We start from the raw sequence: 104,023 nt of genomic DNA, 5'->3' as shown, positions 1-104,023 counted from the left end.
CGCAGAAGTAGGTGGGAGGAAGAAGAGTCGTCGGAGTGGCAACCTGCATAATATCAGCGGCAGGTTTCTGGAAAGAGGGAGTGGAGTGTTCAATCGCGGTGAGATTTTGAAACCGAGGGGCATCGGGATTAATTTTTTGAACAGGATTCAAGCCATGCCTGGGGTTGTTATCAGATGCAAGACCGATTGACATCCCGAGAAAGGAAAAGCAAAGAATGGTTGCGAGGATGATAATAACTTTCCTCATCACTGGTACCTCCCATGATGATAATCAGTTACTCTTATGTTTAATTATTAATATCTATGTTATTCCATTTTAGCGATTTTTATTACAAAATCGGCCATCCATTATAATAATAAAGACCCGGCAACAAATTAGCGTTAATATTATTCAGGGTCCCTCCTGATAGATCGAAGAAAAAACCAGACTATTTTGTGCCTTATATTTTAATTTACTGACATTTCCGGGTGTGTCAAGGATTTATTCTGGGAGAGGCAGAATCTCAGGTCAGTTAAAAACAATCGACATTGGAATTCCGCAATGATCCTAGACTGCTTAAACTGCAAATCAGGCATTATAAGCCGAATATTATTTCAATTGATCCGGCAAATCGGTGTAATTCCATTGTTTCTCAAGATGATTCTTCAATTCCTCGGCGACCAGACGATTTCCAAGCGGCGTCAGATGGCGGTTATCTCGAACAAACAGCCGCCTTGGATATTTGCCCGATTTCCTGAAAATCTCGCGGGCGTCGATAATATCGAAGCCCTTTGATCGAAGATGCTCCAGTCTGATTTTATAGCGATCCGGCAAAAACTTGCGCCATCTCGCAGGAACGGTCAGATTTAAATCAGGCAGGCTGAGAAAGATAACCGAAGCTCCCTGCCTGCCGGCTTCATCAACAAGTCTCTGCATGAGTTTTTCCAGGATCATCTCCCCTTCAGGATCACCAAATAAAATTCGATACAGATTTCCGGCCTTTTTTAAAATATGCCAAAAACCGGAAGACAGCGGCATCTGGCCGTATCTTTTGAAGTCCTCGTAATTCGAATAATAATCATCCGTATTTTTCAGCCACTCGACCAGATTTGGACTCTTGAAGACACTGTCAAGGAGTTCTTCAGGCGGCATCGGGACATATTCAAGCGTTCCACTCTTCAACATAAATCTCGGTTTAAGATAGGGCATATCCGTGGCGAAGCGATCGCGAAATGGTATGTATTGATTGCGAAGTCCTTCACAGGGCGCGGCATTGAGTTCGACAATAATGACATCGGCTCCATATCGATTAAGTCCGGCCGAGTATGCCAGATATACCTGATCCACAGAATATCGCATCACTCCGAAATTCACCGATTCGATCAGCGAATCTTCAATCAAGGCCGATATCGTCTCGTCTATATATACAAACGGTCCGCCGTTTATGAGTGAACTTCCAAGGAACATGACCCGGTGCGCTTTCTTTGGAGCCATATCGAATTCGTGAGTGCTCCGGGCGCCCAGGTTGTCGGTGTACCATTTTTCATAAACACATCCGGGGCGATTCCGCCATCCGACCAGCGTATCCCGAATATTGTACTTATCCGTATTCTGAATATATTCTGTCGTATTTTCCTTGGCAAAATCAGTCAGGTAAAGCGACATATATGCGGTATCAGGAACAACGGCCGGTGCCACAAATATCATGATCAATTCAGCGATGACAAGAAAGAACACGGTATAAGTCAGAACGGGAGCTTTTCGAAAGAAAACCGCCATTCTCCCTTTGGCCGATGATGCGACTTTATTATCAATATTATTTTCTTCCATCTTCGTCACCAGCTAGAATTGAAAATAAACATAAGGAATTACGTTTTGTGGATAAGAATAGTAAACAAAGATAAATAGCACTGCATAAAATATGGCCGTCGCCACAGCGGGGATTCTCTTCTCCAATCCGGGGCGATATTGTATGAACCACCCGGCAATATGATCGATCACAATTGCACCAAAGCAAATCCATATAATGGAGGGGAAATCGATAACCGATTCTCCTCCTGATCCGAACAGGCCCTTGGTATATTCCCAGGCGGTCGAGAAATTCGGCGATCTGAATAATATTCGCGAGAGACTTACGGCCAGCATGGTCAGGACCCATCCGGGTACAACCCCCGGGAATCCCGGATTTTTGTTCCACTTGCCGAGCTTTTGACGCCACGCCCGCCATATCTGAAAGGTTATAATGTAAAAACCATGCAACCATCCCCAGCATACAAATGTCCACCCGGCCCCGTGCCAGAGACCGCTTACAAAAGTGGTGATAGCTATATTAACCATGGAACGGGCCACTCCCTTCCGATTACCGCCCAGTCCGATATACACATAATCACGGAAAAAGCGCGACATGGTCATATGCCAGCGCTGCCAGTATTGTGAAATATTCCAGGAAAGATACGGAAAACGGAAATTTTCGGGAACATCAAAGCCAAGTATTTTGGCGGACCCGATAGCCATGCTGGAATAGCCCGAAAAATCGGCATATATCTGAATAGACCATCCGAGAAGTGCCAGCCAGAGTGTCCCTGAGGTGTACGAGGTCGGATCGGCAAAAGCCTGATCGACCAGATGGACGGCCAGCGTATCGGCGATAATCGCCTTTTTGAAAAAGCCCAGCATAAATCGTGTCAGGCCCTGCTGAAGATTTTCGGCGCTGAAATGCCGCTTCGTCTCCAATTGAAAGACAAATTCTTTGGCCCGCACAATCGGTCCGGCGACCAGTTGTGGAAAAAAGGCGACAAAGGCGGCAAAATCAATAAATGATTTTGTCGGCTTAAGCTGTCCGCGGTAAATATCGACAGTATAGCTGATGGATTGAAATGTATAAAACGATATGCCGACCGGCAGAATAATTTTCGCCACGGTCCATGATACATGCCAGCCGATGGTATCCGCCAGCGCGACAAGACTTCCTGCAAAAAAATTGAAATATTTAAAATAACCAAGAATGCTCAAATTAATAATCAGACTGATTATCAAAACCAGTTTTCGGCGTCCGGGCGAGTTTGAATCAAAAATCAGCAGACCGCTGAAATAATCGGTCACCGTTGAAATGATAATTAAACTTAGAAATCGCCAGTCCCAGCTGGCGTAAAAGAAATAACTGGCCAGCAATAAGAACAGATTTTGTTTTTTGCGGCTTAGGCGCCAGTAAATGGCAAAAACAAAGACAATAAAGAGTAAATATTTTACTGTTGCAAAGTTCATGTTTCTTTTGCGATTAGCCCTATTGATGCAGTGCCGGCATTCAATTTATATACGCATCCAATATAGGTTATGAAGGAGTCGAACACAAGATGTCGGAAACAAAGAATGTCCTCACCATAATATTCTCAATCTCGGCAAGTTATTATCCTGCATCTAATAATGACTGATAATAATAAATCCCCCCTGACATCGAACGATTTTATTTTTAATTTTTTATTATAAACATTTATTTGAAAATGTGATTGTAAATAAGCCGAACTATTTTTACTCTATGGTGAGGTAGATAACTACACAGGAATTTTATGGATATATCTCTTTCGCAGGCCCGAAAAATAGCGCTCCATACTCAGTTGTTAACCGGCAATTCGAAATCACCGAAGGGCAAGAAAGGAATTGCCCGGACCATCGAGAAATTAGGGTACATCCAAATAGACACTATATCTGTCATTCAGCGGGCGCACCATCATACTATCTGGACGCGGCATCCTTATTACTCCCCGACCATGCTCAATGAGCTTCAAGCCAGGGATCGCCGTATTTTCGAATATTGGGGTCACGCCGCATCATATCTGCCCATGTCTGATTACCGTTATTATCTGCCGCGGATGCATCGATTTTCCGACCCGCACAGCAAATGGGAAAAACAGCAGCTTGATAAATTCGGCCTTCTTATGGAGCCGGTTCTTGAGAGGATCAGGCAGGAAGGGCCGCTTGGCTCGAAGGATTTCATCCTGCCGACGGGGAAAAAGAAAGGGACCTGGTGGGATTGGCGCCCCTATAAGGTTGCTCTCGAACTGCTTTTCTGGCAGGGCAAATTGATGATCACCCGGCGCCATAATTTTCATAGATTATATGACCTGACTGAAAGAGTCCTACCGAAACACATCGATACTACGGTGCCCGATGATAGTGAGCTGGGCCGATTTCTGGTGCGCCGGGCGCTGTCCGCCTATGGGATAGCTCTTGAAAAAGAGATCCGCGAACACCTTCACGCCGCCGACAATAACCTGGCAGGAAAAGCGCTTCGAGAACTTCAAAGTGCCGGGGAAATAATCCCGGTTGTAATCAAAGAAAAGCCCGATCTTCAGTACTATGCCCTGGCTGACACGATTAAGACCGCTCTCAAGAGAAGACTATCTTTATCTTCAGTGCATCTGCTTTCACCATTTGATAATTTAATTATCCAGCGTGGCAGAATGTTGAAACTGTTCGATTTCGATTATGCGCTGGAATGTTATGTCCCGGCGGGAAAAAGAAAATTCGGATATTTTGTCCTGCCAATATTATTTGGAGATCAATTGGTGGGACGTCTCGACCCCAAAGCCGAGCGCAAAAGCAAAACCATGATTATTCAAAAACTGCAACTTGAATCCGGTTTTGACCCATCGGAGGAATTTCTTGCGGCTCTTGCGGAAAAACTGGCCCGATTTGCGCATTTTAATGATTGCAATAAATTAAAATTCATCAAAATGCAGCCGGCAAAATTAAAAACAGCGCTGGACAAATTAGTCAAAAAAGTGGAATTATAATGGCCTATTTTATCAAAAGCAGCTTCCTGAATTCGATCTTATCTTCTGTCATAAGCCCGTAAAAATAGATCCCGCTGGCGACCGCCTGACCCATTTCATCCTGCCCATCCCAGTCGAAATGGTATAATCCGGCCCGATAGTAACCGTCGGCCAATGTAATAACCTTCTGCCCGGCCACATTATAAATGATCAGGCTAACAGCATCTGCCGTATGCATACTGAATTCGATTCGCGTCGATGAGTTGAAGGGGTTGGGAAAATTCTGATATAAAGTAAATTTATCAGGCAGAAGACCGGGAGCAGGATCTGGCTCATCGGCACCTGTCGTTGTCGAATCCGTAATATCGAAAGGAGCCTCGGCAAAGGGCATAAAATCGACGGTCGGGCAGGTAGCGCTGTCGGGCCGGTGAAAGATCATATCTTCGATCAAAGAAGAATCGGCATATCCCCACCAATTATTCCGGGCATCGACAATTGTGGAGGTATCATCGGGCGCGAAAACATTAAGGGCAAATCCCCCGTTATCAAGAAAGTTGCATTCTCCGACCGAACCGGCCGGAAAGATAACGCACGTTCACCCGGTACCCTGGATATAAATCCCATCTGAATAATGGCGCCTTATTTCGGATCGGGTAATCGAAAAAAGCGGCGACCAGTAATTATTACTGTAAATATTAATACCCAGCCGGCAGTCACTTATTTCGGTATGGGCGACCGACAAATTGACGGAGCGAAAAGTATAAATGCCTGTGCCGGTTTTCTTCATAGTCGGATTGGTCTGTTGAATCAGACAACTATTAATGGTCACGTCGATCCGGGGATCAGCATCTATGCCATCTATGAAAAAACCATAACCCATAAAATTTTCAATAGTGCAGGAATTAATTTCGAGATTAGCCTTAGTAATGGCTATTCCGTCCAGGGCGTAGCGAATATCGCAATAACTCATGACAGGCTGACTATTATCCCAAAATCTCAGGCCATACCATATATTACTCGAACTCGGAGAACCGTTGGTAGTGTCGGCCACGGTCGTAAAGACAATTCGGGAAGCGCTATCGCCGACGGCGGTCAACTGCCCGTAAATATCCATCTTGGATAGCAGACGAAAGCGAATTATGGTTCCCGGTTCAATTGTAAGATGTCCGGTCGTGTCAACCGTCACGAAATCGACAACTTCAATGATCTCAGAATTGGTCCAGACAGTGTCGCCGGTAATGGTCCCGCTGACAGTAACCGCCCCGGATACCAATGGAGATGCCAAAAAAAGAAAACAGAGAAATAAACCGAATCCGTGATTGATTATGCGCCTCACATTCCGCTCCATTCGTTCGCTCAAAACCGTCGTTAAGATGGCAAATTTCGGTATCATATAAATATAGTCATGTTTTGAATTCAGACAAGCGCTTTCTTCGCCGAAAAGCCGTTTCGAAAACTGGGAAAAGTAGCTTTCCCTTCGTTTTCACTTGCGTTTTTCGGGCTTTTTCGGCATATAATTAACAGATGGGAGCCTGGAATCGGATGTGAGGTGATTTCCATGACCTGCAAATATTTAATTCGAAGATTCTTGTCTTCGCTTGTGATTCTTCTGATTGTCTTTTTATCGGTGGGCCATTTTGCCCATTCAGAAAATGAATCAGCCGCGGCGGCAAATTCGATCATTTGGCATTTTGGCTGCCTGCCCCAAAAATCCGAAGTAAGCCATACCTTTTACCTGCCTAACAAGGGGTCTTCTCCCCTGGCCATTAAAGAAATCAAGTCGGGGTGTTCGTGCACCTCTGTTTCAAAAATCGAGAAACCGATCGAGCCGGGAGACAGCGCTGCGATAGCGGTAACATTCAAATCAGGACGTTACCGGGGAGCGGTCACAAAAACCACTAAAGTATTTACTGATGATCCCGTGAATGAAATATATGAATTAACCATTCAGGCGAATGTCATCAAAAAAGATGAAGCCTGCGGAATCATAAAATTGCTGCCCCAAAAATTGGAATGGGTGAATGATAATAATATTATCTCCGGCGATAGTATTATTAATATTGCCAATACCGGCCCCGATACGCTCTCAGTCTCAGTGTTTCATCAGCCCGAAAATATCATAAACAAAATCAAGCTCCCGCTCATCTTGCCGCCGGATAGTGAGACTGATGTCCCAATAAAACCGAAGCCTGCAAATATTATCTCTTTCGAAATGAAAGGCACTTCGATAACCTTTGCCGTCATCGGCCGAGATACCACCATTGTAACGATGCCGATTGAAATAAAGAAATAGATTAAATTATGGAGAGTCCTATGCATATAAAATCAAAATACATCCTGGCAATATTCCTGATTATTTTTGCGGCATCATTCTGGTCGGGCTGCGGCGATGATGACAATGACAATGGCCTGAACTCCAATAATCATCCCCCGATTATTAATTCATTAACTGCCGATCCCGACACTTTTCTGGTCGATCATAGCGTGACGGTCATTGTCCTGGCGGAGGATCCGGACAGCAATGATGTTTTAAGCTATTTGTGGGAGGCAAGCGAGAGCTGGCTGGCGCCATTGGGGGACACAAATGTTAATTTTATGGTCAGGCTGACCAATTGCTGCCCTATCGATGCCATGGATTCGGCCTGGGTAAAAGCCACGGTGACCGACAACCATGGGGCGAAAGATGTCGACAGCATCAAAGTCTGGATCACGCCATGACTCTACTTAGGATTCATCTGATTATAACCGCAGCTGTTTTTATCATTTTGGCTTTCGCCATGACCGGCTATTCACAAAACTGTTGTGCTCCGGCGGTGCCCCAGCAGGGTGTTCTCGGCGAAACGGTCGCCCTGCCGCATACGCTCGAAATCGGGTTGCACTATGAGTATCTTCGCTCGGCCGGCCTGTATGAGGGCTCCGACCAAATCGATGATCCCAATTTGACCAAAGCGATCTGGAAAAGAGCGATACTGACTCTCTCTTACGGCATCATGCCGAAACTCGGCGTCAGCGCCATAATTCCATATCTGTGGAAGGAAAAGGACCGTTACCTTCCCGCTCTCGAAACCCGCTATATAAATGAAACCGAAGGAATAGGCGATATCACTTTCTTTGCAAGGTACAGCCCCCTGGCCCGAAGTTTTGTCAACTTCCGGGAGCTTTCGGTTGGATTCGGCGTCAAAATTCCGACCGGCGCCACCGACCGGCAAAATTATAATTTTCTTTTGCCTGAAGAGCTTCAGCCCGGAACCGGCTCATGGGATTACAATTTATCATTGTCATACTATCAGGGCTTCGAGCCGGTCGATTTTTATTTAAGCGGCACATATTTAATTACGACTGAATACCAGGACTACAAGTTCGGCAATCAGTTTTCATATCTGCTGAGTTCGAATTTTCATCTCCTGGAATGGCTCGATGCCACCGCTTCCCTCTCCGGATCAATGCGGGCCAAAGATCAGGATAACGGCGAGGATAATGACCAGACCGGCCGACATCAATTGTGGCTGGTCCCTGGTGTTCAAGCGCAGGTGCTTCCCAAATCGCTGCGCCTCCAGGCTTATTTCGAGCAGCCTATTTACCAGCATTTCGAGGGCACCCAGCTTGGCAGCGTCTACAACCTCCGCCTGACCGCAGTCTATTTGTTACCTTTTAAGAAATCGGAGGAAAACTAATCAGATTTTTTGTGTACAATAAAAAATAGCGGTGCAGGGACTTGAACCCCGGACACGCGGATTATGATTCCGCTGCTCTAACCAGCTGAGCTACACCGCCATTCTAATTCGAGCCAACTAATTTAATATATTATCCGATATTGTCAAGAAATTTCAAGCGTATTTGAGGCTGTTTCCCGACCCAGGCAGTTCAATATCGCCTTCTCGATTTTGACCAGATCGACACAGGTATTTTTGCACGGCCCTTCCGGGCGGCGATTGGGAAATCCGATCACCGGGATATGCGTGTTGACATCCTTAAACCCGGACAGCAAATCGCGCTCGCAGGCGATGGCAATAATCATCTGCGGCCGGATCGCCTTGATCTTGATCCGCGCCTCGGTGCCGCCCCCCACCGTGAACATGTGGAAACCGTAGTGATCCCTCAGCTCCCGCAGACTCTTAAAATTGTCCTTGGTCAGACAGCGCGGAAGCAGAAGCAGAAGTTTATCCGGCTCGGCCCGGGGCGCTTTGGAGCCGACTATCAGATTGTGAATCTTCAGAAAGGAATTGGTCAGACGGTCCTTCGATATTCCCAGAAGCCGCCCAATAGCCATAACCAGATCAAGAAGCTTGTTTACCAGATTCGGGATAATAATGAGCCGGGTTATCGGCCTACGGGTTATGGCCGACCAGACAAAAAGCAGGAGCCATAATATAAGAATCGCCGCGAAAGCCAGAAATGTCAGCGAAAACAGCTTGGGGATAAAAGGGCCGGTCGAGGTCAGCCGCGGAAATATCAACCAGAGGAATAACCCCGCCGCCAGGATCACAATAATGGTGGTCAGGACCGCCAAGCCGAGAAATACGCGGTAATCAGCTTCCGCCGACTCGTGCTTGACCGTCCCATCCCAGTCCAGCCACTCGTCGCCAAGTTTGCGATCGACCGCTTTGTTATCCGAAGATTCTTTTTTCATATCAGCCATAATTATAGTCGGAATATATATTTATGTAGTTATACGGTCAATAACAGCGCAAGATTTAATTTAATAAAGCTGATCCGATATTAGAAAATTATGAACCTGCAGAAAATTACGCGGATTCTTCAGGACGTGTGGGAATATCCGACCCAAAATGATAAAGGAGCCGTTGCCTCACTCAACGGCTCCTTATCCCCACCTCAAGTACCCTTCACCGCCATACTATATGTAAAGAGTAACTAACTTCACCATCTATATATAACAACTGGTGTGCCAAACCCCGAAAACCTCCGTCAGTAGCTCGTATTTTTTTTACTATCAATATGTTATGAGTAATTATTACGTTTTTATGTAAAAAGAACAAATAGGTCAAATCGCATAAACTGCGTCGGACAGAATGACCATATCTGTGCATCCCGAGGTTAAGAGGTTAAATAACAGCGACATATATGACAAAAGCCTTATTCGCAGCAACAAGGCAGAAAATACATCTACCGCCATTCGTGCGCCATTTTCGCGCCCCAAATGACCCATTCGACCGGCCGACAAACGGTAGCAGGTCGGGTTCCTGCGATTGTGATTTTGATTAATGCGGCATTTCCTGACAAATAGAGTGAGGATGGAAAAAAATGATAATAAAATACAATTAAAAGTACCGGTTAATATCGTAAATATGTAAAATTGATTCCCGGACAGGCTGGTCAATTGCCGCCCGTCCATACTTCCAGGCAAATGGCGGATTCAAATTATTTTGCCGTGACAAAATACATTAAGACTTGACAATTAATATCCGAATTGACTATTCTTTTATGGAAATAATCAAGAATCCTAATCACTACACATATTGAGAGGAGATCTGCATGAAGAAGGCAATGATTACTTTTGGGCTGGTATTGATTATTATATCCGGAGCATCTGCTCAGGATGTAAAATTCGGTGCCGGCGTCTTTGGGGGAATGAATATTCCCATTGTCCAGCAGGATCAGGCTGCGGGAAGCGCTTTTGGAGTCAGAGCCCGACTGGCCCTCAAGCCCTTTTTGGTTATCGAGCCCAATTTGATGCTGGGTAAATGGGGTAAACCGGGTGAGATCGATGGCTATGATCTTGGAATCGATGGCTCCAAAGTGACATCCTATGGTGTCGATGTGGCTCTGGGCGGCGCTCCCGGCGTGGTCGGATTCAAACCGGTTGTATTTGTCGGCGCCGGTATCTACTCGGTAAAAAACGATGATACCGGTTATGATAACAGCAAACTTGGTTTTGACGGCGGTCTTGGGTTCCTGATCGGGGCAACTCCATTTCTTGATATTGATATTCGCGGCACCCTGATGATTGCTCCACAGGAGGAAACTTCCAAAAAGGCTGCGATTATCACTGGCGGCTTAACCTATTACTTTGGCGCCGGGAATTAGGAGGTAATGACAATGAAAAAATCAAAAATCATAATAGCTCTTGCTTCGATACTGCTTCTGGCAATGGTATTTTCCGGCTGCAAGTACATCATCTCCGGAACGTTTGTCATAGTCCAGGATATCGAATTTACCGCCGAATCCGGCTTCTATTTCTATCAGGTCGATATTACCAAGGAAGCTGATTGGAATGATCACAAGGATGACATCGATATTATCGATGCCGTCGGAGTGGAATTTCATATTATCAGTGATGAGTCCGCCAATGTGACTTTCAGTGCTTATGTCGATGAGTATTCGGGAGTGGGATCGACTCCGACTTCGGTACCCACGACGGCCACGAAGATCATCGACGGCCTGGTCGTCCCGCCCGGCGAAACGACAATATCTTATTCGGAGTCTCTAAAATTCCTGACCGGAATAGACAGGCTGAAAAAGCTGGTTAGAACCGGAAAATTTGACTATTTCGGCACCAGCACCGGGAATCTTGGAACTTCTTTTGTTATTGATAAAGGAAAAGTGATTATTACTTTTTCCGCCAGCTGAGACCGGCCATACGAATAGCCCGTTAATTTACAAGCCCGATGTTGCGGCGGTTACGCAACATTCGGGCTTTTTTATTTGAGCCGCCGGCCGCAAGCCATGGAGCAAGGGCCATAAATAATTGTCACATTTGCGGTTTTAATAACTATAGGGCAGGTGAGCCGAAAAAGGCAAAAAACGGACGGTTTCATTAGCTTTATCTGTCTGGAATACCACCCGTCTGCCCATCTTAAGTCATTATAATCTTTAATGTTACACCGACAGAGACGGCACACGTCATATAAATCCGCAAAATTTCTAATCTGTAAAAGCCTCTGGTTAAAAAAAATTACTATAAACCATAATTCACGCGCCCCAGGTTTGAAAAGTTTAGCAAACTGTAACTTTTTATATAATAAACCGTTACTCTGTCAATAATAGATATAATCATCTATAAGATTAATATATTCATAAAATATTTAAAAAAGTATGCGCGGGTATACTAAAATATGCTTGACATTTTCGTAATATGTTTTTAAATAAGACTGCTTTATTAAACTTTTTATAGGCGTTTGCTAAACTGATGAGACTTGAGATAGGAGAAAAAATCAAAACCCTGCGACTGGCTTCGGAATTGACTCAATCCGAACTGGCGGCGCGGGCACGGCTGACCAAGGGCTTCATATCCCAGGTGGAACGGGATCAAACCTCGATTTCACTGGACTCGCTGCTGGATATCCTTGATGCCCTTGGTGTTACTATCACCGAGTTTTTTGGTGATATCGGCCGGGCCCCCAATGTTTTTTCTCCCAAGGACCGTATTGCGGTCCCCGACAAGGGCGTTGACAAATTTGAAATCCTTGTCCCGGGAAGCACCAACAATATGATGGATCCGCTGGTGATCGGGCTGGCGCCGGGCGAGGGTCTTGCCGAAGAGGAACCGCATGCCGGCGAAGAATTCGGCTATGTTCTGTCCGGAACCTTGACACTGATCATTGGCAAAAAAACCTATAAACTGCCTCCCCGTCACTGCTTCTATTTCGAGGCCGATGAGAGGCATCAATTCATTAACCGAGGCAAGGCCAGGGTAACCCTGCTCTGGGTCAGCTCGCCGCCTCAAATGTAAACTTAAATGGTAAACCCTTTAGAAAACGGAGGGAGGGATTAAAGATGAAAATACTTGGACGACATCTTGTTGCCGAAATGGCTGACTGCAATTCCAAAATTCTGAATGACATTCAGCTTTTGGAAAAGGAAATGAAGGAGGCGGCCCGCGTATCGGGTGCAACCGTAGTCAAATCGACATTTCATCGTTATAATCCCCAGGGTTTATCCGGCATTATCGTTATCGCCGAATCCCATCTCTCGATTCATACCTGGCCGGAGTACGGGTACGCCGCTATCGATTGTTTTACCTGCGGATCAAGCGTCGATCCCTGGAAAGCGCTTGAGTATATTAAAAATGCTCTTGAATGTAAAACGGTCTCGGCCAAAGAGATCAATCGCGGAATCCCGTCGGAAGTCGACGAGATCATCGCCCACAAAACCGGAACGGCCGCTTTCCCGGCGGTCACTGGCAGTTAATCCTCGAAAAAGTGGGGTGTGCCATGATTAAGGCCATCGACATTCGCAAGCCTAGCCGCGCACACAGGCTCAGGAAAAGCGATTTTACTCAGGTGACGGAAATGATCGGCAGTCAGAATCTGAAGACGCCGTTCTTGATTCTCAGCCGTTCCGCAATTAGAAAAAACCTGGCTGATCTTGCCGCGGCACTTCCCGGCGCGGCCATCTGCTATGCCGTAAAATCCAACAACCACCCGGCCATTCTGGAAGAAGTCGCCGCTGCCGGACACAACTTTGATGTCGCCTCTTTCAGCGAACTGCAACAGGCGGTCGAAGCCGGCGGCCATGCGGATAAATGCATCCATTCGCATCCGATAAAATCACCGCTTGAAATAGAAAATGCGGTCAAAGCCGGGGCCAATACCTTTGTCATCGATAATTCCCACGAAATCGACAAATTTATTCCGTACGCCGATAAGGTGCGGCTCCTGATTCGCTTCAAGGTCGCCGACAGCAGCGCCGTCGTCGACCTCTCCTATAAATTCGGCTGTGAGCCCGATGAGGCGCTCGGTCTGGCCGAGAAAATCAGACGATACGGCCTGAATTATTACGGCATGACTTTCCATGTCGGCAGCCAGTGTGTTGACAACAGCGTCTATGTGAGAGCGGTCAAAATGGCCGGCTCGATGATTACCGAACTGAAAAATCACGGCTTTGATACAATAATGCTTGATATCGGAGGCGGTTTCCCGGTGCAATACACCGATGCGGTTCCCTCCATCGAAATCTTTTGCGCGCCGATCAAGCAGGCCCTGGCCGACAACATCGATCCCGATATCATCATCGCCTGCGAACCGGGAAGGTTTATCTCGGCCCCGGCGGTAACATTGGTCGCTTCGATTATCGGGAAATCGAACCGGTCCGGGAAATCATGGTATTTTCTCGATGATGGGCTCTATGGCTCGTTTTCGGGGCGGCTGTATGATCATTGCCAATACCAGGTTTTCACCAATCGCAACACCGTCTGGAGAGATTCGGTTCTGGCCGGCCCGACCTGCGATTCATTCGATGTTATCTATGATAACATCCTGCTGCCGCCTTTGGAACTGGGCAATCTTTTGCTCTTTCCGGCCATGGGGGCATATTGTTCGGTGTCGGCGTCAACTTTCAACAGCTTGAGAAAGGCGGAATACATTGTCGTTGAATAACAGCAAGCGGGGCAAACGGGTACCGGCCAGGAAAAAAAGCATGGCAAAGGATTCCGAAAACTATATTATTGAATCCTCGATGGAGGACCTCTGGAATGTCTGGTTTACCGAATTGCATGAGGGCAAAAGCGGCCTGACCGTCAAAATCAAGCGCCTGGTCGAATCGACCCAGTCTAAATTTCAGCGCATCGACATTCTTGAAACCGAAGATTTCGGCAAGATGCTCGTGCTGTACGGCTCGATCATGGTGGCCGACAAAGATCTCAATTCATACAACGAAATGCTCACGCATGTGCCGCTGTTCACGCATCCGAAACCCGACAACGTGCTGATTATCGGCGGCGGTGACGGGGGCGCGCTGACTAATGTATTGAAACATTCCGAAGTCAAAAAAGCCACCATGTGCGAAATCGACCGGATGGTCGTCGAGATAAGCCAAAAGCATTTCCCGAAACTGGCGCCAGGATTCAAGGACAAACGCGCCCGGCTGGTTTTCCAGGACGGCAAGGATTTCATTAACAATTCCAGAGATAAATATGATATTATCCTGCTTGATCTCTCCGACCCGGTCGGCCCGGCGGCGGAACTGTTCCAGAAGAAATTCCACCGCAAAGTCTTCGACTGTTTGACCAGCGATGGTATCATGGTGGCGCAGTCCGAATCGCCGTACTACAATCCGGTGACGGTGCAGCAGATGTACAAGAATCTGCGCGGGATTTTTCCAATCGTACGGATGTACACCGCCCATGTACCGATATACCCGTCATCCTACTGGTCGTTCGCCTTCTGTTCGCGGAAATATGACCCGATCGATGACTTCGATGCCGTGCGATACAAAAAGCTGAAACTGAAGAACAACTATTACAACGCCGAAGTACACCTCGGCTCCTTCCTGCTCCCAGAATATGTCAAGCAGTTGATAAAAGAATAGCACGGGAAATATTACAGTAATTATGCAGGCCGACCAATGCGTCGGCCTTTACTTTTTCAAGCCGGCCCCACACGTGGGTGCGTCCCCGCAGGAATCTTGTAGATACCACTCTATAGTACCCCCGTGGGCAATTTTGCCATCAAAGTAGGGGTGTTTTTACAGGTACCGAAATGTTTAGAAAATTGGAATAGCAGGAGCCCGAAGATATTTTCCATAGCAGGAGTGAAGCTAAATAAATCAGAAACCTCGACGCGAACATGAATAAAAGGGAACCTCGCCAAAGCTGGCGTTGAAAAAAACGATTGTTGATTGTCAGGGGTTCAGGAAATAATTAATCAGTAATAATTGAAGCAGCCGACCAGTGGAGCCGGGCCGCCATTATAAAAATAATTAGACAAGTAAGTAATATCCAAAATATTTAGCAAGCAGTCGACATTCGTGTCGGCCGCGGACATATGCGGTGGCTCAGGGCCGCTCTTGTATAAATAATTTATGATAAATACAATATCGAGAATATTTAATGCGTCATTATCGTTCGCATCACCCGGCTGGAAAACCGATATCCCATGAGCTTCATAAATATTGACAAAGGTCGAGTCCACCGGGTAGCCAAATGTGCGCCAGCCATGAATAAATTCATAGATATTCCAGCAATAATCATGATCGGGATTGTCCGGTTGAGGGTCGTAATTGGTCAAGACATCCCACATGGCATCTGTTCCCCGCCAGTAAGAAGAAGAGTTATGATCATTGTTATGCCCCCAAATAGTTGAGCCGATACGGTAGTTGTCATCATCCAAAACATCATATAAATCCCATAGTGCCACATTGATACTCCCAGGAACTGAGGCGCCTTCCCATTGGGGCGTTGTCTGCCACGGCGGGTTCGCGGGGTAATCCCAGGAACTTGAATAATAGGCCGGATCCGGGACAGACGTTTCATAATTATGCACTATCCACTGGGGATCATTATAAGTGGTATTAATAAAAATAGGATTATTTCTGACAAGTGCGGAATGCAAATTCGCCCAGCCTTCCGAAATTGATAACTGAAGATTATTTTTGCCGGATTGGGGAATAAGATAATTCCAGCTTCCGCCCGTCTCCGGTGGTCTCTCCATATAAGTGTACATGACATAATGTCCATACTCATGCAATATTACCGCATTATCCCATTCATCCCAATTTAAATCATAACCCGTTTTGCTTGCAATATAGATACCTGGAATACCATCCACGCTGAAACCACCAAATGAGCTTGTCGTCCTTGTATTATCCAGTACATCCCAGACTATTATATTTTTCAGTGGTGGAATAAGACCCATATTGCCTTCGAGAAACGAACAACCCTGTCGAATGCAGTTCAATATATTATAGGCACCTGCAATATCTAAATTATTAATTCGGAGATATTCAGGGGGGATTACAGCGTCTATATAGCCATAATTTCTGCATATGATGGTGTGATTGTAATATTTGAGGAGGTCTCCGATCGAAAGGTCGTGGTCCTCAGCATATGCGATCGTTGTAGCAGAGTTATCGGACCATAATGAGATTAAAATAACTGGTTGATCTGCAATAAAACAAAATCCACCTTGATAATCGGTTACAGTATAGTCGATATATTCATATGAATCGCAATTATCATCATTGCAGTAATATATTGCGACCGTTATTTGTTCGCAGGGGTCTATGTTGCTGCCATTGTCAACATAACTGGCTTCCCCGCAAATCGTATATACAGATATCATTTTAATGGGAATTGAAATTGTAGTATCTAATAGGAATATTTCGATGTTTTCCGGTAACTCATCTTGCATATCGATTAAATAGATTGAGTCATTAATCTTATTAAGAGGTAGTCTTTCTTTGAATTGCTTGCGTATCGCGTTGCTATTCCCCTCAAATAACAAAATATTCTTCTTTACCGGATGCACGAAAAGTGTATCCAGCCTGTAAATACCATTTTGGTTTATATATATGTAATTTGTATCATTTTGGGGCGCGGTCTGCTTAAAATAATTACCGGTATTTTTGCAGACCTCGAATTGCTCAATCCTTAGTTTTTGCGACTCAGCAATGGTGGGTGGCGGACCGAGTTCCTTGATTGTCACAGGACTTATAATAAGAGTACTATCTTCATTATAATAAGATATATTTGACTCAATGGATTTCGTATGAATGGTAAAGTCATAATAGGGACTATTTGCGCGCTTTGACGCTTTCACCCCCATGTCCTCTGTACCGCGCGGATGAGCAAGAATTCCTATCGCCTGCATCGCTGTCGCTGCCCCTCTTATTTGAAAGAGTATAGTGGTATCAACAACAAAGCGAGCTCGGAGTGTATACCTTTTATCGCGTTGCAGGAATCCCGTCCAGAGAGTATCACCTTCGATAAATTTTACGCCTTCGGAACATTTTAAAGTAAGCGTATCGGGTATTCCCATGGTATGTATGAGATCATGTTGTGGAATAATTGTAAAGACGGCTTCGAAAGCCTCGTGCAATTTAGGCTCACCTATAATCTGGATATTGCAGTCCGCCGTAAACTCAAAAAAACCCTCTTGGCCGCCATAAGCGGCAAGACTGAGTAACTCAGATAAGAAAGCAAGCGCAAATATCAATGCTGTCTTTTTCATTTCAAATCACCTCCTGTTAGTTTTAATGTGAAAATAGCCGGATTTTTCCATAGATTGGCCTCACCTCCTTCCTTTTTTTATACACCGCATCACATATAAACTTCCCATATTCACAGAAAGCGTAAAAAATAACTGAATCCTGATGCCGACACAAGGAAGTATATTCTCCGGAGTCCACGACAATATAATATTTCATGCCCAAATTGCAATAGCTACCAGGCTTACTTTTTAGATCAACCCGTTTCTCTGCTGATAAAACAAGACGAATAAAGTAGGATATGCCTGGCGGCCGGGCGTAGCCCGGAGCTCGGCTCATGGTTTCTTAAGCCTTATCTCCCGCAAAAACCACATCACTTTGATGGTAAAATGGTCATCAGGGGGTATTATAGAGGACATTGATATAATTATGGCTATCGGTTCGTCAAAATTGTGCGCGAAGGGGTGGCCGCGCCAAACTTGTTTGGGGCGGAACTTCTTCTTTCGATTTTTCGCCGGGGAATGGATATTCAATTTATTTAAAAAAGCAAAAACAAAGCCAATTTCGTGTAAGCAAAAGGCAGGAATAAAATTACAAGGAATTTTTGTCTCCGTAAAAAACGCTGACTACATCATTTTGATGGTAAATTTGTTACATAATGCCATACATAATTGTCAAAAGATAGCTTTTAAAATGTCAGGAGCGCCCGCCGATCACTTTGGGAATAATAATATGATTTGTCGAAACACCGCTCTCTTACTCGAACTTCATCTCCACATCCGCGCGGTCCGATTCGGCCACTTTAAACAACTCGCGGCGCGTGTATCCGAGCATCCGAGCGACAAACATATCCGGGATCTGCTCGATGCGAATATTGAAAGTGTTAACCGAATCGTTATAGAACTCGCGTCGGTCGGCGATCTGGTCTTCGATCTCACTGATCCGCGACTGGAACTGCACAAAACTCTGGCTGGCCTTAAGGTCGGGATAATTCTCGGCCACTGCAAAAAGCGACTTGAGCGCCCCGCTCATCATATTGTCAGCGGCCGCCTTCTCCCCCACCGTCCCGGCATTGAGGAAAGCGGTGCGTGCCGCCGTCACTTCCTTGAGAACCCGCTCCTCGTATTTCATGTATCCCTTGACCGTCTCGAGAAGTTTGGTCAGTTCATCATGACGCTGTTTCAGAAGGACATCAATATTGCTCCAGGCCTTTTCGATGTTGTTTTTCAGCCTGACCAGGCTGTTGTAAATCGAAATAAAATAGCCGATCAGGATGATGATTATCAGACCCAGTGCAAGGAATATTCCAATCAGGACTGCTCCCATCAAGACACCTCCTTTATATGACGCCGGCAAAGTGCAGAGTCACCAGCACCCCGGCAATAAATGTCCCGCCGCCCAGGGCAAAGGTCAGAATCATTTTCCCCCTGAGCGAACGAAGCATCTCGTTTTCACTCTTATCCGAAATCATGTACGTCGGTTCGTTTTCCCCCTTTTTTATCAGGACCTTATCAGGGGCATCGGGGCTGTTAGCCGCCGTCCCCATTATAAACAAATTATCCTTGTCGGTCATAAAATATTCATAATATTTCCTGTCCCCGACCCGGCTCCCGAAGGTGAATTTCCGGCCCGGTTCGATCGGCGAAAGATTCAGTTCCGATATATTATCGGGCAGCCGGTCGAAATTTCCGATATTCCTCAGCGTATCGATAAGATTCGATATTCCCTCGAACATACCCTCTTTCTGATAGAATGCTTTGCGGACATCGACCGTAAACTCGGCCCCGTCCGGATCGACATACACCGATCCGGTATCATCCTCGGCAAAAAAGGGAATGCGCCGGTCGCCGGAAGCGATCATCACCCATTCATGAGTCGTGCGGGTCCGCCCTTTCGAGTCCCGCGAGGTTCTCTGCTTGTATTCCTTTATTTCATACTTGAAGTAAACACAGTCACTGTTGGAAAAGGGCGTCTTGATCATCTGTTCCGCTTTGACATTGCCGTGAATTTCCACCAGCCCCATGGCCATCGACCTGATTTTCGAGCGCGGGATATCCCTGATCAGGCGGTACTTGCGCATGGTTCGAAAACCCTGCATGAATACCGCCGCCCCGGCGATAATGAACAACGATGCGACAATATAATTCATCTGTTTCTATATCCGAGTCCGATCAAATTCATTATAAACCATCTCTCAACAAAACGGGGCGCCACAATGGCGCCCCGTAAAATAATCATATTTTATAATAAAATCAACGGCCCATGCCCGGCATGCCCATCTCTGTTTTCGTGTATTCTTTGGGCAGTTCATAAGTTCCGGCCGGAGCCGCCATATCCTTAATTTCGAAAATCTGCATAACACTGGTCGCTTCGGTACCCATGATGTTCATTTTGTTAAGGGTTTTAATCGGGATGCCCTTGATTTTTTTCATTTCTTCTATCATTTCCTCATAACCGGGCATCATTCCCTTAAACGAATTGGTCAGTTCCATGAAAGCGGCATAGTCGATTTTGGCATCCTCGGTGGCCCACAATTCAATATCAGAGCCGCCGCCCATACCCATGGTCATTTTGACGTTATATTTCGTGCAGTTCCAGTCGCCTATTTTCTGGGTTTCCTCGGTCGGTGTCACTGTGAGTTTCATCCTCATCATTTCCATCATCGGCTTCATCGCCTCGATCTGTTTCTTGGCCTCTTCATCATCGCCGACCATTTTCGAGAGATCGCCGAGCGCATCAAGCGGCACTTCAGCATATGATTTGGTTTTGTGATCGATCATGTATATGACATTTTTTTCAGCCATAATAATAACCGATGCGGTATCGCCTTCATCCATTCTCGACATCCCTTTGCCGAGCCAGATCGTCGATGTGTCCGAACCGGCCGGAACTTTCTGGCCCATCATCTCAAAGGCGCCTCTTTCATTGACCTGCTTGATCATCGTGTCGGCACTGACCAACATCGGCAGGGCAAGCAGCATTACTAAAACGGTTAAGACCGTCCAACCCTTTGCCTTCATTTCTCCTCCTGATTGATTAATGGTTTCTATTATGCAAAAATATATTCGATAATATCCACACCCATGTGCCTTACAACCGTGAATATTACCAGACGAGTATTGAGAAGTCAATTAAAAAGTCGGGATTAATTTTATCATCAAATTCCAGGACAGGAAAGGGAGATTGTCAAAGATATTATTCCTCTTTCGCTTCCTGCCACCATGCTTCAAGTTCTTCGAGAGTGAAAGCACCGAAGCTCTTCCCCGATTCGGCAACTTTGGCTTCGATATGGTTGAACCGTTTCTGAAATTTCTCCAGCGTTTTATTGAGAGCCTGTTCCGGATTGATATCCATCTTGCGGGCGAGCGATGAAATTGCAAAAAGGGCATCGCCGATTTCATGCTCGAGCTTTTCCACATCGCCGCTATTCATTTCCACTTCAATCTCGCCGACCTCTTCCTTAACCTTTTCCAGAACCTCGGACGGATTGTTCCAATCGAAACCGACCCCGCCCGCTTTTTCGCCAAACCGAAAAGCCTTCACCAGCGCCGGCGCCGATTTCGGAATGCCATTGATAACCGACTTCTTTTCTCCCGAATCTATTTTGATTTTTTCCCACTGGTCCCGGACTTCCTGAGGCTTGAGATCTTTCTTTTCGCCGAAAACATGCGGGTGGCGGTTGATAAGTTTCTCATTTATATCATTAATCGCATCATTTATGTTAAAATGACCCGCTTCTTCGGCAATCCGTGCGTGAAAGATTATTTGAATAAGCAGGTCGCCAAGTTCCTCGCGAAGGTGCTGAGGATCGCCGCTCTCGACCGCCTCGACCACTTCATAGGTTTCCTCGATGAGATATGGCAGCAGTGACACATGCGTTTGCTTGCGATCCCAGTTACAGCCTCCGGGTGACCGGAGAATGGCCATTATATCAATTAATCTGTTGAACGGCTCTATTTTATGAGACATTTTCGATTTTTCCTTTCCAAATCACCTTTTGTGTCGATATTAACCTATAATACTGAAACAAGGTCCGGAAATAAAGGGTTTTAAAAATATCCTTGGCTTGACAAAACGTATTGTCTAAGGTATTTTTGCCTTTCTTGAGAGGACAAAATGAGTATAGAAACGAAAAAGAACGATAATTCCAAGGCCCAGCCGTACGATCCCAAGACGGTCGAGAACCAGATTTATGATCGCTGGCTCAAGGCCGGTTATTTTAGAGGCGAAGTCAACAAGGACAAAGAGCCTTATTCAATAGTTATTCCGCCGCCGAATGTTACGGATATTTTGCACCTGGGGCATGCCCTGAATAATACTATTCAGGATATCCTTATTCGGCAAAAACGGATGTCCGGATTTGAAGCTGAGTGGGTTCCCGGTGCCGATCATGCCGGAATCGCCACCCAGGTTATCGTGGAAAAACAACTCAAGAAGGAAGGGACGACCCGGCGCGAGTTGGGACGGGAAAAATTCCTGGAGCGGACCACCGAACTGGCTTACCGGAATAAAGATTATATATTAAACCAGCTCAAGAAGATCGGCTGCTCCTGCGACTGGGATAGAACCCGGTTTACCATCGATGAGTCGCTGTCGCGAGCGGTGCTCAAAGTTTTCATTCATCTGCATGATAAAGGTTTGATCTATCGCGGTCACCGGATCGTGAACTGGTGCCCGTCATGTCAGACCTCGCTGTCCGATGACGAAGTTGAGCATGAAAGCAAGCAGGGTAGTCTCTGGTATGTTAAATATAAGATCAAGGGTTCCGACCAGTTCCTGACCGTGGCCACTACCCGCCCGGAAACGATGCTTGGCGATACTGCTTTGGCGGTGAACCCCAAAGATGCCCGGTTTAAGAAATTTGTCGGCAAAACGGCGATTCTGCCGATTCTCGAGCGTGAGCTGCCGATTATCGCCGACAACTATGTCGATCCGGAATTCGGCACCGGTGTCGTGAAAATTACACCGGCCCATGATCCGAATGACTTCGAAATCGGCCAGCGTCATGATCTGGAAGAAATAAATATTCTGAACAACGACGGCACCCTGAACGCCAATGCGGGTAAATTCAAGGGGCTGGATCGTTACGAGGCCCGTAAACAGCTGGTTAAGGAACTTGATAAAAAAAGCCTTCTGGAAAAAATCGACAAGTATGATCTTGCAGTCGGCACCTGTTACCGCTGTCATCAGGAAATAGAGCCATATCTGTCCGATCAGTGGTTCGTCAAAATGGCGCCGCTGGCCAAACCGGCTATCGAGGCGGCCCAAAAAGGTGAATTGAAATTTCATCCCGATTACTGGTCAAAGACATACTTGCACTGGATGGAAAATATCAAGGACTGGTGTATTTCGCGGCAGCTTTGGTGGGGACACCGTATTCCGGTTTACTATTGCGAATGCGGTGAGGAAATTGTGGCCGAATCGATGCCCGAAAAATGCCCCAAATGCGGCGGGTCGGAAATTATGCAGGATGAAGATGTTCTCGATACCTGGTTCTCGTCATGGCTCTGGCCCTTCTCGACGTTCGGCTGGCCCAATAAGGATCCCCTGTTGGAATATTTTTATCCGACCCGGGTTCTGGTCACCGCCTCGGAAATTATCTTCCTCTGGGTGGCTCGAATGGTCATGGCCGGATATGAGTTTATGGGCAAGATTCCCTTCAGTGATGTTTATATCCATGGTACCGTTCGTGACGCCAACGGGATTAAAATGTCGAAATCGCTCGGTAACGGCATCGACCCGCTGGAGATCATCGATCAGTACGGCGCTGATGCCCTGCGCATATCACTGGTGCTGGCCACCCCCGACGGGCAGGATCCCTGGATTTCAAAAAACACCTTTGAAGTCGGCCGCAATTTTGTCAATAAATTGTTCCAGGCGTCACGATTTGTGATGATGCGAACCGGTGATGAAAAACCTGATATAAGCAAGACTCCTGGCGGTGATTTAATCCTGGTCGATAAATGGATACTCTCCCGGCTGGAGCGGACCATCGAAACGACCAATAAGTATATGGCTGAATTCAAGCTTTCGGCAGCGGCCAAGAACCTGTACAGCTTTACCTGGAATGACTTCTGTTCATGGTATATCGAATTGATTAAACCGGATCAGCCGGGACAGCCGATTCGAAAAGAATCGCTTAACGTAGCCTTTTACGTTCTTGATAAAATAATACGACTTTTGCATCCATTTATTCCCTTTGCCACCGAAGAGATCAATTCCAGGCTAAGGGAATTTTTCCCCGGCAAAGAAGAAACCCTGACTTTTGGCCCCTGGCCGGAGGCAACATCAGGATTTAAAAATGAGGTTCTGGAAACATCATTCGAATCGATCCAGTCGGTGGTTAATGCGGTAAGATCGATCCGGGCCGAAATGAATGTTCCTCCGGGAAAGCGGTCGGATCTGCACATCCGTATTACCGACAAGGAAATGGGCAAGCTTCTGGAGACATACCAGGACTATTTCCGGTCGCTGGCCAAGATCGAAAAGCTGTATATCGGCGAAAACATCAAGAAACCGGGGCTTTCGGCTTCGGGGATTATTTCCGGCGCGGAAATTTTTGTCCCGCTTGAGGGATTAATCGATATCGAAGCCGAGAAAAAACGGCTTGAGAAAGAACTGTCCAACCTTAAGAATCAATTGGAGAAATTGTCCAAGAAGCTGGCCAATTCCGACTTTCTGAAAAATGCCCCGCCTGACATCGTTGACAAGGAAAAGGGTAAAAAGACCGACATCGAAGAGCGCGTTGAAAAACTTAACGCCAATCTGGAACAGCTCATGGGCTGGTAACAACTATCGGGTATATATTAGAAATAGAGGCGCCAATGGCGCCTCTGTTTTTTTGCAAAAAAAATGGCCGCCCCGTGCGGCCATTAATCAGGAAACTATGAAAACGGGGTTTTTTTAGTTTATTGTCTCAAAATCCTCAATATAACTTGCAATCGAACGGGCGCCCGAAGCATCCGGGAAGGATGATATCTCTACAGGCACCAAATAATCAGCCGGTTTCTTGAAATAATCGCTGCAAAAGCCATAAACAAGCTCCGAAATTCGTCTGGCAGCCGCTTCCGCCCCCTGACGAGGCGTTTCCGGCAGTAAAAGGCCGATTTTGAAGCCAGTATGCCCGGATAGCAGGTCAACATCACGGATCGTGCCTTTCAGCGTTTCCCGCAAGTCGCCAAGAAATTTCTCTTTTTCCGGTTCTTTGCTAAGCAGGCCATTACCACCGAGTTCCAATATCGGTCCGACATTCAAAACGACTAACGACAGAAAAATGCGATAACGCTCAGCCCGCTTCAATTCATAATTGATCAAACCGGCAAAACTACCACATTTTTTTCTTCCGTTAACTAAGTTATCCATGAGCCTGTTATATATCAATCTTTGTTTAATACTTTTGTTCTCTTCATTATGAAGCAATTTCTATTCCGCGTGGAATAAACATGTCAGTAAAACATTTTATTTGCGATAATAATGACTATTTGAGGCTGCCAATGGCCATAATTCAAAGCCCGGGAAGCCAAGGCATGTTCACAAACTGGATAACATTATCTATATAAAGTTATCCACAATCAAACAGTATGCAACTGATTGCGGAATAGATGAAATATATTATCAAAGATGATAAAAATCGGTCACACTAGAATAGCATTATTTACTGCTATTTAGATTATATTCTTTGATTTTATAGAGCAGGGACCGATAGCTGATTTCAAGCAGATCAGAAGCTTTTCTGCGGTTCCAGTTGGTTTTATTTAATACTTCGCTGATCAGCTTTTTCTCTTCCCTGGCAATGGCGCACCCGACCCGCTTTTTCAGCGAATATGACCCGGCTGATTCGTCATTGGGTATAGCCTCTTCGAATCCAACCGGAGCGGCAGCGGTCGATGCCACCGGGACACTGTTCATAAGCAAATCGCTTATGATCGATTCATCACCACGGACAACAACCTGTTTGATTAGATTTTCCAACTGCCGGACATTGCCGGGCCACGAAAAATTCCCCAGACTGGTCATAGCCTCGGGCGACAATTCGGGATAATTTTTATTATAAAGGCCGTTGTAGCGATCGAGGAAGTGCCTGACCAGCAACGAAATATCCTCTTTCCGGTCGCGTAAGGGCGGAAGGTAAATGGTTATTTCATTAAGCCGATAAAAAAGGTCATCGCGGAATAGGTGCCTTTGAATGGCTTCCTCAAGGTTTTTATTGGTGGCACAAATAATCCTTACATCGACATGGATATTGTTTATCCCGCCGACCCGGACAAACTCCTGCTGCTCCAGAACCTGAAGAAGTTTTGACTGCAGTTCCATCGGCATATCGCCGATTTCATCCAGAAATATCGATCCTTTATTGGCGACTTCGAATCGTCCCGGTTTCGTCTTATGCGCCCCGGTAAAGGCGCCTTTCTCGTAGCCGAACAATTCGGCTTCAAGAAGGTCACGCGGAATCGCAGCACAATTGACTTTGGTAAACTGCTCCTCGGAACGCCCCGAAAGGGTGTGCATCATCCGCCCGACGATTTCCTTGCCGGTGCCCGATTCGCCACGGATAAGCACGGTCAGTTCCGAATCAGCCACCTGCTCGATAATATTTTTAACCTGGGTCATTTTGGGCGAATCGCCTATAAACTGATCATACTGACTTCGTGACTTCAATTCAGTGCGCAGGCTCTTGACTTCCAGCTTTAATTTCTTCTTCTCGATCACGGCCTGAATGTGAATTTCGACTTCCTTGACATCGAACGGCTTGTTGATAAACTCCGCCGCCCCCAGATGCATGGAATGAACGATATTTTTGGTTTCGCCGTGCCCTGAAAGCATTATAACTTCCGGCCGGCTCGGCATCTTGTTCAACTTCTCCAGAACTTCCAGACCATTCATGCCGGGCATTTTTATATCGAGCAAAATCAGATCGGGTTTTTCGGTCGAGACCATCTGAATGCCTTCAATACCGTCCCGCGCCGAGACAAATTCCATGTTGGAGGACAACCCTTCAGTAAGAATCCAGGAGACCTTCGGGTCGTCGTCTATGATCAGAACTTTTATTTTCTCTTTTGCCATATATGTAATCTTTTGCAGTTTTTTATATTTATCGTCATCGGAAATAAAAAATCAACCGACTTTGGCAAATATTATGCTAAATTTTGCAATATTTTGCAATTATTAAATTTGGAAATATAGGATAAAGTCGGTACCCTGCCCAAATTCCGACTTAACTTCAAGCGTGCCCCCATGAGCGGCAATAATCCTTTCCACGACTACCAGGCCCAATCCGGTGCCGGTTTCTTTGGTGGTATAATATCTATCGAAGATTTTGGCGAGATTCTCTTGTTTTATGCCATGACCGGTGTCAGCGACCACGACGGTCAAATAGTCTTTATTTTTAAAAGAAGGTCGGCTGATTTTGCCGATTACCTTCAGGACGCCGCCGTCTTTCATGGCATCGATGGAATTCAGGAACAAATTCAGGAAGACCTCAAGAATCTGGTTTTTGTTCATGGCTATTTCGTAATTGCAATCGTCGTATTCTTCTTTTAACGAAATGTGTTTTTTCCTCAGTTCGGGGCCGACAAATTCGGCGGCCCGCTTGATTATCGCCCGAATGTCCCTGATTTCGGTTTCATACTTATGCGGTTTGGAAAAATCGACAAGTTCCGTCACCAGTTCGTTGAGCCGCTGGATTTCTTCCTCGGCCATTCCATAGAAGGCGGTATCTTTGGCAACCTGGGGCCATTTCTCGCTTAGAATTTGGATCCACCCTTTGATATTGGTCAACGGCTTGCGAAGGTCATGAGATATCTCGGAAATCATATTGCCCATAGTCAGAAGGCGGGTGGCGTTTAACAGCGCCTTTTCTCTTTCATATAAACCGGATGCCTGGGAAATAATCAACCGGGCCAGAGAAATCTCCTGGCTGGAATAAGGACGATCACTTCCCGAACCGATGCAGAAAATATGTTTGAGAACACCTTCCTGCATCACCGGCAGGGCGGTAAAATTCGGCCCCGGCTTTGGATACGCCGTGCATTTATTGATTTTTTCCCGCAGAATCGAAGAGAAAGCGTCGACATTATCGAAATCGAGTTTTTCCAGTTCCAGATTTTCCAGGATAACTTCATCGGCATTAATCAGGTCAAGATTAATGGAGCCGCTTTCGGTCAGGGGAATACCGGTCCCGGTGGCCCCTACCGGCTTAAGGCAGTTGGACAGCGGCTGCCATTCGAACCAGAGCGCGAAATCAATCGTCATTAATTTCTTCATATATTCAAAGACGGCGTTCCGCATGGCTGAAACCGAGCCGACGGCGGACAATTTCCGGGATAACTCGAACAGGACAGAAAACTCTTTCAGCTTGCGGAGGTTATCCTCGAATTGTCGGGCATCATCAATTGCCACTGCCGCCTGGGAGGCAAAGGTCGTCAGAAGTTTGAGGTCATGGTTACTGAAGACCTGACCGTCTTTTTTATTGGCCATATTTATAACGCCCAAAACCCGATTCGAGACTTTCAGGGGCACACAAAGCAGCGACGCCGACGAATATCGTTCCTTGTTGATCCGCTTGAAGCGCTCATCCTCTTCGACATTTTTGATGATAAGCGGTTCGCCATTCTGGGCGACATGGCCGGCAATCGAAGAACCGATCGGCAACCGGACGGTTTCGGCAAGTTTGGACTCGAGACCGATGGACGCTTCTATAGTCAGGCAATCATCGTATGAACTGATCAGCATCAGTGATCCGATTTCGGCCTGGGTGACGCCGGCGGCCAATTGGACAATCTTTTCGAGAAGTCTGCCAAGTTCGGTGGTGTGTGCCAGGGAGCGCCCCGCTTCATAGAGCGCGTTGATTTCCTGGAGCCGGTTATTAAGATTCATATTGGAAATCTTGAGTTCCTCAAGAAGCTTTTTTCGGTCAATATTTGCCTGCCTGATTTCCAGTCCGCGCCGAACTGAAATTTCGAGCTGCGAAAATTCCACCGGCTTTAGAAGATATTCGAAGGCGCCGTTCTTGATGGCGTCAAGCGATGATTCCAATGAAGCGTAGCCGGTCATCAGAATGACAATCATTTCCGGATCGACCTCTTTGGCGGCCTTAAGAATATCCAGACCGGAATACTCCGGCATTTTTATATCGGTGACGATCAAATCAAAAGGTTTACTCTTGATTAATTTTATGGCTTTGCTTGATGACTGAGTGGTGGTCACGGCATGGCCGCTGTTGGAGAAAAGCTCAAACAACGAATCGCACATGCGCGCTTCATCATCGACGACAAGGATTTTCTCAGATGCGCCACTCATAATCACCCTCCTCCTGGTCGATCGGCAGGACTATCTTGAAGCAGCCGCCCTTTTTGCCATTGAAAAACTCGATTGTTCCGCTGTGGTTGGTAATGATTCCGCGGCTGACCGAAAGCCCCAGGCCCGAACCGCCGCCCTCCTTGGTCGAATAGAACGGCTCGAAAATATGCGGAATATGCTTGGCATCAATGCCGCACCCGGTATCCTCCAGCAGCACCTGGACCTTATGCGTCTCATGCGAAATCCGGATGAAGACTTCGCCCCCGTTCGGCATGGCATCCCTGGAATTCAACAGCAGGTTCATAAAAACCTGCTTAATTCCATCGGGCCAGGCCATGACTTCAGGAAGAGGTTCCTGGACTTCCATGATGGTTTTTATATTGGCATTTTCCAATTGGCGATTCATTAACGACAGCACTTCCTTCATAATCTGATACAAATTTGTTCTGACAAACTTGATTCGCATCGGCCGGTTAATATTCAATAACTGGCGCACAATCATGGCAATTCTGTCTATCTCCTGACCGACAATATTAATATACTCAGTGTTTTTTTCGGGTGATTGGTTCTGACGTTCAAGAAGCTGGAGATAATTTTTTATAATTCCAAGAGGATTGTTTACTTCATGCGCAATTTTGGCCGATAATTCGCCGGCCACGGCCAGACGCTCTGTTTGCAGGAGAAGCCTCTGGGTTTTCTGAAGCTTATCGATCGCCTCTTTCTCCGACTCGTACAACCGGGCGTTTTCGATGGAAACCGCCGTCTGATTCGCCAGAATCGAAAGAAACTCGATATCTTCGTCCTGAAATCTCTGGCCCGATTCTTTCTGGGAAATAATCAGCACGCCGCGGAGCTTTGTTTGAAAAATCAAAGGTACCACCAAACCATTCTCGAAATATTTCACGAAAAATAATTCGCCGTCGGTCTGCAGTTTGCGCGAAATATCATTGATATAGACCGGGCGATTGTAGGCGGTTATGTACTTCCCGAATTCTCCGTCCGGATGAATGGTCAATTCTTCACTGGGAAAGGGCGGTGAGCCTTTTACTCTTGCTATGTAAAAATTCTTGTGCTCGTAGGGGCGCGGCAGGTACAAAGCGGCCTTGGCCGCTCCCATCTGTCCCAGCGATGTCAGGACAAATGAATCGAGCAGAGTCTCATAATTGAGAACCGCATTGAAATTGCGGCTTAATTCGAAAATCGTGTACAAATCGAAAATTCTTCGTTTAAGGAGCCGGTTGGATTCGGTCAATTCGACAGTGCGCTCTTCGACCAGAAATTCCAATTCGTGATGCGCCTTTTTGAGAATATCATCGGCTTCTTTTCTCGGGGTGATATCGACCATGGAGACAAAATCAGCATTTCTACCGCCATAAATAACCGTCTTCGAATACAGGTCCACCCATTTTTGCCTGCCCGACTCGGTAATCGTCCGATATGAATAGTGATTGACGACATCGGTCTCGCCTCTCTGTTTTCTGGCCGCCTGGTCCATTACAAAGGGTCGATCATCGGGATGAACTGTTTTCCCGAATTCGTTCTTGCCCCAGCTCATCATTTCCTCAATAGAATACTCGGTCAACTCCGAGATGGCCTGGTTGGCGAATTTTATCAGCCCATCCTGAATGATAACGATCGCAAGAATGCCCTGCTCGGAAAGCAATCGAAATTTTTCCTCACTTTCCTTCAAAGCGCTTTCGGCCATTCGACGATGGGTGATATCCCGAGCATGGGCACAATTGTACTGGCGGTCATTAAACTCGAGGTAATTAATCGTAATCTCGACCGGAAAAACAGTACCATCCTTGCGCTTATGGGTACTTTCAAGGGTCAGCATGGTCGCTTTTTTCAGTTTTTCCCAATGATCCGTCCAGACTTTTTCATCAAAATTGGGATCAATGTCAAAGACAGCCATCCCCAATAACTGCTTACGAGTATAACCGAGATTTTTGCAGGCGGCATCGTTCACGTATAAAAAACGGGCATTGGGGCCTATCCAGAAAATAGAGTCACGACTCTTTTCAAACGACAATTGCGACAGTTTTTCCGCATCGAAAGGCAGCTCTGTCTTAACCGAAAGGGTCTTTTGAGCAGTCTTTTTTACGGCGGTTCGGCCTTCAGGCGTTTTGCCGCTTTTATTTTTTTTCCGGGACGTCATAATATTTTATTCTTATTGGCCAAAAAATCGCCCACGGCATAATGAGATCCGCAGATAATAATAATATCGTCAGGATCGGCTGAATTAACGAGTCTCTTAAAAGATTCCACCACGGAATCCGAGATTCTGACCGATTTGATTTTTTTGAAATATGAGGCGACATCGGTCGGATCGGCCGTGCGATGAGTGTTCAATCGCACGACTTCGACTCTTGCCGTGATTGGCTGGATATATCCAATCGATTGCTCGATATCCTTATTTTTAACAAAGCCAATAACAATATCGGCCTTTCTTCCCGGATAAAGTGTCTTGAAACACTCGACCAGGGCCTTTATTCCGGCCGGATTGTGCCCCACATCAAGAATCAGGGTGGGCTTGCCGGGAACTTTGATAGTTTGAAAGCGGCCCGGCCACTCGGCCTGACGGAGCCCGTTTCGAATATGCCCGCGACCAATCCGGAAACCGTCACGACGAAGAAGCTCGATGGCCTTAATAGCCAGAGCGGCGTTTTTGGTCTGGTGATGACCGGGAAGTGAAGGTTCTATTTTATTTAATCCCGGGCTCTCACCAATGTAATCAAACCGGAAAGGGCGCCCATTGGAGGCAAAATCGGCGGGCCGTAAATATGTCAGCGGCGCCTTCCGCTCACGGCATACCCGGGCGATTTCATGGCGCGGCTCCGGCTTCATAATACCGATAAGGGCCGGAACGCCCGGTTTTATGATGCCCGCTTTTTCATAGGCTATTTTGGTCAGGGTATCGCCAAGGATATGAACATGATCGAAAGAGATATCGGTAATAATCGACAAGACCGGCATCAGCGTATTGGTGGCATCGAGGCGCCCGCCAAGTCCGACTTCAACCACGGCGATATCGACTTTTTTATCGGCAAAATATGCGAACGCAAGGGCGGTGCAGGTTTCGAAAAATGTAATTCGATTGCGGGAAATAATTCCTTTGTAATTTCCGATAAAATCAGTCACATAATTTTTGTCGATCTGCCGTCCATTAACCCGGATTCTTTCTCGATAGTCAACAAGATGCGGCGAGGTGAAAATGCCGGTTTTAAATCCGGCCTGGCGAAGAATCGATTCGATATAGGCAGCCGATGAACCTTTGCCGTTGGTACCGGCTATCAGGACCGATTGGAAACGGTTCTGCGGGTTATCGATTCTGTTCAACAATCTGGAAATATTATCCAGGCCGAGTTTTACTCCGAAAAGCTCACGGCGTAAAATAAAATCAATAGCCGCAGAATAGCCACCCTTAAGATTTGACATAGTTCTATCTCTGGAAATATTTTAACAGGAGAATCAGGGTCTCGCGGAGCTGTGTCCGATTCACGATTTTGTCCAGAAATCCTTTTTCCTTGAAAAACTCCGAGGACTGAAAACCTTTGGGCAAATCCTGACCGATTGTCTGTTGAATGACGCGCGGCCCGGCGAAGCCGAGCAACGCCTTGGGCTCGGCAATGATGACATCGCCCAGCGAAGCATAGCTGGCCATGACACCGGCTGTGGTCGGATTTGTCAGGACCGAAATAAACGGAATTTTCTTCTCGGCCAAGACAGCCAGCAGGGCCGAGGTTTTGGCCATCTGCATCAGCGACAGGATACCTTCCTGCATCCGGGCCCCGCCTGAACAGGAAACGATAATAAGGGGGATTTCCCGTTCAATAGCCCGCTCAATGGCGCGCGCTATTTTTTCGCCGACGACCGATCCCATTGAACCGCCGACAAAATTAAAATCCATTATTGCAAAAGAAACTTCAATCGAGTCGATTTTGGCGATACCGGCCCGCACTGCATCCTTTAGTCCCGATTTGATCTGCGCGGCACGGATTCGGTCGGGATACTTTTTTGAGTCCTTGAATTTCAGCGGATCCTTTGATTCCAGATCGAGATCATATTCTTCGAGCACCCCATTGTCCAGAATCATCTTGATATATTTCAGGCTGGGGATTCTAAAATGATATTCGCAATTGGGGCATACCCAGAGACCTTCTTCAAGCTGCCGGGTATATATAATTTCGCCGCACTCGGGACACTTGGACCAGAGTCCGTCGGGAATTTCTTTTCTTTCCACACCGGTCAGACCGGGTTTGGCTTTCTTAAACCAGTCCATTCTTTCCGTCTTCTTCCCTGAGATTCTTGACCATTACCATCGCGTCCTCGGCCGGACTGTGATAGTAGTTCGGTCTGGTATATAATTCATAGAAACCGAATTTACGGTATAATTCAATTGCCGGCATATTGCTGGGCCGGACATCAAGGAAAATATTCTCGCACTCGGCTTCCCTTGCGATTCCCAAGATACTATTTAATAATATTTTAGCAATATTTTTTCCCCGATAAGACGGAGACACGGCAATATTGGTCAGATGGGCCTCCCCGAAAGAGACTATATAAGCCGCGTAACCTGTTATGACTCCATCACTTTCGGCAATCAGGACGCCCCGGTTGGGTCGGTTCAACTCTTCCGTAAAAGCAGCTTTTGGCCACGGATCGGTGAAAATTTCAATCTCCATAAGAACGATTTTGGAAACATCGACCGAAGTCATCGGCCTGATTTTGAAATTCTTCAGATCGGTCCTGACAGGCTGATTCATTTCGTCCCCCCCGGTTTGAAATCCTGGATATATAAAGGTTCTAATCGTGCGATGTCGTCGCCCCCCGATTTCTGAAGGCGGGCTAGACCGGTATTGATTAGATCAATTATATTCAATCGAAAAGAAATATCATCGACAATCCTGTTATCCGAAATTTCCAGACGGCTCATGTCAAGATCAATTCCCAGAAGCGGCGGGAGATTCGATCTATTTTTGAGTTCCTCTGCCGTGATTACCGAAATAAGGGTGTCATTAAAATCCGGTGATTCAATCAACCCGATGTAGTACTCATTGCGACGAGAAGGAACCAGGACCGCCGTCCGCCCATATTCGCGGAATAATCTCCCGGAAATGGCGGAATATATCGACAGACCGACAATGGGAATTTCCAGGGAAACGGCCAATGCTTTGGCCGAGGCCATCCCGACCCGAAGGCCCGTGAAAGAGCCGGGACCGGTCGCAATCATAATAACATCGATGTCGTCTTTATCCAATTGTGCCCGATTCATGACGTCTTCAATCAATTTGAAAATAAACTCGGCATGGCGGTAACGGTCATGATTCTCAGCTTCATATAATTGCCCGGAATCGGCCGCCAGGCCCACTCGTAATACCGATGTGGAACTGTCTATGGCGAGGATGTTTTTTCCCTTTGACATCATTGCTTCAACCAGCCGGCTTGTTAAAATATGAAATAAAAATCTTCCGTCTCTTTTCGGAGACTATTTTGATTTCTATTTTTATGCTGTCCCGGGGCATCATATCCCCCGCTTTTTCGCCCCACTCGACGACCGTAATACCCTCTCGCATCAGATAATCATCCCAGCCGATTTCATATAATTCGCTGATATTTTTCATCCGGTACAAATCAAAATGATAAAGCGGCATTTTGCCGTAAAGCTCATTTACAAGTGTGAATGATGGGGACCTGACATCGCCGGCATTAATTCCCAGACCGGCGGCAATTCCTTTTATAAGGCAGGTCTTGCCGGCTCCCAGCGGGCCGCTTAAAGATATAACGTCGCCGCTTTTAAGTTCGGCGGCCTTCCTGCGCCCGAGTTCCATGGTCTCTTCCACCGAACGGGAAATCATAAAACTGTCTGTCTGATTTATCTTCATTATCGGGGAGTCATGACGGCAACCGGCACTACCATCTCTTCAAGCGAGATGCCGCCGTGCTGGAAGGAGTTGCTGAATTGTCTGATGTATTCATTATAGTTGTTCGGATACACAAAGAAATAATCTTCCTTGGCAATCAGGTACGTGGTGGCCAGGCCGAATTTGGGAAGACGGTAATCTTCGGGTTTTTTGATCAACCAGGCATCTTTGGGATCACAGTTCAGATTATCGCCGTACTTATATCTGAGGTTGGTCGAAGTATCCTTCTTACCGTGCGCCATAGTTCCCCGGGAACACAGGACCGAGCCGTGATCGGAGGTGACAATAACGGTAAAATCACGCGAGGCAAAAGCCTTCATGATGGTATATAACGGCGAATGTATGAACCAGCTTTTCATGAGCGACCGAAAGGCCGCTTCGCTCCCGGCAATTTCACGAAGAATGATATTGTTGGAACGGCCGTGGGCCAGGATATCGAGGAAATTGAAAACGAAAGCGACCATGTCCGATTGATAGTAATCGGCCACCCTTTTAGCTAATGCTTCACCCTCGGTGTTGTCGAAAATTTTCTCATATCGGACGTTCCCGGAAAGCTTGATCCCTTCGCGCTCCAGCAAGTCATGCAGCAATCTGTCTTCCGACCGGTTCAGGGATCCTTCATCACCCTCCCTGTAAATATCCCGATATTTTTTCGAGATATCATCCGGAAAAAGACCGGCAAACAGGGCATTGCGGGCGAACGGCGTGGCACTTGGCAGGATCGAGAAATAGGTATCGCGATTTATATTGTAAAACTCCGACAGCAACGGCTCAACGGTCAGCCATTGATCGAGACGCATGCAGTCGACAACCAGCAAAAGGACCTTATTACCGCCTTTAAGCAGTGGTATCATATAATTGTGAAGGACATCCGGCGACAGGGTCGGTCTTTGATCGGATGTGATCCATTTGGAATAATTTTTCTCGAGGTATTTGGTAAACTCGATATTCAGCTCATGGCGCGATCCGAGGTGTGTCTGCATCAAACCTTCATCGGGGCTGTCATCCATCTCCAGATCCCAGCCGGCCAGGACCCTGGCGGCTTCCAGCCAGTCCTGAGGCTCCATGGCACCATAGAGTTTTTGATTGAGCTTGTTTATATCGGTAATGTATCGTTTCATCCGGCTTTCGCCGACGATCTTCCGTGTTTCCAGAATGCGTTTGGCCACCATCAGAACCTGCGAAGGATTCACCGGCTTGGTCAGGTAATCATCGATTTTCTGGCCGATCGCCTCATCCATAAGCGATTCTTCTTCCGATTTGGTCACCATCACGACCGGAAGATGAGGCTTGATCTCCTTTATCTCCTCGAGGGTGGTCAAACCGTCTTTGCCGGGCATCATTTCATCCAGAAGGACAAGGTCGAGTTGCTGGCTGCGCACCAGGGCCACGGCATCGTCACCGGATAAGGCGGTGATAACCGCGAAACCCTTTTGCTCCAGAAAGATGATATGCGGTTTTAAGGAATCTATTTCGTCATCGACCCATAATATCTTTTTCCTGTTCATACTTCCCTTCCAAATCAGCTCATAGGTTTGCCCAAGGTATTACGCATACTGTCTGAAGCGTCTGACCTTTAATCCTCCGGTAATCGGCAGGACAACCTGAAAGATGGTTTCCCCGGGCCGTGACTTTACCAGCGATATTTTGCCTTTATGGTATTCTTCGATAATTCTTCGGGATAAAGTCAGCCCCAGTCCCCAGCCACGTTTCTTGGTGGTAAAACCGGGTCTGAATATTTTTCTGGCAATACCCGCCGAAATACCTTTGCCGTTATCGATTACTTCAATAATTACGAAATGATTGTCCTTCGACAGGGCCGTTTTAATATCCACCCGGCCGGATTGGGGATCGACCGCCTGAAGAGCGTTTTTTATCAAATTTTCTATAACCCAAGCCAGCAATTCGCCATTAACGGAAACAGCCGGCACGTCGCCGCTGCTTAAACCGATTTCAAGCCCCTTGCCGTTAAACGGCAGGCGCCTGCGATAATAGGCAACCGTCTCATCCATCAGACTGTTGATATCGGTCTCGTGTAGATCCGGTTTGGCGCCGATCTGGCCGAACCGATTGGCCACACGCTGTAACCGAGTGATATCCGTTTTCATTTGATCAAAAGTTTCCCCATAATTTATCGCACCGGTTTGGTTGTGGCCGGGACTTCCCGTCTCCCCGCTGGAAAGTATCTCCAGCCAGCCCATCAGGGATGATATCGGGGTTCCAAGTTGATGAGCCGTTTCTTTGGCCATCCCCACCCAGATATGGCGCTCCTCCGAGCGTCGAATATTTTGAAACCCGACAAAACCAACCAGGATGAAGGCGGCAACCAGGCCAAGCTCGACAAACGGCATCCATTGCAGCTGTCGGATTACCCTGGAGTCACCATAGTAGAAATAACTGAGCGTTTGACTGCCGAATTTCAACGGAATGGCTCCTTTATCATCCTTCATGTCGAGCATGATTTTTCGCAACCTGGCAAGATTCTCGCCGGAGCGGTCGTTTTCATCGATCCCGCCGACATTGCGCCAGAAAACCGGCTGGTCATCGAGATCGCCGATAATTACCGGGAAATTAGCTTTTTTAATAACCTCATCAAAAATAATCTGAACTTCACCACCCGAAGAGTTTTCACTCGCGGCGAGCTGCCATAACCTGACATATGTTGCGGCCATTCGTTCGGCATCGGCCTTTAACTGGGCCATAACATCAAGCGAGTACCAGACAAATACAATCGAAATAATGATAATGCCGACAAAAAGAAACAGCTTGAAAACCGTTGTCTTGCCGATCGACATTCTTATGGTCGAACGATTATCCACGTGATGTTATCTCTGCCAGTCCGCCCATGTATGGCCGAAGCGCCTCGGGAACCACGATGCTTCCGTACTCGGTTTGATAATTCTCGAGAATGGCCGGAACCAATCTGGCCAGGGCCACCCCGGAGCCGTTCAGGGTATGGACAAACTGCACCTTTTTATCTTTATTGCGAAAACGGGTATTCATCCGCCGCGCCTGAAAATCCATGAAATTGGAAACCGAAGAGATTTCCAGATATTTTTCCACACCGGCGGCCCAGATTTCGATATCATAGCACTTGGCCGCCGCAAAAGAGAGGTCGCCGGTGGCCAGGAGCCGTACGCGATAGGGGATTTTAAGCAGCCGCAGAATTTTCTCCGCCTGTTTGAGCAGGGTTTCATGTTCTTCGGCAGATCTGTCGGGATGGACAATTTTGACCATTTCCACCTTGTCGAACTGATGCACCCTTAGAGTGCCGCGGGTATCTTTGCCGGCCGCGCCCGCCTCACGGCGGAAACATGGAGTATAGCAGGCATAATATAGCGGCAGCTGCTCTTCGGTGAGAATCTCATCACGATGAAGATTCGTTACGGGAACCTCACCGGTCGGAATCAGATAGAAATTCTCATCCTTGAGCTGATACATGTCATCGGCCAGTTTCGGCAGTTGGCCGGTTCCGGTCATGGACTCGGCGTTGGCGATAAAAGGCGGCGCGATTTCGGTAAAACCGTCGGCAGTATGCGTATCCAGCATGAAAGAGATAAGCGCGCGCTGCAACCGGGCGCCGGCGCCTTTCAGGACATAAAAGCCGGAGCCGACAATTTTGGTTGCGGCCGGAAGATCCAGCAGATCGAGCTTCTCGCCCAATTCCCAATGGGGAAGCGGCTTGAAGCTGAACTTATTAATCTCCCCCCACTCGCTGACCGTGACATTGCTGGCCTCATCGGGTCCGATCGGGACCGATTCATGGGGGACGTTGGGCACGCGCAACATATGATAATCGAGCGCTTCCATAACCGACCGGAGGTCATTATCAAGGACGGCGATGTCCTGCCCGACCTCTTTCATCCGTGCAATATCCCCGGCGGCGTCTTCCTTGTTCCTTTTCTTGGCGGCAATCTGTTCCGAGACCGTATTCCGCAGCGCCTTAAGTTTTTCCACTTCCCCGATCACATCCCGGCGTTTTTCATCCAGCTCAAGAATTTTGCCGATATCTGCAGACTCATTTTTATTGATAACCGCCTGCTTTACCAGCTCGGGGTTTTCCCTGATAAATTTCAAATCCAGCATATATTCCTCAAAATGACCGAAGTACTACGTAATCAGCATCTTATAAAAGTATGCCACATTATACAACTTTACAAAATAACGGTTTTAAAAGGGGGTGTCAAGGGAAGTAAAATATTGGTAGTATCGTATTGCTGGAAAACAAATAGAAGAAATCTACTTGTTAAAATGGTATTTTCGTCAAATCGAAAAAAGGAATATCTTTTAAATATCCATCCCTTTTTTGTCTTTTATAATAAAGTATAGTAAAGCCAATTATATTAGTATAATTCTTCTTATCTCTACGTATCAAAACTCCCTCAAAGGGTTCTTCTGTTATACCCTCTCCACGGAAATTATCAATAAAGGCATATAAAACGTCTGCCCTTTTGTCATAATCATATGTATATTGCGCGTTCATAATTTCTTTTTGCAATATATTATCGTGCCCGACTTTAATGTCGACTGGGTGTATGCTGTAGTTACGTAACCAATTCCACCTACCTGATATGATACGGGAACATGTAGCCACATATTGCTGGTTCCCTCGCTCTTATAGCCCTGTCTACTATGAATTAATGAATCCTCATATATTACAGACTGAACAACAACATGAGGGGATTCTATTACCTCCTTTACATAATCAATTAAATCGGCCATATATGAATGACCCTTTAATATATGTTGACGGACATCCTCGGTCAATTCTACATAATTGCCCTTAAAATCAAGAGTGCCCCAGATTATTTTAGGCTTTTTTATTGTCAATTTTTTTGAGCCTTTTTCTCTTTTGCTGGCGAATCTTGAGGAATATGAATCTCTCCAAACGTTTCTTCATACTTTTTTAGATGGCTATTTAAAATCTCCATCATTGCTTTAAAATGCTGCGGGCTCATGTGAATTAAGATTTGTGGCTGAACTACTATCTGTTGATTTTCAGAAAGCGAATCAAGAGCTGAATTTCCAAATATTAATTGGAAATCATATAGAGAAACAGATAATTTTACGGAATTTGAATAGATTCTCGCCAAATTTTCAAGTGAGCCTGTTTTAATTTCGATGGTTTCATCTTTTTCTTTTTTTATCATGTTATACCTCAATGAGTTTTGATTAGCCTTAATTAATTTAACAATAATAGCCATCTTGTCAAGTTGATTTCAAACTGCGTTACTATTAAATTATTGATGCCACGTTCCGGAAATGGGCATTTTTTTGATGATTTTACCGATATTTCTTAAATAAGAATCAAATATATGCTTGCTTTTTCGGGTATTTTTATTATTATGATTGTCTAAATTTTTTGGGAGATAGAAGATATGGCTAAAGTTTGTGAAATATGCGGGAAAAAGCCTGTATTCGGAAATGCGATTTCGCACGCACATAATATAACGAAACGGCGCTGGAATCCGAACCTTCAGAATGTCCGGGCTAATGTTGACGGAACGGTGAAAAAGATCAGAGTTTGCACTTCCTGTCTCAAAGCGGGCAAGGTCCTCAAAGTGACCCGCCATAAGAAAGCGCGCCCGGAGGGTGCCCAGCCGACCGTCTGAGATCGTTTACAATTTCGATCAAAATTCAAAACCGCCCTTAACAACGGGCGGTTTTTTTAATTACGATATATTGACTTTCAAGTTGCCATTTAGTATAATTGGACGGGTTTTGAGCACAACCCTTAAAATTTCATTTTAGAAAATCGTATTTCTAAGGTCGGAAGATTGCACAATTAGATTCGTCAACATATCTGAGTCAAAATACTACATCGTAGTCTAATAAACTGCGTTACTTCTAACCTTTTACATGGGGGGACCTATGAAGCGCATTTGGCTATTGTCACTATGCTCTATCATTGTCCTGTTCGTGCTGACAACTGCTGTCTCAGCACAAATTCCACACACAATCAGCTACCAGGGCCGCTTAACTGACCTGACCGGCAAGCCGGTGGCTGACAATATTTACTCAATAAAATTCCGAATTATCGACTCCCTGGATAATGAGATATGGTCGTCCGACGGCTATCTGCCGATCCAGGTAAAAGACGGGTTATTCAATCACTATCTGGGTTCATCCAATCCCCTTCCGGGAACACTTGGCGATCATGGCAAACTCAGGCTCGGGATAATAATCGGGATGGATTCGGAAATCCTGACCGATTTATCCAGCACATCTTTTGCATTCAGTTCTCTGAAGGCGCAAAGTGCAAATGCAGCGGACACGGCGGCCTATTCAGTGGTCTCAGAACGCGTGATCCAGAGCCGTGATTTATATCATCAGATAATGGATATAAATCCCAACTCCATAACAGTTGTGCCTTTCGTGGCAAGAACGGCCAATCCAACTGTCACCTTATATTTATACGGCAGTGGATATCAGGGACCTCTTTCTTATCACACTCATGACGGTATTAATGCCCACTCACACGATATCTCGGGCACAGTGGTTTCTTCTTCGGTTTCCCATACACATTCTTATTCTGGAACCAGTGGAACCACCAGTGCCGCCCATACGCATACCGGATCAATCGGAGACTACAATCTGTCGCATTCTCATGGCTATAGCATGGGATCTGTCGATCTCAATCATGGCCATTCATATTCAATGTCCAAAAGCGGCGCTCACCATCATAATTTCTATTTTTTTGGCGTTCATTCAGGGAATTATCTGGCAGCGCTTGGTGATGTCTTGATCGATAATGGCGGATATGATCAAGTAGTCTATGGTTCGGTCAGTCCCGATTCAAGTAATCATACACATCCGCTGACCATAAATGGTGCCTTGGGTAGTCATAATCATACCTTGACCATCAACAATGCCGGAGGCAATCACAGCCACTCCTTATCCATAAGCAGTGCCAGCCCTTCGCATAGTCACTCATATTCAGGGACAACAGCGGCCGATAATATTACTCACTCACACTCTTTCACGGGCTCGGCATCTTCAACCGGCGCCGGCCTGGAAGCAATCGGTGTTGCCGCAGGCACTCTTCCTTCTAATATTTATGTCTATATTGACGGATCACCTGTCGCGGGTCCTTTTGACGGCACTTTTGCCAGCGGCGGTTTGGATTTAAGCTCATACATCACCGGATCAGGGGAGCGTACTATTGAGATTCGAGAAGAAGGCGGAAGTGGCGGGCGGATAAGCTACAACCTGTTTGTGGAGTGATGCCATTATGTCTGTAAAAAAAGTGATTATTCAAAACATATTTGGCTTGCTGACAATATTTCTTTTAATGATTTCAACGATTCACAGTTCCGACGAAATAAATGATCAGGGCATGCCAACAGATATCGAAAATCTGCAAGAAGGCGCCGCGACTGATAAGATGGAATCCTCCCCGGAAGTGACGCCGATTCAAGCCATATTCCTGTCGCCCGGCGATACGATCAGCTGGCAGGTCATTGGGAGCGGTGCGACTTCCGGTATTTCCGAGCAATATCTGCTGAATGGGACTGTCGGTCAGTCCGCTATTGGATTCGACAGCGCTGCGGTTTATCTGGTTCGATCCGGATTCTGGCAATTCTTCTGTGATTGCCGCCCGGGGGACGCCGATGCCAGCGGTTCGATCAATATTCTGGATGTATCTTTCCTGATCAATTATCTCTACAAGGGTGGATCAGCACCTAGACCTTATGCGCTTTGTTCCGGAGATGCCGACTGTAATTGCATGATTAATATTCTGGATGTAACCCAGCTCATTAATTACTTGTACAAAAATGGGAATCCCCCGTGTGAATGCGAAGATTGGGTTTTGGGCTGCGGTCAGCCATTGCGGAAATAATTGAGGAATAATTTCGGCAGGTTGATATATAAAACAAAAAAAGCGTGATGTCGAGTGTTATGCTCGACATCACCGATAATACAAACTCCGAAATTTCTTGAATTATTTAAATTCCTTCATGACCGATAGCTACTTCTCTGCTACCAGCGCCAGGACCGATTGCGGGGTCAGGAAGCTGTGGGCCAGAAGCGATACCGAAACCCGCACCATCATTTGATTCCTGATAAAATTGGTGAATTCAAGCATAAAATCGGTGTCGCGTATCTGAGATTCGGCCGCGGTCAGGTTTTCGGCCTCGACGCGCAGGCCGGTCAGGCGGCTTTCCAGATCGTTTTTCTGGGAGGCGCCGATATCGGCAATGATGCTGTCGAGACGCGAAGTCTGATTATCGATGGCTTCCATCGCCGCATCGGCCGACTCGGCGGTCGATAAATCAAACGGCTCCAGTGTCTGAATATTCGCCAGTGAGCCGTCCGACCCATCCAAAAGTTTCTGCTCTCCGAAAGCGGCATTTTGTACGACAAAATTATATGATTCGACCAATCGGTTAGCTTCAGCCTGATAAGCGTTCTGCATGGCTTCGCTGTTGAATCCTTCATTGGCTGCCGCCGCAGCAACCGAACGCATCTCGGTCAACATGCTTCGCAGTTGCAGGGAGTGGGATGAGGCGGTTTCGTATTTTCTGATTTGCAGACTGACATTTTCAATTTCCTGATTTAGCGAGGCAATGCGGGCCCGCATCCTTTCGGAAATAACCAGCCCGGCCGGATCATCGGCGGCACTGTTGATCCGCAATCCCGTTGCAAGCTTTTCGGCCGATTTATACAGCAGCTGAAAAGACTGATTCAGGCCGCGAATGATTCCGCTGTCCGACAAGTTGTTATTCAAAGAAAAGGTCATAACTCATCCTTATCAAAAGATGATAAATACAACTACAATTAAATATTCGCAAGCGGCATACCGACTGGACATAAAACGTAAGTAGTTATCTCAATTGCAGTTAAGACCGTCTTCGGCCTGCTGGTAAAATTATAAATTATGGGAGATAGCCTATTAAATATAGGATAATTGGGGGACCGCCGGCCGGGTAACTGAGCCGGCGGCCCCATTGTGGAGGAACCGAGTGAAAACCTTATTTATTAATCATCCAATCTTCTGATATATGCGGGAATCTTGGTATTCTCGCTCTGGAAGGCGGGTATGCGACCCCGCCCATTACCGCCGGCCACTTTTCTGACCGGAAAAACCGTCGGCTGTTCCGGGAACAATGACATCACCTTGCCGGGCTCAGCTTTGGCAATCGGTTCTTCATCTTCAGTCGACATTTCGTAGCGAGAGCCGAAACCGGTGGCGATAACCGTCACCCTGATCTGATCCTTAAAACTCGGATCAATAACGGCTCCGAAAATTATGTTGGCATCCTCCCCTGCCGCCTGATTGATAATTGTGGTCGCCTGGTTGACATCGTTGAGCGACATATCCTCGCCACCGGTAATATTGATCAGCACCCCGGCGGCTCCCGACATCGAGATATCTTCCAGCAATGGCGATGAGATAGCCTGCCTGGCGGCCTGTTCGGCGCGATCTTCGCCGGATGCAATTCCGGTTCCCATCAGAGCATCACCGCGCTCGAGCATAACCGTCTTGACATCGGCAAAATCGCAGTTGACCAGTCCCGGGACCGCAATAAGATCCGAGATACCCTTGGTTGCCTGATGCAAAATTTCATCGGCAAAAGCGAAGGCTTCGGTCAAGCGGGTTGATTTGTCCACGACCGAAAGCAGTCGTTCGTTGGGAATAATGATAAGCGAATCGGCTCTATCCTTCAGTTCTTTGAGGCCGAACTCCGCTTTTTGCATCCGTTTGTTGCCCTCGAAATTAAACGGCTTGGTAATGATGGCGACGGTCAGGGCGCCTTTTTCCCGCGCAATCTCGGCTACAACCGGAGCGGCACCGGTGCCGGTCCCGCCGCCCAGACCGCAGGTGATGAAAACCATATCGGCGCCTTCGAGCAACGCACCGACTTCCTCGCGGTCCTCTTCAATGGCCTTGCGGCCGACTTCGGGATTGGCCCCGGCCCCAAGTCCTTTGGTCAGTCTTTTGCCGATTTGAATTTTCTTGCCGGCCTGGTTGCGGTCGAGCACTTGAATGTCGGTATTGATGGCAATAAATTGCACGCCCGACAACCCTGCTTCGATCATCCTGTTGACGGCATTACCGCCGGCGCCGCCCACGCCGACCACCTTGATGTTGGCCGGGCTGTCGACATCATCGGCCAACTCAAAACGAAGTTTCCCTTCACTCATTGTATTTCCTCCATGATTTATTTAAAAATTATTCGAGATCCATTTTTCAAATTTCCTAAACAGGCCCTTGAGGCCGCCTTTTTTGACCTCCACGCCCGGGCCGTGTTTGAAGCCGAAATTTACCAGACCAAGAACCGTGGCATAATCAGGCCGCTTCATCGTTTCCGGGAGATCTTCGATTCCCGCAGGAACGCCGAGCTTGACCGGCATATCGAGTATCTGCTCGGCCAGTTCCACCGTTCCGGGAAGCATCGCGCCGCCCCCCGTAAGGATGACCCCGGCCGCCAGAGTGTCGGGCGAATTGGCCTTCTTGATTTCCCGCGCCGCCAGCGAAATGATTTCCTCCATTCGGGGTTCGATGATCGAGGCCAGCACATTTCGGGATAAGGTTCGGGATTTGCGTCCCATCATGCCGGGGACTTCCATCATATCGTCGGCATCAACCAGCGAAGTCAGCGCCGAACCATAGCCGGTCTTCAGATGTTCCGCCTGGTCGACCGATGTTCTTAATCCGATGGCAATATCATTGGTGACATTTTTCCCGCCAAGAGGCACAACGCCGGTATGCCTGATGGAGCCGTCATAGAAGACGGCAACATCGGTAAGATCACCTCCGATATCGATCAGAACTACACCCATATCCGCCTCGCTGTCGTTGATCGCGGCATAGGACGCGGCCAGCGACTGCAGGACAAGATGCTCGACCCCGATTTCGCATCGTTCCAGGGAGCGGTAGATATTTTTGGCCGAGGTTATCGCCGCCGTTACTATATGCACCTCGACCTCGAGCCTGACTCCGGTCATGCCGATCGGATTCTTTATGCCGGACTGTTCATCGATCGTGTATTCCTGCGGCAGGACATGCACGATTTCGCGATCGGCCGGTATGGCAATGGCGCCGGCCGCCTCGATGGCCTTGTTTACATCCCGTTCGCCGATTTCATTGTCGGAACGCGAAACAGCAATAACACCATGGCTGTTGATCGACCGGATATGATCGCCGGCGATACCGGCGACCGTGGAGTCAAGATGTGCCGATGCCATGATTTCCGCTTCCTCAACCGACTTCGAAATCGACTGAACCGTCTTTTCCATATTTATCACCACGCCCCGTCTCAGTCCTGCCGCGGGCGCGGTTCCGTATCCGAGAAATGTCGGTCGACCATCTTCCGAAACCTCGGTTATAAGCGTTCTTATATTGGCAGTTCCAATATCAATTCCGGTAATAATTCTTGGTTCAGACATATTCAGCTCGCCGATATAATTAAACCTTCGGATCTCATATCCAGCCTGGTGACATCGTTCAGGTCGGGATTGAAATCGAGTAAAAATATTTCCAGGTCCTTTATCCGGTCATATATTGAACCGGCATTGACATCAATCGGAAACGGCAGCCCGTCAATAAATAATGACACATAATCATCATTCGAAAGATCTATACTTGACAGCGCCAGATAAAAATCAGCACAATCGTCCTTTAATCGTGCAAGTTGCTCCATGATCATGGGCAAACGACGATCGGAGGCATGCTTGTATGCTTTTGTCGTCTTCACTCCCGTAATCAGGGGACAATCAAAACCGTCTTCGGAATTATCGTGCGGAAGCAGGTAGCATCTGTCATCCAGAGCATAAAGCATCTGCCCGCCGTCACCGATGACAAACGCACGCGGCGTGATATCGTTAATCGTAATATCGATTCCATCGGGAAGCGAATAATCAATATCGACCTTGATGACCTTGCCCTTTTTAAGGAGCAGGTCGGCCGTCCGCTCAACAGGCAGCGCGAACAAATTTTGCTCCATTGTAAGACCAAGATATTTCCCATCGCCATACTCCGCCGGGACAACAGATACGCGCTTGAGTTTAAATAACCTGGTGTACTTGCATGCAACCAAGACGCCGGCTATGACGACTGTTGCCGCAAGAAGTATCAGGTAGGTTTTCCCGATTTTAGGAAACATTTTTCTTCAATCCTTTGACAATATCAGGATTTATGCGTGTAATACTGCCCGCGCCGATTGTAATAATCATATCACCTGCACGAGCCTCAGCAAGAACCCGCCCGACGGCGTTCTCCTTCGGACCGACATAAATAATATTGTTGTACCCCTTCGTTTCGGCATATTTCGAAATCATCTCCGCGGTCACACCCGGAATCGGCTGTTCCCGGGAAGGGAAAATATCGACCAGACAGCAAATATCCGCCCGCCGCAGGGCTTCGGCAAATTCGCGATAGAACAACTGCGTACGACTGAACAGGTGCGGCTGAAAGACGGCAATTATCCTGCGGCTGTATGATTTTTGGGCGGAACCGAGAGTGGCGATTATTTCCGTCGGGTGATGTGCATAATCATCGACCACCATAATATCATTCACCACCGCCTTGATTTCAAAACGGCGCCCGACACCGCGGAAATTCCGCAGCGAATCGGCGATAGTCACAAAATCGACTTCAAGCTCCAGAGCTGCCGCAGCCGCCGCCAGCGCATTCCTGACATTGTGTTCCCCGATGACGCCCAGGGTTATTTTTCCCAGATGCTCGCCCCGGTGAAACAGCTCGAATTCCGATCCGTGCTCGCTCAGTCTGATATCGACCGCCTGATAATCCGCATCAGGTGACAATCCATAGTTGACTGAAGCCCTGGTTATCTTTCCCCGCAGTTTGGCCAGCACCGGGTCATCGGCATTGTAAACCACAATACCATAGAAAGGCACGCGATTCATGTAGGTCAGAAACGAATTCTCCAGATCATCCATGCCGTCATAGCACTCCAGATGATCCGGCTCGATATTGGTTATCACCGCCATCGAAGGAAACATGGACAGAAACGAACGGTCGAATTCATCAGCTTCGGCGACAAGATAATCTCCCGCGCCCAGTGATGCCCCTGACCCTTTGCCGGCCACGATACCGCCGACGATGATGGTCGGATCGAGACGGGCGTCGGTCATAATTTTCCCGAGCATAGAGGTGGTCGTGGTCTTGCCATGCGTCCCCGAAATTCCAATGGAATATTTCAGGCGCATCAATTCGCCGAGCATTTCGGCCCGCTTTATCACCGGTATTCCCTGCCGTCTGGCTTCGACCACTTCCGGGTTATCTTCTTTCACCGCAGAGGATATCACAACCACATTGGCGGTCCCCAGATTGGCGCCGTCATGGTGGTCAAAAATGGTCACACCCAGACTGCTCAGATGATCGGTAACTTCGCCGGCGCTTATATCCGACCCCGATATTTTGTACCCCAGATTATGAAGTATTTCGGCGATGCCGGACATGCCGGATCCGCCGATGCCCACGAAGTATAGTTCTTTGTACTTACCGAAAATCATATTTTTTCCTTCGAATTTGGGTCGCGATAATACGATACTCCTCAATTATTTCCCCTTTCAAACCCGGTCAGGGCCAAGATCTCTTCGGCTATCATATCCACCGCCGGTTTTTTTCTCTTTCGGTGCATATCCTCAAGCGCCGCTTTCATTTTTTCACGGCTGCCGTCTTCCAGAAGCGTGATGGTTCCTTTCAGCAGATTCATTTCATTCAATTCGCTGTCGAAAATGATGAATGATGCGCCGGCCGAGGCATACACCTCAGCGTTCTTCTTCTGGTGATCCTCGGCGGCAAATGGAAATGGAACCAGAACGGACGGCAGGCCGGCCGCCTCCAATTCGGCCAGCGTCAGAGCGCCGGCCCTGGCGATGGCAATATCGGCGGCAGCATAAGCAATTTCTATGTGATCGGCAAATGCGAAAAGGGCGCGGCTGGAGACCTTGCCGCCCGCTTTCGCGGCTACTTCCTTGTAGTCCCTTTCACCTGTTTGCCATATTAGACGACACTTGTCGGGAAGTGTTTCGAGATGCATCAGAATATTATTGTTGATGCTCAAGGCACCCTGACTGCCTCCCAGAATGAGTATAACTTTATCATCAAGGGCGAAATCAAAATATTTTCTGGCCTCTTCTCTGGTGACCTTGCCGATGATATCCTTGACCGGATTACCGGTCTCGATGAAATCACATTCTTTCTTCAGGTGGTTGGAGGCTTCGCCGAAACCGAGAAAGACTTTATCAACCCGGTGGGCCAGCTGCCGGGTGGTCACTCCCGGATATGAATTTTGTTCCTGTATGACACACCGGCGGTTCAGCATTACCGCCGCCAGGAGGACCGGTCCCATCACGTATCCGCCGGTTCCGACAACCAGGTCGGGCGAAAAGCGAAGGATGAGATAAATCGATTTTAATGTCGCCCCGGCCAGAAGAATCGGAAAGAGGATGTTGCGCAAAATACCGCTGCGACTCAAACCTCTTACGGTAATCAACCAGAGAGGGTATCCGAGACGATCTTTCATGCGGTATTCGATTCCGCGCCGGGTGCCAACGAAGCGGAAATCAGCTTCACCTTCCGGAGCGATCAGTTCTTTCAGCCTGTCGGCAATGGCCAGAGCCGGGTAGAGATGTCCGCCGGTACCGCCTCCGGCAAAGATGACTTTCAGCTTTTTCATCTGACCAGCACCCCTTTGCGCCGGGAAAGATTCAGGAGGACGGCCACTGACACGATCGACATCAACAGGGCCGAGCCTCCATAGGAAAGAAATGGCAGGGGAATACCGGTGGTCGGCAGGAGCGAGGTTACGACGCCGATATTGATGACCACCGCCGTAAAAATCGAAGCCGTAATACCCATGGCCAGTAAATATCCGAATCGATCCGGCTGGTATTTGGCAATCTTGATCCCCTGGCGTATGATTATAAAGAAAAGGAGCAGGACGGCCATCAGGCCAATAAATCCGACTTCTTCTCCGATTGAAGCAAAAATAAAATCGGTATGTGGATATGGCAGGAAAAATAATTTCTGTCGTCCATTGCCCAGCCCGGAGCCGAAGATGCCGCCGGCGCCAAGGGCCAGAACCGCCTGCTTCACCTGATAACTCCCTGACAAGGGATCACCAACCGCCGACATGTAATCGATTACCCTCGGTTTTTTGTATCCGAGGACAAAGACCATAAATCCGATCAGGCCGACAAAGGGCGTTATCAGAACAGCCAGGTGGTACAATCTGACCCCGGCCAGGAAAAATATCATAAGGACCGTGGCGGAGATGGTCAGAGCCGAGCCCAGTCCCGGCTCGAGTATAATTAATACCAATCCGGCGCCGATTAACGGCGCATAGGGTATCATGAACTGCTTGAAATCAGTGATGTCCCGTTTTTTCTGAGATAACGAAAAGGCCAGGTACGCGACTACCACCAGTTTGAAAATTTCGGACGGCTGAATGGTGAGCGGCCCGATAAACAGCCACCGGTGCGAGCCGTTGCGAGCCGGCATGATGAACACCAGCACCAGCATGGCCAGAGATATAAAAATCAATGGCACGGAATAGGCCGCATATTTCTTTAGATCAACCCTTGTCACCAGCCACCCGGCAACCGCGGCAATAATCAGCCAGATAAACTGCCGCTGCAGGAAGAAATAATGCGTTCCGAAGCGGTTTTCGGCCATGACCGATGATGATGAATACACCATCACCATACCGAAGGCGATTAAAGCTACCGTACTGTATAACAACTTCTTGTCCATACCCGCTATGACTCTATACCGTTGACAACATGATTGTTATTCTTCAGTGCCTGTACGGCACGTTTGAAATCCCGCCCGCGATGTTCGAAATTGTCGTACATATCGAAACTGGCGCAGGCCGGCGACAACAAGACTATTTCTCCCGGGGCGGCTGATGCGAAAGCCTTACCGACGGCATCATCCATGTCATCCGAAAACTGCACCGGAAAGGCCTTGCCCAGCGAAGCAAACATTTTTTCGCGCGCCTCACCCAGCAGAATTATTTCTTTGACCTTCCCCCGCCCGTATTTAATGATGGGATCGAAATCGCCGCCCTTGTCGCGTCCCCCGGCAATCAGGATCACCGGCGACGCAAACGAGCGCAGGGCAAAGCAAACCGAATCGACATTGGTCGCCTTGGAATCGTTGACAAACTTGATTCCGGCAATGGTTCCGGCATCTTCAAGGCGATGCTCCACTCCCGGGAATTGACTCAGGGCATCATGAATGGGTTTCGGTGGGACTCCTGCCAGAAGCGCCGCCAGGGACGCCGCCGCCGAATTCTGAAGATTATGCGGCCCCGGTATCCGAATCGACCCGGCGCCGATGATGTCGGTCTCCTTCTCCCCCACGATGCCGACCAGTGACTTTCCCCTCTGAAAGACCCCGGTCGGCAGTGATCGTGAGGTGGAGAAAAATATTTTACGGGCTTTGCTGGCGATATTGTTCTTTTCAATAACTGGATCATCCGCATTCAAAATCAGGAAGTCGGCGGGTTTCTGATTCTCGGTAATGCGATACTTGGCTTTTTTATAACCGTCGAAATTTTCGTATCGATCGAGATGATCGGGTGTAATGTTGAGAATCATGGCGATGTACGGACAGAACTCCTCGATCAATTCCAGTTGAAAATTGGAAACCTCCAGAACGGCATACCCATCCTCGGGTATATCGAGTACCGCCTCCGAAAAAGGAAAACCGATATTGCCGCAAACCTTGTTTTTGAATCCGGCCGCATCGAGAATGGCCCCGATCAGAGTCGTGGTCGTGGTCTTACCATTGGAGCCGGTTATGGCGATAATTTTCCCTTTGCAGAACCATGAGGCAAACTCGATCTCGGAGAATATCGGGATGCCCGAGGCGACAATCTTTCGGATAATTTCGGTCTCCTGCGGAATACCGGGCGAGACAATCACGAAATCGGAATTCAGGAGACGATCGGTATGGCCGCCCGTTTCGAATTCGATTCCGAACGTTTTCAATTCATGAATCTGTGCTTCGAGTTTATCGGCGGACTTGACATCCGACACAAACGGCACGCCTCCGAGACGTCGGGCCAGTTTGGCAGCGGCAACGCCGGATCGCGCCATCCCGACAATGCCGACTTTCCGTCCTTTGACTCTATCCTTGACTGTCATCTTATCTTCAATGTCGAAAGGGTTAACAAGGCAAACAGAGCGCCGATGATCCAGAAACGAATCACCACTTTCGACTCGGGCCAGCCGAGCAATTCAAAGTGATGATGAATCGGGGCCATCTTGAAGACTCTCTTTCCCCCGCGATGTTTATATGACAGAACCTGTATGATGACCGAGAGCGCTTCTATTACGAAAACGCCACCGACCAGCACCAGGAACAACTCCTTTTTGATCAATATGGCAACCGCTCCCAGGGCCCCGCCCAGGGCCAGGGCACCGGTATCGCCCATGAAAACTTCGGCCGGGTGCGAATTGAACCAGAGAAAGCCGAGCGCCGCTCCCACCGCCGCGCCACAATACACCGCCATTTCGCCAGAGCCCGGGATATAGGCAATCTGCAAATAGCTCGAGAAATCGGCTCGCCCGGAAATATAGACCAGACCAGTGAAAACCAGGAAGCACAGCCCGGTCAACCCGATGGCCAGCCCATCCAGACCGTCGGTAAGGTTGACGGCATTCGATGATCCGGTGATGACTATTATGATAAAGGGAAGATACAAAACGCCGAGAACAAGGACATAATTTTTGAAAAACGGGATTTCAGTCGTCGTATCGAAACTGGAGTTGGGCGGCAGGAAGAGCAGCAGCGCCCCGAAGACCAGTCCCAGTGCAATCTGCCCGATAAGTTTTTTGCGCCCCACCATACCTTTGGGCTGGTTCTTTACTGCTTTTAAATAGTCATCCATATACCCGATCAATCCGAGCCAGAAGGTGACCAGCAGGATCATGAGAATAAAATAATTGGTCAGGTCGGCCCACAGGATAGTCGGGATAATAATAGCTATCAGGATAATCAGTCCGCCCATCGTCGGTGTCCCCGCCTTGCCCTGGTGGCTCTGGGGACCTTCGGCACGAATCTTCTCCTTGATCTGATGCTTCTGAAGGATCCTGATAAAAAACGACCCGAGAAAGAGTGATATCAAAATAGCAGTGATTGTCGCGGCCGCTGTACGAAACGTTATATACCTGAACAGATTGAATCCGGACACATAACCGGTCAATTGAGTTAATAGATGGTATAACATATCAATTCTGCCGGAAGGCGGCCCCTTTTAATAATGTTATCAATTTTTCCAGAGCAATGCCGCGCGAGGCTTTGAGATATACTATATCTCCCCTCTGAATATCGTTTATTAAAGCCTCGCCGGCATCGTCGGTATTTTCATGATGTCTTATCTTCTTCTTGTTTAACCCCGCGGCCAGCGCCGTTTCATACATATTTTTTGACAGCGGACCGACGGTCAGAACATAGTCGAAATCCAATTCAGCCAGCAATCGGCCGATTGCCTGATGATACTCTTTTGATTCTTTCCCAAGTTCGAGCATATCGCCGATAACAGCGACCGAGCGACGGTTCCTCATCGAGGCATTGCCCATATATGCTTTGAACGACTGCAAGCCGGAAGACATCGAGGCGGGATTGGCATTATAGCAGTCGGCAATTATGGTCAATCCGTCGATACTTTCGATCTCGCCTCGGTACGATGCAAAACGATAATCAACATTATTTAATTCATCCGGTTTTATATCCAGTCCAAGGGTTTTGCAGACCGCATAACCGGCCAGAAGATTATAAATTTGATATTGGCCGAAAATTTTTATTCCGATTTCGACTCCATCGATTTTTGCCAGGGGGAAACCGTCATCCGAAACACCGGCAGGAGTTGCGGTGAAATCAGCATGATTTAATACACCATAGGTGACAATGCGGCGGTTTCTCCGTGCGGTGGCTTTTGACAGCACCGGGTCATCGGCATTGATAATCACCGGTTTATCACTCTTCATCGAGTCGGCCAGTTCAAGCTTGGCCTCGGCGACGCCCTCGACTGTGCCAAGCGTTTCGAGGTGGGTCGGACCGACATTGGTGATAACCGCCAGATCGGGGCGGATTATATTCGCCAGCCGGGTCATCTCGCCCGGGATGGATATGCCCAGTTCGAAAACACCAAAGCGACTTCCTGAGGGCATGGCAAAAATCGCCAGCGGCAGACCAAAGAGATTATTCAGGTTCCCGGGTGAACCATAGGTCTCTTTTTCTTTGTACCTTATCATAGCGAAAATGAATTCCTTGGTGGTGGTCTTTCCGTTTGATCCCGTGACGGCGACGATTTCCGCCGATACTTTTTCCCGGTAGGCGGTCGCCAGATGCATCATGGCTTCATGAGTATTTTCGACAACGACAACCGGCACCCGGTTGCCTATTTTATCAAGCCCGCCAAAATCGGCGGCAACCACCAGACCGGCGCTGTTTTTGGTGATGGCATCGGCAAGGTAATTATGTCCGTCGGCGTTTTCCCCTTTAATGGCAAAGAAAAGCTGTTCGGCCCTGAGAGTGCGTGTATCAATCGAGACTCCCCTGAACGATACTCCGCCATGCTCGAGGTTCAGCAGTTTACCGTTTATCCGTTCGGCCAGTGTCTTGAAATCCAACGTTATCAACCTTCCTTAGCCTTTCTTGTAACCCAGCTTTGCCAATGCTTTGCTTATTTCAACCTTATCTTCAAAAGGATACCGGGTAGTGCCGATTTCCTGGTAATCCTCGGCCCCCTTGCCCGCCACCAGGATAGTGTCACCGGGTTTGGCCATCTTTAAAATTTCAAGAATCGCCTCGCGGCGGTCGGGGATGACCAGATAATCATCTTTTATCATGCCGGGTTTGATATCTTCTATTATCCGATCAGGATCCTCGGTACGCGGATTATCCGAAGTAATCATGGCCAGATCGGAGAACTCCGAGGCGGCCTCACCCATCAGCGGACGCTTTCCACGATCCCTGTCACCGCCGCACCCGAACAAGATCATCATTTTCCCCGGAGTAATTTCACGCGCCGATTTGCACAATCTCTCTATGGCATCGGGCGTATGGGCATAATCGATCAGGACCAGAAACGGTTGGCCGGCATCAACCGGCTGAAAGCGCCCGGGCACCGCAACGGCCGCTTCGAGACCGGACACAATATGATCCGGTGAAGCGCCCATGGCCGTTCCCAGAGCTGCGGAACCGGTCGCATTCGACAAATTGTACCTTCCGGGGAGCCTGAATATTACCCGGCGCTCCTCGCCCTTCACGACTAGCGTAAATTCGGAGTGATCGGGATGCAGCTTGATATTCTTTATAAATACGTCGACATCCTGACGTGTGACCGAATAGGTCAGCAGACGGCAGCGGACATCAGCGGTGAATCCGGCATAACCGGGCACATCCATGTTGATCACAACGTATTTTCCATCGCCAATCAGTTTTTCCAAAAACAATTTTTTGGCGGCGAGATATTTTTCCATAGTATCATGAAAATCCAGATGATCACGGCTGAAATTGGTGAACAGCCCGGCTTTGAAATCTATATTATCGACCCGATGCAGCACCAGTGCATGTGATGAAACTTCGACGACGCCATGAGTACATCCTGCCTGAAGCATCTCCGAAAGTATCCGCTGCATGTCAACCGAATCCGGAGTAGTCCGCTCAGCCTTGTATTTCGCTTTTCCCGTATCATATACCAGCGAGTTGACCAGGCCGGTTTCCTTTCCGGCTGCGTTCAGAATCAGCCGGGTCAGGTACACCGACGTGCTCTTGCCATTTGTACCGGTGACACCGGCGATTTCCAGCGTATTGCCCGGAAAGCCGTAAAAATTGGCAGCGGCATCGGACATGGCCTGGCGCAAATCAGGCACGATTACAACCGGAATCTTTCCGGCGAATGGTTTTGTGGACATAACGGCCATGGCGCCGTTTTTTATGGCATCGGAGATAAACCGGTTGCCGTCAGTCTTATAGCCCTCCACTGCAATAAACAGCATCCCCGGTTTGATTCGCCGCGAATCGTATTCCAAACCGGTTATTTCGACGTTGCCATCGCCCTGTATTCGGGCGCCATTAATTGGCTTGACTAATTCTGACAGCTTCATTTTTCACTTTCGCGGGAGTTCCGCAAATCAGCCGGCAACGGGCATTTTTATCCAGTGCCACGCCGGCCGAAGGATATTGTTTTTTCACTCTTCCGCGCCCCTCGATTTCGAACTTCAATCCCTGATAATTCAGGACCGCAACGGCACTTCTCATTTTCAGGCCGGATAGATCAAGCATGGTCGCTTTTTCGTCATCGCTTTGCACGACCACCGCGACCGTCTCGGTTCCGGGCAACCGCCTTCCCTCAGGAGGAAACTGCCAGGCCACGACACCTTCGCTGCGGTCGGCGACAATTTTTAACCCTTTTTTCTCGGCCATCTGCATCGCCAGAGAAACATCGCGGCCGACAAAATCAGGTATTTCGATCAAATCGTTTTCGCCTTTGCCGGCGGCCAGTTTCGTATCCGGCCGAAGGAATTCCGAATTGGCGATGGTGTAGCGTTCTGCGATATTCTTGAACGCCGGTCCGGAAGTATATCCGCCGTAATGAACCGGCTCGGGTTGATGAAGAATAACGACGCCGGCCACTCTGGGCTCCTTGACCGGGAAAAATCCCAGGAACGAAGCCACAAATTTATTCTTGATATAGCCGCCGTTTTTCAAATCGACCACTTCCGCGGTTCCGGTTTTGCCGGCAATTGAAACGATGTTCGACTTCACCGGGGTGGCCGTTCCGCGCTCAACGACACCGGCCAAAAAAGTATGCAGCAGTTCCGCATTGTTCTTTTCCATGACTTCGCCCAGCATCAGCGGTTTGGCTTTTCGGGACAGCTTGCCCTGATTGTTGATTATCCCTCTGATTAACAAAGGGCGGTACAGCTTCCCTTCGTTGGCAATTGCGGCAATCCCAGCCGCAAGTTGCACCGGCGTGACTGAAATGGAATGCCCTATTGAGAGAGCGGCGATATTATAATCGGACCACACGCCCGGATCACCGATATGCCCCGACTGCTCGCCGGGCAGACCGATGTATGGCGGTTGACCGAAACCGAACCGCCTGGCGGCTTCGGTTAATTTTTTTCCGCCCAGGCGAAGAGCCAGTTTGCCGGTTCCGATATTGCTCGACAACTCGATAATCTCCTGAAAAGTCAACGAGTCATGTTTCTTATCATCACGCAAACGGCCGCGGCCGCATTTCCAAAAACCGTTCTCACAATAAATCTTTTCTTCAAGATCGACCAATCCTTCATCCAGCAGGGCCGCCGCCGTAAACACCTTGAACACGGAGCCGGGTTCAATGCAGTTGCTGACCGCCCTCAACTTGACCGCGTCATTCTGGTCATTGGCGACATAGTCGGCGGCCGCCAGAATTTCACCCGTGTGGCAGTCCAGAAATATCGCCGTTCCTTCGAGAGCGTTATATTTTATGACCGCCGCTTTGAGCTCTTCTTCGACAATCTCCTGAAAATACCAGTCAAGGGTAAGCACAATTGAATTTCCGGCGACAGGTTTTACCAGAGGAATCGTTTGGACCCGGTAAGTATTTCTGTGGGCGTCCCTCAAATAATCAATCAGACCGGGCGTCCCGGCCAACAGTGAATCATAACTGAATTCAAGCCCCGATATTCCGCATCCGTCAATATTGGTGCACCCCAGCAATTGCTTGCCGACGGCGCCAAAAGGATAATCCCTTCTTACCCCCTCTTCAATATACAATCCAGGAATACTGTCGTTCGCTATTTTTGCCGCCAGATTATCGGCCAGGCTTCGATCGATATATTTAAACCGGTTTGGTTTCAGGGAAAAAAGTTTCTTGGAAACACCCGACCTGCGCCCGTAAGTCCGATCAAGATATTTATAAATATTTCTGATTTCCTTATTATCCGACGGGTATGCATATAGACCGTTGCCGATTACATTTTCGGCTAATTGGCGTCCCTTCCGGTCAAATATCAGACCGCGCTCGGCCGGCACCTGTATCTTCCCGCTGGACTGTTTCTGGGCCTTTTCGCCATACGTTTCCCCATGAACGATCTGAATGACCGCCAGTCTGAAAATGAGAACCGACCAGACCAGGATTACCAGAAAGTAAATAAATACCATCCGCCCGTTACTGACCGTAGCGCTCGTGTTACTCTTCATCTGATTCAAAAATGCCGTTGGTCGCTGCTTTTGTTTCATTTAGAACTGGAAGATTTTCGGCGATCTTCTTCAATGAAGTGACCACATCATCCAGCCCTTCCGCTTTATAGTCGTCCCGACTGATACTTAAGGTGTAAAGATTTTCCGAACCGGTCCTGGTCAAACCAAGCTGCTCGGTGGCAATTTCCTCGATACGCGAAAGCCTGGAAAGCTCGGTAATTTCCATATTGCTCTTCTTTACCAGGTCTTTCAAATTGTTATTTTCCTTTTCCAGCACCGAGACCTCTTTGACCAGTCCCATCACATAAACCCGCTGCCAGACATGCAGGCAGGCCAGAAGTATGATTGATCCCACAATCATCGCCGGGATCAATGTGCGCGAGGACACCAGCCGCTTTTTCAACGATTTTCTAAAGCCGCCCGTGGCGCGATAACGTTGTACCGAAATTTTCATTATCAATTGATCTTCTCAGCCGCACGCAATTTGGCGGACCTTGCCCGGCTGTTGCTTTCTATTTCCTCATCCGATGGTTTGACCGGTTTTCTGGTCAGAATTTCGACTTCCGGTTTATGTTCGCAGACACAAATCGGAAATTCCTTGGGGCAGATACAGCTCCTGGCTTTTTCCGCCAGAAAACGCTTGACCATTCTGTCTTCGAGAGAGTGATATGACATAACAACCAGTCTGCCGCCGAGGGCCAGATGCTTGATGGCGAGCGGCAGCGTTTTTTCCAATTGCTCAAGCTCGCGATTGACCTCAATTCTAATCGCCTGAAACAGACGGGCCAGCGAGGCATTGCGGGTCCTGGGCGGAAACAGCGGTGCCAGAATTTCAACGAGACGCCCTGTGGAATCGATTCTTTCCTCTTCCCTGGCCAGATATATTGCTTTGGCGGCCCGCCGCGATTGCCTTTCTTCGCCGTATTTCCAGAATATGGCGGCAAGATCCTTTTCCGGGCAGTGGTTAACGACCTCTTCGGCCGTCAACCCGGTATCATTGCCCATACGCATATCCAGAGGCCCATCTTCCATAAAGGAAAACCCGCGCCGGGGAGTATCGATCTGATATGAAGAAATGCCCAGATCAAAAAGAATTCCGTCCACCTGCATGACTCCCAAACCCCCGATCACTTCGTCGAACCGTTCAAAAACACTGTTTATAATATGTACTTTTTGGGGCAGCCCCTCGAGATTGGTGAGGGCCGCGGAAACAGCGTCAGGATCCCGATCAATACCGATTAGCACTGCCTCTCCGGAAAGGATCCGTGATAAGTATTTCAGATGACCGCCCCCGCCGCATGTGAGATCAAGATAGCAGCCGTCGCCGCGAGTGATGAGGAATCGCGCCACTTCTTCGGCTAGTACCGGATGGTGAAACAAGTCACTCTTTCTGTTGGCGGTTGACGTCAAAAAGCTTTTCCGCTACATCTTCATAGCTCTGACCGTACTGATTAAGGTATTGCTCATATCCGCCGGGCGACCATAATTCGATCCATCGATTCGCTCCCAGTATCAAAATCTCTCTTTCGAGGCGGGCCTCTTCCTGCAGATGTGAGGGAATCAGCAACCTTCCCTGACGATCGAGCTTAATTGGCACAGCGACCGAGTAAAGCAGTCGGCTGAAATACCTGTAATCCTTCCTGGTAAAATCGAGCGTATTCAATCGCTCCTGAATCAGTTCCCATTCTCGTTCGGGATAAAGCGCCAGACACCCATCGAGTCCTTTGGTCAACATAAAATGACCGTCATCATCCTTGTCAGCCTTAACAGACGGTCTGAATTTGGCCGGCAGGGCAATCCGTCCCTTCTCATCCATCAAAACAGTGTAGCGGCCATAAAACCCGACCATGAGTCCTCCACTTTGCTCCATTTTGAACCAGAACTACCCCCAATAATCACTTTTTTTTGGAAAAGTCAAGAAAAAAAATGTACTTTTTGCAGGCCGTAAGCCTTTTATTTTCAAGCAGTAACGTTCATAATTTAAACGCTATTTTGTAACTTGTCAAGATACTTTTACTTGTAACTATTATTTAGCTGCTGCCACTTAAATAAAAACTTTAAGCTTTGACCATATATAGTGTGGCCGGTGTCCCATATTTATTATGCCAAAAATATTCTTTATTTTTGCCTCGGTCAAAAATAAATATTAAACGCCTATCATTCAAGGCGTTTCAGCCATTAAAAAGACCGGCGAGAAACCCCATTCGGGCAGCCTGATTGCAATTAGGATATTCGGATTCAATTTGAAACAGGAGGCTGTTTTGGAAAAGAGGGTTTATTTTATCCTATTGATTATTGCGGCTATCGTAACCGGATCAAGTATTCAGGCAGCACAGCCGATTATTACATTTCATGAAGATTCTTTAGTTATTTCTTCGGCGAACTATAAGGTCCGCTATGCCGGACTGAATAACATAAATATCAATGAATCATTTTCACTGCCGTTTATTACGCTTGATATAAAAACCGATAATAGACTGACCAAGTCTGATTTTTATACGCTTCAGGAAGAGCAGCTGGTCCTGGCCCCGATTCCCGAGGAATTAAACTCTTTCAGAGATTATATTACCGGAGTCAATGGTGAAAACACTATAGATCCCATTCACAATCAATCAAATTTATCATCGCCCGTGCTTGATATACAATACTCTTATCATAATGGGGCATGTTTTACCTCAGTGACTTTTCTGCCGGTGACAATCTCTGAAAATGACGAGTTGATTTTTAATCGGGCCATCTATTTAGAATCAGGTGATGCAACCGCAATAATCCGCGATTTCTCAGCTTCCTTGCCCTCTCCCCCCGCCAATCCTGCTTACAGGAGCGCCATCACCTCGGGCGTTCCTCTTGGCTATGATTATATTATTATTACCGATGAGTCACTGGTACCTGTTTTCAATGAACTGGCCGAATACAAGACTTCCTGCGGTTATTCTTCGACTGTGGTTACGACCGACTCGATTATCCAATACTATTCCGGTCTTGATGATGCCGCTAAAATCCGCAACTACCTTAAAGATTTTTTTGCGGCAGGCGGCCGATATGTGCTTCTCGGCGGCGATGATGTTCTGGTTCCGACCAGATATCTATATTATTACGACACTGATTTTCCCATAACCAATGCTTATTTATTGCATCCGTCTGATCTATATTACGCCGACCTCGACGGCGACTGGGACAGTGATAACGACGGCATCTGGGGCGAACCTTCGGATGATGCTCCCGATATCAGACCTGAACTCATCGTGGGTCGATTACCGTTAAGGACTGCGGAAGCGGCGCAAAATTACATTGACAAGCTAATCGAATATGAAACCAATCCGGGTGGCGGCGATTTTAATTATCTGGCGCGGGCTCTTTTCTTTTCCTCGGATGAAATGCGCGACTATCCGGCTGAGGGGCAGCATGGATTTATCGCCGCGGCCATGCCGTCGCAAATAACAATTGATACCGGCATGACCGTGGAGACGCCGTCCGGAAACGATCCTTCGCCGACCAGTGCCGACGGATTGATCGGAGTCGGGAAGATTTCGGAAGGATTCGGTTTCATTCATATCCTGGCACATGGGCGAAAAGACGGCTTTATTGTTAAGTCGGCCAATTATGGTGATTGGCCCGCTTCATTGATTCTTTCCATTCCTCAGGATAACAATGCACATGGGAGTCTGCTGAATCTCGAACAAAATCAGAAAACTTCTTTGTATTATTCTTTGACCTGCGATGGCGGCGCCTATGATCTGGACTCGACCGACGGTGAAAGCGGCAGCTGGTCGCTGGTTGAGGGCCTTATCGCCCGGCCGGCCTCGGGCGCCATCGGGATGGTTGCAAACAGCCGTTGGGGATGGGTCTATTCGAGTTACTTATTGCAGGAAAAATTTACGGAATATCTGTACGGCCTTGCCGGAGGCAGTCCGGCCCTGGCCATGTACTACTCCTGGCTGGAATACCCGTCATTTCGTGATTTGATTTACGGGCAAAACTATTTCGGCGATCCCACTCTGAAAGTATATGACGGCATTCCGGCCAGGACAGAAATCGCCATGGATCAGACAGGCAATCATACCAGCCTTTATGTGACCGTCGACGGCGAGCCATTACCGGAAGCCGATGTGATTATCTCATCAGGCGGCGAAATACTTGAATGCGGTATGACCGACGAAAACGGCGAATACATTATCGACGTAACGATGGAAAGCAATGTGATTTACACTATCACCGCCGGGCGTTCCGGCTGTACAATGGCCCGCGAGAGCTACACCCCGTCGATCTCGCTGGATATTGACGACAACGACAATATTTTACCGGAATCATATGCACTGGAGCAAAATTATCCCAATCCCTTCAATCCATCGACAATAATCGGCTGGAGTCTGCCGCAGAAATCGGATGTTACGCTGGAAATTTTCAACATTTTGGGTCAGCTTGTCGAGTCATACAATTTTTCAGGACAGACTTCCGGCTATCATTCCATCACATGGCACGGGACCGACGACGACAACCAGCCGGTTGCGTCCGGAGTTTATTTCTATCGTCTGAGAACGGATGACTATCAGGAAACGCGCAAGATGTTTTTGATTAGATAATCGATTTTAGAAAAGCTTGCTGAATACCGCCCTTATATAGGCGGTAATGTACAAGACACCGCCCCAGAACCAGAGTAATGGAATCCCCGGCGGTGTCTTGCTGTATTTATTGAAATACTTATACATGGCGCGGTGCGACTCAATAATCATCCGCGCCTTTTTTTGGCGCGTCGAGCCGCCGACAAAATGTTCGACGACCGCCTCCGGGAAATACAAATTTATAAAGCCTGCTTCCTGAACACGGCGGCAGAAATCGACATCATTAAAGAAAATTCCGAAGCTCTCGTCGAAGTTGCCCACCTTCTCGATCACATCGCGGCGCGTCATCAAAGCGGCTCCCATCGGCTGATCGACTTCCTGCTCGGTCCGATGATCGAACCATCCCATTTTCCAGGCGGCAAATACTTTTGAGCGCTTAAACAGGTATGATAGGCCGGTGAACTCAAACAAAAGATCACGATAACGCGGAAAAGCTCTGGCCGAATACTGCAATTTACCGTCGAAGCCGATAAATTTCGGCCCGATCGCTCCAATGGCCGGATCATCCGTCATTCTGCGCATTAACCGGGGAACGGCATCACCAACGATCCTGGTGTCCTGATTCAATAGTAGTATAAATTCGCCGCGAGCCGCATCGAATCCCTGATTGACTGCTTTTGCAAAACCAAGATTGGCACTGTTCCTGATCAATTTGGCTTGAGAAAATTTATTTTCAATTATTTCGACGGTACCGTCCGAAGAAGCATTATCGATAACGATAATCTCGAAGGTCACGGACTCAAGTGATTCCAGCGTTGTCCGCAGACAGTCATCGATGAATTCCCGGCCGTTATAGCTGATAAGGACAACCGATATTTCAATATTATTACTGCTCATTTTAGAATTTGGTCCAGCAGTTCGGCATATCGTTTTGCCATGTACACCGTCGAATATTTTTCATATTTGCTTTCCACGAAGATAGCAGGTTCAATCTCAGTTCTTTGCTCCTTAATTTTCCGTCGTATATATGGTTCTATCGTATCTGTATTCTGATCTGTGACAATTATCCCGTTATCGTATTCCTTCAGCAATGCTTCGGCATCTGAGCCGGATGGAACCGCCCCGATAATCGGCCTGTCCGACATAAGATAGTCAAAAATTCTTCCCGGAAGTATATGATATGGACCGAATTCGGCTACCGAGAAATATAAAATATCGCTTGATGAAAGGGCTGCAATAGCGGCATTTTTGGGTAAATAGCCCAATAAAGACACAATTGTTCTTAATCCATACTTATCCAATAAAAGCGACATTGACGCCTGATCAAATCCCCCGACATGCACTATTTTTATTTTTTCGGCTATCTCACGGTCATTCTCTATAAGGGCCGCAACCGCCTTGAAAAGCGGTTCAATCGGGCAAAGATGATTGATTGTCCCCAGAACGCCGATGATAAATCGATCATTTCTTTGGGGATCCCTTCGTTGCCAGAGATGTGCCGTTTCTATATCACTGCCGTTGGTAATCACTTCGCCGCGGCCAAGACAATCAGCAATACTTCGATTCACTCCGACGACAGCATCAGCCGTCTCGACTATTTTCCCTTTTAGCCTAAGAGCATATTTTTTCTGAAGCGATGTTCGATAAACCATTTCGATTGGCTGAGAAAACCAGAAATCCCTGAAATCGGCAATCCACGGTATTCCGAATAAGGCCTTGATCTTCATTCCCACCAGATGCACCGACGGGGGCGGCGAAGTCGTAATGACGGCATCGTAATTCCCCCCGGTGAGCAACTTCCGGGCTTTACGAAACGCCGGGCCGACCCAACCCCGTTTCGAATCAGGGAAATAGCACAGCGGTGCCGAAGCCCCCCCCCCGGAACGCATAATACTCTTTTTAATTCCAAAGAGGCGCATGATTCTGGATGGATCATAGGAACCGGCGCGGATAATTTTCGATTCATCATCCGGGCTTAGTCTGGAATGGTCATATTCATGATAAGCGATATCCTTGACTGTCAGCACGGTCACATTATAGCCGAATTGGGGCAGATGGCGGAATAGCGCAAAAGGTCTCCCCACTCCGCCCATGCCCAGCGGCGGGAAGTAGTATGCAATCAGCAATATGTTTTTTTCAGATGCCACCGGTGGTAAGATGCTCCATGATTTCAATAGTTTTTTTAATGTTTTCCTGAAACAGCGCCGATTTTCTCACGCGATTATGATTGGTATCCAGAATTTGAGCAATATCCGTTTTGTGCTCCATCAATTTTAAGACTGCCTCACGAATGGACTTATCGTCATCAAGCGGGTACAAAATGCCATTGTCGCCATCGAGCCATTCCCGTACACCCGGTATATCGGCCGCGACCGGGAACAAGCCGGCTGCCATCGCCTCAATCAAAGAGGCGGGCGATGAATCCGATTGTGAGGCCGAAAGGTACACATCGAACCGTTCCAGGAATGCAATATATTCCGCGCGGGGCTTAAAATCATAAAGCTCGATGATGCCATCCGGGCAAAGGCGCGACACCTCACTCTTGAATTTTTCGAGATCATCGCCCCAGTTCGGAAAGGCGAGCGCAATATGCCGCTTATTAATGAGTTCTTTCAATGATCCCAAAATAAACTCATTATTATAAATCCTGTTATGCGGGCGAGGTACAAGTATTCTCAATGGCTTATTCCATGAGGTTATACTTTTATTTTTTCTATTAAAAATGTCCAGAATTTCCGGCTCCACGCCCCATGGTATTATATCGATGGCTTCGGTACTGTATAATTCACGAACCGCCTCGGCCAGATAATTTGAATCAACCAGAATATGTGATGCCCTCGATAAAGCAAAGATCACTTTTCGCTTATGCGCAATTGTTTTTTTGGGAGATACCAATATATCAGATCCCAGGCAGTGCAGCAGGATGGGTTTTGTCCGCCATACTTTCGAGACCGCCGTCGAAAAACCGTAGCCTGAGGCAAAGTGCGGGTTGACAATGTCGGGGTCGGTTTTTCGAACCAGCTCCCTTATCTCCCGATTGACGAAAAAATAGTTAAGGCTGTTACTGACCGACTTTTTTTTCAACAGCACATCAACCGTATCGCCGCGTTCCAGTGAAGCGAGAACGACATCAACACCCTGCGCTCTCAGCTCCTTCTGATACCGCGTAGTGTGCACGGAGCGTCCGTCGGCAAGAAGCAGCACCTTCATCGGGCCCTCCAACGATAAATAAGCCTGCCGATCGTGCTGAAATATGTATAATACAAGGATGTCTTTTTCCGGCCTCCCCACCGTTCCTTAAACTCGATAAGCGAATCGGCATCGGGCGGTGAGGATCCCATGTTGATCGACTTGATATTGCGCTCGAGTGCATAATTTATGATATAATCAAGCAGGAGGTAACCCAGTTTCAGACGGGTAAAGCGTTTATCGGAGTAAAATTGCCAGGTCATCAGTTGTGTTTTATTCACAAAACAAATATGGTATCCGATTATTTTTTCATCGACCAAAGCAATGAACCATAAAACGCGCTCGTCATGCATCGATATTTTCAGAAGTCTCGAAAAAAACTCCGGGGTATAACGCGGCTTCTGATTGTGGCGGGATTCCGTCTCGATCACCAACTCATAAAACCGTTTCAGGTATTTCTCATCATTGAGCATGGTGACCCTCGCCTCGCGCCTTTTGGCCGCCCTGATTTGTTTTCGAACCTCGCGTCGCGGGGGCGCATAAGTCTCCTGCCTGAGGTCGATAACATGAGTCTCGGCCTCATGCCTGTCGAATGATTCAAAACCTGCCTCATCGTCAGGACTGTTTATATCGGCCCTGATGATGCCATTGGATTTTATCCATGATGTAAAAAGTTTATAGAAATCCGGTTTTTGTTTTTGTGCACACTCCTCAGAAAAGAACATTCCTCCGGGCAGGCCGTCGGGCATAGATTGAAAACGGCGCAGAAAGCGCCCGCCGAAGATAACGCCCGCTATACCGGCCCGCATCGCAGCGTTCTCCTCGAAGATCAGAAATATTTCCCGCCCTCCCAGTGCCCGCCAGGTCGAGGCAAACCCGGGAGAGACATAAACACAATTACCGGTCAGCCGGGACCACTCGTCCTTCGGGAGATTGTCTGATGAAAAAACCTTCAATGACATTATTGTCTGATCAACAGGATTTTGCCTCGGCCTGATGCGCCGTCATCGGCCGTAAGAAGGAAAAGATAGACGCCCGATGCCACTAAGGCTCCCTGCTGATTTTTCCCGTCCCATGGTACATTGATATCGGTTTCCCGGACCAGTTCGCCGTTGACAGTATATATCCTGACCACGGCGTTGCCGTCATAATTGAAAGAAAGCGACTCTCCCCCGTCACCGATGATAAAGGGATTGGGGAAGGCGATGACTTTTTCGATTTCATCGGTCGGCGGGCCGATGGTTGATCCCAGCCGCGAAATACCAAACGGAGTTCCCACCCAAAGATCATTGGTTTCGGGATTCACGACAAGCGCCGAAATGTAATTATCCAGGAGACCCGAGTTAAGGCTCGTAAACAGATCGATATTGCCGGTTCCGGCAGTGAATCTGGCCAGCCCGTTGGTGGAACCCATCCAAATATTACCTCTGCGGTCGAACTCCAGATGTGTCACATCGGGACCAAAGCCGGCCGGGAGATTGACATTGACAAACCGATCTATCCCAATGTCATATTGCGATAGACCGAATCTTGTCCCCACCCACAACGTGCCGCTCTGATCATATTCGATGGTTTTGACCTCATCCGAACCAAGCCAACTGTTGCTTTCGCGAAGAATCGCCAGAGTATCGTCTGACTTATTAAACGGATCGGGTCCGAAATAATAATAAAAAAGGCCTTTATCCTGGGTGCCGACCACAAAAACATCATCAAAAGCCCCCAGGGAAATAGACAGAGGATCGGTAATGCCCTCATCAAAGCCAAAAGACTCCCACCGGGTGATATCATTCATATCAACAACACGCACGGCATTTCCATCACGGGCATTGTAATTTAACATAAAAATATAATGAGAAGCTTTTGCCAGAGAACTAACCGCAATATAGGTCGGCGATTCCGACACTCCCCGCAATGAGGAATTGTCTTCCTTGAATGTGATTGTCGTGTCGCTCCTGATACTGCTGACACCATCGCCCCAGGTGGCCACCCACAAATTACCAGTCTCGTCAAGAACCAGATCCATGACACCATCGCGACTGCGATTGAAATCAAGAATTTGCCATTCTTCACCGTCAAACCTGGCCAGCCCATGACGGCCAAAACCTGCGATTACATTGCCGGCAGGATCAGCCAGCATGGCCGAAACCTGATTGGCCGGCAAACCGCCGTCGGCGAATTTCTCAAACAATGAACCGGCCTTATAATAAAGTCCCGATGAGCGGCTGCCCACCCAGTGAACACCGTCTATAACTCGCCCCGAACTAAAGTTATCATCAGGGATGCCCGAAGTGGAAACAAGCGCAGGTGATGTGCCATCATACACGAAGACACCATCATCAGTATAGATAAACAAAGAATTATTATCCGCCGCCATGTGTCTTACTCTCAGGCCATTCAACAGGGCCGCTCCGGTAAGAGTGGTATCCAGATCTGACATATCCAGCCGATAAAATCCGTCCGGCGTTCCGAGATAAAGATGCTGCTGGAAATATGCGAGGGATGATACCGAATCGGAAGCCGACATTGTCAGCATCGATGGTTTAACGGCCGCCCAGTTTGCGAATGATTTTAATAAATCGGGGTCACTCTTGTCGGCAAAGGCAAGCCCCTCGGATGTTGCCAGCCAGATCGAATCGCCGAGGATCAGGACGTCATATACCGCCGGCTCCGGGTCGAGGTCGTCAAATCGAAAATAAAAATCTTCAAACTGGCCGCCGTCGATATTTTTGGAAAAGAGCGCCAACCCTCCGGCAGTCCCCACCCAAAGCTGGTCACTATCGTCAGCAAGACAATAGAGTGTCATCAATTCGTCATTGCGGTCAAACAGCAGATACGGGGTCACGGCGTTGGCGTCGACCTTAATAAGGCGCCCGTAACCGGCCAGCCAGGCGATACCGCCGCCATCTCTCACAATATAATGGAGATCATTGGTTCCAAGTCCGTCATCATTGGCTATTTTACGCATGCCGCCGGTGGCCGGATCTATTTTGAGCCAACCGCCTGATGTAATCACCTGAAGCGTATCATCAAAATAACCCATATACCTGACCGTCGAAGTCGATGAATACGACAGCCACTCCTGCCCAGCCAGAGCCGGCACCACCGGCAAAATAAGGCTTAATATCAAAAGAATATATATCGTTTTCGCTGTCAGTCTCATAAGCATATAAATATAACGAATAATGACGCCAATTTCAATCAATGGAAAATATTAAATATTATTGTGATAAAGGGGGTAATTTCTCCTTAACCTGCGATATAAAGCGATTGCAAGCGTCAGGGCTACTGCAAGGCATAAAATAAAAAAGGAGAATTGCCCGACAATCGGGCCGATTTTTGTAAATGTCGAGAGGTCGTCCAGGGGCCTTATGTCGCCGGTAACTACTTTCTGCACATATAAACCAGCCTTTTCCGTCTCACGGCCATAGGGATCAATCAGCGCCGAGATGCCCGAATTGGCACATCGGGCGACCCAGATTCGGTTCTCCACGGCCCGGAAGACGGCAAAGCGCATGTGCTGATAAGGCCCGGGCGAACGTCCGAACCAGGTGTCATTGGTGATATTCACCAGGAATTCGGCGCCATTATTAATGGCCTCTCGCACCAGATTGGGAAAAGCCGATTCATAACAGATAAGAACAGCATAGTCGGCTTTATCGGTTTGGAAGATGACTATCGAATCTCCGGTATAAAAATCGGACCACCATTGGACATCATGCGTTCTGATGGCGCGCACATATTTTTCCAGAAACTGGCGCGAAAGCAATGGGAACTGGTCCTGGTAAGGCGAATGTTCCGAAAAAGGTACCAGCTTCATCTTGTGATAAACTTTATCTAATTTTCCATTGGCTAAATATTGAAAGGCGGAGTTATAGGTCTTTCTCCGGTCGCCATAAAACTCAATATCAAGACTGCCGATAAGATTCGGCGCCCCGCTTCTGATGGCCGTCCGCCCAAGAACCATACCATAATGCGGTTCCTGGCGCGGGTAACAGGGAGCGGCCGTCTCCGGCCAGACAATCAGATCGGCTGAATCGCCTCCCGCAATCGAAGCCAGCGAATCATAAAGGACAAAGTTATAATCCCGGGTGTCCTCTCTCCACTTGGTACTTAAATCGACATTACCCTGCAGAAGTGAGACACGCATGTCTCCTCTGATTACAAAAGGCGGAAAAACTATCCAGCCGTACGCATACAGCGCCAGAATTATAACAAGAAAGACACTGAAACATTTCATTCTGGTTTCAGGTAAATTCATGCGAAGACCGGCCTGCCATAGCAGCACATTCAGGATTATCAGAATAAACGACAGGCCGTAACTTCCAATAACCGAAACGACCTGTATAAGGGTGAGGTAATATCCCTGGCTGTAAGCCAGATCGGTCCAGGGAAAAGCAAACTCACTCAGGCTCCGGAAATATTCCATGCCCACCCAAAGAAACGGCAGCAAAATAAGACCGGCCAATTTCCTTCTGACATAAAGATTCCGGAAAATAAGAAGTATCACCGCCGGATAGAGGGACATGATAAAAATCGCCGCCACCATGCCGGGCGGTGTGACCACAGCCACCCAGTACAATTGGAAAAGATTCGACATGAACGAATAGAAATACGCCGCTTTGAATGCCGATTTTTTATCGAGGCCGGCAATAATTGCGATCGGCCGGGCCATGGAAAACCAGGCCAGGAAGCCAAAGGGCAGCGGTAAATATGCGACCGAAAGCATGAAAGCCCAAAATGTCAGTTCCGCTCTTCTAAGGCGGAGCGCTGAATCATTGGGCCAGAAAAAATTTTTAATTCCTGAAAACTGGGACTTCACCTGAAACAAACATCGATTTGCCGGTCATCTCGGCCGGCTGCTTAATATTTAAATAATGCATAATTGTCGGCGCCAGGTCGGCCAGGATACCTCCGCGCCTTAAACCCACATTGCTGCCGCGGGCGGTACTGTCATAAAATATGAACGGGACAGGATTCGTCGTATGGGCGGTGAACGGCCCATTGGTGTCGGGGTCCCACATTTGTTCCGCATTACCATGATCGGCGGTGATTATTGCCTGGCCCTTGACCGCTTCGACCGCCTTCATAATTTTTCCAAGACCGTTATCAACGGCCTCGACCGCCTTCACCGCCGCTTCAAGAATTCCCGTATGTCCGACCATATCACAATTTGCGAAATTAAGAATAACAACATCATACTTTTTCGAGAGAATCCGGCGAACCGTTTCATCGGCCACCTCGACCGAAGACATCTCCGGCTTAAGGTCATATGTAGCCACTTTCGGGGAATGTATCATAACCCGATCCTCGTTCTCGAACGGTACCTCGACTCCGCCATTAAAGAAATAGGTCACATGGGCGTATTTTTCGGTTTCGGCAATGCGCAGCTGCCGTAATCCCTCGCGGGCCAGAATCTCACCGAAAATATTCTGCAGACGCACCGGCGGAAAGGCCACATGCGCCTCCTTCAATCCGGCATCATAATTGGTCATAGTGATCAAGTGAATATTCGGGTTATCCGGATGTGGAAAATCTTTGGCATCATGCCCCGTAAAAAGATAAGACAACTGACGGACGCGGTCGGCGCGGAAGTTGAAAAAGAGAGCAACATCGCCGTTGCGAAGCCTGCCCTCGTCTTCATCACCCCGGTCAATGACTATCGGGATAATGAATTCGTCGGTCACATCATCTTTGTATGACTGCTCGATTGCCGCCACCGGATCCGCGCTATGCGGCCCTCCCTTATTGACAATTGCCTGATATGCTTTCTCCGTCCGATCCCAGCGCTTGTCCCGATCCATGCCATAATAGCGCCCCATAACCGTGGCCACCCTGCCCAGCCCGATCTCATTAAAATAATCGACCATCTCTTTCATGTAGCCGGCGCCCGAATGAGGCGGAGTGTCGCGGCCATCCATAAAAGCATGCAGGAATAACTTTCTTATTCCCCGCTTTTTAGCCATTCTTATCAGGGCCTTAAGATGCTCCATCGAGGAATGCACACAGCCGTCGGAAACCAGTCCAAAAAGATGCACGGCGGAGTTATTCTTCAGCGCCAGATCGAATCCCTTGACAAAGGCCTCATTTTCAAAAAAATCGCCGTCGGCGATGGATTTATCGATTCGGGTAACATCCTGATAGACAATTCTCCCGGCCCCGATATTGAGATGACCTACTTCGGAATTGCCCATCTGCCCCTCGGGCAAGCCGACCGCCAGGCCGGAGCCCTGAATGGGAATATTGGGACAGCTTTTATAAAGTTTTAGAAGGTTTGGTTTTTTTGCCTTTATGACAGCATTGAAATATTCATGGCCTCGCAGTCCAAAACCGTCGAGAATGCACAACAGAAACATCAATTAGTCCTTAAATACTATCTGTTTTTCGCCCTTTTCTATTTTACCAATGATATACGGCAATTCTCCCGAGGCTTTTAAACTTTCGACTGCGTTGGCAACCACATTTTCAGATACGACAATAATATATCCAATGCCCATATTGAAGGCTTCAAACATAGCTTCATCGGCTATGTCACCCGTTTTTTGAATAAAGTCGAATATCGGCTTAATATTCCAGGTCCCTTTTCTGATAACGGCCCGTCGCCCCTCCGGCAGAATTCTGATAAAGTTACCGGCAATGCCGCCGCCCGTAATATGAGCCATTCCCTTGATTTCGAAATCGTTGATAAGCGAGGAAATCGCCTTAAGATATGATTTATGGGTCATAAGGAGGGCATCGCCCACCGTCATTCCCAGCGACTCCACATTATCATTGAATTTCATCCCGGCAATTTCAAAGATGGCCTTCCTGGCCAGCGAATAACCATTGGTATGAAGACCGTTGGAGGCCAGACCCAGAATCGTATCGCCCTCTTCAATGTCGTTGCCGTTTATTATCTTTGCCTGGTCCACCAGGCCGACAATGAAACCGGCCAGATCATATTCTCCGGCATCGTAAAAATTGGGCATTTCGGCCGTTTCGCCGCCCAGCAAAGCCATGCCGGCATTTCGGCAGCCCCTCGCCAGCCCCTCAATTATTTCGGATACATTTTCCGGATCCAGTTTGCCTGTCGCGATATAATCCAGAAAAAACAGCGGTTTGGCGCCATGCACCAAAATATCGTTCACACAATGGTTGACCAGGTCTTCGCCGACCGTGTTATGGCGGCCGCACATGAAGGCCAGCTTAAGTTTGGTCCCGACGCCATCGGCTGATGAAATCAATACCGGTGATTTTAATCCGCCCAATTCCGGTTTGAAAAAGCCGCCAAAGGAACCGATCTCCGATAAGACCGACTCATTAAAAGTGTCTTTGGCCAGCTTTTTAATTCTTTCCTTGGCTGCATCGGCCGCGGCGATATTCACGCCGGCCGCAGCATAATTCAATTTTCCTTTTTCCATAATGTGAGAAGCTAACACTGTATAAAATGAATGTCAAGATAATAGAAAAAACCGTGAAAAATACATTTTGGCTTTAATTTGCGGAGAACGTGTTGACTAATCGGTTGTATTTAGATAAATTTGGCCAATGTTCTACTGCGCAAATATTTGGAGATTACCCCTATAACAGGAGTCAAAAGATGAAAAGAGGACTAATGATCCCGGTTCTCGTGGCATTGCTGTATCTGGCAGGGTCGGGAACTGCCGCGGCAAATGAAATTCAGCTTGATGTCAAAGAACGGACGCTGGCCAACGGCATGACCATCCTGGTGCTGGAAAAACATACGGCGCCCGTGTTCACCGGGTTGATAAGGTTCAAAACGGGCTCAATCGATGAGCACCCCGGAATTACCGGCATTTCGCACTTTCTGGAACATATGATGTTCAAGGGAACCAGGATATTCGGCACCAGTAACTATGAGGCTGAAGTTCCTCTTATGGAAAGAATCGATTCTTTGGGTAATCTGATGCTGCAGGAGCAAATAAAGCTGCAGAATCCTATAACGGCTCCCGATTCGGCCAGATATAAGGAACTGCGCCAGCAGATTGCCGATGCCCAGGCGGAGGGAAAACAATATGTGGTCAAGGACGAATTGTGGAGCACTTATCTGCAGAATGGAGGCACCAGACTCAATGCCGGGACAGGTAATGATGGTACCAGCTACTTCGTGTCGCTTCCCAAAAACAAGCTCGAATTATGGGCGCTTCTGGAATCGGATCGATTAAAAAACATCGTCTTTCGGGAATTTTATTCCGAGCGTGATGTTGTCATGGAAGAACGCCGGCTGTCGCTAGAGAATGAGCCCGATGGGCGCCTCGATGAAGCCTTTGGGGCCACCATGTTCTGGGCGACTCCGTACGGCTGGCCGGTTGTCGGGTGGATGTCCGACCTTCAAAGAATCACACGGGGCGATCTTGAAGATTATTTTCGAATTCACTACGGTCCCGGTAATGCCATAGCCATTATTGTGGGCGATGTCAATGCCGACGAAGTTTTTGCTATGTGCGAAAAGTATTTTGGCAACCTCCCGCCTCAGCCTCTTCCCCCGGCAGTTATGACAGTTGATGGCAGCCAGATGGGCGAGCGGCGCGTGGAAGTCGTCATGGATGCCAATCCCGAAGCTTTTATCGGTTGGCATATCCCTCGCGTCGGTCATCCCGATATTGCCCCGCTTGATGTTGCGGCCAATATTCTCTCCTCCGGCCGAACCAGCCGCTTTTACAAGAAAATCAAAGAAGCCCGGCTCGGGACAGTTTCGGCATCCGCCTGGGAGGGAAGAATTCCCGCCGCTTTCTATTGCACCTTGACGCCAATGGGCGAACACACTACTGAAGAGCTGGAGCAGGCTGTCTACACCGAAATTGACAAATTAAAGACCGAACCGGTTTCGAACTGGGAATTGGAAAAGGTTCGAAACCAGATGAAGGCCTCACTTCTCAGGGGACTTGACTCCAACGGAGGACTGGCTTTCAGAATTTCCACGAGCAAGGCCATGACCGGCGACTGGAAGCATTTCCTGAATGCTTATGAGGCCATCAACCGGGTCACCGCCGAAGATGTAATGAGAGTGGTTAACAAATATCTGACCAGGGAAAATCGTACTGTGACATATCTTGTCAAGGCGGAAACTGAAAACAATCCGGAAATCTCCAATAGCGGCCATTGATGAGGGAGGCAATTATGAAAAAACTAATATTTATACTTCTAAATGTATTAATTCTCTCCGGACTTGTTTTCGCACAGTCCGACCCGCCCAAATCGGCCGGGTCAAAAATCATTGAGTCGATGAAATTCGGCGAAATCGAGTTAAATATTCCTGAGGTCGGTCGTGATGTTGAAAGAGTCGTGATGGATAATGGCATTGTTATCTATCTCTATGAAGATCACGCGCTGCCCCTGTTTAATATTTACACCAGTATCCGATGCGGCGCCATATATGATCCGGCTGAAAAGGACGGACTCTCCGAAATAGTCGGCCGCGTCATGCGTACCGGCGGGACCAAAACCATCGGAGGCGATTCTTTAAACATTTTATTGGAATATATCGGCGGTTCGCTGGAAACAGGAATCGGCGATGAAGTCGGCTCCGCTTCGCTGAGCCTTCTTGCCAAAGATATCGACCTCGGCCTGAAACTCTATGCCGATCTCCTGCGCAATCCTGCCTTTCCACAGGATCAAATCGACCTGGTTAAGGAAGAAATAAAAAACCGAATAAAGAGAAGAAATGACAAACCGGGTGATATCACCCGCAGATATTTCAATCAAATTTTATATGAAGATCACCCCTTCGGGCGGGTTCAGGAATGGGCCACGATAAAATCGATTACGCGCGATGATCTCGAACAATATCATAAGAGATTTTTTGTCCCCAATAATATCATGATCGGTGTTGCGGGCGATTTCAATGCCCCGGAAATCATCGCTAAATTGAAAAAGTTCCTCGGCGATTGGAAGAAATCAGATTCCCCCATCCCGGAAGTTCCGGCGGTCCAGGCAACTTATCACCCCGGCGTTTACCAGATCAAAAAAGATATCAATCAGGCCAATATCAGGATCGGCCTTCTCGGTATTAAACGGGATAATCCGGATCGGTATGCCATTGATTTGATGAACTATATTCTTGGCGGCGGATCGTTCACATCACGGCTGACCTCCAAAGTTCGCTCCGATGAGGGCCTGGCTTATTCGGTCGGCTCAAGATTCTACACCGATGGTCGTGATTTTGGAACCTTTTTCGCCTATACACAAACCAAAAGCTCGACTGCCTACAAAGCTGTCAGCCTGATGCTTGAGGAAATAAAGAAAATCCGCGATGAGGGGGTAACCGAGGCGGAACTGGCCGAAGCGCGAAACTCGACTATCAATCGCTTTATCTTCAATTTCGACAATTCCGGCGAAATTGTCAGAAACCTTATGTCGCTCGAGTATGACGGTTATCCGCTCGATTATTATAATCATTATCTTGGGTATTATCGTAGTGTCACGCTCGACGATATCAAACGCGTTGCCGGGGAATATCTCAAGCCGGAAGAAATGAGTATTATTCTGATCGGCAATCCTGAGCTTTATGAAAAACCGATGGATGAATTCGGCCCCATCACAAATATTGAACTGGTAAACCCCAATATTGAATGAATACAGCAAATAAAAAAAGCCTGTCCGACCGGACAGGCTTTTTTTGTATTCATCATTGCCAGTTTCTCAGGAATTCGAGCAGGGAGCGGAAATCTCCGGGGAGTTCGGAAGTCAGACTGATAATTTTGCCCGTTTCCGGATGAGTAAATTCCAGCGATAATGCATGAAGCGCCTGCCGCGGCATCAATTCCAGCGCTTTTTGAGCCAGAACTTTGTCGGTGGAATAGACTCCTTTGTGCCATTTTAATCGCCCACCATATTCCGCATCGCCGAAAACCGGATGACCAAGATGTGAGAAGTGGACGCGTATCTGGTGCGTCCGGCCGGTTTTTAAATGTATTTCCACATAATCATACAGTTTGAATCTTTCAAGCAGCCGATACTCGGTCAAGGCAGGCCGGGATCTTAGATTGGTCACCGCCATTCTCTTGCGGTCCTTGATCGAACGTCCGATGGGAAGGTCTATCGTTCCGAAATGTTCTTTCATATGACCACAAACCACGGCCTGGTAAATCTTTTTTATTTTGTGATCTTTAAGCTGCTTTTGAAGCGCCAGATGGATTCTGTCATTTTTGGCAATCATTATCAATCCGGATGTGTCCTTGTCGAGACGATGCACCACCCCGGCGCGCTCCATCCCCTGAAGACCGGAGAGCGACTCCGAGTACTTCAAAACCGCATTGACCAGCGTTCCGGAAAAATGCCCGATCGCCGGATGGGTCACCATCCCGGCCGGTTTATTGACTACCAGAAGATGATCATCTTCAAAAACGATATCCAGCGGGATATCTTCGGCAATAATATCCGTCTCGGGTGGGGGCGGAATTTTTATGACAACGGTTTCTCCGCCGTTAAGCTTATGATTATGCTGCGCCGGTCGACCGTCAACCATTATCAGGCCGTCCTCGATCAGCTTTTGCACCTTGCTGCGCGTCATTTCCAGTTCGGGATTCTGCCCGAGAAATTTGTCAAGACGCTCCTTTGAGATATTTTCGGGAATTATAATTTCGACAGTCCTGTATGTCTCGTTATTTTCGGTCATATTCTATTCCTGAAATAATCAATTCCCTCGATGGATAGCTTGAATCCAGTGGAATGTCACTTATGAAATATTGCCGATCAGGACTCGTAGTGATGGTTGATGATATCCAGCATATCCCGCACGGCTCTATCCATGCCGATCAAAACCGCTCTTGATGTAATGGCATATCCGATGGTAAATCTTTCGAAAACACCCAGTTCCACCAGCAACCGAATGTTCTTGTAGTCCAGGCCGTTGCCACCCCAGGCCTTCATCCCGAGTTTTTCGGCCAACTGCGCCATCTGCTCCAGACGATTCAGTTCGGATTTAATATCTTCATCGGTTCCGGCCATTGTGAAATCGTGCATATTAAACTCGACCGCATGGGCCTTGACTCTGGCGGCGTCCTTGATCGCATCGCTGTCGGGATCGATAAAATAACAAACTTTTATGTCCGCCTCTGAAATCGATGTTGCCGCGCCGGCATAATGATCCCCGTAATTTGCCAGGTCTATTCCCTTGCCCATGGCTGAATCGTCTCCGGAAAACGGCATCAATGTCACTATTGCCGGCTTAACTTCCAATGCTCTTTCCAGCAATTCCTCGTCCGGTGCAATCTGCAGAGTCAGACCGGTCTGGACGACCTCTTTGAGGATATAAAAATCCCGGTCACGGATATATTTACGATCTTCGCGAAGATGACACGTGATGCCGTCGGCGCCGGCCAGTTCCGCCAGAACGGCCGCCTGAGACGGCGCCGGCTCCTTGGCTTTTTTGACATTTCTGACAGCCGCAATATGATCAACTTTTACCGATAAAGAAGGCATAGGCACATCCCCTGTTTTTTGATAATTTAGATTTTTATGAATTCAGTATCAAGATAAAACCGAAGTCTTTATCAGCTTCGACAGCAATATAAACTGCTCGATATCAATCTGCTCGGCGCGAACCAGTTTCGGCAGTCCGGCCCGGTCGAGAATTTTCTCAAGACCATCCTTTTTCAACCCTTCAAAATCAGCCAGATTGTTCGTCAGAAGTTTGCGCCGATTCCTGAATGAGGCCCTGACGACGTTTTCAAAAAAATCCCAATCATCGATCCGGTACGCTTCCCTCGGTTCGAAAAGCAGTGTCGATGAATAGACTTTGGGTTTCGGCGTGAAGGCGCCGGGTGGAATGGTTAGAGCAGATGTAATATTATAATAACATTGTGCGAAAATGGAAATGGGCGCCCAGTTCCTGCTTCCGGGACCGGAACTGATTCGGTCGGCCAATTCCTTTTGAGCGGTAATCACCGCCCGGGTAATATATTTATGATACCTTGTTATCCAATCAATAATCGGCGAGGTAATATCATAGGGAATATTGCCGATCAGCTTGAAGCCGCCCTCTCGTTTTTCAAATGGTTCAACTATAAGGAAATCAATGTTGACAATATTGACATTAGGGTAATTTTTGAACCTCGGCTGCAGTTCATGGACAAGATCGGTATCGATCTCAAAGGAGTACAATCTGGCGCCGGTTTCGGCAATAAGGCGGGTCAGCATTCCGCGGCCGGAACCAATTTCAAAAACGGCATCTTCTTTATGGATATCAAGTAAACCGACTATCCGTTCGGCGATATTATCATCCACCAGGAAATTCTGGGAAAATCTTTTTTTGGGACGGGCCATAATCAATCCCCGAACACTTCGACCAGACGATACATCTTCTGGCAGTTGCGGTCGGTGATTTTCTCCACCTCTTTGGCCGATATTCCGCGCAACTGCGCCAGTTTGTCTCGAACAAATCTGACATATGCGGGCTGATTGGTTTTGCCCCGATACGGCTCCGGCGTAAGGTAGGGACTGTCGGTTTCGAGCAAAATTTTATCCAGGGGCACTTCGGTCGCCACTTCGGCCATTCTGGCTCTGGGAAAAGTAATGACTCCGCCGACAGAGATATGAAGACCCAAATCAATCACTTCAATAGCGTCCTTTGTCGTCCCGGGAAAACAATGAAAGACTCCCCCGACCAGCCGACTGGAATATTCTTTGACGATTTCCACTGTCTCCCCGAATGACTCGCGCGAATGAATCACGACCGGGAGTTTTCGATCAACCGCTATTTCGAGCTGCCGCCGGAAGACTTTTTTTTGAAGATCACGAGGTGAAAGATCCCGATAAAAATCCAGGCCGATCTCCCCGACTGCAACCACTCTTTTATTATTCATTAGCTGTATTAACTGATCCTCGACATCCGCGTTGTATTTCTTCGCGTCGTGAGGGTGCACTCCGACCGTGGCAAAAATGCAGTCATATTCATCGGCCAGCTTGACGGAATTGATCGAAGTTCGAAGATCGGCGCCGATGTTAACCATGGTATGGACACCAGCTAAAAGAGCATTTTTGATTATGTCTTCGAGCCTGCCGCTGAAATCTTTGAAGTCGAGGTGACAGTGCGAGTCAATCATCAGCTGATCGTAGCTCCGGGGGGAAGATCGGTCTCGGGTGTGATGACACTCAGCTGTTTCCCCTTTTTGGCCGCCAGAAGCATACCCTTTGATTCAATTCCCCTGATTGTTGCCGGCTTGAGGTTTTTGACGACAATTATCTTTTTCCCGACCATCTGTTCCGGCGTATAGTGCTGGGCGATGCCGGCGACAATCTGGCGTTTTTCGCTGCCGACATCGATTTGCATTCTCAACAGCTTGTCAGCGCCCTCGACCTTTTCGGCTTCGAGCACTTCGGCCACAACCAGTTCCACCCGGTAAAACTCGGCAATATCCAATAAATTATCGTCTTCCTTTTTCTCGGTTTTCGCCTCTTTGGCGGAATCCTTCAATCGCGGGAAGACCGATTCCTTAATGGCGATGTTTCCGCCGGGTCTTAGCTGGAAAAAGGTCCGGGCCAGGTCAATACTCAAATCTTCACGGCCAAGCCCGAAAACAGATAATATCTCAAGACATTTATTGGGCATGGCCGGATATAACAAAATGGACACGATTCGGATCACTTCGGCGCAGATATATAGCACGCCCCCGGCCTCTTTCAATTTACCTTCCTTGACCATTTTCCACGGCGCATTGGTGTCGAAGAATCTGTTGGACATGCGGACCAGATTCATCGCATCATCGATGGCATTACCGATACGGAAATTGTAATAATGTTCGATGGCCGACTCGACCGCCGACTCGCTCTGACCGATCAAATCATTAACGCCTGTGAGTTCTTTAGCCGGAGGCGGCAATTTGCCGTCGAAATTGGAAATAATCATCTTGGCCACCCGCGACACAAGGTTGCCCAGATCATTGGCCAGGTCGCTGTTGTACTTCGTAATAAACTGCGACCTTTTTATATCGCCATCGATACCGAATGGATATTGAGTCAGCAGCAAATAACGGGTGGCATCGGACCCAAATTGCTCCACCAATTCTTCCGGCGGAATCATGTTCCCCAGAGTTTTCGACATCTTGACGCCGTCTATGGTGAACCAACCGTGAAGCAACATTATTTTAGGAAGAGGCAGCTTGACTGCCATCAGCATCGCCGGCCATAAAATGCAATGAAACTTGAGAATTTCCTTACCCATGAAGTGGACCACTTCGGACTGTTCCCACCACTTTCTGAAATGTTCATCATCGACCCCATAGCCAATTCCGGTGATATAGTTGAACAGCGCGTCAACCCAGACATAGGCATGCTGCGAAGAATCGAACGGCAGCGGAATGCCCCATGTAACTCTTTCTCGTGATATCGAAAAATCCGGCAGCCCATGATTGATAAGGCCGAGCACTTCACGGCGGCGCTCTTCCGGCAAAATGATTAATTCATTTGATTCAATCAGGCTCTTCACTTTATCGATATAGGCGTTCAACCTGAAAAAATAGTTTTTCTCTTTCAGGATCTGCGGCGGTTTCAGGTGATCGGGGCAGACGCCGTTAACCAGATCCTTCTCGGTCAGGAATTTTTCACATCCATTGCAGTAAAGACCCTCATATGTGTCGGAATATATAACCTCCCGGCCATCATCGGTCCTGGCATCTTTCAGGATGGTAAGGACTTTCTGGAAAGACTTGATATGCCGTTCTTCGGTGGTCCGGATAAAGTCATCATACTCTATCGAAAGCAATTTCCAGGCATTTTTGAATTGGCTAACGACCTGATCACAAAAAGCCTGAGGATCCAGACCGGCGGCGGCGGCGGCTTCGGCCACTTTGGTGCCATGCTCATCCGTCCCGGTCAGGAAAAAAGCCTCGCGCCCGTTGAGGCGATGGAATCTGGTCATCAGGTCAGCGGCTATGGTCGTATAGGAATGCCCGATATGCGGGCGGTCGTTGACATAGTAGATGGGCGTGGTGATGTAGAACGGCTTCTGCAAGGGTCACCTCCGATTACTCAAATTGTTCATCCTGCTGATAATCTTCTTCATCAGGTGGCTTGGTGTCTTTATCCTTGGCCAGGGAGTCATATAACTTCTTGAAGAATGAGGTTTCCTGGCGCTGTTGCTTCTTGATATCGCGGCCAAATATCTTAACCTCTTCACCGGCCTCCAGCCTGACCACCATATAATCCTCGAAAACATTGATACGATCGACGGCACCAATACCGCGCTCTGTTTCATAGTTTTCGCCCACCTCGGGATATTTCTCACGGACATTAGAGTAGAAATCTGCTTCATAGCGCAGACAGCATAACAACCGGCCACAATTTCCGGATATTTTGGAGGGATTGAGAGATAAACCCTGAACCCGCGCATCCTGGGTGGAAATCGGATCGAATTTTCTCAGGAAAGAGGAACAACAAAGCTGTAGTCCGCAAATACCGAAACCGCCGATCCGTTTGGCCTCATCCCGCACCCCTATCTGACGCAGTTCGATTCTGGTCCTGTAGACAGCGGCCAGGTCCCGAACCAGCGCCCGGAAATCCACCCGATGCTCAGCCGTGAAATAAAAAGTCAGTTTGTTTCGATCAAATTGATACTCGATATCGACCAGCTTCATGTCCAGCTTGTGCTTTTCAACCAAGCCCTTGGCCTTCTCCCAGGCGGCATCTTCATCGGTATGATTCTCCGCAATCTTTGTCCGGTCATCTTCACTGGCCGGTCTTAAAATCGAGCGCGGCTTGACATCGTCCGAAAAATCAATTTCCTTCTCAACCTTCTTTTTCAAAAGACCGGCATCCTCACCCCGCTCAGCCTCCACAATCACATAGTCATTAATATTCAGAGAATGATAATATGTATTATTATAGAATTCTCTTCGATTCCCCTTAAACTCAACAAGATATAAATCAGGCATATTTCTTCCTCAAAATCTTTAAGTTACAAAATCAGGAAAACCTGTCAAGTGGATTGCCCGATATGCTTTTTAAAATTAAATACGAAGGCGGCCATGGCCGGGCGGAGCTGAACATTTCTTTTAATAGAAATATGCATATCTTTAATATGGTCCACCAGCGCGCAAAACCGCTCCCCCCCGGCGACCTGATTGGCCAGTTTTTCCAACTCCGGGGCAAGATCCGTATTAACCAGCCCGGAGGCGGCCCGGCCATACTTCAAAAGCATCAAGTCGCTCATAAATGATTGCCAGAATTGAAGAACCTGTTCCGCCTCGCCCCGGTTATTGGGGTTAATCAGCTCATTTATTACCGCAAAAGCCGACGGGTTGTCTTTCTGAAACAGGGCCTTAAACATTAAAAAGGAAACCTCGCGAACCGACGACTCTTCCTCATTGACCAGCGCCACCGCCCTCCCCAGGGACCCTTCGGACAGGCGGGAGAAAAATTCCGCCTTTTCCTCGGATATTTTATATTTGGCCACAAGATATTTTGATATTTCGACTGCCGCTATCGGCCGAAAGGCTATTTTCTGGGCGCGGGATTGAATGGTCGGCAGCAAATTCTCGGGATCGCGGACGGTCAAAATAATAATCGTCTCGGGCGGGGGCTCTTCAATCAGCTTTAGAAGGGAATCGGCCGAGGAGGCCAGCATTTTCTCCATCTGATAAAACAATATCACTCTTCTGGCGCCTTCGGGCGGTTTAATCGCGGTTCGACGCTTGATTTCGCGGGCAACGCTGATCGGGATGGTCAATTGGCGGGTCGAAGTTATAATGCGATAAGGCTCTTCACGTTTCTGCTGCAGGAACTCCAGCACTGATTCGGTGGCGTCGCTCTCGGAGCGATGTGGAGGAATCGGGACCGCAAAAAACATTTCTGGGAAATTGAGATTTAAAACCTGCCGGCAATTGCGGCATTCCCCGCAGGCATCAATGGCCGCGCCGGTTTCGTCTGTAACCGGTTTTTCGCAGGTCACGAGCGCCGCCAGAGCCACGGCCACCGCCCATTTGCCGAGGCCGTCATCACCGTAGAAAAGATAAGTGGACGCAAGCCTGTTTCGGTTGAAAGAGTTTCGCAGTATCTTTCGGGCGATTTCCTGCCCGTATATGCTATTTAAAGGAGTCAAATAGTATCCATTCCACCGGGTCAAGCGGTTCCCGGCCCTGTCTTAATTCAAATTTTATAATTCCATTGGGGGCGCTGCCCAGTTTATCCCCCTTGTCAACAATCTGGTTCTGAACGACCCTTAAATTATCCAGCCCGGCATAAGTAGAGTAATAACCATCCTCGTGCTCGATAATCACAAAATTGTCATATCCTCTGAGATTTCCCAAATAGGCAACCATCCCCGCTGCAACCGCCATGACTGATACATTCTGGGCGCCCTTTATTTCAATGCCGGGAGAATAAGATTTCAATTTTGTTATTTTATCGGTCTTCCAGCCAAAACCGCTCGTGACTGTTCCCTTGATCGGAGCATATAGAGCGCCCTTATATGTGGCGAAATGGCCGGTTTCGAAATTGAAGTCAATCGGGGCGCTGGATCGTTCCCGATCAAGCCGGGCCTGCTCCAGTCGCGATACCAATTCCTCCATCTGGCGCGCCGCCTCCGTAAGAGTTATCAATTTATCCGCCTCATTTTCCTTCTTCCGGCGAACTTTGGTCAGGTCGCGCTCTTTTTTCTCTTTCTGGGAAGTTATAATCGTATACTCGCTCTTCTTCTTTTTACTTACATCCGAAACCGATCTTTCCTCGTCAACCAGATCCGAAAACTCTTTGTCGGCCGCCTGTAATAAATCCGAGGCCATTGTTAGCTCTTCTTTATCATACTCAGCCAACGCCTTGAGATATACCCTTTTCTTGAAGGCGTCTTTTTCCTTTTTGATCTCGTCGGACAGGACCCGCCCTTCGGGCCGAATACCCGAATAATAGTACTTCAGGTTGGTCAGGTATCGGCCGTAAGATCCGGTATAGTGTTTTTCCGAAGAAGCCATCGTCCCCTTGGATGACTCGATATCCTTGCGAAGTCCGTTCAACTGCTTGTTGAGGCGGTCAAGCACCGTTTTATTCATAGAAGCGCGCTGCTCATATTCCGAAATATCTTTCAACACCTTTTTTTCGACATTCCTGAGTGAGTCAAGATTCTTCTGTGAATCTTCCATCTCTTTTCTGATTTTCTCCAGCTCCTGTTTTTGCTCCTGAATATCCGTGGAAAAAGCCGGCCCGGCGCTGACAAACATAATCAGACCGAAAACAAATATGGCCAATAGATATTTTCCTAAAGACACATTCATCGCAATGACCTTCTAATCCCGGTGTATCCGCCCAGCAGTCCTATAATCGCCGCTGCCACGCAAAAATAGACGATTTCATACTGACCGGGAAAAACAACATCAAATCCCTGGAAGGACAATCTCCCAAAGGCATAAAATATTACCACCCATCCGGCAACGGCGGCGGCCAGAGAATAAAAGATGCCTTCAAGTATATACGGGACCGAAAGAAAGGCCCGTCCGGCTCCCAGGAGACGATGTTGCAGTAGTTCCTGCCCCCGGGACCTGGCTGATAATCTGATTGAATGTAACAGGTTCAATATCACCGCCAGCGAGATAACGATACCAAGAAAAATGACGATTTTGATCACAAGACTTCGTGTATTTTCGATCTTCTCCAGCCAACTCTTCGGGTAAAAAATTTCCGAAACACCTTTTAAGCGTCTGAAATTCCCCTCCAGATCAGCCAGATAAGCGCTGTTTTGATATTGATCAGTGAAAGAGATAATTATGGACCGCGGTAATGGGTTATCGGACAGTCCCTCAAGCAAATCGGCTCCCATCATGGCATCAAGTTTTTCTCTGGCCGTTTCCTTATCAATATATTTGACCTCATTAATGCCGTCCATATCACTAATACTCCTGAGGACCACAGACAGGGTTGAATCGGGCAATGAGTCATCAAGAAACAATTCCATATCGATATCGGTGGTGATTTTTTCAAGATAACGGCCGGATGAAAGAGCCGATATCCAGACCAGATCAAACATCAGGAATAGCAGTAGCAGTGACAATAACGAAGTCATGGCGGATAATGGTCGCGCTACAATATTGCGCGTCGATTTCGCAATCAGATAAAAGAATCGACTCATATTAACTTACCGTACGAAATTGAATATTCTTCGGCTCCCGGCAATCGAAAGCCGGTTTGTCCCGAGGTCAGGATTATCAGGCTGTGCCCGGCAACCGCCAGTCGTTTGAGTTTTTCCGAAACCACCTGGGCCATGTCCAAATCCAGTCCCGACAGCGGTTCATCTATCAGAATCAGCGGCTGATCGGCCACAATGGCGCGTCCAAGCATCAGCAATATTTCCTCGCCACGGGAAAGATTGAAGGCTATCTCATTTTTTTTGCCAAGCAAATTAAGCTGGCCCAGAACTTCCATGACACGGGATTTCCTTTTTCCGGATCTGTCCCCACGCAAAATCAGTGGATATGACATATTTTCAAATACTGTCTGATAAGCAATGGGCTGAAAAATCCCGCCCACCCCGCCGGTTTTTCTTCTGATTTGAGTGAGATTTTGCCCGCCTTTATCATAAATATTCTTTCCGAACACCAGGACAGTGCCGGCGGCGGGCTTTTTCGCACCGACAATTAATTCCACAAATGAGGTTTTGCCTGCCCCCGTCGGTCCCTGAATTACGGCCGATTTACCATAGGAAAGGGATAAATTCAGGCCGTCAAAGACTTTCTTCCCGGCCGCTCCAATCAGCGAAACTTCCGCCAGCTCAATTATATTATTACCTTTATTCAAATTGACTTCGTCCGTAATTGTTACTTTTATTGTATAAACATATGATAAAAAAGATGCGTTTTCAATAAATATTAATTTGAGGGAATTCAGGCTATCTTATGAAAAGATTTATTTTGGTTATAATCCTCCTCATACTTCCGGCCACAGCGGCCATAGCCGCCCACTGGCACCAATTGCCGGTCTCATTCAACTACGAATTTACATCATTATACTTCGTTGATGAAAACAGAGGTTATCTGGTATCGCGGGAAGGCCTTGTCGTCTCGCTGGATTTATCGGGTGCGACCCCTCAAATAGAAACGGCCTCATTTCCTTCCAATCTGTATGATATTTGTTTTTTGCCCGACGGCAAAAACGGCTTTGCGGTGGGCGACGATGGCCTGATATTGCAATCTGTGGACGCCGGCCGCAACTGGACCGCATCCAATCGGCATCCCGATATGCGCCTGACGGCCATTTCTTTTATCGATTCTCTGCATGGTTTTATTGCCGGTTCCAACTACAGTAAAACATCGATTGATGTTGGTTTCATATTATCGACTTCCGATGGCGGCAAGACCTGGGATTCCCTGAATGTCGCCGGTCGCAAAATCAGGCACATAGATATCTCTCCCGAACAATTGATTACGGTTACCGGACTGAGAACTGTTTACTTATCCGATAATATGGGAAAAGAATGGGACACGGCCGAGGTCGCCTCGGGGAAAATTCCAATGGCAGCGGTCATCAGGGGAAATTATGGGATTCTGGTCGGCGGCAGCGGCCTGCTGGCGCTATCATCGGATCGTGGAAAAAGTTGGGAAATTACTAATGTCCTGGTAGATACTGCCACTTATTTCGATATTCTTATGCTGGATTCCAAAAGGGCCTATATTGTCGGGACCTACGGCGATATTCTGTACACCGAGGACTCCGGCCGCAACTGGACACCCGAAGCCAGCACGGTCGGGTTTGATCTCAATGCCATTCAGAAAGTAGGCCGAAGAATCTACGCCTGCGGCAAACGAGGGACGATTATTTATACTGATCTTGAAGAGTAAGAACTGCGGATTATCGGACTATCTTTTCAGATTCCTGTTCCTGGCATAAACAAAAGTCGTTAAGATCATTCTTGAGCCGGCTGGTGCATATTTTCAGGCGGCAGACCAGATCCCTGGTGTACTCATCAGCGGCATTTCTGGGCCGAAAGAGTGACGAAAGCTCATCCTCGACCTGAGACAAACGGTTGGTATTTCTGATAATTGATTGAAGTTTATCCGAAAGTTTCTCGCTGGCGACATTGACCGATTCGGCCAGGCCGACAAATATTTCCTGGTCGTCAAGAACCAGCGGTTGGTCGAGACGACCCTGGCCGAGTTTTTCGATTTTCCTTCTTATTGACTCACGGGGTCGGGAATATTCGCGGGTCATTAACATAATGGGGTAAATCAACAACCCCAGCGCCGACGCCAAAGCAACAACCAATGCCGTCAGCGGTTGAAGATTCAGCGATGAGGCGATCAAAAAAATACCGCCGGTTAAGGTTAAGGCGGCGGAAAGAATCATGTATATGCTTATTATGAGATTGGCTTTGCATCTGCTCATAAGTATCGTTGCCCGTCTTAAGCCCGCTCGCAGCATCGTCTCCCCTTTTTCATCTCTATCGGAAAATGGCCGGAAATCTGAACCAATTTATAGCTTGACATAAATATACGGATTAGGCAAATTTCGGACCGTGAGGAATAATCTGCATTACAATTATCTGGACATAATTTCGGTCCCGGCCGCGGCTCTCAAGGCCAAGAAAATATTTATCGCATCCGCGTCCTTGATAGCGGCGTTAATTATATATGATATCTTCACTTATGCCGGTTTCGCCGCCACCGGTCAGCCTCTTGTTTCGTTATACGAGACGTTTGGACTGCTCCCCTTATGCCTTTTCCATTTTGACACCATGGCGGGCGCGCTGATTTATTATACCGGAATTGCATTCGCCGTTCTGATCGTTCTGGCCGGGATGACCGCCATATCAATCACCGATATCGAGAGATTCCGCGGCAATCAGTTCTGTACCGCTTTGCAGGCGATGAAATTCGCCGGAAAAAGAGTAAAGCAACTTTTCATGTCCATCCTTACCATTGTACTATTCATCGGGCTTATAGTCCTGCTGGGCGTGCTGGTCGGTTTGATAGCCCGCATTCCATATCTCGGAGAATTGATTTACTCGGTATTTTTCTTCTTTCCCAATTTTATTATTTCGTTAATGACACTACTTGTAATATTTGTTCTGATGACCGGCATATTCGTCATGCCGTCGGCGGTGGCCGCCGACCGGGCCGGCGAAACTTTCAATTCGATTCTGGGCACGTTCTCCACTGCCATAAGACAACCGCTGCGCTGGGCGGGATATTCGATCTATACTTTTGTCGCCGCAAAAATCGCCGGTTTTGTATTCGCGTATGTCTGTTTCCGAGGTGTACAATTCATGAAAATTATCACGGCGCTGGGCGGCGGAGAAAAAATCAACATCCTGATAGCTTCCGGTCTGGCGCACCTTCCGATAAACAGCGGCTTGGCCGGTCTCACTTTCAATATTTTCCCGGGCGTAAATTTCGGCTTTGATATTTCGGTATTGACCGCCTCCGAACTGAATTCCGACTTCTCCTCCTATCTCATGTCGATTTCACTTTTTCTGGCATTTTTGATAATTTGGGGTTATATTGTCTCAATTATCGCAACGGGACAGACCTATGCTTATGTAATAATCAGAAAAATCAGAGAAGGATATTTTATAACCGACGAAGAACCCATGATCGATTGACAGAAACGAAATTGCCGGCGTGTGGAGTTAGAAAAGAATAAACTATTATAGAGGTTGTAACTGATAACATGAGTTTTTGGACATATTTCTGGATATTCGCGCCGCCTGTATTGCTGGTCATGATCGGTGTCATATTCTATACCGTGACCGGCGGGAGGTCCAAGCAATGAGCGCGGTATTAATCGGTTTTATCCTGTATTTGATTACTTTGCTGATCGTCGGCTTCTTGACCTTTCGGTTCAATAAGACCCTTGCCGATTATGTTCTGGCGGGCCGACGACTCGGAGTGTGGGTGGTGACATTCTCGGAAAGAGCTTCCGGTGAATCGGCCTGGCTCTTACTTGGACTGCCGGGAGTGATTTTTGCATCAGGATTGTCGGAACTCTGGGTTGCCATCGGGTGCACCTCGGGCATATTGTTCTCATGGATGTTCATTTCCCGCCGGCTGCGCATCGAATCGGAAGCCAACTACGCCCTGACCATTCCGGAGTATTTCGAAAATAAGTACAACGATACGACCAAGGTCATCCGGACCTTCGGCACCATTATCATCGTTTTCTTTTTTACTTTTTATGTGTGCGCGCAGTTTATCGGCGCCGGCAAGGTCCTGAATGTCACTTTCGGCATTCCCGAATTTTATGGAATGATAATCGGCGCTTTGATCATACTTTTCTACACCATCATGGGTGGTTTCATGGCGGTTGCCTGGACCGATTTCATTCAGTCATTGCTCATGGTCTTCACGCTGGTGCTTTTGCCCATTATCGCCCTGGTCGAATTCGGCGGCTGGGATAAAATCGTCGCGCAAATCGCATCCACTCAGGCCGATCATCTCTCGATCCTCGGCGGCAATACCGGGATTCTGGCGACGCTGTCGATTATCTCCGGCCTGGCCTGGGGATTAGGATATATGGGCCAGCCGCATCTTCTGGCCCGCTTTATGGCCATCAAGGATCCCGATCAACTGCGCAAGGGCACGGTTATCGCCATCAGTTGGGCGGTTCTGGCTTTCTGGGGCGCCATGTTTATCGGATTGTTCGGCATTGTGGTTTTTGCCAATACCGCCATCGCCGATCCTGAAAAAGTCATGCCGATGATGGCCACGCAGCTTCTTCCCGGATGGCTCGCCGGTATTCTGATTTCGGGCGCTATTGCGGCCATGATGTCCACCGCCGACAGCCAATTACTGGTAACAACATCGGCGGTGGCCGAAGATATTTACCATAACTACTTCGATAAGAACGCCTCCGATCAAAAGCTGGTGACCATTTCCAGACTGATCACATTCTGCGTCGGTGTTGCCGCTTTTGGTATTGCCATGCTTTCGAGGGAGCTGGTCTTCACCATGGTGGCGTTTGCCTGGTCGGGGCTTGGTTCCGCCTTCGGCCCGGCATTGCTTCTGTCCCTATGGTGGCGCAAAACCACCCGCGAGGGCATTCTGGCCGGGATGCTGGTCGGGACGGTGACAGTTATCGCCTGGCACTTCACACCGCAATTGACCGGATTGTTATATGAAATAGTTCCCGCCTTCATTTTTGCCTTGCTGGCGGTATGGCTGGTCAGCCTGGCCACGTATAAAAATAACGAGATGCTGGCGAAACCATCGGATTAAATTGACGATGATATAATTATTACCCTAAAAGCGGGACGCCGGGTGTTAACCCGGCGTCTACGGGGCAAAAGCGATGTTATTTATAACGTCGCTTTTGTATTTATGCCGTCACCGTTCTACGGCGACGATAGATGACAAAAATCGAAGAGGCAATAAGAATCAGAACCAGAGCAGCAATTCCATAGGTAGTCAGGGAGGGAACATAGCAATTGGGAACGGCTTGAATCTTTGTTATATTGGCAGGTCCCGTTGAAAAACCATAAAATTTAAAATAATGCCAGTCGGGCTGCGGGACAAATCTATAGGGATAACTCTTGTAAGTGTCAGACTCATAAGGAGCCCCTCTTGGTGCAACCACTGTGGTGACAGGATCTGCCCAAACCGATTCAAAAGGCATTTGTATTAATGCGGTGCCAAAAAGTTTTAATGTCAAATCTGTAGCATTTGTTGAAACAAGACTATTTTCAACTGCAATGTACAAATCCTGGCCAACTGCTACCGAAAAGTTTACAATACCAGTGCCAGGGACTAAATTCCAATTAGTACCATTTGGCGGATAGACAGGATTCTGACCAGTAGGCAGAACCTTATAGTAAACATCTCCGAAAGCCTTTTCCCCGGTATCACCTGCAAAGGATGTCATTGACATGACGATAAAAGCCGCTACCAAGAGTATCAATAATTTCTTCATCATATTCTCCAAATTTTTAATAATCGTATTATGAACAACCCGAAATTCCATTTTATCTGGAATTCCATGGTGGTCTTAGATCTAATTTAGATGGATAAAATCGAAGCACTCGGCGGGCCACGGACTTCCGGAACAAGGTTCAGGATTTTTGAATATCCGCGTTTACGAAGCAAAATCCGCCAGACAAATGCCTCGGCGGGAAAATCTTTTTCAATCTTTCCGGCCAGGCCTGCGATTTTCTCAATTGCTATCAGCAGTAATGAATTGGCCAGGACGATAATGAACGAAACAATGACGAACCCGAATAATGTCGATATGGCCCCAAAGATCGGAATCGATAGCGGCACTTTGCCGAGTATCCCCGGTGTTATACCGAGTCCGTCCAGACCATAATCAAGAAAGGCCCAGAAAACCGCCAAGAAAACAGGATTGAAACCATACCGTTTCCTGATCCAGCCGGTGGCACCGGCCAGGGCCACTATAAGCACCAGGCCGGCAAATATCTTGAAGGCTGTCAATAGAGGAACTGTCGCAATAGAGTCGATGGAAACGGTCAGCAGGAAAGAAAGTCCGAACAGAAATCCGGTGCGGACTGCAGACTGGATCGAGGCTCGCGAAAGCCTTATAATTAACGGCAGGAGGGCGATAAAACAGAGAAACCAGTAACTGTCAAAGAGATTTATAATAAGCAGAAGTAACGCCGAACTGCCGGCATAGAGAAAATCTTCGGCCAAATCATACAGCCGATTTGACGCCTGTCTCCGACTGTCTCTTATGGAAAGATGTCTTAATTTCTCAGGAACGGATTTTTTCCCGAGCATCTGTCTCTCCCTGTCTCCCCAGGTTCTCACCCCGCCACACCCGAATTAATTTGATATACCTCGGGCGGTAAAAAGCGAGTAGTCTATATTAGAACCGAAAAATCAATCAAACAAACTGCTAAACTTCCGAAAAATAGTCCTGCTAATAGTGAATTTCCAGGATGTCCGGACTATTATTTGATGTTGTAAATGTAATAAACACGTCCATGTTTGTCAAGGATTATATCAAAATTTTCATAACCTGATTTTTTTCATGAGGTTAGTCCGATGTCCAAAGAAACAAAACGGCGGCACAAAAATGCCGCCGTATGAATATTCGTAAATATGAAAACAGAATAAACCTGACCCTATTTTTTCTCCGGGTCTTTAAGCTCTTCACTGATTCCGGCAAGTCTCCGAGCCACTTCGACTTTGCTCTCAAGATCGGCCATCGCCCGGATAAACAGCTTGGCCCCATCGGGCGATCCGCCCCCGTGCATACATCCCGGAACCCCCGCCCCGATAGTGGCCCATTCCACCAGTCGGGCCGCCCTCGCCCGGGTATCGGCCGAATATTTGGCCTTCATATATTTCTGAATCAGGTGGCCGTACTTTTTTGAATTGAAATCTTTATAGGACGGCATGCATCCGGTTTCGGCAATACCTCCGGCGATATCCTGTGCAATACGCGAGGTTTCATACGGCAATGTCGCCACATGAACCTTGTTCACGTTCGAAAGCAGGGCATCGCAGATCCAGGCGCCCGACAGATGCTTTTTCCCCATCGCGGCCGCCGCTATACCCATTCCATACGTAGTTTCATTATTGATATGCATCTGGGTCAACTTGTCGCTGAAGACCTTGGAGTGCAATCCATTGGCGCGCGCCGTCAGGATGGCCGATCCGATCTTTATATCGCCCTGCCCGGCAACACAGCCGCCGATAGCCGCCCGATAAGGCCCGATGAAGTATTTGACCGCATTAAGCGTAAACTCGCACTCGCCATCCATAAAGATCCGTTCCTTAGGAACAAAGACATCCTCGAACAACAGAAATGCCTGGGTTATGCCGCCTTCCTTAACTGGACTGTCAAAACCTTCCTCATATTCACGCATATCGCTGGGATGACGCGTTTCGACAATGGTCAGATTTTCAATATCACGCGGGATGACAAACGAAATAGCATAATCTTTATCCGCTTCCCGATAAGCCGACCCGGGCAGAATAAAAATTTCATTGGCCGCCGCCACGCCGCATATCATCACCTTGGCGCCCCTGACCACAATGCCGTCGGCGCGCCGCTCGACCACGCGAAGGTTCATATCCGGATCATCCTGCATCGACGGCGACTTGGTCCGGTCCCCTTTGGGATCGGTCAACGCCCCGGAAATGGTGATATCGCGTTTCTGGGCATCCGCCAGCCAGGCCAGAAATCGCTTATGGTAATCGGTCCCCAGTTTCGCATCCATTTCATAAGTCGTAATAAACATCGAGTTGAGCGCGCTCCAACCAGCGCAACGCCCGCCGGTGCAGGTGCCGGTCAGATGAAACATATGCCGCTTCATGCGGCTGTTGGCATACATGTCCTCGGGTGACATTATAATCGATAAATACCGGCTGATAGGCTCCCCAGTGAGATGAGATGTGGTGGTCAGGGTTTCCCTCTCTTTTGGATCGGAATTTGCCCTGAAGGTCTTGCTGTGCCCTTCGACGGTGTTTCTCGTCGCCGGATGTGTGACGACATCCTCAATCAGTTCATCGAACTTATAAATATTGGGCCGCATTTTCCGGAGCGACTCGATATATTCTTCATAGGTTTTTAAAGCCATTGCGAACTCCCATTTTATAAAAACAGACGACTTTTATTGAATAGAATATACTCCCAAACCACACTTATCGCAAGAGACCGCCGTCAAAAGAATGAAAAAGTTGTTGTCGTTTGATACCGCGCTGTTATATCTTTATAAAAACTCTGCAAGTATTATGAATACCAGGTCCTTTATTTATGCCGCCGCTTTGATAATTATTTCGATTATTCTTATATTCCACATTTTTCAGTATATTTTTCTGACCGACGACGCCTTTATCAGCTTCCGATACGCTCGTAATATCGCCGACGGTTTTGGCCCGGTGTTCAATGTCGGCGAACGCGTCGAGGGCTACACCAATTTCCTGTGGGTCATTCTTCTGGCCATGTTCAACCTGCTCGGCCTGGCGCCTGAAATAATGGCCAAAATTTTGAGTATCGGCTCATCTATTGCGCTCTTTGGGCTTGTCTATTATTTCAACCGAAAGATGTTTTCACGGTCAAAATACGATTTCTTTATTCTTATCGCGCCGCTTCTTCTTGCCCTCAACCGCACCTATGCGGTCTGGTCAACCGGCGGGTTGGAAACCAAATTGTTTACGCTTCTGATATTTCTCGGAATCATATTTACCGTCCGCGAGAAAGATCAGGATACCGGCTCATTCGGCCCGGCCGCCTTCTTTTTCGCGCTGGCGGCACTCACCCGCCCGGAAGGGATACTGCTGTTTGCTTCATTTTTTGGTTATCAAATTTTGAATCGGCTGATAAGGAAAGAAAATTTCGGGGGCATTGTAAAGGCATCATCTATATTTCTAATCATAGTCGGGGCGCATTTTGCCTTTCGACTGCTTTACTACGGCTATCCCTTTCCGAATACTTTCTATGCCAAAGTAACCGGTGCCTGGTTTGAATCGGGCGCACTTTACCTGTTTCTTTTTTTCCATGAGTATGGCCTTTATCTTCTTGTGCCTCTCGTCCGGTTTCTGTTTTCCAAAAAGTACGATCGCAAACGACTCAAAATTCTATTCGATTTCCGCATACCTCTTGTGCCATACATCGTCTATATAACCTATCTCGGCGGTGATCATTTCGAATTCCGGCCGCTTGATGTCATCCTGCCGATACTGGCAATCAGTGTCCAGGAAGGATTCCGGGCGATGTGGTCCGTAATATCGGAATCACGCATCAAAGCGCTGCGATACGCCGTTCCTTTGTATGTCGTTGTTGCCTTGGTTCTTTACACTGCTTCGGCTCAGTTATCGCACGACAATTTCCCGAAAAAATATGACTCCGCTATCGGCATCAAAGCCTCACAAGCGGACAGCTCTCTTCTGAAAGCAGTGCCCGGTTTGCGGGCCTACTTGAGCCTGTCGGATAAAATTCATGCCAAACTGGCTTCGCAATTTGTCTGTATCCGGCAGGAAGAACATAAAATGGCCCTGGAGCAGGTCTTCTTGCCTCAGGCGCGACTCTTTAATCAATTCATTGAAAAGGGCTATGTAAATCGAAATGAAATCATATCCTTGTGGTGCGTCGGGGCCATTCCATATTATACCGGTCTGACAACCATTGATTACCTGGGCCTGACCGACAAACATGTGGCACATCGCAAATTGCCGGACATCCCGGCCAAACTTCTTCCCTTCGATAAACTGATGGCCCATCAAAAACGGGCTGATTATGAATATCTGAAAGAGAAACGGGTCACCTATATTTCAGTTCGTCCGGCAATGTTCTTTTTCCCAAAAAGCGATTTTTTCAATGGCGGACAGCTTCTTGAAGAAAACATCCCCCGTTTCGCCATTGTGGTTCCTATGGATGATTATGTCTATATGTTCAAATCGACGCTTATCCCGGAATACTTCCAGCTCACTCTGGGCTCGAAAGGCCTCGGCTTTTATTATCGCGCCCAGGATGACACCATCAGGTATTTTTCACCTGCAAGCAAATAAAAAAGCCGGCCAATAACAGCCGGCTTTAAGAAATCGATAATTCTCTTACGGTTTTAAAATCAGCCAGAACGGTTTTGCACCGGAATGCGTGGTCGTCGAGCCGACCGCATCGTTATTGGTCGCGGCAATGGCAACCTGGATCGAATCCAGATCGGTCAGGTTGACATCGTCGGTATGTCCGGTATTGGTCGCCCGCGCCATAACTACCGTCCAGGTCCAGTTGGTCATATCTCCGGTGCTGTCGAATTCCGAAATAGCCGTTACATCCCAGACAGAGCTCAAAGTCCGCGTTCCCGAGGTGCGGACAGTCGAATCGATGCCATAACCCGGTATTTTATCACCCACATCCCAGGCAGCCAGGGGATTCATTGCAACCGTATCTTCTAAATACAAAAACGGTTCGGTATAAGCCGGTCCGGTTGTATGCATCCAATAGGCATGATTAGTATTTGTATTCCAGTTCTCGCGATATACATATGTATTAGGCTGGCGCGAATCCAGCAATCGATCGGCATCGGTCCACCACTCGTCCTCAGCCATCAATCCGGGTGATGTCTTGGTAGCCAGCCACTTCCAGGCATCGACATTGCCGCCGCCGGTGGTATAATGCTCGGTGATATGACACATCGAAGCGCAGTCGGCCTTTTCATCACCATTATTCTGGCCATCAAAGATCATTAGTAGTTTGTCTTCGCCTTCATACACATTTTGCTCGAAATTTCCTTCCAGGGCAGTTCTCCGAATATGATTTCCCCAGATACTGGCGGTGGCATCATGCCATTTTGCCCTGATATAAAGAATATTGTTCCTGAGAATCGCTTTGAGAACGACATTCTGTTTGCCGAGATTGGGATTAATACCATAAGTGGTGGAACCGCCGATCACCACCACAGCCGAATCAACTCCGCCCCAGCCGACATTGACATCTGTCGGTGACGGCTGTGCCGTCGTATTGACGACCAACCGAACTGGCGGCGTAGTACCATTTCCATTGGTGCCGCTGTCGTCATTGTCGCTGCAGGCGATAAAAAGGGCCAGGAGCACAATCAATAACAGAATTGCTGATTTTTTCATGATTCCTCCGGATTTTTCAGATCTTTGATATAACTTAATGGAAAGAATCAAGGATGTCAATCCTATAATTTTCTTATAAATCTCCACTTTTTTGGAGAGACATCAATATGGATAATTTGTAATAAAATTGAAAGAAGACGTCCCTAAAGTTTTTTAAGGACAATCATCGTCAGGTCATCATAGGTATGATTCGCCGCAGCGAAAGATTTAATTTTCTGGTAAATTTTCCGGTGGATCTCTCTTGCCTTTAAATCTTTGAATTCAAGAAGAGCCTCAACCAGGTGCTTTTCGCCGAATTCCTCCCCGTCGGCATTATTGATCTCGGTTACACCATCGGTATAAAATACAATAGTATCCCCCGATTGCAGGAAGATGGGGCGCTCTTCATACTTGATGTCCGGCATAATACCCATCGCCAATCCGCCCTCACGAAGATATTCTATCGATCCGTCATGACGCAGCAATATGGGCCGATTATGTCCGCAGTTCGAAAAAGTGAAAATATTATTCTTGGAGTCGAGAACACCATAAAAGGCGGTGACATAATTACCCTGCTCGACCGATTCATACATCAATGAATTCACCTTGGAACAGATCGTACGAATGGCATAGTTATTTCTAATTTCGGCGATAAGCGAGGCCCGGAACGAGGCCATCAGCAGTGAGGCGGGAATCCCCTTGCCGGAAACGTCGGCAATGGCTATCCCGGTTTGATTGTCGATAATTTTGATAAAATCGAAATAGTCACCGCCCACCTCACCGGATGGAATATTAATTCCGGAAACATCATATCCGGGAATAACCGGTTCTTTTTTGGGAATAAAAGTCAATTGAATCTGTCGCGCAATATGCAACTGCTCCTGAAGCCGCTGGTTCCTTATCATGCTCTCATGAAGGGTCGCCCGCTCGATCGATATCGCCGCATGGCTGGCGAACGCAGTCAGAAGTTCGAGTGAATTTTTATCGTAATTGGCAAGACGGTCCGATTCAAGATTCAATACGCCAAGAATGCGCCCGTCGATTTTTATCGGCGTCACAATTTCCGATTTTGTCTGCGGAAGTGCGCTTATATACCGGTCATCCTTTGTGACATCGGGGACGATCACCGGTTCGCCGCTTCTGGCTACCCAACCAACCAGGCCCTGTCCGATTTTCAACTCCAGATATTTATCCTGATCCGAGTCATATCCGACCGAAAATATGGTGCTCACCTCGCCTTTTGCCTCATTGAGCAAAAAAACGCCCCCGGCTGTAAAACCGACCACCTTTTTCAATGAGTCAAGAATCTGTTGCAAAACTTCATCAATATTCAGCGTGCTCGAGAGCTTTTTGCTGACCTCATAAAGAAGCTGCTGCTCCACCGCCCGCCGGTTTGCCTCGCGATACAGATTGGCATTGTCGATGCCGACCGCAAACTGATTGGCCAGCCCGACCAGAGTATCCATATCAATATTGTCAAATTCGCCGCCGATCTTATTAACCGCCTCGATAACGCCGATCATCTGCCCCCGGCCGATCAGCGGAACGGCAAGAACCGATTTGAACTTGATATCCAGAAAACCTTCGAGCTTCTGAGAAAACCGGGGATCCTTCAGGACATCATGAACCACCTGCGGCTCGCGGTTCTCGGCCACCCAGCCGATGATCCCCTCGCCCCTGCCTAATTTATAATATTTGACTTCATTCTCATTGGCTTTTAAAAAACGACCCCGAACCGCCGGCTCCCCCTTGTCAAGCCGGTAAACCAGAGCGGCTTCGGCATCGGTTGACTTAATCGTCAATTCCATTACCAGCTTCATCAGCTCTTCATAATCCAGCGTCGAAGTAAGCATCCGCCCGGCAAAGAGCAGCATTTTTTCCATTTTTGTCTGTCGGCTCATTATCGCAATCCTCTAAATTACTTCAAGTTAAATACGGCGCATAAAAAGTCAAGTGAAGATATTTTTTCATTGTATATTATATAAATAGCCACGTCTATGTTAGTGGACGGAACAAGGAGGGGTATTATGAAGGGCGTCAAACTGACAATTCTGTTTTTCCTGATAATCGCGCCCGCCGCGTTTGCTCAGACTGCGGAAAGCGTTGCCATTCAAAAGCCACATACAATCAGCCTCTCCTACGGATATGGCAACCTGCTAAAAATGGAGTATTCCGATGCCGGTCATGCTTTCTCCCTCGGCTATTCCTACCGCCTTAACAAATATCATTCATTTGGTATCATTACGACTTTGAATTATTACGATAACGGTTATCTGGTTATTCCGACGATTTCAGGCGCTTGGGGGGAACTTGACTACCGAATGTGGGTCGTTGCTCCTTATATGGGAATCAGCGAAAAATTATCGAAAAACATTACCAGTGAGCTATTTGTCGGTCCGGGGTATTATATTCTCACCAAAAATCAGAAATCCGGCAATTACGTCACCGGCGTCAGCGACACGACCACCACCCATTATGATGCCATCGGCGCTTATTTCGGTATTAAGCTTACCGCAAAATTGAGTTCCAGGTTCGGTTTCAGTCTGGCCCTGAACGGATACTTTCCCTTTTTCGACCTGATCGATAGCGGAGGTATAATGGGCCCCGATGTATCGGGTGATTTTAAAAGTCTTGTTCCGATGTTATCCATAAACCTGAGCCTGTAACCCTCTACAGCCATAAATTTCTGTCAAGCGAACGATAGTGGATTGCTTCCGCGATATGGGTCGTTTCGATATTTTCATTATTCTCCAGGTCGGCGATGGTTCGGGACACTTTCAAAATCCGGTCGTACGCCCTCGCGGAGAGCCCCTGTTTGGTGATGGCCAGATTCAAGAGCGATTTGGATTTCTCGTCGATTTTGCAGAAATTCCGAATATCCTTCGACTGCATATGCGCATTGCAAAAAATCTTTTTCTCGTTTCTGAACCGCTCCTGCTGGCGTTTGCGGGCGGCGTTGACCCGTTCCCGAATAACAATCGATTTCTCGCCGCAGGCATCCGATGACAATTCCTTGAACTTCACCGACGGCACCGTGATATGAATATCGATGCGATCAAGTAACGGTCCCGAAATGCGCGACATGTACCGTTGAATGGCGGCCGACGTACAATTACACTCATGCGAATTGTCGCCGAAATAGCCGCACGGGCACGGGTTCATCGCCGCCGCAAGCATAAACGACGCCGGATAGGTGAGTGACATGGTCGCCCGCGACAGCGTCACCTGACCGTCTTCCATGGGCTGGCGAAGCACCTCCAGGACATCCTTGTGGAACTCCGCAATCTCATCGAGAAACAGGACCCCGTGGTGCGCCAGCGAAACCTCACCCGGCTTGGGAATCCTCCCGCCGCCGATCAATCCGGCATCCGAGACAGTATGATGCGGCGCCCGGAACGGCCGCGTCGCAATCAGCGCCGTGTTGTTCGAGAGAAGCCCCGCCACCGAATGAATCTTGGTCGTCTCCAATGCCTCGGGGATAGTAATATCGGGCAGTATGGTCGGCAGGCGCCGGGCCAGCATGGTTTTGCCGGAGCCGGGCGGGCCGACCATGATAATGTTATGCCCGCCCGCCGCGGCCACCTCAAGCGCCCGTTTGGTCGATTCCTGGCCCTTGACATCACAAAAATCGACATCATACTTCCGCGAAGACGAAAAAACCGAACTGATATCCAGCTCATACGGCTTGAGACTGCTTTCATCCTCCAGAAAATGGACTGCCTCTTTGAGTGTTGTCACCGGGTACACTTTCAGGTTCTCGGCCATGGCCGCTTCAGGAGCATTTTCCTTCGGAACAATAATCCCTTTCACCCCATCGGCGTCCTGCACATGCATCGCCATCGGCAGCACTCCCGGCACCGGCCGTACCGCCCCGTCGAGCGACAGTTCCCCCAGAAGAACATAATCAGCAAAACTTTCCCTGAGTATCTGCCCGGTCGCGGCCAGAATCCCGGCCGCCATCGGTAAATCGAAAGCCGACCCCTCTTTGCGAATATCGGCCGGGGCCAGATTGATGGTTATTTTCTTGGCTGGAAAAACAAAATCGGAATTCTTGATGGCCGCTGTCACCCGTTCCTTGGATTCGCGCACCGCCCCATCCGGCAATCCGACCGTGATGAACAGCGGAAGCTGCTGCTGTATATCGGCTTCGACTTCCACCAAATAGGCGTTGACCCCAAGCGTCGCAGCCGAATAAACCTTGGCAAGCATATTCCCCTCCTCGCCTCTTTAATGACTGGCATTACATGGCCTCCTATGCGCCCATTTAACCGGCATATAAGGCCACCTCGGCGCCCCCAAAGCGGATGACTTTCTGCGTCCTTGAGATATATTAAGAAGAGTCACTGACAAGGGCTGTCAGTAAAAATTGAAAAAAAGGATTGTTGAAGAAAAAGATTTATCGGCCTTTAAACTCGATTTTGCGGTATTTGTTGCCTCGGGATTCGAATACAATATAGTCGCCGTCGATTATATATCTATAGCCGGTATAGGCGCTTCCATATTCCACTGAACACAATTCACTTCTGTAATTCTCATTGGTTATCTCGATAAACAGGCTGTCTCCGGAGAATGAATAATTGCCCTGGGCGCTGCATGGGTTGAAATCGCCTTCACAACTGGCGGTATCGATCACAATTGTAAAGATATGATCTTTGGCAAATATAAAAGTCGCATTGCAATATGTCCAAATAGAGTCGGCCGTCATCCAATTTTCGACAGCTTTATATGTTCCGGTGTATGTATGCGGATAAGTAAATTCAACCGGCGACGTGCTTTTATCATTACTGCTGCAGCCGAATATAAAGGCCATCGCTGTAGTGAGGAGTATAAACGAGGCAGAAAGCCAGATGAAACAGTTCTTTAAAGACATAACAAATTCCCTCATTCAAGAAAAAAAAGCCTCCACTTCAGCGGAGACAAAACCTGCCCCAATTATTAATCAGAAGGATAAAGCATCAAGAGTTTTGCAATATGGTCCGCAAAGTCTTCCTGAGTTATTTTCAATGAGTCTATTTTCCCCTCATTGTCCTGATAGCGAATTAACTGGAAGTTCCCTATTGGAACACGGTCCCTGTCACAGGTCTGAGCTCCGAGAAGGGTATCGGAGAATACCAGTACATTTTCAAGCTTATAATTCCCGGAGACATTGCACAGCCATTGGTTGTTAATTGAATCGTTTACATTACAGTAAAATTTCTGATCAGTAAATGTCCAGTCAACATATTGCTCGGATGTTATAGGGGATATTCCGCCGACTTCGTAATTTATAACGTATTTATATAACCCCGTATACGCACCTCTTAGTTCACTTTGCTGGGCAATAATAATATCTTTAGCGCAACTGGCCAGAATGGCAAAGGCAACCAAAAGTAATAATACCAACTTTTTCATTTTATTTATCACTCCTCAACAGCTAAAGTCCTATTTCAGCCAGTAATTATAACCAAAAACCACTTCTCTGACAACTGTTTTTTTACAGTTTCCCATATATTAAGACGCTTTTCCGCCTAATTCGTGCAAAATTTCCTTAATCCGTTGACAATATTGCGTAGACTTGGTCCACTCATCCATAACCCCAACTCTCCCTTTTACTTTAACGCAAAATACATAGCCGGGCTATTTGTCCGCACGAAAATAAAAAAATGGCGGAAATGAAATGCTCATTGCCCCTTGACAAAATTAACTGGACGCTATTGATTGTATATAGTTTTTATAAAGCATCTTTGACGCAACACCACGCAAGATTAGTATATAACTTTCATCCTTAGGATATTGGGTGTTTAATACTTTCAGGTTAAAAGAAAACAACACTTAAAATCAAACCACGATTCCCAATATTGTCGATATCTACATCTACTATTATTTTAAGGAAAGGAGGTGTTTAAAATTAATATGTTCCTTCATCCGATATTTATTATTGACAATTTAATCTCAAAGGAGAATCACGATGAATTCATGTGATTTTTTTGGAAAAATTGTGACTCTCAACCTGGGCAGACAACTTCGCTTTTTGGCAATTTTCCTTGTAACGCTTTTACTTGTATTTTTCTCCGCAAATAACCTCATGGCAGAATCGGCCAGCTATCTTTCCGCTAAATCTTTTTCAGAATTGGAATGGACGCATATTTATGAGGAAGATACCTCAGAGTATGCGGTGGATATACAACCGACTTTTGATAAGGGATATATATTATTAAGCGTGGTGATAGACACAAGTGATAATGGATGTGATGTAAATCTTAGAAAACTGGATAGTACAGGAAATGTCGAATGGCGAAAAAGAATCAACAACGGATATGAACTTGAGGGTAGATCAGTATGTCAAACTTATGACAGCGGATTCGTCTTTGTGTCGGCATTTCGTCTATACCTATTCTCGAATATTGAGACTTGCGTGATTAAAACTAATAAAAATGGGGATATTGTATGGACACAGTATCATACTTCAGATAATTATATTGATCCATACAAAATAGTACAAACTACAAATAGAAATTTGGCAATTACTGGTACATATGGAACACTGAATCAAGATAACCTTTTTAATCCCTTTTTACTAAAACTCAATTCTCTTGGAACCAGCATCTGGCTTGAAACATATGGTGATTCATTGAAAGATAAATGGACAACAGCCTTATTGCCATTGTCTGATGGTGGATTTGTCATGGCAGGCGCCACATATTCAACCGATTGGGATGCATTGATTATACGTGTTGGTCTTCCCCTAAAAAAATGGACACATAGTTAAGATAGGGTAGCCGCCCGTTCGAAGTCAACTGGATTTTTAAAACCCAGGCTCGAATGACGGCG

Annotated in this window: 92 protein-coding genes and 1 tRNA gene; 23 read left to right on the top strand and 70 right to left on the bottom strand. The window is 47.7% G+C overall.

What is annotated here, in order from left to right; genetic code table 11:
- The 3 genes from CVT49_05170 to CVT49_05160 form a co-directional block, all read right to left on the bottom strand.
- Nucleotides 1-247: hypothetical protein (locus CVT49_05170; protein ID PKK84189.1), on the bottom strand; the 247-nt coding region annotated here is incomplete at its 3' end.
- Nucleotides 248-589: 342 nt separating this feature from the next.
- Nucleotides 590-1,810 (bottom strand): hypothetical protein, encoded by a 1,221-nt coding sequence (locus CVT49_05165; protein ID PKK84188.1) that lies wholly within the window; start codon nt 1,808-1,810, stop codon nt 590-592.
- Between the two features lie 12 nt (nt 1,811-1,822).
- Nucleotides 1,823-3,244 carry a hypothetical protein gene (locus CVT49_05160; protein PKK84187.1) on the bottom strand — a complete coding sequence of 474 codons (1,422 nt, stop codon included), beginning with the start codon at nt 3,242-3,244 and terminating at the stop codon, nt 1,823-1,825.
- A 302-nt stretch (nt 3,245-3,546) separates the two neighbouring features.
- On the opposite strand from CVT49_05160, the gene CVT49_05155 reads away from it, so the two are divergent.
- Nucleotides 3,547-4,773, top strand: a complete 1,227-nt coding sequence (locus CVT49_05155; protein PKK84186.1) for a hypothetical protein — start codon at nt 3,547-3,549, stop codon at nt 4,771-4,773.
- A gap of 4 nt (nt 4,774-4,777) precedes the next feature.
- Here CVT49_05155 and CVT49_05150 read toward each other — a convergent pair whose 3' ends face one another.
- Together CVT49_05150 and CVT49_05145 are read right to left on the bottom strand one after the other, a co-directional pair.
- Nucleotides 4,778-5,203 carry a hypothetical protein gene (locus CVT49_05150; GenBank protein ID PKK84185.1) on the bottom strand — a complete coding sequence of 142 codons (426 nt, stop codon included), beginning with the start codon at nt 5,201-5,203 and terminating at the stop codon, nt 4,778-4,780.
- A 144-nt stretch (nt 5,204-5,347) separates the two neighbouring features.
- A complete protein-coding gene (locus CVT49_05145; GenBank protein PKK84184.1) occupies nt 5,348-6,145 on the bottom strand; it encodes a hypothetical protein in 798 nt (265 codons plus the stop codon).
- A gap of 165 nt (nt 6,146-6,310) precedes the next feature.
- Here CVT49_05145 and CVT49_05140 point away from each other — a divergent pair, with 165 nt between their 5' ends.
- Genes CVT49_05140 through CVT49_05130 form a run of 3 tightly spaced genes read left to right on the top strand, consistent with a single transcriptional unit; the run spans nt 6,311 to nt 8,426 of the window.
- Complete coding sequence (locus CVT49_05140) at nt 6,311-7,045, top strand: hypothetical protein (protein ID PKK84183.1); 735 nt, start codon at nt 6,311-6,313, stop codon at nt 7,043-7,045.
- Nucleotides 7,046-7,065: 20 nt separating this feature from the next.
- Nucleotides 7,066-7,470 (top strand): hypothetical protein, encoded by a 405-nt coding sequence (locus CVT49_05135; protein ID PKK84182.1) that lies wholly within the window; start codon nt 7,066-7,068, stop codon nt 7,468-7,470.
- The gene (locus CVT49_05130; protein PKK84181.1) at nt 7,467-8,426 is read left to right on the top strand and encodes a hypothetical protein; all 960 of its coding nucleotides are present in this window, start codon (nt 7,467-7,469) and stop codon (nt 8,424-8,426) included. Before CVT49_05135 ends, CVT49_05130 begins: the two co-directional genes overlap by 4 nt.
- A 26-nt stretch (nt 8,427-8,452) precedes the next feature.
- Here the strand turns inward: CVT49_05130 and CVT49_05125 are convergent.
- The 3 genes from CVT49_05125 to CVT49_05115 form a co-directional block, all read right to left on the bottom strand.
- Nucleotides 8,453-8,526: transfer RNA gene (locus CVT49_05125), tRNA-Met, on the bottom strand.
- Between the two features lie 43 nt (nt 8,527-8,569).
- Nucleotides 8,570-9,391, bottom strand: a complete 822-nt coding sequence (locus CVT49_05120; protein PKK84180.1) for a hypothetical protein — start codon at nt 9,389-9,391, stop codon at nt 8,570-8,572.
- 363 nt (nt 9,392-9,754) lie between these two features.
- On the bottom strand, nt 9,755-10,105 hold the full coding sequence (locus tag CVT49_05115; GenBank protein ID PKK84179.1) for a hypothetical protein: 351 nt from the start codon (nt 10,103-10,105) through the stop codon (nt 9,755-9,757).
- Between the two features lie 140 nt (nt 10,106-10,245).
- On the opposite strand from CVT49_05115, the gene CVT49_05110 reads away from it, so the two are divergent.
- The 6 genes from CVT49_05110 (at nt 10,246) to CVT49_05085 (ending at nt 15,018) form a co-directional block, all read left to right on the top strand.
- Nucleotides 10,246-10,797, top strand: coding sequence for a hypothetical protein (locus CVT49_05110; GenBank protein PKK84178.1), 552 nt, complete (start codon nt 10,246-10,248; stop codon nt 10,795-10,797).
- 12 nt (nt 10,798-10,809) lie between these two features.
- On the top strand, nt 10,810-11,340 hold the full coding sequence (locus CVT49_05105; GenBank protein ID PKK84177.1) for a hypothetical protein: 531 nt from the start codon (nt 10,810-10,812) through the stop codon (nt 11,338-11,340).
- Nucleotides 11,341-11,899: 559 nt separating this feature from the next.
- A complete protein-coding gene (locus CVT49_05100; GenBank protein PKK84176.1) occupies nt 11,900-12,442 on the top strand; it encodes a Cro/Cl family transcriptional regulator in 543 nt (180 codons plus the stop codon).
- 44 nt (nt 12,443-12,486) lie between these two features.
- Nucleotides 12,487-12,900 carry an S-adenosylmethionine decarboxylase proenzyme gene (locus tag CVT49_05095; protein PKK84175.1) on the top strand — a complete coding sequence of 138 codons (414 nt, stop codon included), beginning with the start codon at nt 12,487-12,489 and terminating at the stop codon, nt 12,898-12,900.
- Between the two features lie 23 nt (nt 12,901-12,923).
- Nucleotides 12,924-14,087, top strand: a complete 1,164-nt coding sequence (locus CVT49_05090) for a type III PLP-dependent enzyme (protein ID PKK84174.1) — start codon at nt 12,924-12,926, stop codon at nt 14,085-14,087.
- Nucleotides 14,088-14,127: 40 nt separating this feature from the next.
- Complete coding sequence (locus CVT49_05085; protein ID PKK84191.1) at nt 14,128-15,018, top strand: spermidine synthase; 891 nt, start codon at nt 14,128-14,130, stop codon at nt 15,016-15,018.
- A gap of 335 nt (nt 15,019-15,353) precedes the next feature.
- On the opposite strand, the gene CVT49_05080 is transcribed toward CVT49_05085, so the two are convergent.
- The 5 genes from CVT49_05080 to CVT49_05060 form a co-directional block, all read right to left on the bottom strand.
- Nucleotides 15,354-17,657, bottom strand: a complete 2,304-nt coding sequence (locus CVT49_05080) for a hypothetical protein (protein PKK84173.1) — start codon at nt 17,655-17,657, stop codon at nt 15,354-15,356.
- A gap of 733 nt (nt 17,658-18,390) precedes the next feature.
- Entirely contained in the window at nt 18,391-18,960 is a 570-nt protein-coding gene (locus tag CVT49_05075; protein PKK84172.1) for a LemA family protein, read from the bottom strand.
- Nucleotides 18,961-18,973: 13 nt separating this feature from the next.
- Nucleotides 18,974-19,783 (bottom strand): hypothetical protein, encoded by an 810-nt coding sequence (locus CVT49_05070; GenBank protein PKK84171.1) that lies wholly within the window; start codon nt 19,781-19,783, stop codon nt 18,974-18,976.
- 103 nt (nt 19,784-19,886) lie between these two features.
- Nucleotides 19,887-20,654 carry a hypothetical protein gene (locus CVT49_05065; GenBank protein ID PKK84170.1) on the bottom strand — a complete coding sequence of 256 codons (768 nt, stop codon included), beginning with the start codon at nt 20,652-20,654 and terminating at the stop codon, nt 19,887-19,889.
- A gap of 175 nt (nt 20,655-20,829) precedes the next feature.
- Complete coding sequence (locus tag CVT49_05060) at nt 20,830-21,603, bottom strand: nucleoside triphosphate pyrophosphohydrolase (GenBank protein ID PKK84169.1); 774 nt, start codon at nt 21,601-21,603, stop codon at nt 20,830-20,832.
- 147 nt (nt 21,604-21,750) lie between these two features.
- Between CVT49_05060 and CVT49_05055 the strand changes: the two genes are divergently transcribed.
- Nucleotides 21,751-24,423: a valine--tRNA ligase gene (locus CVT49_05055; protein PKK84168.1), complete on the top strand. Its 2,673-nt coding sequence runs from the start codon at nt 21,751-21,753 to the stop codon at nt 24,421-24,423.
- Nucleotides 24,424-24,537: 114 nt separating this feature from the next.
- Here the strand turns inward: CVT49_05055 and CVT49_05050 are convergent, their stop codons facing one another.
- From CVT49_05050 to CVT49_04980, 15 genes are all read right to left on the bottom strand, one after another.
- Nucleotides 24,538-24,996 (bottom strand): hypothetical protein, encoded by a 459-nt coding sequence (locus CVT49_05050; GenBank protein PKK84167.1) that lies wholly within the window; start codon nt 24,994-24,996, stop codon nt 24,538-24,540.
- 288 nt (nt 24,997-25,284) lie between these two features.
- Nucleotides 25,285-26,697, bottom strand: coding sequence for a hypothetical protein (locus tag CVT49_05045; protein PKK84166.1), 1,413 nt, complete (start codon nt 26,695-26,697; stop codon nt 25,285-25,287).
- A 102-nt stretch (nt 26,698-26,799) separates the two neighbouring features.
- Nucleotides 26,800-28,932 (bottom strand): hypothetical protein, encoded by a 2,133-nt coding sequence (locus tag CVT49_05040; protein ID PKK84165.1) that lies wholly within the window; start codon nt 28,930-28,932, stop codon nt 26,800-26,802.
- The gene (locus CVT49_05035) at nt 28,916-31,090 is read right to left on the bottom strand and encodes a hypothetical protein (protein PKK84164.1); all 2,175 of its coding nucleotides are present in this window, start codon (nt 31,088-31,090) and stop codon (nt 28,916-28,918) included. The genes CVT49_05040 and CVT49_05035 overlap by 17 nt, the downstream gene beginning before the upstream one ends.
- Nucleotides 31,087-32,370, bottom strand: coding sequence for a hypothetical protein (locus CVT49_05030; GenBank protein PKK84163.1), 1,284 nt, complete (start codon nt 32,368-32,370; stop codon nt 31,087-31,089). Before CVT49_05030 ends, CVT49_05035 begins: the two co-directional genes overlap by 4 nt.
- A gap of 4 nt (nt 32,371-32,374) precedes the next feature.
- On the bottom strand, nt 32,375-33,214 hold the full coding sequence (locus CVT49_05025; GenBank protein ID PKK84162.1) for an acetyl-CoA carboxylase carboxyl transferase subunit beta: 840 nt from the start codon (nt 33,212-33,214) through the stop codon (nt 32,375-32,377).
- Entirely contained in the window at nt 33,201-33,698 is a 498-nt protein-coding gene (gene rimI / locus CVT49_05020) for a ribosomal-protein-alanine N-acetyltransferase (GenBank protein PKK84161.1), read from the bottom strand. The genes CVT49_05025 and rimI overlap by 14 nt, the downstream gene beginning before the upstream one ends.
- Nucleotides 33,695-34,360: a tRNA (adenosine(37)-N6)-threonylcarbamoyltransferase complex dimerization subunit type 1 TsaB gene (tsaB, locus tag CVT49_05015; protein ID PKK84160.1), complete on the bottom strand. Its 666-nt coding sequence runs from the start codon at nt 34,358-34,360 to the stop codon at nt 33,695-33,697. Before tsaB ends, rimI begins: the two co-directional genes overlap by 4 nt.
- 4 nt (nt 34,361-34,364) lie before the next feature.
- On the bottom strand, nt 34,365-34,790 hold the full coding sequence (locus tag CVT49_05010; GenBank protein ID PKK84190.1) for a tRNA (adenosine(37)-N6)-threonylcarbamoyltransferase complex ATPase subunit type 1 TsaE: 426 nt from the start codon (nt 34,788-34,790) through the stop codon (nt 34,365-34,367).
- A gap of 26 nt (nt 34,791-34,816) precedes the next feature.
- Nucleotides 34,817-36,364 carry a PglZ domain-containing protein gene (locus CVT49_05005; protein PKK84159.1) on the bottom strand — a complete coding sequence of 516 codons (1,548 nt, stop codon included), beginning with the start codon at nt 36,362-36,364 and terminating at the stop codon, nt 34,817-34,819.
- A gap of 39 nt (nt 36,365-36,403) precedes the next feature.
- On the bottom strand, nt 36,404-37,675 hold the full coding sequence (locus tag CVT49_05000; protein PKK84158.1) for a two-component sensor histidine kinase: 1,272 nt from the start codon (nt 37,673-37,675) through the stop codon (nt 36,404-36,406).
- Complete coding sequence (locus tag CVT49_04995; GenBank protein ID PKK84157.1) at nt 37,668-38,942, bottom strand: serine--tRNA ligase; 1,275 nt, start codon at nt 38,940-38,942, stop codon at nt 37,668-37,670. The genes CVT49_05000 and CVT49_04995 overlap by 8 nt, the downstream gene beginning before the upstream one ends.
- Before the next feature lie 160 nt (nt 38,943-39,102).
- Nucleotides 39,103-39,339, bottom strand: coding sequence for a hypothetical protein (locus tag CVT49_04990; protein PKK84156.1), 237 nt, complete (start codon nt 39,337-39,339; stop codon nt 39,103-39,105).
- Nucleotides 39,336-39,686, bottom strand: coding sequence for a hypothetical protein (locus CVT49_04985; protein PKK84155.1), 351 nt, complete (start codon nt 39,684-39,686; stop codon nt 39,336-39,338). The genes CVT49_04990 and CVT49_04985 overlap by 4 nt, the downstream gene beginning before the upstream one ends.
- Nucleotides 39,683-40,060, bottom strand: coding sequence for a hypothetical protein (locus CVT49_04980; GenBank protein ID PKK84154.1), 378 nt, complete (start codon nt 40,058-40,060; stop codon nt 39,683-39,685). The genes CVT49_04985 and CVT49_04980 overlap by 4 nt, the downstream gene beginning before the upstream one ends.
- A gap of 174 nt (nt 40,061-40,234) precedes the next feature.
- Between CVT49_04980 and rpmB the strand changes: the two genes are divergently transcribed.
- The 3 genes from rpmB to CVT49_04965 all read left to right on the top strand — a co-directional run bounded on the left by rpmB (nt 40,235) and on the right by CVT49_04965 (nt 42,696).
- Nucleotides 40,235-40,468: a 50S ribosomal protein L28 gene (gene rpmB / locus CVT49_04975; protein ID PKK84153.1), complete on the top strand. Its 234-nt coding sequence runs from the start codon at nt 40,235-40,237 to the stop codon at nt 40,466-40,468.
- Between the two features lie 388 nt (nt 40,469-40,856).
- Complete coding sequence (locus tag CVT49_04970; GenBank protein PKK84152.1) at nt 40,857-42,080, top strand: hypothetical protein; 1,224 nt, start codon at nt 40,857-40,859, stop codon at nt 42,078-42,080.
- Between the two features lie 7 nt (nt 42,081-42,087).
- Nucleotides 42,088-42,696, top strand: a complete 609-nt coding sequence (locus CVT49_04965) for a hypothetical protein (GenBank protein PKK84151.1) — start codon at nt 42,088-42,090, stop codon at nt 42,694-42,696.
- Between the two features lie 129 nt (nt 42,697-42,825).
- Here the strand turns inward: CVT49_04965 and CVT49_04960 are convergent, their stop codons facing one another.
- The 15 genes from CVT49_04960 to mraZ form a co-directional block, all read right to left on the bottom strand.
- Nucleotides 42,826-43,596, bottom strand: a complete 771-nt coding sequence (locus tag CVT49_04960; GenBank protein PKK84150.1) for a hypothetical protein — start codon at nt 43,594-43,596, stop codon at nt 42,826-42,828.
- A gap of 239 nt (nt 43,597-43,835) precedes the next feature.
- Complete coding sequence (locus tag CVT49_04955; GenBank protein ID PKK84149.1) at nt 43,836-45,002, bottom strand: cell division protein FtsZ; 1,167 nt, start codon at nt 45,000-45,002, stop codon at nt 43,836-43,838.
- Between the two features lie 21 nt (nt 45,003-45,023).
- Nucleotides 45,024-46,247 (bottom strand): cell division protein FtsA, encoded by a 1,224-nt coding sequence (ftsA, locus tag CVT49_04950; protein ID PKK84148.1) that lies wholly within the window; start codon nt 46,245-46,247, stop codon nt 45,024-45,026.
- 2 nt (nt 46,248-46,249) lie between these two features.
- Nucleotides 46,250-46,963 (bottom strand): hypothetical protein, encoded by a 714-nt coding sequence (locus CVT49_04945; protein ID PKK84147.1) that lies wholly within the window; start codon nt 46,961-46,963, stop codon nt 46,250-46,252.
- Complete coding sequence (locus CVT49_04940) at nt 46,953-48,335, bottom strand: UDP-N-acetylmuramate--L-alanine ligase (protein PKK84146.1); 1,383 nt, start codon at nt 48,333-48,335, stop codon at nt 46,953-46,955. Before CVT49_04940 ends, CVT49_04945 begins: the two co-directional genes overlap by 11 nt.
- A 41-nt stretch (nt 48,336-48,376) precedes the next feature.
- Nucleotides 48,377-49,504, bottom strand: coding sequence for an undecaprenyldiphospho-muramoylpentapeptide beta-N-acetylglucosaminyltransferase (murG, locus tag CVT49_04935; protein PKK84145.1), 1,128 nt, complete (start codon nt 49,502-49,504; stop codon nt 48,377-48,379).
- Entirely contained in the window at nt 49,501-50,580 is a 1,080-nt protein-coding gene (gene ftsW, locus CVT49_04930; GenBank protein ID PKK84144.1) for a putative lipid II flippase FtsW, read from the bottom strand. The genes murG and ftsW overlap by 4 nt, the downstream gene beginning before the upstream one ends.
- A 5-nt stretch (nt 50,581-50,585) precedes the next feature.
- Complete coding sequence (locus CVT49_04925) at nt 50,586-51,977, bottom strand: UDP-N-acetylmuramoyl-L-alanine--D-glutamate ligase (GenBank protein PKK84143.1); 1,392 nt, start codon at nt 51,975-51,977, stop codon at nt 50,586-50,588.
- On the bottom strand, nt 51,974-53,062 hold the full coding sequence (locus tag CVT49_04920; GenBank protein PKK84142.1) for a phospho-N-acetylmuramoyl-pentapeptide-transferase: 1,089 nt from the start codon (nt 53,060-53,062) through the stop codon (nt 51,974-51,976). The genes CVT49_04925 and CVT49_04920 overlap by 4 nt, the downstream gene beginning before the upstream one ends.
- Nucleotide 53,063: 1 nt before the next feature.
- A complete protein-coding gene (locus tag CVT49_04915) occupies nt 53,064-54,476 on the bottom strand; it encodes a hypothetical protein (GenBank protein PKK84141.1) in 1,413 nt (470 codons plus the stop codon).
- A gap of 6 nt (nt 54,477-54,482) precedes the next feature.
- On the bottom strand, nt 54,483-55,946 hold the full coding sequence (locus tag CVT49_04910) for a UDP-N-acetylmuramoyl-L-alanyl-D-glutamate--2,6-diaminopimelate ligase (GenBank protein ID PKK84140.1): 1,464 nt from the start codon (nt 55,944-55,946) through the stop codon (nt 54,483-54,485).
- Entirely contained in the window at nt 55,915-58,068 is a 2,154-nt protein-coding gene (locus tag CVT49_04905; GenBank protein ID PKK84139.1) for a hypothetical protein, read from the bottom strand. Before CVT49_04905 ends, CVT49_04910 begins: the two co-directional genes overlap by 32 nt.
- Complete coding sequence (locus CVT49_04900) at nt 58,019-58,483, bottom strand: hypothetical protein (GenBank protein PKK84138.1); 465 nt, start codon at nt 58,481-58,483, stop codon at nt 58,019-58,021. Before CVT49_04900 ends, CVT49_04905 begins: the two co-directional genes overlap by 50 nt.
- A 2-nt stretch (nt 58,484-58,485) precedes the next feature.
- Entirely contained in the window at nt 58,486-59,409 is a 924-nt protein-coding gene (locus CVT49_04895; protein PKK84137.1) for a 16S rRNA (cytosine(1402)-N(4))-methyltransferase, read from the bottom strand.
- 1 nt (nt 59,410) lies between these two features.
- A complete protein-coding gene (mraZ, locus tag CVT49_04890) occupies nt 59,411-59,899 on the bottom strand; it encodes a division/cell wall cluster transcriptional repressor MraZ (GenBank protein ID PKK84136.1) in 489 nt (162 codons plus the stop codon).
- A 373-nt stretch (nt 59,900-60,272) separates the two neighbouring features.
- On the opposite strand from mraZ, the gene CVT49_04885 reads away from it, so the two are divergent.
- Complete coding sequence (locus tag CVT49_04885) at nt 60,273-62,612, top strand: hypothetical protein (GenBank protein PKK84135.1); 2,340 nt, start codon at nt 60,273-60,275, stop codon at nt 62,610-62,612.
- Between the two features lie 6 nt (nt 62,613-62,618).
- Here the strand turns inward: CVT49_04885 and CVT49_04880 are convergent, their stop codons facing one another.
- The 8 genes from CVT49_04880 to CVT49_04845 are packed head-to-tail and all read right to left on the bottom strand — an operon-like array spanning nt 62,619 to nt 73,177.
- Nucleotides 62,619-63,488 (bottom strand): glycosyltransferase family 2 protein, encoded by an 870-nt coding sequence (locus CVT49_04880; protein ID PKK84134.1) that lies wholly within the window; start codon nt 63,486-63,488, stop codon nt 62,619-62,621.
- Nucleotides 63,485-64,738, bottom strand: coding sequence for a hypothetical protein (locus tag CVT49_04875; GenBank protein PKK84133.1), 1,254 nt, complete (start codon nt 64,736-64,738; stop codon nt 63,485-63,487). Before CVT49_04875 ends, CVT49_04880 begins: the two co-directional genes overlap by 4 nt.
- Nucleotides 64,728-65,801, bottom strand: a complete 1,074-nt coding sequence (locus CVT49_04870; protein PKK84132.1) for a hypothetical protein — start codon at nt 65,799-65,801, stop codon at nt 64,728-64,730. Before CVT49_04870 ends, CVT49_04875 begins: the two co-directional genes overlap by 11 nt.
- Nucleotides 65,798-66,742, bottom strand: coding sequence for a hypothetical protein (locus CVT49_04865; GenBank protein PKK84131.1), 945 nt, complete (start codon nt 66,740-66,742; stop codon nt 65,798-65,800). The genes CVT49_04870 and CVT49_04865 overlap by 4 nt, the downstream gene beginning before the upstream one ends.
- Nucleotides 66,742-68,982 (bottom strand): hypothetical protein, encoded by a 2,241-nt coding sequence (locus CVT49_04860; protein ID PKK84130.1) that lies wholly within the window; start codon nt 68,980-68,982, stop codon nt 66,742-66,744. The genes CVT49_04865 and CVT49_04860 overlap by 1 nt, the downstream gene beginning before the upstream one ends.
- A gap of 9 nt (nt 68,983-68,991) precedes the next feature.
- Entirely contained in the window at nt 68,992-70,608 is a 1,617-nt protein-coding gene (gene lnt, locus CVT49_04855; protein ID PKK84129.1) for an apolipoprotein N-acyltransferase, read from the bottom strand.
- On the bottom strand, nt 70,574-72,133 hold the full coding sequence (locus tag CVT49_04850) for a 2,3-bisphosphoglycerate-independent phosphoglycerate mutase (GenBank protein PKK84128.1): 1,560 nt from the start codon (nt 72,131-72,133) through the stop codon (nt 70,574-70,576). The genes lnt and CVT49_04850 overlap by 35 nt, the downstream gene beginning before the upstream one ends.
- 3 nt (nt 72,134-72,136) lie before the next feature.
- Nucleotides 72,137-73,177 carry a phosphoribosylformylglycinamidine cyclo-ligase gene (locus CVT49_04845; GenBank protein ID PKK84127.1) on the bottom strand — a complete coding sequence of 347 codons (1,041 nt, stop codon included), beginning with the start codon at nt 73,175-73,177 and terminating at the stop codon, nt 72,137-72,139.
- A gap of 179 nt (nt 73,178-73,356) precedes the next feature.
- Here CVT49_04845 and CVT49_04840 point away from each other — a divergent pair, with 179 nt between their 5' ends.
- Entirely contained in the window at nt 73,357-74,883 is a 1,527-nt protein-coding gene (locus CVT49_04840; GenBank protein ID PKK84126.1) for an insulinase family protein, read from the top strand.
- Nucleotides 74,883-76,352 (top strand): insulinase family protein, encoded by a 1,470-nt coding sequence (locus CVT49_04835; protein PKK84125.1) that lies wholly within the window; start codon nt 74,883-74,885, stop codon nt 76,350-76,352. The genes CVT49_04840 and CVT49_04835 overlap by 1 nt, the downstream gene beginning before the upstream one ends.
- 52 nt (nt 76,353-76,404) lie before the next feature.
- Here the strand turns inward: CVT49_04835 and CVT49_04830 are convergent, their stop codons facing one another.
- The 10 genes from CVT49_04830 to CVT49_04785 all read right to left on the bottom strand — a co-directional run bounded on the left by CVT49_04830 (nt 76,405) and on the right by CVT49_04785 (nt 86,588).
- On the bottom strand, nt 76,405-77,394 hold the full coding sequence (locus CVT49_04830) for an RNA pseudouridine synthase (protein PKK84124.1): 990 nt from the start codon (nt 77,392-77,394) through the stop codon (nt 76,405-76,407).
- Nucleotides 77,395-77,471: 77 nt separating this feature from the next.
- Complete coding sequence (locus CVT49_04825) at nt 77,472-78,200, bottom strand: pyridoxine 5'-phosphate synthase (protein ID PKK84123.1); 729 nt, start codon at nt 78,198-78,200, stop codon at nt 77,472-77,474.
- A 48-nt stretch (nt 78,201-78,248) separates the two neighbouring features.
- Nucleotides 78,249-79,043 carry a ribosomal RNA small subunit methyltransferase A gene (gene rsmA, locus CVT49_04820; GenBank protein ID PKK84122.1) on the bottom strand — a complete coding sequence of 265 codons (795 nt, stop codon included), beginning with the start codon at nt 79,041-79,043 and terminating at the stop codon, nt 78,249-78,251.
- Nucleotides 79,044-79,045: 2 nt separating this feature from the next.
- Nucleotides 79,046-79,822, bottom strand: a complete 777-nt coding sequence (locus CVT49_04815) for a hydrolase TatD (GenBank protein PKK84121.1) — start codon at nt 79,820-79,822, stop codon at nt 79,046-79,048.
- A complete protein-coding gene (locus CVT49_04810) occupies nt 79,822-81,729 on the bottom strand; it encodes a methionine--tRNA ligase (GenBank protein PKK84120.1) in 1,908 nt (635 codons plus the stop codon). The genes CVT49_04815 and CVT49_04810 overlap by 1 nt, the downstream gene beginning before the upstream one ends.
- Before the next feature lie 13 nt (nt 81,730-81,742).
- Nucleotides 81,743-82,648: a hypothetical protein gene (locus CVT49_04805; GenBank protein PKK84119.1), complete on the bottom strand. Its 906-nt coding sequence runs from the start codon at nt 82,646-82,648 to the stop codon at nt 81,743-81,745.
- A gap of 44 nt (nt 82,649-82,692) precedes the next feature.
- Nucleotides 82,693-83,838: a hypothetical protein gene (locus CVT49_04800; protein ID PKK84118.1), complete on the bottom strand. Its 1,146-nt coding sequence runs from the start codon at nt 83,836-83,838 to the stop codon at nt 82,693-82,695.
- Complete coding sequence (locus tag CVT49_04795; protein ID PKK84117.1) at nt 83,798-84,982, bottom strand: hypothetical protein; 1,185 nt, start codon at nt 84,980-84,982, stop codon at nt 83,798-83,800. The genes CVT49_04800 and CVT49_04795 overlap by 41 nt, the downstream gene beginning before the upstream one ends.
- The gene (locus tag CVT49_04790) at nt 84,979-85,833 is read right to left on the bottom strand and encodes a hypothetical protein (GenBank protein ID PKK84116.1); all 855 of its coding nucleotides are present in this window, start codon (nt 85,831-85,833) and stop codon (nt 84,979-84,981) included. The genes CVT49_04795 and CVT49_04790 overlap by 4 nt, the downstream gene beginning before the upstream one ends.
- Nucleotides 85,830-86,588, bottom strand: coding sequence for a hypothetical protein (locus tag CVT49_04785; protein PKK84115.1), 759 nt, complete (start codon nt 86,586-86,588; stop codon nt 85,830-85,832). The genes CVT49_04790 and CVT49_04785 overlap by 4 nt, the downstream gene beginning before the upstream one ends.
- An 8-nt stretch (nt 86,589-86,596) precedes the next feature.
- Between CVT49_04785 and CVT49_04780 the strand changes: the two genes are divergently transcribed.
- On the top strand, nt 86,597-87,538 hold the full coding sequence (locus CVT49_04780; GenBank protein ID PKK84114.1) for a hypothetical protein: 942 nt from the start codon (nt 86,597-86,599) through the stop codon (nt 87,536-87,538).
- Nucleotides 87,539-87,548: 10 nt separating this feature from the next.
- Here CVT49_04780 and CVT49_04775 read toward each other — a convergent pair whose 3' ends face one another.
- Entirely contained in the window at nt 87,549-88,082 is a 534-nt protein-coding gene (locus tag CVT49_04775) for a hypothetical protein (protein PKK84113.1), read from the bottom strand.
- A gap of 130 nt (nt 88,083-88,212) precedes the next feature.
- Here CVT49_04775 and CVT49_04770 point away from each other — a divergent pair, with 130 nt between their 5' ends.
- Nucleotides 88,213-89,298 carry a hypothetical protein gene (locus CVT49_04770; protein ID PKK84112.1) on the top strand — a complete coding sequence of 362 codons (1,086 nt, stop codon included), beginning with the start codon at nt 88,213-88,215 and terminating at the stop codon, nt 89,296-89,298.
- 166 nt (nt 89,299-89,464) lie between these two features.
- Complete coding sequence (locus tag CVT49_04765) at nt 89,465-90,910, top strand: sodium:proline symporter (GenBank protein ID PKK84111.1); 1,446 nt, start codon at nt 89,465-89,467, stop codon at nt 90,908-90,910.
- Between the two features lie 100 nt (nt 90,911-91,010).
- Here the strand turns inward: CVT49_04765 and CVT49_04760 are convergent, their stop codons facing one another.
- The 3 genes from CVT49_04760 to CVT49_04750 form a co-directional block, all read right to left on the bottom strand.
- Nucleotides 91,011-91,652 (bottom strand): hypothetical protein, encoded by a 642-nt coding sequence (locus CVT49_04760; GenBank protein PKK84110.1) that lies wholly within the window; start codon nt 91,650-91,652, stop codon nt 91,011-91,013.
- Nucleotides 91,653-91,687: 35 nt separating this feature from the next.
- Entirely contained in the window at nt 91,688-92,422 is a 735-nt protein-coding gene (locus CVT49_04755) for a hypothetical protein (GenBank protein ID PKK84109.1), read from the bottom strand.
- Between the two features lie 347 nt (nt 92,423-92,769).
- Entirely contained in the window at nt 92,770-94,230 is a 1,461-nt protein-coding gene (locus tag CVT49_04750; GenBank protein PKK84108.1) for a 4-hydroxyphenylacetate 3-hydroxylase, read from the bottom strand.
- A 91-nt stretch (nt 94,231-94,321) separates the two neighbouring features.
- Between CVT49_04750 and CVT49_04745 the strand changes: the two genes are divergently transcribed.
- On the top strand, nt 94,322-96,160 hold the full coding sequence (locus CVT49_04745; GenBank protein PKK84107.1) for a hypothetical protein: 1,839 nt from the start codon (nt 94,322-94,324) through the stop codon (nt 96,158-96,160).
- A gap of 45 nt (nt 96,161-96,205) precedes the next feature.
- On the opposite strand, the gene CVT49_04740 is transcribed toward CVT49_04745, so the two are convergent.
- Nucleotides 96,206-97,234: a hypothetical protein gene (locus CVT49_04740; GenBank protein ID PKK84106.1), complete on the bottom strand. Its 1,029-nt coding sequence runs from the start codon at nt 97,232-97,234 to the stop codon at nt 96,206-96,208.
- Nucleotides 97,235-97,377: 143 nt separating this feature from the next.
- On the bottom strand, nt 97,378-99,114 hold the full coding sequence (locus tag CVT49_04735; GenBank protein PKK84105.1) for a hypothetical protein: 1,737 nt from the start codon (nt 99,112-99,114) through the stop codon (nt 97,378-97,380).
- A 126-nt stretch (nt 99,115-99,240) separates the two neighbouring features.
- Between CVT49_04735 and CVT49_04730 the strand changes: the two genes are divergently transcribed.
- Entirely contained in the window at nt 99,241-99,879 is a 639-nt protein-coding gene (locus CVT49_04730; protein PKK84104.1) for a hypothetical protein, read from the top strand.
- A 4-nt stretch (nt 99,880-99,883) separates the two neighbouring features.
- Here the strand turns inward: CVT49_04730 and CVT49_04725 are convergent, their stop codons facing one another.
- The 3 genes from CVT49_04725 to CVT49_04715 all read right to left on the bottom strand — a co-directional run bounded on the left by CVT49_04725 (nt 99,884) and on the right by CVT49_04715 (nt 102,604).
- A complete protein-coding gene (locus tag CVT49_04725) occupies nt 99,884-101,422 on the bottom strand; it encodes a magnesium chelatase (protein ID PKK84103.1) in 1,539 nt (512 codons plus the stop codon).
- A 187-nt stretch (nt 101,423-101,609) separates the two neighbouring features.
- Nucleotides 101,610-102,083: a hypothetical protein gene (locus CVT49_04720; GenBank protein ID PKK84102.1), complete on the bottom strand. Its 474-nt coding sequence runs from the start codon at nt 102,081-102,083 to the stop codon at nt 101,610-101,612.
- A gap of 65 nt (nt 102,084-102,148) precedes the next feature.
- A complete protein-coding gene (locus CVT49_04715) occupies nt 102,149-102,604 on the bottom strand; it encodes a hypothetical protein (protein ID PKK84101.1) in 456 nt (151 codons plus the stop codon).
- Nucleotides 102,605-103,160: 556 nt separating this feature from the next.
- Here CVT49_04715 and CVT49_04710 point away from each other — a divergent pair.
- Entirely contained in the window at nt 103,161-103,961 is an 801-nt protein-coding gene (locus CVT49_04710) for a hypothetical protein (protein PKK84100.1), read from the top strand.
- Nucleotides 103,962-104,023: the final 62 nt, after the last annotated feature.

The organism is candidate division Zixibacteria bacterium HGW-Zixibacteria-1 (assembly GCA_002838945.1).
In the GTDB taxonomy this organism is placed as follows: Bacteria; Zixibacteria; MSB-5A5; order GN15; family PGXB01; genus PGXB01.
This window is presented reverse-complemented; position numbering and strand designations above follow the sequence as displayed.

Bases quoted from the DNA above. Each gene is read 5' to 3' on its own strand.
- CVT49_05165 (PKK84188.1), bottom strand. From the start codon at position 1,810: ATGGAAGAAAATAATATTGATAATAAAGTCGCATCATCGGCCAAAGGG.
- CVT49_05160 (PKK84187.1), bottom strand. From the start codon at position 3,244: ATGAACTTTGCAACAGTAAAATATTTACTCTTTATTGTCTTTGTTTTT.
- CVT49_05155 (PKK84186.1), top strand. From the start codon at position 3,547: ATGGATATATCTCTTTCGCAGGCCCGAAAAATAGCGCTCCATACTCAG.
- CVT49_05145 (PKK84184.1), bottom strand. From the start codon at position 6,145: ATGATACCGAAATTTGCCATCTTAACGACGGTTTTGAGCGAACGAATG.
- CVT49_05140 (PKK84183.1), top strand. From the start codon at position 6,311: ATGACCTGCAAATATTTAATTCGAAGATTCTTGTCTTCGCTTGTGATT.
- CVT49_05135 (PKK84182.1), top strand. From the start codon at position 7,066: ATGCATATAAAATCAAAATACATCCTGGCAATATTCCTGATTATTTTT.
- CVT49_05130 (PKK84181.1), top strand. From the start codon at position 7,467: ATGACTCTACTTAGGATTCATCTGATTATAACCGCAGCTGTTTTTATC.
- CVT49_05120 (PKK84180.1), bottom strand. From the start codon at position 9,391: ATGGCTGATATGAAAAAAGAATCTTCGGATAACAAAGCGGTCGATCGC.
- CVT49_05115 (PKK84179.1), bottom strand. From the start codon at position 10,105: ATGGACGGGCGGCAATTGACCAGCCTGTCCGGGAATCAATTTTACATA.
- CVT49_05110 (PKK84178.1), top strand. From the start codon at position 10,246: ATGAAGAAGGCAATGATTACTTTTGGGCTGGTATTGATTATTATATCC.
- CVT49_05105 (PKK84177.1), top strand. From the start codon at position 10,810: ATGAAAAAATCAAAAATCATAATAGCTCTTGCTTCGATACTGCTTCTG.
- CVT49_05100 (PKK84176.1), top strand. From the start codon at position 11,900: ATGAGACTTGAGATAGGAGAAAAAATCAAAACCCTGCGACTGGCTTCG.
- CVT49_05095 (PKK84175.1), top strand. From the start codon at position 12,487: ATGAAAATACTTGGACGACATCTTGTTGCCGAAATGGCTGACTGCAAT.
- CVT49_05090 (PKK84174.1), top strand. From the start codon at position 12,924: ATGATTAAGGCCATCGACATTCGCAAGCCTAGCCGCGCACACAGGCTC.
- CVT49_05085 (PKK84191.1), top strand. From the start codon at position 14,128: ATGGCAAAGGATTCCGAAAACTATATTATTGAATCCTCGATGGAGGAC.
- CVT49_05080 (PKK84173.1), bottom strand. From the start codon at position 17,657: ATGAAAAAGACAGCATTGATATTTGCGCTTGCTTTCTTATCTGAGTTA.
- CVT49_05075 (PKK84172.1), bottom strand. From the start codon at position 18,960: ATGGGAGCAGTCCTGATTGGAATATTCCTTGCACTGGGTCTGATAATC.
- CVT49_05070 (PKK84171.1), bottom strand. From the start codon at position 19,783: ATGAATTATATTGTCGCATCGTTGTTCATTATCGCCGGGGCGGCGGTA.
- CVT49_05065 (PKK84170.1), bottom strand. From the start codon at position 20,654: ATGAAGGCAAAGGGTTGGACGGTCTTAACCGTTTTAGTAATGCTGCTT.
- CVT49_05060 (PKK84169.1), bottom strand. From the start codon at position 21,603: ATGTCTCATAAAATAGAGCCGTTCAACAGATTAATTGATATAATGGCC.
- CVT49_05055 (PKK84168.1), top strand. From the start codon at position 21,751: ATGAGTATAGAAACGAAAAAGAACGATAATTCCAAGGCCCAGCCGTAC.
- CVT49_05050 (PKK84167.1), bottom strand. From the start codon at position 24,996: ATGGATAACTTAGTTAACGGAAGAAAAAAATGTGGTAGTTTTGCCGGT.
- CVT49_05045 (PKK84166.1), bottom strand. From the start codon at position 26,697: ATGGCAAAAGAGAAAATAAAAGTTCTGATCATAGACGACGACCCGAAG.
- CVT49_05040 (PKK84165.1), bottom strand. From the start codon at position 28,932: ATGAGTGGCGCATCTGAGAAAATCCTTGTCGTCGATGATGAAGCGCGC.
- CVT49_05035 (PKK84164.1), bottom strand. From the start codon at position 31,090: ATGACGTCCCGGAAAAAAAATAAAAGCGGCAAAACGCCTGAAGGCCGA.
- CVT49_05030 (PKK84163.1), bottom strand. From the start codon at position 32,370: ATGTCAAATCTTAAGGGTGGCTATTCTGCGGCTATTGATTTTATTTTA.
- CVT49_05025 (PKK84162.1), bottom strand. From the start codon at position 33,214: ATGGACTGGTTTAAGAAAGCCAAACCCGGTCTGACCGGTGTGGAAAGA.
- rimI (PKK84161.1), bottom strand. From the start codon at position 33,698: ATGAATCAGCCTGTCAGGACCGATCTGAAGAATTTCAAAATCAGGCCG.
- tsaB (PKK84160.1), bottom strand. From the start codon at position 34,360: ATGATGTCAAAGGGAAAAAACATCCTCGCCATAGACAGTTCCACATCG.
- CVT49_05010 (PKK84190.1), bottom strand. From the start codon at position 34,790: ATGATTTCCCGTTCGGTGGAAGAGACCATGGAACTCGGGCGCAGGAAG.
- CVT49_05005 (PKK84159.1), bottom strand. From the start codon at position 36,364: ATGAACAGGAAAAAGATATTATGGGTCGATGACGAAATAGATTCCTTA.
- CVT49_04995 (PKK84157.1), bottom strand. From the start codon at position 38,942: ATGCTGGATTTGAAATTTATCAGGGAAAACCCCGAGCTGGTAAAGCAG.
- CVT49_04990 (PKK84156.1), bottom strand. From the start codon at position 39,339: ATGAACGCGCAATATACATATGATTATGACAAAAGGGCAGACGTTTTA.
- CVT49_04980 (PKK84154.1), bottom strand. From the start codon at position 40,060: ATGGCTATTATTGTTAAATTAATTAAGGCTAATCAAAACTCATTGAGG.
- rpmB (PKK84153.1), top strand. From the start codon at position 40,235: ATGGCTAAAGTTTGTGAAATATGCGGGAAAAAGCCTGTATTCGGAAAT.
- CVT49_04965 (PKK84151.1), top strand. From the start codon at position 42,088: ATGTCTGTAAAAAAAGTGATTATTCAAAACATATTTGGCTTGCTGACA.
- CVT49_04960 (PKK84150.1), bottom strand. From the start codon at position 43,596: ATGACCTTTTCTTTGAATAACAACTTGTCGGACAGCGGAATCATTCGC.
- CVT49_04955 (PKK84149.1), bottom strand. From the start codon at position 45,002: ATGAGTGAAGGGAAACTTCGTTTTGAGTTGGCCGATGATGTCGACAGC.
- ftsA (PKK84148.1), bottom strand. From the start codon at position 46,247: ATGTCTGAACCAAGAATTATTACCGGAATTGATATTGGAACTGCCAAT.
- CVT49_04945 (PKK84147.1), bottom strand. From the start codon at position 46,963: ATGTTTCCTAAAATCGGGAAAACCTACCTGATACTTCTTGCGGCAACA.
- CVT49_04940 (PKK84146.1), bottom strand. From the start codon at position 48,335: ATGATTTTCGGTAAGTACAAAGAACTATACTTCGTGGGCATCGGCGGA.
- murG (PKK84145.1), bottom strand. From the start codon at position 49,504: ATGAAAAAGCTGAAAGTCATCTTTGCCGGAGGCGGTACCGGCGGACAT.
- ftsW (PKK84144.1), bottom strand. From the start codon at position 50,580: ATGGACAAGAAGTTGTTATACAGTACGGTAGCTTTAATCGCCTTCGGT.
- CVT49_04925 (PKK84143.1), bottom strand. From the start codon at position 51,977: ATGACAGTCAAGGATAGAGTCAAAGGACGGAAAGTCGGCATTGTCGGG.
- CVT49_04920 (PKK84142.1), bottom strand. From the start codon at position 53,062: ATGTTATACCATCTATTAACTCAATTGACCGGTTATGTGTCCGGATTC.
- CVT49_04910 (PKK84140.1), bottom strand. From the start codon at position 55,946: ATGAAGCTGTCAGAATTAGTCAAGCCAATTAATGGCGCCCGAATACAG.
- CVT49_04905 (PKK84139.1), bottom strand. From the start codon at position 58,068: ATGAAACAAAAGCAGCGACCAACGGCATTTTTGAATCAGATGAAGAGT.
- CVT49_04900 (PKK84138.1), bottom strand. From the start codon at position 58,483: ATGAAAATTTCGGTACAACGTTATCGCGCCACGGGCGGCTTTAGAAAA.
- mraZ (PKK84136.1), bottom strand. From the start codon at position 59,899: ATGGAGCAAAGTGGAGGACTCATGGTCGGGTTTTATGGCCGCTACACT.
- CVT49_04880 (PKK84134.1), bottom strand. From the start codon at position 63,488: ATGAGCAGTAATAATATTGAAATATCGGTTGTCCTTATCAGCTATAAC.
- CVT49_04870 (PKK84132.1), bottom strand. From the start codon at position 65,801: ATGAAGGTGCTGCTTCTTGCCGACGGACGCTCCGTGCACACTACGCGG.
- CVT49_04865 (PKK84131.1), bottom strand. From the start codon at position 66,742: ATGTCATTGAAGGTTTTTTCATCAGACAATCTCCCGAAGGACGAGTGG.
- CVT49_04850 (PKK84128.1), bottom strand. From the start codon at position 72,133: ATGTTTCTGTTGTGCATTCTCGACGGTTTTGGACTGCGAGGCCATGAA.
- CVT49_04845 (PKK84127.1), bottom strand. From the start codon at position 73,177: ATGGAAAAAGGAAAATTGAATTATGCTGCGGCCGGCGTGAATATCGCC.
- CVT49_04840 (PKK84126.1), top strand. From the start codon at position 73,357: ATGAAAAGAGGACTAATGATCCCGGTTCTCGTGGCATTGCTGTATCTG.
- CVT49_04835 (PKK84125.1), top strand. From the start codon at position 74,883: ATGAGGGAGGCAATTATGAAAAAACTAATATTTATACTTCTAAATGTA.
- CVT49_04830 (PKK84124.1), bottom strand. From the start codon at position 77,394: ATGACCGAAAATAACGAGACATACAGGACTGTCGAAATTATAATTCCC.
- CVT49_04825 (PKK84123.1), bottom strand. From the start codon at position 78,200: ATGCCTTCTTTATCGGTAAAAGTTGATCATATTGCGGCTGTCAGAAAT.
- rsmA (PKK84122.1), bottom strand. From the start codon at position 79,043: ATGGCCCGTCCCAAAAAAAGATTTTCCCAGAATTTCCTGGTGGATGAT.
- CVT49_04815 (PKK84121.1), bottom strand. From the start codon at position 79,822: ATGATTGACTCGCACTGTCACCTCGACTTCAAAGATTTCAGCGGCAGG.
- CVT49_04805 (PKK84119.1), bottom strand. From the start codon at position 82,648: ATGCCTGATTTATATCTTGTTGAGTTTAAGGGGAATCGAAGAGAATTC.
- CVT49_04795 (PKK84117.1), bottom strand. From the start codon at position 84,982: ATGAATGTGTCTTTAGGAAAATATCTATTGGCCATATTTGTTTTCGGT.
- CVT49_04790 (PKK84116.1), bottom strand. From the start codon at position 85,833: ATGAGTCGATTCTTTTATCTGATTGCGAAATCGACGCGCAATATTGTA.
- CVT49_04780 (PKK84114.1), top strand. From the start codon at position 86,597: ATGAAAAGATTTATTTTGGTTATAATCCTCCTCATACTTCCGGCCACA.
- CVT49_04775 (PKK84113.1), bottom strand. From the start codon at position 88,082: ATGAGCAGATGCAAAGCCAATCTCATAATAAGCATATACATGATTCTT.
- CVT49_04765 (PKK84111.1), top strand. From the start codon at position 89,465: ATGAGCGCGGTATTAATCGGTTTTATCCTGTATTTGATTACTTTGCTG.
- CVT49_04760 (PKK84110.1), bottom strand. From the start codon at position 91,652: ATGGAATTTCGGGTTGTTCATAATACGATTATTAAAAATTTGGAGAAT.
- CVT49_04755 (PKK84109.1), bottom strand. From the start codon at position 92,422: ATGCTCGGGAAAAAATCCGTTCCTGAGAAATTAAGACATCTTTCCATA.
- CVT49_04750 (PKK84108.1), bottom strand. From the start codon at position 94,230: ATGGCTTTAAAAACCTATGAAGAATATATCGAGTCGCTCCGGAAAATG.
- CVT49_04745 (PKK84107.1), top strand. From the start codon at position 94,322: ATGAAAAAGTTGTTGTCGTTTGATACCGCGCTGTTATATCTTTATAAA.
- CVT49_04740 (PKK84106.1), bottom strand. From the start codon at position 97,234: ATGAAAAAATCAGCAATTCTGTTATTGATTGTGCTCCTGGCCCTTTTT.
- CVT49_04735 (PKK84105.1), bottom strand. From the start codon at position 99,114: ATGAGCCGACAGACAAAAATGGAAAAAATGCTGCTCTTTGCCGGGCGG.
- CVT49_04730 (PKK84104.1), top strand. From the start codon at position 99,241: ATGAAGGGCGTCAAACTGACAATTCTGTTTTTCCTGATAATCGCGCCC.
- CVT49_04725 (PKK84103.1), bottom strand. From the start codon at position 101,422: ATGCTTGCCAAGGTTTATTCGGCTGCGACGCTTGGGGTCAACGCCTAT.
- CVT49_04720 (PKK84102.1), bottom strand. From the start codon at position 102,083: ATGTCTTTAAAGAACTGTTTCATCTGGCTTTCTGCCTCGTTTATACTC.
- CVT49_04715 (PKK84101.1), bottom strand. From the start codon at position 102,604: ATGAAAAAGTTGGTATTATTACTTTTGGTTGCCTTTGCCATTCTGGCC.
- CVT49_04710 (PKK84100.1), top strand. From the start codon at position 103,161: ATGAATTCATGTGATTTTTTTGGAAAAATTGTGACTCTCAACCTGGGC.